The sequence below is a fragment of the Bacillus sp. JS genome (genome assembly GCF_000259365.1).
Classification (GTDB): domain Bacteria; phylum Bacillota; class Bacilli; order Bacillales; family Bacillaceae; genus Bacillus; species Bacillus stercoris.
Genome location: NC_017743.1, coordinates 3,273,187 through 3,388,529 on the forward strand (window position 1 = coordinate 3,273,187; position 115,343 = coordinate 3,388,529).

The 115,343-nt window shown below is 45.3% G+C and carries 108 protein-coding genes, 1 other RNA gene, 3 pseudogenes, 2 riboswitches and 1 other annotated feature (2 of these 115 only partly in view); of the genes and pseudogenes, 28 read left to right on the top strand and 84 right to left on the bottom strand.

Annotation, left to right across the window (positions count from 1 at the left end; translation table 11 throughout):
* The 10 genes from liaS to MY9_RS16715 form a co-directional block, all read right to left on the bottom strand.
* On the bottom strand, window positions 1-902 hold the 5' portion of the coding sequence (gene liaS / locus MY9_RS16670; RefSeq protein ID WP_014665338.1) for a two-component system sensor histidine kinase LiaS. It extends 181 nt beyond the left edge of the window; only the first 902 of its 1,083 coding nucleotides appear in the window; it begins with the start codon at window positions 900-902; the stop codon falls past the left edge of the window.
* The gene (gene liaF, locus MY9_RS16675; RefSeq protein WP_014665339.1) at window positions 899-1,624 is read right to left on the bottom strand and encodes a LiaRS two-component regulatory system accessory protein LiaF; all 726 of its coding nucleotides are present in this window, start codon (window positions 1,622-1,624) and stop codon (window positions 899-901) included. The genes liaS and liaF overlap by 4 nt, the downstream gene beginning before the upstream one ends.
* Before the next feature lie 33 nt (window positions 1,625-1,657).
* The gene (liaG, locus tag MY9_RS16680; protein ID WP_014665340.1) at window positions 1,658-2,530 is read right to left on the bottom strand and encodes a LiaG family protein; all 873 of its coding nucleotides are present in this window, start codon (window positions 2,528-2,530) and stop codon (window positions 1,658-1,660) included.
* Between the two features lie 100 nt (window positions 2,531-2,630).
* On the bottom strand, window positions 2,631-3,308 hold the full coding sequence (liaH, locus tag MY9_RS16685) for a stress responsive protein LiaH (protein ID WP_014665341.1): 678 nt from the start codon (window positions 3,306-3,308) through the stop codon (window positions 2,631-2,633).
* Window positions 3,309-3,334: 26 nt separating this feature from the next.
* Window positions 3,335-3,715, bottom strand: a complete 381-nt coding sequence (gene liaI, locus MY9_RS16690) for a cell envelope stress-induced membrane anchor protein LiaI (RefSeq protein ID WP_014665342.1) — start codon at window positions 3,713-3,715, stop codon at window positions 3,335-3,337.
* Between the two features lie 161 nt (window positions 3,716-3,876).
* On the bottom strand, window positions 3,877-5,145 hold the full coding sequence (locus MY9_RS16695) for an MFS transporter (protein ID WP_014665343.1): 1,269 nt from the start codon (window positions 5,143-5,145) through the stop codon (window positions 3,877-3,879).
* 168 nt (window positions 5,146-5,313) lie between these two features.
* A complete protein-coding gene (locus MY9_RS16700; protein ID WP_014665345.1) occupies window positions 5,314-5,901 on the bottom strand; it encodes a cob(I)yrinic acid a,c-diamide adenosyltransferase in 588 nt (195 codons plus the stop codon).
* 23 nt (window positions 5,902-5,924) lie between these two features.
* A complete protein-coding gene (locus tag MY9_RS16705; protein WP_081483686.1) occupies window positions 5,925-7,253 on the bottom strand; it encodes an ABC transporter ATP-binding protein in 1,329 nt (442 codons plus the stop codon).
* On the bottom strand, window positions 7,253-8,314 hold the full coding sequence (locus MY9_RS16710) for a FecCD family ABC transporter permease (RefSeq protein WP_014665347.1): 1,062 nt from the start codon (window positions 8,312-8,314) through the stop codon (window positions 7,253-7,255). The genes MY9_RS16705 and MY9_RS16710 overlap by 1 nt, the downstream gene beginning before the upstream one ends.
* The gene (locus MY9_RS16715) at window positions 8,277-9,221 is read right to left on the bottom strand and encodes an ABC transporter substrate-binding protein (protein WP_014665348.1); all 945 of its coding nucleotides are present in this window, start codon (window positions 9,219-9,221) and stop codon (window positions 8,277-8,279) included. The genes MY9_RS16710 and MY9_RS16715 overlap by 38 nt, the downstream gene beginning before the upstream one ends.
* 106 nt (window positions 9,222-9,327) lie before the next feature.
* A riboswitch (cobalamin riboswitch) is annotated at window positions 9,328-9,467 on the bottom strand.
* Between the two features lie 152 nt (window positions 9,468-9,619).
* Here MY9_RS16715 and MY9_RS16725 point away from each other — a divergent pair.
* Window positions 9,620-10,411, top strand: a complete 792-nt coding sequence (locus MY9_RS16725) for an SDR family NAD(P)-dependent oxidoreductase (RefSeq protein ID WP_014665350.1) — start codon at window positions 9,620-9,622, stop codon at window positions 10,409-10,411.
* 37 nt (window positions 10,412-10,448) lie between these two features.
* Here MY9_RS16725 and MY9_RS16730 read toward each other — a convergent pair whose 3' ends face one another.
* The 5 genes from MY9_RS16730 to sigO form a co-directional block, all read right to left on the bottom strand.
* A complete protein-coding gene (locus MY9_RS16730; protein ID WP_014665351.1) occupies window positions 10,449-11,327 on the bottom strand; it encodes an SMP-30/gluconolactonase/LRE family protein in 879 nt (292 codons plus the stop codon).
* Window positions 11,328-11,398: 71 nt separating this feature from the next.
* Window positions 11,399-13,141 (bottom strand): two-component system sensor histidine kinase YvrG, encoded by a 1,743-nt coding sequence (yvrG, locus tag MY9_RS16735; RefSeq protein ID WP_014665352.1) that lies wholly within the window; start codon window positions 13,139-13,141, stop codon window positions 11,399-11,401.
* Window positions 13,138-13,851, bottom strand: a complete 714-nt coding sequence (gene yvrH / locus MY9_RS16740) for a two-component system response regulator YvrH (protein ID WP_041521425.1) — start codon at window positions 13,849-13,851, stop codon at window positions 13,138-13,140. The genes yvrG and yvrH overlap by 4 nt, the downstream gene beginning before the upstream one ends.
* A 151-nt stretch (window positions 13,852-14,002) precedes the next feature.
* Window positions 14,003-14,242: a sigma-O factor regulator RsoA gene (rsoA, locus tag MY9_RS16745; protein ID WP_014665355.1), complete on the bottom strand. Its 240-nt coding sequence runs from the start codon at window positions 14,240-14,242 to the stop codon at window positions 14,003-14,005.
* 3 nt (window positions 14,243-14,245) lie between these two features.
* Window positions 14,246-14,776, bottom strand: a complete 531-nt coding sequence (sigO, locus tag MY9_RS16750) for an RNA polymerase sigma factor SigO (protein WP_003228469.1) — start codon at window positions 14,774-14,776, stop codon at window positions 14,246-14,248.
* Between the two features lie 201 nt (window positions 14,777-14,977).
* Between sigO and MY9_RS16755 the strand changes: the two genes are divergently transcribed.
* The 3 genes from MY9_RS16755 to MY9_RS16765 all read left to right on the top strand — a co-directional run bounded on the left by MY9_RS16755 (window position 14,978) and on the right by MY9_RS16765 (window position 16,879).
* On the top strand, window positions 14,978-15,130 hold the full coding sequence (locus MY9_RS16755; protein ID WP_003244090.1) for a YvrJ family protein: 153 nt from the start codon (window positions 14,978-14,980) through the stop codon (window positions 15,128-15,130).
* A gap of 120 nt (window positions 15,131-15,250) precedes the next feature.
* Window positions 15,251-16,408: an oxalate decarboxylase gene (gene oxdC, locus MY9_RS16760; RefSeq protein ID WP_014665357.1), complete on the top strand. Its 1,158-nt coding sequence runs from the start codon at window positions 15,251-15,253 to the stop codon at window positions 16,406-16,408.
* A 60-nt stretch (window positions 16,409-16,468) separates the two neighbouring features.
* Entirely contained in the window at window positions 16,469-16,879 is a 411-nt protein-coding gene (locus MY9_RS16765) for a regulatory YrvL family protein (protein WP_014665358.1), read from the top strand.
* Between the two features lie 33 nt (window positions 16,880-16,912).
* On the opposite strand, the gene MY9_RS16770 is transcribed toward MY9_RS16765, so the two are convergent.
* From MY9_RS16770 to MY9_RS16795, 6 genes are all read right to left on the bottom strand, one after another.
* On the bottom strand, window positions 16,913-18,139 hold the full coding sequence (locus MY9_RS16770) for an ABC transporter permease (protein WP_014665359.1): 1,227 nt from the start codon (window positions 18,137-18,139) through the stop codon (window positions 16,913-16,915).
* Entirely contained in the window at window positions 18,132-18,821 is a 690-nt protein-coding gene (locus MY9_RS16775; protein WP_014665360.1) for an ABC transporter ATP-binding protein, read from the bottom strand. Before MY9_RS16775 ends, MY9_RS16770 begins: the two co-directional genes overlap by 8 nt.
* The gene (locus tag MY9_RS16780) at window positions 18,805-19,998 is read right to left on the bottom strand and encodes an efflux RND transporter periplasmic adaptor subunit (protein WP_014665361.1); all 1,194 of its coding nucleotides are present in this window, start codon (window positions 19,996-19,998) and stop codon (window positions 18,805-18,807) included. Before MY9_RS16780 ends, MY9_RS16775 begins: the two co-directional genes overlap by 17 nt.
* A gap of 170 nt (window positions 19,999-20,168) precedes the next feature.
* Complete coding sequence (locus tag MY9_RS16785; RefSeq protein ID WP_014665362.1) at window positions 20,169-20,978, bottom strand: ABC transporter ATP-binding protein; 810 nt, start codon at window positions 20,976-20,978, stop codon at window positions 20,169-20,171.
* Between the two features lie 15 nt (window positions 20,979-20,993).
* Window positions 20,994-22,004: a FecCD family ABC transporter permease gene (locus MY9_RS16790; RefSeq protein WP_014665363.1), complete on the bottom strand. Its 1,011-nt coding sequence runs from the start codon at window positions 22,002-22,004 to the stop codon at window positions 20,994-20,996.
* Window positions 22,004-23,050, bottom strand: coding sequence for a FecCD family ABC transporter permease (locus MY9_RS16795; protein WP_041521533.1), 1,047 nt, complete (start codon window positions 23,048-23,050; stop codon window positions 22,004-22,006). Before MY9_RS16795 ends, MY9_RS16790 begins: the two co-directional genes overlap by 1 nt.
* 206 nt (window positions 23,051-23,256) lie before the next feature.
* On the opposite strand from MY9_RS16795, the gene MY9_RS16800 reads away from it, so the two are divergent.
* Together MY9_RS16800 and MY9_RS20965 are read left to right on the top strand one after the other, a co-directional pair.
* A complete protein-coding gene (locus MY9_RS16800) occupies window positions 23,257-24,204 on the top strand; it encodes an iron-hydroxamate ABC transporter substrate-binding protein (protein ID WP_014665365.1) in 948 nt (315 codons plus the stop codon).
* Window positions 24,205-24,256: 52 nt separating this feature from the next.
* Window positions 24,257-24,529, top strand: coding sequence for a hypothetical protein (locus tag MY9_RS20965; RefSeq protein WP_014665366.1), 273 nt, complete (start codon window positions 24,257-24,259; stop codon window positions 24,527-24,529).
* A 38-nt stretch (window positions 24,530-24,567) separates the two neighbouring features.
* Here the strand turns inward: MY9_RS20965 and MY9_RS16810 are convergent, their stop codons facing one another.
* Both MY9_RS16810 and sspJ read right to left on the bottom strand, forming a co-directional pair.
* Complete coding sequence (locus MY9_RS16810; RefSeq protein ID WP_014665367.1) at window positions 24,568-25,977, bottom strand: amino acid permease; 1,410 nt, start codon at window positions 25,975-25,977, stop codon at window positions 24,568-24,570.
* 103 nt (window positions 25,978-26,080) lie between these two features.
* A riboswitch (Lysine riboswitch) is annotated at window positions 26,081-26,260 on the bottom strand.
* A 116-nt stretch (window positions 26,261-26,376) separates the two neighbouring features.
* Entirely contained in the window at window positions 26,377-26,517 is a 141-nt protein-coding gene (sspJ, locus tag MY9_RS16815) for a small acid-soluble spore protein SspJ (RefSeq protein WP_014665368.1), read from the bottom strand.
* A 165-nt stretch (window positions 26,518-26,682) separates the two neighbouring features.
* On the opposite strand from sspJ, the gene MY9_RS16820 reads away from it, so the two are divergent.
* Together MY9_RS16820 and MY9_RS16825 are read left to right on the top strand one after the other, a co-directional pair.
* Entirely contained in the window at window positions 26,683-27,165 is a 483-nt protein-coding gene (locus tag MY9_RS16820; protein WP_014665369.1) for a metal-dependent hydrolase, read from the top strand.
* A 99-nt stretch (window positions 27,166-27,264) separates the two neighbouring features.
* Complete coding sequence (locus MY9_RS16825) at window positions 27,265-29,118, top strand: LTA synthase family protein (protein ID WP_014665370.1); 1,854 nt, start codon at window positions 27,265-27,267, stop codon at window positions 29,116-29,118.
* Window positions 29,119-29,147: 29 nt separating this feature from the next.
* On the opposite strand, the gene MY9_RS16830 is transcribed toward MY9_RS16825, so the two are convergent.
* The gene (locus tag MY9_RS16830) at window positions 29,148-30,074 is read right to left on the bottom strand and encodes a substrate-binding domain-containing protein (RefSeq protein ID WP_041521534.1); all 927 of its coding nucleotides are present in this window, start codon (window positions 30,072-30,074) and stop codon (window positions 29,148-29,150) included.
* A 110-nt stretch (window positions 30,075-30,184) separates the two neighbouring features.
* Between MY9_RS16830 and modA the strand changes: the two genes are divergently transcribed.
* Entirely contained in the window at window positions 30,185-30,967 is a 783-nt protein-coding gene (gene modA, locus MY9_RS16835) for a molybdate ABC transporter substrate-binding protein (protein WP_014665372.1), read from the top strand.
* Complete coding sequence (gene modB / locus MY9_RS16840) at window positions 30,939-31,631, top strand: molybdate ABC transporter permease subunit (RefSeq protein ID WP_148267357.1); 693 nt, start codon at window positions 30,939-30,941, stop codon at window positions 31,629-31,631. Before modA ends, modB begins: the two co-directional genes overlap by 29 nt.
* Window positions 31,632-31,660: 29 nt before the next feature.
* On the opposite strand, the gene pgoN is transcribed toward modB, so the two are convergent.
* On the bottom strand, window positions 31,661-32,491 hold the full coding sequence (gene pgoN / locus MY9_RS16845) for a glyoxal/methylglyoxal reductase (protein ID WP_040081825.1): 831 nt from the start codon (window positions 32,489-32,491) through the stop codon (window positions 31,661-31,663).
* Window positions 32,492-32,713: 222 nt separating this feature from the next.
* Between pgoN and yvgO the strand changes: the two genes are divergently transcribed.
* On the top strand, window positions 32,714-33,199 hold the full coding sequence (gene yvgO, locus MY9_RS16850; protein WP_014665375.1) for a stress response protein YvgO: 486 nt from the start codon (window positions 32,714-32,716) through the stop codon (window positions 33,197-33,199).
* Window positions 33,200-33,245: 46 nt separating this feature from the next.
* On the opposite strand, the gene MY9_RS16855 is transcribed toward yvgO, so the two are convergent.
* The 11 genes from MY9_RS16855 to csoR form a co-directional block, all read right to left on the bottom strand.
* Window positions 33,246-35,258 carry a Na+/H+ antiporter gene (locus tag MY9_RS16855; RefSeq protein WP_014665376.1) on the bottom strand — a complete coding sequence of 671 codons (2,013 nt, stop codon included), beginning with the start codon at window positions 35,256-35,258 and terminating at the stop codon, window positions 33,246-33,248.
* A 242-nt stretch (window positions 35,259-35,500) separates the two neighbouring features.
* Window positions 35,501-37,216, bottom strand: coding sequence for an assimilatory sulfite reductase (NADPH) hemoprotein subunit (gene cysI, locus MY9_RS16860; RefSeq protein ID WP_014665377.1), 1,716 nt, complete (start codon window positions 37,214-37,216; stop codon window positions 35,501-35,503).
* 25 nt (window positions 37,217-37,241) lie between these two features.
* Entirely contained in the window at window positions 37,242-39,059 is a 1,818-nt protein-coding gene (locus MY9_RS16865) for an assimilatory sulfite reductase (NADPH) flavoprotein subunit (protein ID WP_041521426.1), read from the bottom strand.
* Window positions 39,060-39,229: 170 nt separating this feature from the next.
* On the bottom strand, window positions 39,230-41,554 hold the full coding sequence (gene helD, locus MY9_RS16870) for a DNA helicase IV (RefSeq protein ID WP_014665379.1): 2,325 nt from the start codon (window positions 41,552-41,554) through the stop codon (window positions 39,230-39,232).
* A gap of 192 nt (window positions 41,555-41,746) precedes the next feature.
* The gene (locus MY9_RS16875) at window positions 41,747-42,355 is read right to left on the bottom strand and encodes a trimeric intracellular cation channel family protein (RefSeq protein WP_014665381.1); all 609 of its coding nucleotides are present in this window, start codon (window positions 42,353-42,355) and stop codon (window positions 41,747-41,749) included.
* A 184-nt stretch (window positions 42,356-42,539) separates the two neighbouring features.
* Window positions 42,540-42,956 (bottom strand): disulfide oxidoreductase, encoded by a 417-nt coding sequence (locus MY9_RS16880; protein WP_014665382.1) that lies wholly within the window; start codon window positions 42,954-42,956, stop codon window positions 42,540-42,542.
* A 4-nt stretch (window positions 42,957-42,960) separates the two neighbouring features.
* The gene (bdbD, locus tag MY9_RS16885; protein ID WP_014665383.1) at window positions 42,961-43,629 is read right to left on the bottom strand and encodes a disulfide bond formation protein BdbD; all 669 of its coding nucleotides are present in this window, start codon (window positions 43,627-43,629) and stop codon (window positions 42,961-42,963) included.
* 119 nt (window positions 43,630-43,748) lie between these two features.
* Window positions 43,749-45,857 carry a heavy metal translocating P-type ATPase gene (locus tag MY9_RS16890; protein ID WP_148267358.1) on the bottom strand — a complete coding sequence of 703 codons (2,109 nt, stop codon included), beginning with the start codon at window positions 45,855-45,857 and terminating at the stop codon, window positions 43,749-43,751.
* Between the two features lie 158 nt (window positions 45,858-46,015).
* Window positions 46,016-48,427 carry a copper-exporting P-type ATPase CopA gene (gene copA, locus MY9_RS16895; RefSeq protein ID WP_014665386.1) on the bottom strand — a complete coding sequence of 804 codons (2,412 nt, stop codon included), beginning with the start codon at window positions 48,425-48,427 and terminating at the stop codon, window positions 46,016-46,018.
* Window positions 48,428-48,510: 83 nt separating this feature from the next.
* Window positions 48,511-48,720 (bottom strand): copper chaperone CopZ, encoded by a 210-nt coding sequence (copZ, locus tag MY9_RS16900; RefSeq protein WP_014665387.1) that lies wholly within the window; start codon window positions 48,718-48,720, stop codon window positions 48,511-48,513.
* Between the two features lie 73 nt (window positions 48,721-48,793).
* Window positions 48,794-49,099, bottom strand: a complete 306-nt coding sequence (gene csoR / locus MY9_RS16905; RefSeq protein WP_003228404.1) for a copper-sensing transcriptional repressor CsoR — start codon at window positions 49,097-49,099, stop codon at window positions 48,794-48,796.
* A 127-nt stretch (window positions 49,100-49,226) separates the two neighbouring features.
* On the opposite strand from csoR, the pseudogene MY9_RS16910 reads away from it, so the two are divergent.
* Window positions 49,227-50,304: pseudogene (locus tag MY9_RS16910) on the top strand (oxidoreductase).
* Window positions 50,305-50,339: 35 nt separating this feature from the next.
* Here the strand turns inward: MY9_RS16910 and azoRB are convergent.
* The 11 genes and pseudogenes from azoRB to secG all read right to left on the bottom strand — a co-directional run bounded on the left by azoRB (window position 50,340) and on the right by secG (window position 60,216).
* On the bottom strand, window positions 50,340-50,975 hold the full coding sequence (gene azoRB, locus MY9_RS16915; protein ID WP_014665389.1) for an FMN-dependent NADH-azoreductase AzoRB: 636 nt from the start codon (window positions 50,973-50,975) through the stop codon (window positions 50,340-50,342).
* Between the two features lie 159 nt (window positions 50,976-51,134).
* Window positions 51,135-53,014: pseudogene (locus MY9_RS16920) on the bottom strand (FUSC family protein).
* Window positions 53,015-53,187: 173 nt separating this feature from the next.
* On the bottom strand, window positions 53,188-53,589 hold the full coding sequence (locus tag MY9_RS16925; RefSeq protein ID WP_014665390.1) for a YvaD family protein: 402 nt from the start codon (window positions 53,587-53,589) through the stop codon (window positions 53,188-53,190).
* Window positions 53,586-53,945, bottom strand: coding sequence for a DMT family transporter (locus MY9_RS16930; protein ID WP_014665391.1), 360 nt, complete (start codon window positions 53,943-53,945; stop codon window positions 53,586-53,588). Before MY9_RS16930 ends, MY9_RS16925 begins: the two co-directional genes overlap by 4 nt.
* Window positions 53,942-54,514: a TetR/AcrR family transcriptional regulator gene (locus MY9_RS16935; protein ID WP_014665392.1), complete on the bottom strand. Its 573-nt coding sequence runs from the start codon at window positions 54,512-54,514 to the stop codon at window positions 53,942-53,944. The genes MY9_RS16930 and MY9_RS16935 overlap by 4 nt, the downstream gene beginning before the upstream one ends.
* Before the next feature lie 110 nt (window positions 54,515-54,624).
* Complete coding sequence (locus MY9_RS16940; RefSeq protein WP_014665393.1) at window positions 54,625-55,419, bottom strand: SDR family NAD(P)-dependent oxidoreductase; 795 nt, start codon at window positions 55,417-55,419, stop codon at window positions 54,625-54,627.
* A 182-nt stretch (window positions 55,420-55,601) separates the two neighbouring features.
* Window positions 55,602-55,964: a transfer-messenger RNA gene (gene ssrA, locus MY9_RS21330) on the bottom strand.
* A 176-nt stretch (window positions 55,965-56,140) separates the two neighbouring features.
* Window positions 56,141-56,611, bottom strand: a complete 471-nt coding sequence (gene smpB / locus MY9_RS16945) for an SsrA-binding protein (protein WP_003220025.1) — start codon at window positions 56,609-56,611, stop codon at window positions 56,141-56,143.
* Window positions 56,612-56,755: 144 nt separating this feature from the next.
* Complete coding sequence (rnr, locus tag MY9_RS16950) at window positions 56,756-59,095, bottom strand: ribonuclease R (protein WP_014665394.1); 2,340 nt, start codon at window positions 59,093-59,095, stop codon at window positions 56,756-56,758.
* Window positions 59,096-59,113: 18 nt separating this feature from the next.
* A complete protein-coding gene (locus MY9_RS16955; RefSeq protein ID WP_003242610.1) occupies window positions 59,114-59,854 on the bottom strand; it encodes an alpha/beta hydrolase in 741 nt (246 codons plus the stop codon).
* Between the two features lie 131 nt (window positions 59,855-59,985).
* Entirely contained in the window at window positions 59,986-60,216 is a 231-nt protein-coding gene (secG, locus tag MY9_RS16960; protein WP_003220028.1) for a preprotein translocase subunit SecG, read from the bottom strand.
* A 148-nt stretch (window positions 60,217-60,364) separates the two neighbouring features.
* Here secG and MY9_RS16965 point away from each other — a divergent pair, with 148 nt between their 5' ends.
* Window positions 60,365-61,138: an alpha/beta fold hydrolase gene (locus MY9_RS16965; RefSeq protein ID WP_014665395.1), complete on the top strand. Its 774-nt coding sequence runs from the start codon at window positions 60,365-60,367 to the stop codon at window positions 61,136-61,138.
* Window positions 61,139-61,171: 33 nt separating this feature from the next.
* Here MY9_RS16965 and MY9_RS16970 read toward each other — a convergent pair whose 3' ends face one another.
* Window positions 61,172-61,405 (bottom strand): helix-turn-helix domain-containing protein, encoded by a 234-nt coding sequence (locus tag MY9_RS16970; protein WP_009968172.1) that lies wholly within the window; start codon window positions 61,403-61,405, stop codon window positions 61,172-61,174.
* Between the two features lie 152 nt (window positions 61,406-61,557).
* Between MY9_RS16970 and rghR the strand changes: the two genes are divergently transcribed.
* The 4 genes from rghR (at window position 61,558) to MY9_RS16990 (ending at window position 64,666) form a co-directional block, all read left to right on the top strand.
* Complete coding sequence (gene rghR / locus MY9_RS16975) at window positions 61,558-61,965, top strand: transcriptional repressor RghR (protein ID WP_014665397.1); 408 nt, start codon at window positions 61,558-61,560, stop codon at window positions 61,963-61,965.
* 29 nt (window positions 61,966-61,994) lie between these two features.
* Window positions 61,995-62,414: a helix-turn-helix domain-containing protein gene (locus tag MY9_RS16980; RefSeq protein WP_014665398.1), complete on the top strand. Its 420-nt coding sequence runs from the start codon at window positions 61,995-61,997 to the stop codon at window positions 62,412-62,414.
* A 91-nt stretch (window positions 62,415-62,505) separates the two neighbouring features.
* Complete coding sequence (gene catR, locus MY9_RS16985; RefSeq protein ID WP_003242888.1) at window positions 62,506-62,832, top strand: catDE operon transcriptional regulator CatR; 327 nt, start codon at window positions 62,506-62,508, stop codon at window positions 62,830-62,832.
* 133 nt (window positions 62,833-62,965) lie between these two features.
* The gene (locus tag MY9_RS16990; RefSeq protein ID WP_014665399.1) at window positions 62,966-64,666 is read left to right on the top strand and encodes a methyl-accepting chemotaxis protein; all 1,701 of its coding nucleotides are present in this window, start codon (window positions 62,966-62,968) and stop codon (window positions 64,664-64,666) included.
* Window positions 64,667-64,705: 39 nt separating this feature from the next.
* On the opposite strand, the gene opuBD is transcribed toward MY9_RS16990, so the two are convergent.
* Genes opuBD through opuBA form a run of 4 tightly spaced genes read right to left on the bottom strand, consistent with a single transcriptional unit; the run spans window position 64,706 to window position 68,148 of the window.
* Window positions 64,706-65,386 (bottom strand): choline ABC transporter permease OpuBD, encoded by a 681-nt coding sequence (opuBD, locus tag MY9_RS16995; protein ID WP_014665400.1) that lies wholly within the window; start codon window positions 65,384-65,386, stop codon window positions 64,706-64,708.
* A 16-nt stretch (window positions 65,387-65,402) separates the two neighbouring features.
* Entirely contained in the window at window positions 65,403-66,323 is a 921-nt protein-coding gene (gene opuBC / locus MY9_RS17000) for a choline ABC transporter substrate-binding lipoprotein OpuBC (protein ID WP_014665401.1), read from the bottom strand.
* Window positions 66,324-66,334: 11 nt separating this feature from the next.
* Complete coding sequence (gene opuBB / locus MY9_RS17005) at window positions 66,335-66,988, bottom strand: choline ABC transporter permease OpuBB (protein WP_014665402.1); 654 nt, start codon at window positions 66,986-66,988, stop codon at window positions 66,335-66,337.
* Between the two features lie 14 nt (window positions 66,989-67,002).
* Window positions 67,003-68,148: a choline ABC transporter ATP-binding protein OpuBA gene (opuBA, locus tag MY9_RS17010; RefSeq protein ID WP_014665403.1), complete on the bottom strand. Its 1,146-nt coding sequence runs from the start codon at window positions 68,146-68,148 to the stop codon at window positions 67,003-67,005.
* A 283-nt stretch (window positions 68,149-68,431) separates the two neighbouring features.
* On the opposite strand from opuBA, the gene MY9_RS17015 reads away from it, so the two are divergent.
* Complete coding sequence (locus MY9_RS17015; protein ID WP_014665404.1) at window positions 68,432-68,965, top strand: GbsR/MarR family transcriptional regulator; 534 nt, start codon at window positions 68,432-68,434, stop codon at window positions 68,963-68,965.
* A gap of 31 nt (window positions 68,966-68,996) precedes the next feature.
* Here the strand turns inward: MY9_RS17015 and opuCD are convergent, their stop codons facing one another.
* The 4 genes from opuCD to opuCA are packed head-to-tail and all read right to left on the bottom strand — an operon-like array spanning window position 68,997 to window position 72,437.
* The gene (gene opuCD / locus MY9_RS17020) at window positions 68,997-69,671 is read right to left on the bottom strand and encodes a glycine betaine/carnitine/choline/choline sulfate ABC transporter permease OpuCD (protein ID WP_014665405.1); all 675 of its coding nucleotides are present in this window, start codon (window positions 69,669-69,671) and stop codon (window positions 68,997-68,999) included.
* 17 nt (window positions 69,672-69,688) lie between these two features.
* The gene (gene opuCC, locus MY9_RS17025; protein WP_014665406.1) at window positions 69,689-70,606 is read right to left on the bottom strand and encodes an osmoprotectant ABC transporter substrate-binding lipoprotein OpuCC; all 918 of its coding nucleotides are present in this window, start codon (window positions 70,604-70,606) and stop codon (window positions 69,689-69,691) included.
* A gap of 13 nt (window positions 70,607-70,619) precedes the next feature.
* Window positions 70,620-71,273, bottom strand: coding sequence for a glycine betaine/carnitine/choline/choline sulfate ABC transporter permease OpuCB (gene opuCB / locus MY9_RS17030; protein WP_014665407.1), 654 nt, complete (start codon window positions 71,271-71,273; stop codon window positions 70,620-70,622).
* Window positions 71,274-71,294: 21 nt separating this feature from the next.
* On the bottom strand, window positions 71,295-72,437 hold the full coding sequence (opuCA, locus tag MY9_RS17035; RefSeq protein WP_003243370.1) for an osmoprotectant ABC transporter ATP-binding protein OpuCA: 1,143 nt from the start codon (window positions 72,435-72,437) through the stop codon (window positions 71,295-71,297).
* 263 nt (window positions 72,438-72,700) lie between these two features.
* Between opuCA and opcR the strand changes: the two genes are divergently transcribed.
* A complete protein-coding gene (opcR, locus tag MY9_RS17040; protein WP_014665408.1) occupies window positions 72,701-73,258 on the top strand; it encodes an opuC operon transcriptional regulator OpcR in 558 nt (185 codons plus the stop codon).
* 18 nt (window positions 73,259-73,276) lie between these two features.
* On the opposite strand, the gene MY9_RS17045 is transcribed toward opcR, so the two are convergent.
* Window positions 73,277-73,912: an NAAT family transporter gene (locus MY9_RS17045; protein ID WP_080478277.1), complete on the bottom strand. Its 636-nt coding sequence runs from the start codon at window positions 73,910-73,912 to the stop codon at window positions 73,277-73,279.
* A gap of 96 nt (window positions 73,913-74,008) precedes the next feature.
* Between MY9_RS17045 and MY9_RS17050 the strand changes: the two are divergent.
* A pseudogene (locus MY9_RS17050) lies at window positions 74,009-74,398 on the top strand (YvbH-like oligomerization domain-containing protein); the annotation flags it as partial.
* A 132-nt stretch (window positions 74,399-74,530) separates the two neighbouring features.
* The gene (locus tag MY9_RS17055) at window positions 74,531-75,229 is read left to right on the top strand and encodes a zinc ribbon domain-containing protein (protein WP_014665411.1); all 699 of its coding nucleotides are present in this window, start codon (window positions 74,531-74,533) and stop codon (window positions 75,227-75,229) included.
* A gap of 35 nt (window positions 75,230-75,264) precedes the next feature.
* Here the strand turns inward: MY9_RS17055 and MY9_RS17060 are convergent, their stop codons facing one another.
* Window positions 75,265-77,073 (bottom strand): zinc ribbon domain-containing protein, encoded by a 1,809-nt coding sequence (locus MY9_RS17060; protein ID WP_014665412.1) that lies wholly within the window; start codon window positions 77,071-77,073, stop codon window positions 75,265-75,267.
* 126 nt (window positions 77,074-77,199) lie between these two features.
* Here MY9_RS17060 and MY9_RS17065 point away from each other — a divergent pair, with 126 nt between their 5' ends.
* Window positions 77,200-77,664: a GNAT family N-acetyltransferase gene (locus MY9_RS17065; RefSeq protein ID WP_014665413.1), complete on the top strand. Its 465-nt coding sequence runs from the start codon at window positions 77,200-77,202 to the stop codon at window positions 77,662-77,664.
* Between the two features lie 327 nt (window positions 77,665-77,991).
* On the opposite strand, the gene eno is transcribed toward MY9_RS17065, so the two are convergent.
* The 7 genes from eno to araE all read right to left on the bottom strand — a co-directional run bounded on the left by eno (window position 77,992) and on the right by araE (window position 86,904).
* The gene (eno, locus tag MY9_RS17070) at window positions 77,992-79,284 is read right to left on the bottom strand and encodes a phosphopyruvate hydratase (protein ID WP_003151625.1); all 1,293 of its coding nucleotides are present in this window, start codon (window positions 79,282-79,284) and stop codon (window positions 77,992-77,994) included.
* A 29-nt stretch (window positions 79,285-79,313) separates the two neighbouring features.
* Window positions 79,314-80,849 (bottom strand): 2,3-bisphosphoglycerate-independent phosphoglycerate mutase, encoded by a 1,536-nt coding sequence (gpmI, locus tag MY9_RS17075; RefSeq protein WP_014665414.1) that lies wholly within the window; start codon window positions 80,847-80,849, stop codon window positions 79,314-79,316.
* Window positions 80,842-81,603: a triose-phosphate isomerase gene (gene tpiA, locus MY9_RS17080; protein WP_003243394.1), complete on the bottom strand. Its 762-nt coding sequence runs from the start codon at window positions 81,601-81,603 to the stop codon at window positions 80,842-80,844. Before tpiA ends, gpmI begins: the two co-directional genes overlap by 8 nt.
* A 30-nt stretch (window positions 81,604-81,633) precedes the next feature.
* On the bottom strand, window positions 81,634-82,818 hold the full coding sequence (locus MY9_RS17085) for a phosphoglycerate kinase (RefSeq protein WP_014665415.1): 1,185 nt from the start codon (window positions 82,816-82,818) through the stop codon (window positions 81,634-81,636).
* Between the two features lie 317 nt (window positions 82,819-83,135).
* Window positions 83,136-84,143: a type I glyceraldehyde-3-phosphate dehydrogenase gene (gene gap / locus MY9_RS17095; RefSeq protein WP_003219957.1), complete on the bottom strand. Its 1,008-nt coding sequence runs from the start codon at window positions 84,141-84,143 to the stop codon at window positions 83,136-83,138.
* A 46-nt stretch (window positions 84,144-84,189) separates the two neighbouring features.
* Window positions 84,190-85,212 (bottom strand): gapA transcriptional regulator CggR, encoded by a 1,023-nt coding sequence (gene cggR / locus MY9_RS17100; RefSeq protein WP_014665418.1) that lies wholly within the window; start codon window positions 85,210-85,212, stop codon window positions 84,190-84,192.
* Window positions 85,213-85,509: 297 nt separating this feature from the next.
* Window positions 85,510-86,904: an arabinose-proton symporter AraE gene (gene araE, locus MY9_RS17105; RefSeq protein ID WP_014665419.1), complete on the bottom strand. Its 1,395-nt coding sequence runs from the start codon at window positions 86,902-86,904 to the stop codon at window positions 85,510-85,512.
* A gap of 204 nt (window positions 86,905-87,108) precedes the next feature.
* Here araE and araR point away from each other — a divergent pair, with 204 nt between their 5' ends.
* Entirely contained in the window at window positions 87,109-88,197 is a 1,089-nt protein-coding gene (gene araR, locus MY9_RS17110; protein ID WP_040081787.1) for an arabinose utilization transcriptional regulator AraR, read from the top strand.
* 48 nt (window positions 88,198-88,245) lie between these two features.
* On the opposite strand, the gene MY9_RS17115 is transcribed toward araR, so the two are convergent.
* Entirely contained in the window at window positions 88,246-89,256 is a 1,011-nt protein-coding gene (locus MY9_RS17115; protein ID WP_014665421.1) for an LLM class flavin-dependent oxidoreductase, read from the bottom strand.
* A 156-nt stretch (window positions 89,257-89,412) separates the two neighbouring features.
* Window positions 89,413-90,291 carry a LysR family transcriptional regulator gene (locus MY9_RS17120; protein WP_014665422.1) on the bottom strand — a complete coding sequence of 293 codons (879 nt, stop codon included), beginning with the start codon at window positions 90,289-90,291 and terminating at the stop codon, window positions 89,413-89,415.
* Window positions 90,292-90,390: 99 nt separating this feature from the next.
* On the opposite strand from MY9_RS17120, the gene MY9_RS17125 reads away from it, so the two are divergent.
* On the top strand, window positions 90,391-91,308 hold the full coding sequence (locus tag MY9_RS17125) for a DMT family transporter (protein WP_014665423.1): 918 nt from the start codon (window positions 90,391-90,393) through the stop codon (window positions 91,306-91,308).
* A gap of 40 nt (window positions 91,309-91,348) precedes the next feature.
* Here MY9_RS17125 and MY9_RS17130 read toward each other — a convergent pair whose 3' ends face one another.
* From MY9_RS17130 to MY9_RS17170, 9 genes are all read right to left on the bottom strand, one after another.
* Window positions 91,349-92,692 carry an amino acid permease gene (locus MY9_RS17130; protein WP_014665424.1) on the bottom strand — a complete coding sequence of 448 codons (1,344 nt, stop codon included), beginning with the start codon at window positions 92,690-92,692 and terminating at the stop codon, window positions 91,349-91,351.
* 63 nt (window positions 92,693-92,755) lie between these two features.
* Window positions 92,756-92,991, bottom strand: a binding site (T-box leader).
* 97 nt (window positions 92,992-93,088) lie between these two features.
* Window positions 93,089-94,123 (bottom strand): glycosyl hydrolase family 18 protein, encoded by a 1,035-nt coding sequence (locus MY9_RS17135; protein WP_014665425.1) that lies wholly within the window; start codon window positions 94,121-94,123, stop codon window positions 93,089-93,091.
* Between the two features lie 108 nt (window positions 94,124-94,231).
* Window positions 94,232-94,954 (bottom strand): lactate utilization protein LutC, encoded by a 723-nt coding sequence (gene lutC / locus MY9_RS17140; RefSeq protein ID WP_014665426.1) that lies wholly within the window; start codon window positions 94,952-94,954, stop codon window positions 94,232-94,234.
* A complete protein-coding gene (gene lutB, locus MY9_RS17145) occupies window positions 94,954-96,393 on the bottom strand; it encodes a lactate utilization iron-sulfur protein LutB (RefSeq protein ID WP_014665427.1) in 1,440 nt (479 codons plus the stop codon). Before lutB ends, lutC begins: the two co-directional genes overlap by 1 nt.
* A 26-nt stretch (window positions 96,394-96,419) precedes the next feature.
* Window positions 96,420-97,136 (bottom strand): lactate utilization iron-sulfur protein LutA, encoded by a 717-nt coding sequence (gene lutA / locus MY9_RS17150; RefSeq protein ID WP_014665428.1) that lies wholly within the window; start codon window positions 97,134-97,136, stop codon window positions 96,420-96,422.
* A gap of 189 nt (window positions 97,137-97,325) precedes the next feature.
* Entirely contained in the window at window positions 97,326-97,928 is a 603-nt protein-coding gene (gene yvfU, locus MY9_RS17155; protein WP_014665429.1) for a two-component system response regulator YvfU, read from the bottom strand.
* A 16-nt stretch (window positions 97,929-97,944) separates the two neighbouring features.
* Window positions 97,945-99,060 carry a two-component system sensor histidine kinase YvfT gene (gene yvfT, locus MY9_RS17160; RefSeq protein WP_014665430.1) on the bottom strand — a complete coding sequence of 372 codons (1,116 nt, stop codon included), beginning with the start codon at window positions 99,058-99,060 and terminating at the stop codon, window positions 97,945-97,947.
* Window positions 99,061-99,063: 3 nt separating this feature from the next.
* On the bottom strand, window positions 99,064-99,801 hold the full coding sequence (locus MY9_RS17165) for an ABC transporter permease (RefSeq protein WP_014665431.1): 738 nt from the start codon (window positions 99,799-99,801) through the stop codon (window positions 99,064-99,066).
* Entirely contained in the window at window positions 99,802-100,707 is a 906-nt protein-coding gene (locus MY9_RS17170; protein WP_081483644.1) for an ABC transporter ATP-binding protein, read from the bottom strand. It abuts the gene before it with no gap.
* Window positions 100,708-100,989: 282 nt separating this feature from the next.
* Between MY9_RS17170 and rsbQ the strand changes: the two genes are divergently transcribed.
* Together rsbQ and rsbP are read left to right on the top strand one after the other, a co-directional pair.
* A complete protein-coding gene (rsbQ, locus tag MY9_RS17175; RefSeq protein WP_014665433.1) occupies window positions 100,990-101,799 on the top strand; it encodes a sigma factor SigB/phosphatase RsbP regulator RsbQ in 810 nt (269 codons plus the stop codon).
* A gap of 34 nt (window positions 101,800-101,833) precedes the next feature.
* A complete protein-coding gene (rsbP, locus tag MY9_RS17180; RefSeq protein WP_014665434.1) occupies window positions 101,834-103,045 on the top strand; it encodes a phosphoserine phosphatase RsbP in 1,212 nt (403 codons plus the stop codon).
* 53 nt (window positions 103,046-103,098) lie between these two features.
* On the opposite strand, the gene ganB is transcribed toward rsbP, so the two are convergent.
* The 7 genes from ganB to lutR all read right to left on the bottom strand — a co-directional run bounded on the left by ganB (window position 103,099) and on the right by lutR (window position 112,004).
* Window positions 103,099-104,388 (bottom strand): arabinogalactan endo-beta-1,4-galactanase, encoded by a 1,290-nt coding sequence (gene ganB, locus MY9_RS17185; protein ID WP_014665435.1) that lies wholly within the window; start codon window positions 104,386-104,388, stop codon window positions 103,099-103,101.
* A 79-nt stretch (window positions 104,389-104,467) separates the two neighbouring features.
* Window positions 104,468-106,531, bottom strand: coding sequence for a beta-galactosidase GanA (ganA, locus tag MY9_RS17190; RefSeq protein ID WP_081483645.1), 2,064 nt, complete (start codon window positions 106,529-106,531; stop codon window positions 104,468-104,470).
* 18 nt (window positions 106,532-106,549) lie between these two features.
* Window positions 106,550-107,401 (bottom strand): arabinogalactan oligomer ABC transporter permease GanQ, encoded by an 852-nt coding sequence (gene ganQ / locus MY9_RS17195; protein ID WP_014665437.1) that lies wholly within the window; start codon window positions 107,399-107,401, stop codon window positions 106,550-106,552.
* A gap of 3 nt (window positions 107,402-107,404) precedes the next feature.
* Complete coding sequence (ganP, locus tag MY9_RS17200; RefSeq protein ID WP_014665438.1) at window positions 107,405-108,661, bottom strand: arabinogalactan oligomer ABC transporter permease GanP; 1,257 nt, start codon at window positions 108,659-108,661, stop codon at window positions 107,405-107,407.
* A gap of 39 nt (window positions 108,662-108,700) precedes the next feature.
* The gene (gene ganS, locus MY9_RS17205; protein WP_014665439.1) at window positions 108,701-109,966 is read right to left on the bottom strand and encodes an arabinogalactan oligomer ABC transporter substrate-binding protein GanS; all 1,266 of its coding nucleotides are present in this window, start codon (window positions 109,964-109,966) and stop codon (window positions 108,701-108,703) included.
* 141 nt (window positions 109,967-110,107) lie between these two features.
* Window positions 110,108-111,100 (bottom strand): galactan degradation operon transcriptional regulator GanR, encoded by a 993-nt coding sequence (gene ganR, locus MY9_RS17210; RefSeq protein WP_041521535.1) that lies wholly within the window; start codon window positions 111,098-111,100, stop codon window positions 110,108-110,110.
* 181 nt (window positions 111,101-111,281) lie between these two features.
* Window positions 111,282-112,004, bottom strand: coding sequence for an L-lactate utilization/bacilysin biosynthesis transcriptional regulator LutR (gene lutR / locus MY9_RS17215; RefSeq protein ID WP_014665441.1), 723 nt, complete (start codon window positions 112,002-112,004; stop codon window positions 111,282-111,284).
* Between the two features lie 227 nt (window positions 112,005-112,231).
* Here lutR and lutP point away from each other — a divergent pair, with 227 nt between their 5' ends.
* Window positions 112,232-113,923: an L-lactate permease LutP gene (gene lutP, locus MY9_RS17220; RefSeq protein ID WP_014665442.1), complete on the top strand. Its 1,692-nt coding sequence runs from the start codon at window positions 112,232-112,234 to the stop codon at window positions 113,921-113,923.
* Window positions 113,924-113,948: 25 nt separating this feature from the next.
* Here lutP and rpoN read toward each other — a convergent pair whose 3' ends face one another.
* Complete coding sequence (rpoN, locus tag MY9_RS17225; protein ID WP_014665443.1) at window positions 113,949-115,259, bottom strand: RNA polymerase factor sigma-54; 1,311 nt, start codon at window positions 115,257-115,259, stop codon at window positions 113,949-113,951.
* A gap of 78 nt (window positions 115,260-115,337) precedes the next feature.
* Between rpoN and yvfG the strand changes: the two genes are divergently transcribed.
* A protein-coding gene (gene yvfG, locus MY9_RS17230) for a protein YvfG (RefSeq protein WP_003219905.1) crosses the window boundary here: on the top strand, window positions 115,338-115,343 show its start. Its footprint extends 213 nt past the window's final position; 6 of the gene's 219 nt are visible here — the first part of the coding sequence; it begins with the start codon at window positions 115,338-115,340; the stop codon falls past the right edge of the window.

Below are 115,343 nucleotides of genomic sequence, written 5' to 3' on the forward strand. Positions count from 1 at the left end.
TTAAAGCCTTTTCCATTATCAATCACCTTCAGACGGAGCTGACTGTTCTTTATGCCCAGAATCACGGTTACTTTAGACGCTTTTGAATGTCTAAATACGTTTGAAAGGGCCTCCTGCACGATTCTGAACAAGTGGTCTTCAACACCCTTGGATATCGCTGTGTCTTGTATATCCCACTCAATATCAAGCGGCTGCTTTTTTCGGAACTCGTCCAAAAGCTCCGTCAGGCCCTCCTTCAGCCCTTTTCCTTCAAGGGTGACAGGCCGTAAATGAAGCAGCAACGCCCTCATCTCATTTTGGGCTTCGCCTGCCATATGCTCGACCATCTTGATCCGCTTGACTGTTTTATCATCAGCATCCTTGACATGTTCCAGCACGGCTGATGTCATCATCGATATGGCAAAGAGCTGCTGGCTGACAGCATCATGTAGGTCTCTGGCCAATCGCTGGCGTTCTTCTGATATGACCGACTTCTTCATTTGCGCCTGCCATTCCGCACGTTCATTGGAAAGCTTCTGCAAGGATGCGACTTGAAGCTCCACGCGCTTCGCCATTTCGTTCAGCTGATCGGCGGCCAGGCCGATTTCATCATCTCCGAGCGGCGGTATCCGATAAGCGAAATTGCCGTTTTCAAAGGTTAAAATCGATTCAATTAATGTATCAACCCTTGTCTTCAATCGGTTGCCATACATATACCCTGAGGCGAAACCGACCGTCACGCTGATCAGCAGCAAAATTAGAATAAACGGTATTCCGAACCAGCTTGATGACAGCAAAACACGCGGATCGAGCCGGTAGTAAAACATCATAAAGGAAATCAAGCAGGCAAAAAGCAGGAGGCTGATTCCCGTTGTCATGCGGATGGCGCGCCATTGAAGACTGGCAAGCAGTTTTTTTCTCATACGTACTTCACATCCACATCACCGATAAATAGGGAAACGGACACTTTGACCCGGCGCTTTGACTCGCTGAAATCAGTTGACGCGGCATATACCTTCGTGCTTAATCCGCTTTTCTTCGAGCCGATCAGATTGATGTCACCTATGAAAACAGCCGAGCTGACAGCCACTTCAAGGTCCGATGGTACATAAATATCAACGTTTCCAATGACTCCGCTAATGACGATCGTGCTTTCTCCTTCGGGAATCATCGCTTTAGATAAATCGATTTTGATATCACCGATAAAACCAGAGACATTTAAATCATTCAGGTCAAACGGCTGCTTCATCATTTGCAGCTCTCCGATAAAAAAGCTGCGCATGTCAGGCTGTTTCACATCTTTCGGCGGCTCATGATGTTCTTTTTTATTGAGGTTGACCCGTTTCTCATTCGGTTCGAATATCGGCTTCCCTTTGACAAGCCTGTAGCCGGCGTAAATCAGAAATGCGGCAAACGCATAGCCGAATAAATTAAAGGTGATGCTGAAGAGGTTTCTCAAAAAAAGAAACGCGGCAAAGATATACATGACCGATCCAAGCCAATCACGGGAATATTTTTTAAGGAAATAGCCGGCAATCAGAAAAAAGAGCGGCCAAAACAGCAGATCGCCTATTCCGATAATTTGCAAAAACATACTGATGCCGAATAAAGCAATGATAAATCCAAGAAGCTGTTTTTTTGTCATTCCTGGTGTCCGCCTCCTTTCTTCTGCCTAGTGCTACCGAATCGTTACATCCCCGCTATCCGTTTTGATATCGATTGGATGCTGGCCGCTTCCTTGCGAGCCTGTGATGTGATGCTGTTCTTTATGTGCTGTATCAGCAAATGAATACGGCGAACTGACGTCACCGCTCGCTGATTTCGCTTTGACTGTAAAGCTGCCGTTTTTGGGAAGGCTTAGATTGGCATCACCGCTTGTCAGCTTGACAGCTAAGGGCCCGGTTACCTTTTTCAATACAGCATTAAAATCTCCCGAAGTCATTTTTACATCGAGAGAGCCTGATACATCAGCCAGATTTGCGTCTCCTGAAGCTAAGTCAATGCCGGCTGTTTTGTAATCGGTATTTGAAATGGTGACATCTCCGGATGACCCCTTTACTTTCAGTTCTTGAAGACGGACGTCTGTCACTCTCGCATTTCCGCTCGCAGATACTGCGTTCAGCCTGGAAAGCGCAAGATGGTCATTCCCGGCCACAGACACGTCCCCGCTTGAGGTTCGCACTGTCAGATCACCTTTGTAATCATACGGAAGCCGGACGATAAGAGTCGAACGGTTAAACCCATTCAAAAATTGAAATTCTTTTTCCTTTACGGTCAGCTCCAGTTTTCTTTTGTTTTCAGTAACAAATAACTTTCCCGAGTCTCCTTCAATGCCTGCTGATATGTCATTTCGTTCTTCCGCTATGACCCGCACATCCTTGCTATCGGACTCTATGACCATGCTGTCAATGTCCCGCGGCAACGCGCTGGCTGAATCGGCTTCTGTGCCATTTATGAAACCCAAGCCTGCGGCAAACACGTCTTTTACGACGACGGCGAAAAAGACAAGAATACCGGCAGTGATCAACAGTTTGCCAAGCATTTTTTTCATTCGGTTTCATCCTTCTCATTCATTCTATTATAAAGGAAAAGCTTGCGAATTGATACGTGCGGAAGGGAAGGACTTGACCGCAAATCCTTCCCCGTTCCGCTTATTCATTTGCCGCTTGTGTCTTGTCTAATTTTTGCAGTGAGAGCGCCCGCATTTTTTCAATCTCCGCTTCCACATCATCTGCGAATTCCTTGCGTGTTAGTTCTGTGCCGGCTTCCGCTGACTTTGAATAATCCGCGCGGATTTCCATTTCTTCAATACGATTTTCAATACGTAAAAATTCACGATACGCGCTTTCACTGTCAATTTTGTCAAATGTCGTATTCATATGCTCTTTAGCTTTCGCCGCATTTGCCCGCGCAATCAGCGCCTGTTTTTTATCCTTTACGTCTTGAAGCTTTGTTTCAAGAGCCGCCAGCTGTTCTTTCAGGTCAGCCAGCTGACTGTTAGCCTGTTCATAGGAAACTTTATGCTCTGCCGCCTTCCCTTCTAAATACTTCATTTCAGTCAGCGCTTTTTTCGCCAGTTCTTCTTCACCTGCGTCAAATGCGAGCTGTGCCTGTTTTTTCCGTTTGCCAGCCACTTCAGCGGCTTCTTCATATTTTTTCTTAAATTGATAGGCAATCGTGTGCTGTTTCACAATTGTTTGCTTTGCTTTTGCAATGTCACTTTCCATATCGCGTACATATTGATTCAGCATTACCTTTGGATTCTCCATTTTATCAAGTCCTTCATGAACTGACGCAACAAACATGTCTCTGATTCTTTTTAATACCATACCTAATTCCTCCTAATATATTGATATTATTTTTTCTTCAAAAATTCTTCCCATTCGTCATCAAAGTGAGATTGGTAGGCAGTTGAAGCCGGTTCAGGATCAAAAGATGATACACCGTTGTCAGCTGATCCGTTTTTCATCAGCTTCCAGCCGTAATACACCATAGCGGCTGCCAATGCGATTCCGACGACAAACGGAAGTGAGCAGATGAGCATAATGGCTCCGATACCGCCCACGATGATTCCCGTGATGGTTTTTCCTGCGGCAAACCTTTTGACTCCTGCGTATGTCATTAAGCTCCCGATGGCGAGCGGGATGATAAAGCCGAAGCTTCCTCCTCCAAAAAAGACGGAGATCCCAAATACAATTAATAAGAATCCGCCTACTGTTTTTTTGTTTATCTTCATGCAGATCCTCCTTTCGTTTTCCTTGTCTTCATCTTATACAAGTTGGCATTTATGCAAAACGAATCAGAGATTGATTTTTATATAAGACCCGAGTCGTATCTCGCACCGGACCCATCGGCACAAAAAAAAGCCATGCACGAGGCATGGCGTTTCAAAACCCTTTACAGATGAACACTTGCTTCCCTTTCTTTAATCAGGTCGGACCTTTCTGCTTTGGCCAGTTTTGTAAACAGCAAAATTCCGATACCCGCAATAATTTCGACAATCCCTCCGGCAGCGATCACTTTTCCTGAGCCGAAAGCATTTGCGGCATATCCGCAAATGACAGCTCCGGCAGGGATCGAAATATTTGAGATCATATGTATAACGGCGTAAACCTGCGGCTGATCCTCACTATCCACAGAGGTCTGGATTATCGTGTACTCAGGAACATTAACAGCACTGACTGCGGCGCCGAAGGTAAACGCGGCGAAAAACACGAGCGGCAAAAAGGTGTTCATCCCGGTAATAAAGAAAGCAAATCCTTCAATAATGCCGGCAGTGACGAAAAGCAGCCCGTACCTGTTTACTTTGACTTTCGCCAGCACAAATCCTAATAAAAATGCGCCTGCGGCGGTGGTGGCCTTTAAAAGCGAGTAAACGATCGGCTGGCCGTTTAAATCTTCCGCAACGTATACGGCTGAGAGCGCTTCCCAAGGGGCAGCCGCGAAATTCATAAAGATACAGTAAATAGCGAGCGGATATAAAATCTGATGCTTTCTGACGAGCCTAAAACCGCGTTTCAGTCTTCCGATATACGTGCCTCTCTGTGTCACAACAGCAGCCTCTGATTGAGACTCAACCGCAGTGTACTTAATAAAAAGGACGAGAAAACCTGACACCAAATAGAGCACAAGTGCGATAAGCATCGTATAAGAAGGGCTGATAAATGTAAGAAAAGCGCCGCATAATGTGACAGCCCCGAGCCGGACAATTTGAGCGGAGGATTGGAGCACAGCGTTTGCTTTTTGAATGCCCTGTTCATTTACGATTTGAGGAATCAAAGCGATTGAGGCGGGATTGTAGGCAGCTCCAGTAGCAGAATGCACAATCATAAGCGTCATGACAAACCACAGCGGAGAGAAGCCCGCAAAATGGCATAGAGGGATAATCAAAACAATTGCTGCCCTTGTCAGATCTGAAAAGTACATCCAAAATTTGAGCGTGCTCTGTTTCATAAATGGCCCTGTCACAGGCGCCAGCACGGCTTCCGGCAAAAAAGTGACAGCAATCAATAAAGCAGTGCCGATCGCACCTTTGCCATCATAAATTAAAAACCATAATATTGAATTAAATGCGAACATATCGCCGGATATCTTGACTATTCTTGAGAAAAACAGATAATTGAAATTTCTCTTCCAGATGCTATCACTTTCAATTAAATTCACCATCCATCAGAGCCCCCCACTGCCTATTTTTTACATCTATTTATTACAATATCTCATTTTTCCATTTTTCAGTCAATAATTCATAAGGTTCATTTTTTGTCGCAAAATGGGAAATTGACAGGGTGAAAAACAAAAAAGCCGGCATGTATATGAACACGCCGGCTCTCACTTTTACTTTTCCGATTCACTGCTGTTTCGGTCCCGAAACACAATAGCACTTCTTTCATATTCTACATCGCCAATACCGCTTCTTGCATTCACAACCCGTGCAGCGGCAAAGAAATAGTCGGACAGTCGATTGAGATAACGCAGCACTGTTTCATGAATCTCCTCCGATTTCATCAGTGTCACCACTCTTCGCTCTGCCCGCCTTGTAATGGTACGCGCCACATGGAGAAGCGAAGCACCCTTCGATCCGCCTGGAAGAATAAATTTCTTCAGTTCCGGCGCTTCTGCAGTGTAGGCATCAATGCGCGTTTCTAAAAAGGAAACAGATTCTTCCGTTAGTTTATAGTCTTTTCTTTCTGTAGCAATTGCCAGATCGCCTCCGCAGTCAAACAGCTCATGCTGGATGGTCAGCAGCTCTGCTGTCAGATCTTCAAAACCGGGCTGCCCGGAAAGCTCTGCCAAAGCAAGCCCGAGAAAGCTGTTAAGCTCGTCAATCGTGCCGTAGCTTTCGACGCGGGGACTGTCCTTGTCCGTTCTGCCCCCGATTAAGCCCGTTTGTCCCTTATCGCCTGTTTTTGTATATAGTTTCATACCTGAACCTCCTTTACTCAGACTTATTCAAACAGCTCAGCAGCCTCTTTTACACATTCAGCTGTTCCGTTCTTTATCAATTGATTCAGCCGCTGTTCTGTGTTTTCGGATTGCTGAGTTTGGGTCGCGGCGACGAGAATATCACCTGTATCTCGTCTGTCTCCCAGCACTTTCGTCCGTTCTGCTTCGGCAGCCATAAGAGCTTTGATGAAGAATTGATCTGACGCATAGCCATTAATCAAAATCCAAATGGAAAAGCCGGTCTGAACGCATATGAAAACAGATAACTCTTCATCCTCAAACGTTCGATAAACGAAACGGTCAAGCCTTTCTGAAGATGCGGTCGCACACGTTTCCTCCAGTTGAAAACCGTTCTCTGAAAGATAGGCTGCAAGTCCTTTTATCCGATCTGACTGATCTGGCAGCCGTTTATGGATCAGCGTTCTGCTCCACGAAAACCCTGCACCGATAGGCGTCGAGGACAATGTTCGAAGCGGGATTTCCGTTTGCAGAAGAATATCATCACGCCCCGCTTGGAGCAATGCTTCAAATGGGATAAACTGCCGCTTTACGCTGTCTTTTTCAGGCTGAATCACAATCATCGGTTTAGGTGAGCTTTGATGAACCAAGGCGGTGACATCTGTATCGTACACCGCCTTTATGCGATGTTCTGTGACAGCATATTCCGGTATTTGCTTAGGCCCTGGGGTGCCGTTTTTCATAAACATGAGCCCATCACAGTACAGGCTTGCGGTGTTCAAATCATGAAAAACGCTGACAGCTGCCAATCCGCTTTCACTCGTCAAGCGTTTGATCAGATCAAGCAGGTCTTTTTGATAAGCCAGATCGAGAAAATTGGTCGGCTCGTCCAAAAATAAAATACGCGGCTGCTGCGCCAAAGCTTGGGCCAAATACACCCGCTGCTGTTCCCCTCCGCTTAGTTCGCGGACCGGCTTTTGCGCAAAAGCGGCCACTCCTGTTTGCTCCATTGCTTTCTGTACAATGGCTTTATCCTTTTCAGTCTGCTGTCTGAACAGCCCCGTTTGGAACGGATATCTGCCAAAGGCCACAGTTTCTTCGACCGTAAAGGTGAAGGCTTGATCCGTTTTTTGCGGCAGGACAGCCATGATTTGCGCCAGTTCCTTCGGTTTATAGTCCGCCAGCGGTTTTCCGGCCAGATAAACGCTGCCTTCTTTGGCCGGCAGCGTGCCTGTCAGCAAGTGCAAAAGCGTGGTTTTCCCGCTTCCATTAGGGCCGAGAATTCCGAGGAATTCCCCCTTCTCCACTGTTAAGCTGACATTGTTGACCAGACAGCTGTCGCCGTATCCTCCCGACAATCCTTCTGCCTTCATCATAAGCTTTTCCTCCCGCGGTGCTGCCGAATTAAAATTAGAGCGAACACAGGCGCTCCAGCCAAGGACGTAATGATCCCGATCGGCAGTTCAATTGGCTCAATGATCGTTCTGGAAAGCAGATCGGCTAAAACGAGAAACCCTGCCCCGAGCAAGGCGGACAGCGGCAGTAAATGCCGATGGTCTGTTCCCCACAAAAGCCTTGTGATATGCGGAATGACAAGGCCGACAAAGCCGATCGTGCCCGACACTGCCACAGCGCTTCCGGTCAAAAGAGAGCCGGCTATTAAAATCATCATCTTCCTTTGCTGAACGCTGACTCCGAGAAGCTTTGCTTTGTCTTCTCCATATGTCATCACGTTCAGCTCCCTTCCGTTTATAATCAATAAAATGGTTCCCAAAAGAAAAAACGGAAGAAACAAAATAACATAACTCCAGCCTCTCATTGAAACGCTGCCAAGCAGCCAATGCACAATCGGAAGCAGGTTGTCTCCTGTCAAGGCGATGATAAGAGAAATAAATGCGCCCAAAAAAGAGTTGATGATAACACCAGTCAAAATGAGGGTGGAAACAGACATCGAAGTGTGAACGAGGCGACTGAAGGAAAGGACCGCCGCGATCGTGGCAAGCGCCGCGGCTACACTCATAACCGGGAGTGTAAACCCTCCGATGCCAGGAAGCTGCAGGCTAAAGAATAGGGTCACAACCGCGCCAACTGAAGCACCGGATGAAACACCGAGCGTATAGGGATCAGCAAGCGGATTTTTCAGCAGCCCCTGAAAAGCGGCCCCTGCGATAGAAAGAGCCGCCCCCACAAGGGCGGCCAGCACAACTCTCGGCAGTCTGATATTCATCATAATATTTGTGTACATCGGATCATCAGAGCCGATAGAGCCGCCGAAGCCTTGATGCCAAAAGACACGAAAGACTGCGGGAATAGGAATTTGCAGGCTGCCGCAAGAAATTCCTAAGATGATGCTCACGGCTAAAAATAAGAAACCGATGATATATGCGGCAAAACGATTATTTCTTAAACGTATCTGGGTAAATGCTTTCCGCAAGTTCTTCGACCCCTTCGATCAGACGGGGACCCGAACGTGTCACAAGATCAGGGTCCACATCATATACGCGATGATGTTTCACAGCATTGATTTCGCTCCAGCCATTGCGTTTTTCCACAGCTTTCGCTTTCACACCGTCCGTTGTAACAATTGCATCAGGATTGAGTTTTACGATCGCCTCGTCTGTCATTTGCACCCATCCAGTCTGATCCGCCGCTGCGTTTTTAGCATGGATGACATTCAGCATTTCATTCATAAACGTATCTTTTCCGGTTGTATAAATGTCCGGGTCAGGAGAAACCTCGATAAATACACTTTTCTCCTCGTCCTTTGAAATGGTTTTCGCTTTTTCTTTAATATCCTTTATATCTGATTTCATGCTTTTCACGAGCTGATCGGCTTGTTTCTCAGCCCCGGCAGCTTCTCCGATCATTTCGATTGATTTGTACACCTCGGAGAATGATTGTGCATCATTGACAGTCAGCACGGTAATGCCCGCATCCTTCAGCTGTTTGATGGCATCAGCTGATGCTGACATGGAAGACTCGTGAGCCAGAACGAGATCTGGCTTTAGAGAAATGACTTTTTCAACGTTTACATTCATATCTCCGACTTTTTCAACCTTTTTGACTTCCTTTGGATAGGTATCGTTTGTGGTGACACCGACCACTTTGTCACCGAGGCCGAGAGCATATGTAATTTCTGTGTTGCTCGGCATTAATGAAACAATCTTTTTCGGCTCTTTTTTGATGGTTACATCCTGGTTTGACGCATCATCAATGGTGACAGGAAACGCTTCTGTCTTTTGTTTTGCCTTGGAATCCTTCTGATCCGCAGAATTGCCGCAGCCTGCCAGCATAACAGCGGCCAGCAGGAGCGCAGTCCATATCCCGGCTCGTTTTTTCATACACTTTTCCTCCTAAACGAACTAAAAAAAGCATCTCTACGACGGTAAAGATGCTGTAAACAACACAAAAAAGCCTATTGTTTACACATCATCTGTCCTCGCAGAATTCGTGCTGATCAAACAGGCAGGTATCCTGGCTCTTGGCGCTTTGGCCAATTACAGTGGCGGGACCGCACCGGCTTTTACCGGTTTCCCTATTAAGCCGGCTGTTGTCCACGGACCGGCACCTATTTGACATTCGTATCCTTTTTTCGGAGTAATTATACTATATGACTGACAGGCTTGTATATGCGTCCTGAATGACTTTTCCCGTATTGTGTATGGGAGCAAAATCCTCGTAAACACTAAATTTGATCTTGTATACTTAATACCATCATCAATCAAAAGGAATGATTCTTATGAATTTACAGCTAAAAGACAAACTCGTCTTAATCACCGGCTCAACGTCCGGCATCGGGAAAGCCGCCGCAAAAAGCTTTCTGCAAGAGGGTGCGGCAGTCATTGTCAACGGACGCAAACAGGAGACTGTCGATCGTACCATTGAAGAGCTTTCTGGCTATGGAACAGTGCACGGTGTTGCTGCCGATTTGTCAAAAACAGATGAAGCAGCGGCTTTTATCGAAAAAGTAAATGAAATCGGTGATATCGATATCCTTGTCAACAACCTCGGTTTCTTCGAGGTAAAAGACTTTGCCGATGTGACAGATGAAGAGTGGAATCAATATTTCGAAGTGAACGTGATGAGCGCCGTTCGGACAAGCCGTCACTTCCTTCCAAAGATGCTTGCCAAAAACAGCGGCCGCATTTTAAATATTGCAAGTGAAGCAGGCATCAAACCGCTGCCAACGATGATTCCATACTCAATGACAAAAACGGCGCTGATCAGCCTGTCAAGAGGAATGGCTGAAATGACAAAAGGCACAAATGTGACGGTCAACTCAGTGCTTCCGGGGCCTACTTGGACAGAGGGCGTTGCATCCTATATGGAAGGCGCCGCACAAGCAGCCGGCCAGGATACAGATACATTTATCAAAGACTATTTCAAGGTCAATGAGCCGACTTCGCTTATTCAGCGATACGCGACAGCAGAAGAAGTCGCCAACACAATCGTATTCCTCGCGTCTGACGCCGCCTCCGCCATTAACGGCACGGCACAGCGTGTGGAAGGCGGCATTATCCGTTCTCTGTAACATGCAAAAACGCATCCGTCTATCGGATGCGTTTTTTTTATACGTCTCCAACAAATGGTACCGGCTGATATCCGCCTGTTTCCAGTTGTGCTGAAAACAACCCTCCAGCGTGAGGCTGCTCATATCTTTCTTTTTCTGTCATTTGTTCCGTTGCCGTTGTAATGTAAAGGGTTTTTAAGTCTCTGCCGCCAAACGCGCAGCACGTGACATACTTAGCCGGCACGCTGATTGAATTGATTTCTTTTTTCTCAAACGGGTCAATGTGAACAACGCGGCTGCCGCCAAACAGCGCCACCCACAGCATGCCATTTTGGTCGATTGTCATGCCGTCCGGCAATCCGTCTGATTGGTCAAAACGATAGACAGGTTCTGGATTTGAAACATCTCCGCTTTGAGGGTCATAGCTGTAGCGCACAATCTCCTGCGTCGGCGTGTCGATGTAATACATCAAATTCCGCTCGCGGTCCCAATCCAAACCGTTTGAGGTCGAGACTTGATCTTTGATTTTGACCAGACTGCCGTCTAGATTCAAACGGTACAGCGATGCCTGTTTTTGCTCGCCTTCCATGCTCGTCGTTCCCGCCCAAAGCCTTCCGTACGGGTCACATTTAGCATCATTAAATCTCAGGCTCTCATGCATGTCCTTCGGCTGTTTAATTTTCTCCAAGCTATCATCCCGAAGATGATACAGGTAAAACCCGTCCTTCATCGTCATAATCAGTTCATCCTTTGAATATTTCGCAAGCGCCGTCACAAAGGATTTGAATTTGATTGATCGGTTAATTTTTTCTTCAGGGTCAAAAATGTGGAGCTCGCTTCCCAGGATATCAACCCAATATAAGCGGCCGTTTTCTTCATCCCATAACGGGCCTTCTCCAATCACTGCCCTAGTGTCTGCTTCCAATACTGCATCCATGTGTTACACCTCTTTAGCTTCAGTCTATATATTGTTATTCCCGGCAAAGAGGTGTCCAAACCACTTGATGTTTATTGTTTTTTAAAAAGGATGGTAATGACCGTCCCAATGTCCATTCTGCTGTTCACATGGATCGTTCCGTTATGCAGATGGACAAGCTCCTTGGCAATCGCGAGCCCGAGACCCGTTCCGGCAGTTGAATCTTTTGTGTTCGTCCCTCTGTAGTAACGGTTAAACAAATGGGTAATCGTTTCTTCATCCATTCCTTTCCCATTGTCCTTCACCTTTAAAGAAATATGATTTTTTGTTTGTTCCAGAATGACTTGAATCTCTGTTCCTTTGCCGTTGTGCTTCACGGCATTCCCAAGGAGATTTTCTAATATGCGCCTGAACCACGCTTCATCAAGTGCAAATTCAATATGCTCTTCTTTGGATACAAACGAGATATCATACCCTTCAGAAAACGGATTTTTCTTAAAATCCTCAATGACATTTTTAAAAAACGGGATAAGGCTGGTAAGCCTTCTCTCAATAGGAAGAGCATCATTTTTCAGCCGATATGTTAAATTTAAATCTTCAATCAGCTTGGACATGTATTCAGATTTTTCTCTGACAACCTGCCCCATTTCTTTCACTTCTTCCGGCGACCAGTCATACTGCTTCGACTCGAGCATCATGCTGTAGCCGTAAATGCTGCTGAGCGGTGTTTTTAAGTCATGTGACAAACCGGCAATCCATTCTTCCCTTGTCGCCTGGATTTTTTCCCTGTTTCTTTTATCCCTTCTCAGCGTTTCAGTCAGCTGATCCATTGATTCAAATATCTCACCGAAGAAGCGGTACGGCTGTTTGATTTTCCCCTTTTTATTTTTGCTGACAGGATGGCCTTCCCGGTTTCTGGGTTCCTCAAGCTTCCCTTTTGACAGATTGACCAGCCATCGAATCGTGTGAAAAATCGGCAGCCCGAACCGGAACATATACCAAACGGTCATCCAAATGATATACATGAACAAAACGCCCATAACAAGAAACATCGCTTTTAATACAACCTTCAGGAATGATTTGTTAAACTCCTGATCGGTTACATAGACAGGGTTCGGCACCGTAGCGACCATCCATCTGTCTTTATTGAGAATCTTAACGGAAATTTCCCGCTTATAGTTCCAAGGTTTAGAGCTGTATTTCAGCAGCTCCAGCTGGTTCATCGTTTTTCTTTCGCTTTTTGTGCTGTTGATGCTGTCGAGAATGTTTCCATTGCTGTCTAACAGGTAAATAGCGCCTTTTTTCTGCTTAATATAGTCAATGGTGCCAGACTTATAGTGCGCTAGATCGTCTATCTTTTGTTCGCGTTTTTCTACGGAAGTCAGGAGCTGTTCACTCTTTGATTTCCAGCCGAACAATAGAAGATACGACTTATCTTCAATATTGATAGCCCAATAATTCAGTTTATAGTTATGAAGCTTTTTGATTTTATAAATAGACAATAGCTCTTTCTTGGTATAGGTGCCCGGCACGTCTTTTGGCACGCCGTAGGAATAATCAGTGTTTCCTTCCGAATCAATGATTTGCATCCAGCCGTGCTGTTTATCGACAGATTTCTTCAGGAAATTATCCACTTCCCATGTCCCGTCTTCGTTTACATCGAGATATGCTTCAAGTGTGTCGGTCGTCGCCTTCGTCAGTCCCGAATTAGATTCCGCATCGCTAAAACGAGCGTCTAAATAGAAAAACGACGCAACAAGCATCACCGTAAGCAGCAGGATCACAATCAGCATCTGCCCGAAAAAGTGAAACAAAAACTTCCATCTTAACCTCATGACCGCTTGCCTTCAGGATTTGGGATAAAACGATAGCCGAGACCTCGAACGGTTACAATATACTCCGGATTGCTCGGATCGCGCTCAATCTTCTCCCTAAGCTTGCGAATATGAACCATGACGGTGTTGTTGTCACCATAGGAAGGGTAGCCCCATACTTTTTCATATATTTGATCCTTGGAAAGCACCACGTTAGGGTGTTCACAAAAATACTGCAAAAGCTGCAGAAGCTGAGCTGAACAAGCAACGGCTTCCCCGCCTACGATCAGCTCGGCATTTTGCGGAGAAAAAGTAAAATAATCATATGTGTATGTTTGATTTGAACTCGTTTCTTTCGATTGATATGTACGCTTGAGATGCGCTCTGATCCGCGCCGCTAATTCCAGCGGATTAAATGGTTTTGTGATATAGTCATCAGCTCCAACCGCAAAGCCCGATAATTTGTCCGCGTCGGATGATCTTGCCGTCAGGAAAAAAATCGGAGCTTCTGAATACTCTCTGATCAGCGTGCAGGCTTCAAAACCGGACATTCCGCCCATCATGACATCCAGCACAATTAAGTCAACCTTATTGGCCTTCACAACAGGAATCGCTTCTTCTGCGCTTGCCGCATCCAGTATATTTCGATAACCTTCTTTTTCGAGAACGCGTTTGATCATGTCCACAATCGCTTTCTCATCGTCTACGATTAAAATTGACGCATTTTCCACTTTTATGTTCCTTTCTGTCACTGTTTTTTTCATCTTATCATTATATCGTTTATTTATGGTACATTTTTGAATACATTGGAGCTTGGCAAATCAAAACAGCAAAAAAGGAGCAAACAAGCGCTCCCTTTTGATGTTTTTTTATATGAAAATATTATGAGTTCTCATCTACCATGTACAAAATAAACTCCCAAAATCCCGGGACATCCTGACACAAAAGCATATCAGCCTTTTCAAACATTTTGATCTTCAGCTCTTGCTCTAAATCTTCTCTTTCTTGATAGGACGTATTGCTGAGTTTTTTTCTGATCATTGGTGAAAAGCATGCAATCAGGTGCTCAATGTCAAAAGTCTCGTCATTTTGTTTCTTTTTTTGTTCAAACTGGCCGTTCACAGCTTACTTTTCCCCCTTTTTTTGCGCCGCTAGCTGCTTTCTGATATTCTCCAGCCCCTTTTTATGAATGTTGGAAATGTTTTGCCGGGACTCCCCTAATGAATCTGCAATCTCCTGCATCGTGGCACCGTGAAGATACACTTTCGTCAGCACGCTTTTTTGTTTGTCAGTCAGATTCTGAATCGCTTGGTAGAGCTGATAATCCTGAACATGCTGACTCAAATCATCCTGCCGGTCTAAAAACTCTTCAAATGCATCGCTTCCTGTTTCGGAAGGAAGTCGATCTCCTGCCTCCGGATGATCAACCGTCAGCGGATACCGTTTTTGATTTTTGCGAACCCGCTTATCAAAATCAATAGAAAAGATGCGAATCATTGAATTCATATACTTGACGATGCGGATTTCTTTATAAAACTGCTTAAATAGCTCGTCCAATGATTTTGCATCTTTTTCGTTAGGGCTTTCCATTACGTTTTTGAACAAACGGTAATGCTGAGGATTGCTCAAAAAATGCTTCACGATGGGATGCTTCATTATCTCCTTACATTTTGACCGTAAAAGACTTTGATAGTCCATCAAACCGCCTCCCTACTAAATTAAATGAAGGAAAGCAAAAAAAAGTAAACTACTACTTTCCGACTAGTGTCTTCCAAAATACTTTGCAGCAGTTTACGTTTTATCGGATTTCCTTCACTTACATACATGACTGCAGAAAAAGAAGGGAGGTATTTTCCTATGGATCAGGTTTTTATAGAGGAAGTCGTAAAACAAATCGGCAATTTGGGGTTTCCCGCGCTGATTGCAATGTACCTGCTGACTCGATTCGAAAAGAAGTTTGATCAACTCATAGAACTAATGACAGAACTGAAAGATCATGCAAAAAAATAATTTTTCAATCAAAGTTGACTTTTCACTGATTTTTTTCACTTAACAAAACAGAAGGGAAAACGAAAGGCCTTTCACCTTCTCTTTCTGCTATCACAATTAAATCTAAGGAGGAAACATTTCATGAAAAAACAAAATGACATTCCGCAGCCAATTAGAGGAGACAAAGGAGCAACGGTAAAAATCCCACGCAATATTGAAAGAGACCGGCAAAACCCTGACATGCTTGTTCCGCCTGAAACCGATCATGGCACCGTCAGCAATATGAAGTTTTCGTTCTCTGACACTCATAACCGATTAGAAAAAGGCGGATATGCCCGTGAAGTGACAGTACGTGAACTGCCGATTTCAGAAAACCTTGCATCTGTAAATATGCGACTGAAGCCAGGCGCCATTCGCGAGCTGCACTGGCATAAAGAAGCAGAATGGGCTTATATGATTTACGGAAGCGCAAGAGTCACAATTGTTGATGAAAAAGGGCGCAGCTTTATTGATGATGTAAGTGAAGGTGACCTTTGGTACTTCCCGTCAGGCCTGCCGCACTCTATCCAAGCGCTGGATGAGGGGGCTGAATTCCTGCTTGTGTTTGACGATGGATCATTCTCAGAAAACAGCACGTTCCAGCTGACAGATTGGCTTGCCCACACTCCAAAAGAAGTGATTGCTGCGAACTTCGGCGTGACAAAAGAAGAGATTGCTAATTTGCCAGGCAAAGAAAAATATATATTTGAAAACCAACTCCCTGGCAGCTTAAAAGATGACATTGTGGAAGGGCCGAACGGCGAAGTGCCTTATCCATTTACTTACCGCCTTCTTGAACAAGAGCCGATTGAATCTGAGGGAGGGAAAGTATACATTGCAGATTCGACAAACTTCAAAGTGTCTAAAACCATCGCATCAGCGCTCGTAACAGTAGAACCCGGCGCCATGAGAGAGCTGCACTGGCATCCGAATACACACGAATGGCAATACTACATCTCCGGTAAAGCAAGAATGACCGTCTTTGCATCTGACGGCCATGCCAGAACGTTTAACTACCAAGCCGGTGATGTCGGATATGTACCATTTGCAATGGGTCATTACGTTGAAAACATTGGGGATGAACCGCTTGTCTTTTTAGAAATCTTCAAAGACGACCATTATGCCGATGTATCTTTAAACCAATGGCTTGCCATGCTTCCTGAAACATTTGTTCAAGCGCACCTTGACTTAGGCAAAGATTTTACTGATGCGCTTTCAAAAGAAAAGCACCCAGTTGTAAAAAAGAAATGCAGTAAATAATAGACTTGCAGCTTGCAGAGAGCACTCGTTCTCTGCAAGCCTTCATAAGGAGCTGAACCTGTGAAACATCAAACGTCTTCAAAACTTTTATTGCGGCTCTCCATCAAATACTTGCTGGCCGCAGCAGCAGTGGTGTTGACCTATTTTGCTGTCATCTATATATTATTTTCTTTAGCGGGAACGAGCTACCGCTCAGCAGCTCATGTCCTGCTTTTTGCTGTGTTATTTCTTATCCTTGGGCTATTCCTAGAACCATTTGAACGCCTGATGATACATAGTTTTACATTTTTCAAGACAGACAAACGCTTATTCATTCTCCTGGCAGGCATCGTCCAGCTTCTGTTTTTATGGATGACTGCTCATACAACAGACGAAATGATCAGCGACATCTGGCTGTCTACCACTGAAGAAATGATCATCGCAGCCGTATTTTTGATTTTAGACAAATGCAACTCAGCACTTCCCAGCTAAAAAAAGAACGCATTCCAATTGGATGCGTTCTTTTTATTCATAGCGCAGCGCGTCTACAGGCTGAAGCTTAGATGCCTTGATGGACGGAAGCAAGCCGAAGATAATGCCGACTGCCATTGAAAAGATGAGTGCTCCGACAACAGCTGGAACGGAGACGATAAAAGGCATCGGAAAAACAACCGTCAGCAGCTTAGCGATGCCGAAGCCCGCCAGCACACCGAGTATTCCGCCAATGCTTGTCAGCACGACAGCCTCGGTTAAAAATTGAAATAAAATCACACGCCGCTTAGCACCGAGCGCTTTCTTAATTCCGATTTCTCTCGTGCGCTCCGTTACGGAAACGAGCATAATGTTCATGACGCCGATACCGCCCACCAAAAGTGAAATACTGGCGATTCCGCCAAGCAGCAATGCAAATGACTGATTAAAGGACTCTACTTCCTGCGCGATCTCCTGAAGATCCATTACACTGTACTCTGCTTTCTCCAACTCAGCTTCTGACAGTCCCTGATTTAAAAGATCCGCAGCCATTACACCCGCTTCTTGGATATGCTCAGAAGAGTCAGCCTGCACGGCAATCTGGGTTGGCGCGTCAAATCCTTCAATAAGCGGCCACACTTTTTTCGGCACGTACAAAACCGGATTTGCATAGTCGCCTTCAAACATGCTTTCCTGCTGATTTTTTTCTTTAAAAACACCGACGACCTTAAACGGCACACCATTCATTTCAATGCTTTTATGCAGAGCGTCTCCTTCTGGAAACAGTTCATCTCTGACAGCTTCATTGATCATCACCACTTGGTGAGTGGTGTTTAATTCGTTTTCCGCCAGCTTTCTCCCTTCGGTTATTCGGATTGGGAACATATCGAAGTAATCATCGTCCACTCCGTACACTTGGGGATACGAAACGTTTGTTAAATGAAAAACGCTTGCGCCTTCTGACATGTAATATAAGGATAATCCTTTAACAATAGGATCAGATTTGATCTCCTTTACTGTATCTTCCGCTACAGGCGGCGCGGATGTATACGATACCTGAGGGCCGCCCTCCTCTTCACCGCCAGACGGCTGGTAGACAACGTTGATCGCGTTGTTTCCCATGCCGATCATACTTTGCTTTAATTGCTCACTTTGGCCCTTCAGCATTGAAACAATCGCGATGATTGCCGCTATGCCGATAATCACGCCGAGCATTGTCAGAATGGATCTTAATTTATGAGAGAAAATAGATTGAAAGGAGATTCGAATATGTTCAAGCATGGCTGATATCCCCTCTCTCATCTAATACCAGCTCTCCGTCTCTGATAAAAACAGTTCTATCAGCTTTTTTGGCGACGTCCGGGTCGTGGGTTATCATAATAATGGTCTTGCCTTCCCGATGCAGTTCAGAAAACAGTGACAAAATTTGTTCACTTGATTTGGTATCAAGCGCCCCGGTCGGTTCATCAGCTAAAATAAACCTCGGCTGATTGACAAGGGCTCTCGCTATCGCCACCCGCTGCTTTTGACCGCCTGACAGCTTAGGAGGTTTGTAGGAGACCCTGTCTTTTAATCCGACCTTTTCCAGCGCTTCATATGCCCGTTGCCTTCTCTCTTTTTTCTGCACTTTATTGTAAATCATCGGCAGCTCGACATTTTGCAGCGCGGTGAGACGCGGCAGCAAATGAAAAGTTTGAAACACAAACCCGATTGATTCGTTGCGAATTTCGGCTAAAGCTCCGTCTTTCCCTTTCAATATATCGATCTGATCAAGCGTATAGGTTCCCGAGGTTGGCCTGTCCAAACAGCCGATAATATTCATTAACGTTGACTTTCCAGAACCCGAAGGCCCCATAATAGCCAAAAACTCTCCTGCCTGGACGGTCAGATTGATATGTTTCAAGATTGGAACTTCTTCTTTTCCCAGCTTGTACGATTTCGAAATATTATTCAGTGTCAGCATTGACTGTAACCTGCTTTCCTTCCTTGACCGCGGGATCAGGGTAGATTACATAATCTTCCGGCGTCAGGCCGCTCTTAATTTCCACCATGTCATTTTCATCAGTCTCGCCGATTTCAACAGGCTGCTTAACCGCTTTCTGCTTCTCATCCGCTTTCCACACATACGGTTCGCCGTCATCCTGAATGACCATGTCGGACGGCAGCTTGATCGTATCCGCATCAGCATCATCACTCACCACTTCGATGTTGACATGATAGCCGACTTCAAGACCTTTATGGCTGTCTAATAAAATGGTAAAAGGATAGTTAGAGGACTGAGGATTCATTTCTTCATCAGAAAAGCTTTCTGATTCTTCACCCTCGCCTGCTCCCGCTGGAAGCTTGCCAATCGAGGTGACCTTTCCTTTCCACTCACCCTCACCGCCTGTTTTCAGTGTGACCTTGACTTTGCTGCCTTTTTTGATCGTGTCCATTAACAGCTCATTGATTTGGCTTTTGACTAGATATTTGCCTGTCGAAACAATCTGGATATACGGGCCTGTTGCCTGGTCGCCTGTTGCCCCGTCAGCGATATCCTGATTGACACTTTGGACGATTCCGTCATGCTTGCTTGTAATGACATTGGAACCTTTGTTTTTCGTTAGGCCAGCCAGTTCTTTTTGATGCTGTTTCAGTTCGAGCTGGCTTGTTTTCAAATCGAAATTGGCTTGGTCAATTTCATCTTGAAGCTGGGCTTTCTCTTCTTTCCCTGCCGCTTTCAGCTTCTTTTCCGTTTCTGTTATTGATTTTTGCAAACGGTTGATTTGCAAAGTTGTCATTTCGATTTGCAGATTGGCCTGCTCAATTTCATCAGAGTGTTCCTCACCCTCATACTCAAAAAGCTTATCTCCCTTTTTAACCTGATCGCCTTCTTTGACGTATGTTTTTTTAATACTGCCTTTTTCTGAATCTATGTATACTTTCTGCTGTTTTTCAGGTTCAACCTTTCCAGAAAACGTTTGGCCTGATTCTGAATCTCCTCCCATGTATACCGCTACCGATTCAGCATAGGGCTCCGATGATACGGCAATTTGGTTCATGTGAGTAAAAAAGTAAAAACCGCCGGCGCCGATCCCAGCCAGTACAAGCACACCAGCACAAATCGCACCGCCAATAAGCCATTTTTTCTTCTTGGACACAACGATCTCCTCTTTCTGTAAACATTGTAATATTTTCGAAACATTATAACCAATATTATCTATTAATTCAAAAAGACTTGCAATCTTTTTATTGAAATGACGGAATCAAATAGAAAAATTGTATTTTCGCGGCGAATAAAAAAAATCCCGGCTTCGAACCGGGATTTTTCTTACACAGAAACAAGCTCTTTTTCATTTTTAATCAGATCATAGGTCAAGCATACAGGTTTATTTGTACGGGGATCAGTCACGATTTCAGCATCAATCTGAAATACTTGCTGCAAAATATCCGGTGTCATGACCTCAAGTGCAGTACCTTCCTTGATGACCGTGCCTTTTTTGAGCGCGATCATATAATGGGAAAAACGAGCTGCGTGGTTAAGGTCATGAATGACCATTAAAATTGTCCGCCCCTGCTCTTTGTTGAGTCTGTCAAGCAGCTGCAGAATTTCGAGCTGGTGTGCAAGATCAAGATACGTCGTAGGTTCATCCAGCAGCAGCAGCTCCGTCCCTTGCGCAAGCGCCATGGCAATCCACACGCGTTGACGCTGTCCGCCTGACAATGCCTCAATCGGCCGTTCAGCAAATTCAGCCATGCCTGTTTCTTCAAGCGCCCATTTGATAATCCGGCGGTCTTCGTCATTTAATCTGCCGAATCCTGATTGATGCGGAAACCTGCCGTACGACACCAATTCGTGCACCGTTAGGCCGCTCGGCGCTTCAGGTGTCTGTGGCAGAATCGCCATATCTTTCGCAATGTCTTTTGTAGACATTTTATGAATCGCTTTGCCGTTTAAATAGACGGCCCCTGCATGCGAACGCATAATTCTGGACATTGTTTTTAAAATCGTTGATTTCCCGCAGCCGTTCGGGCCAATTAAGGTGGTAATTTTCCCTTTAGGAATCGATATATTTAAATCCTTTACAATCACCCTGTCGCCATAACCGATTCCAAGCTGTTCCGTTGATAATGAATTCATATTCGGCCCCCTCCTCTAATTCGCTTTCATCAATAAATAAATAAAGTAAGGCGCACCTAGCACGGAAATGACAAGTCCGACCGGAATTTCTGATGGTGCCAATACATTTCTCGCCATTGTATCAGCGAGCAAAAACAGGAATGCGCCGATGAGGGCGGAGACCGGTATCAGCGTCTGGTGACGCGGACCGGTCAGCCTTCTAGCCACATGAGGCGCGATCAATCCGAGAAACGCGATGCCTCCCGCAGCTGCCACACATGAAGCAGCAAGAGTGACGGCTGCCAGAAGAAGAATCCGTCTCTCCCTTTCAACAGGAGTGCCCAGTCCGGTCGCTAGTTGGTCTCCTAGCTGCAATATGTTCAAATAGCGTGCCTTATATAAAGTAAATGGTAGCAAGATCACAATCCAAGGAAGGATCGCCCAGATCATATTCCAGTTCGCCCCCCATATTGAGCCGGATATCCAAACCGCGGCTTGCATAAAATCATGAGGGTCCATCTTGAGCTGAAAAATCAGCAACAGGGCGTTGAATCCGGCATTTACCCCGATGCCGACTAAAATCAGCCGAATCGGTGTGACGCCCTTTTTCCATGCCAGAAGATAAATGAGAAATGCAGCGAGGATTGCTCCTGCCAAAGCACTGAACGGCAGCATAAATGTTCCGAAAAAGCTTAGATCTGAAGCTGATCCTTGAAAAAAGTATATAAAAAGCACAACGGCAAGTGAGCCGCCGGCGTTAATTCCGAGAATACCAGGCTCAGCAAGATCATTTTGAGACACGCTTTGCAAAATGGCGCCAGCAACGGCGATCCCTGCTCCAACAAGCAAAGAAAGGATGATCCGGGGCAGCCTGAACTCAAATAAGACAAGTTCATCACGCGCTGTCCCTTGGCCGAAAAAGACCTGAAGCGTTTTAAGCGGTGCAATTTTGATAACACCCAAATTGAGACTGATAAAAAAGACCAGCACGATAAGCATAAGAGTCACAGCCATTACGGCGAGCGGTTTTCTTGTTGTTGTTTTCATTACAGCCCTCTCCTTTCACGACGTGCCAAATAAAAGAAAAAGGGAACGCCGATAAGAGAAGTCAGTGCGCCGACAGGCGTTTCAAAGGGCGCATTTACGAGTCTGGCCGCTATGTCAGCAAAAACAAGCAAAACAGCACCGAGCACCGCCGAGCAGGGAATGATCCACCGATAATCCACACCGACCAAAAACCGGGTAATATGCGGAATGATCAGCCCGATAAATGCGATGGTGCCGGCTATGGAAACCGCAGCTCCGGTCAAAATCACTACGATAAGCATGCCAACCAGTTTCACCGCTGATGTATATTGTCCTAGCCCTTTTGCCAGATCGTCACCGAGACTTAACACTGTCACAGACCGGGCGATGAAAAACGCCAGCGTTAAACCGACAGCCCCTGCAATAAGCAAAAGCTGGACCCCTGACCATTTCACACCCGCTACCCCGCCTGCGTACCAAAAGCTGATATCCTGAGCCACATCAAATCGGATCGCAATGGCGGTTGAAATTCCGGTAAAGAAATAAGTAACTGCCGTACCCGCCAGAGCAAGCTTTACAGGCGTAAGCCCGCCCCTTGAAAACATGCCGATGCCCATTACCGTCGATGCCCCCAGTCCCGCTCCCGCAAAGGACCATAGCACAAGCCCCATTGCAGAAAGTCCGGGAAAAAAGGCAAACGCAATCGAAACCGCAAACGCAGAGCCTGATGTCACACCCATAATCGAAGGCTCTGCCAAAGGGTTTCTCGTCATCCCCTGCATGATCGCTCCCGACACTGCCAACAATGCGCCTACAAGTGCGGCAGCAGCCGTTCTCGGCAGCCGAAGATCATGTATAATTTGGTGAGATGTCTTTGTCGGCTGATAATGAAAAATGGCGTTCCATACAGTGTGCAAATGAATATCCGCTGCACCGAGGGATATGGATAAAAGTGCGCCAAGGCAAAGCAGGCATAGACCTGCAATAAGGACGATAACCGCGCCATATGTCCTTGACGTCCATTGGATTTCTTCTGATGCAGTCTGTATATTTTTATGTTGACTCAACTGCCGTACTTCCTTTCCGATACTGATAATGATTATCAATTGCTGTTTCAGTATATCACTTTTTTCAACAGATTTAATAGCGTGTTTTGAACAAAAATGAAAATGCATTTGCAAAAATATCGTGTCAACCGGCACTTGCAGTGGTATAATCACAGTTGATAATGATTCTCTTTTTCATCTATTTTTTTAGAAAGAAGGTATGAGATATGTCCCATATATACAAGAAACTCGGAGCCGCGTTTTTTGCCCTGTTATTGATTGCAGCGCTGGCAGCCTGCGGAAATAACTCAGAAAGCAAAGGCTCTGCCTCTGATTCAAAAGACGCAGAAACCTTTACATACAAGGCTGAAAACGGGAATGTAAAAATCCCCAAGCATCCTAAACGGGTGGTTGTCATGGCTGACGGCTACTACGGCTACTTCAAAACACTTGGCATCAACGTTGTCGGTGCACCTGAGAACGTATTTAAAAACCCTTACTACAAAGGAAAAACAGCCGGCGTCGAAAACATCGGAGACGGCACTTCGGTTGAAAAGGTCATTGATTTAAACCCCGACCTGATTATCGTCTGGACAACACAGGGTGCTGATATTAAAAAGCTTGAAAAAATCGCGCCGACTGTCGCAGTAAAATACGATAAGCTCGACAACATCGAACAGCTGAAAGAATTTGCAAAAATGACAGGAACTGAAGATAAAGCTGAAAAATGGCTGTCCGAGTGGGATAAAAAAGTTGCGGCAGCTAAAACAAAAATCAAAAAAGCGGTCGGTGACAAAACCATTTCCATTATGCAAACGAACGGAAAAGACATTTACGTATTCGGTAAAGACTTTGGAAGAGGCGGAAGCATTATTTACAAAGACCTCGGCCTGAAGGCGACAAAGCTGACAAAAGAAAAAGCCATTGACCAGGGACCTGGTTATACAAGTATTTCATTAGAAAAGCTCCCTGACTTCGCCGGAGATTATATTTTCGCGGGCCCATGGCAATCAGGCGGTGATGATGGCGGCGTATTTGACAGCTCCATTTGGAAGAACCTGAACGCCGTTAAAAATGGCCATGTCTATAAGATTGATCCGATTGGCTTCTATTTCACCGATCCGATTTCATTAGAAGGCCAACTGAAGTTTATTACGGAAAGCTTGACTAAATAAACGAAAGAGCCGGACAGGCGGCTCTTTTTTCATGCAATAAAGGGAGCGGCTCATGTTGAAACACATCGGATATTTTTTTACTCAATTCATATTAAGCTGTATCATCATCGCGATCAGTTTTTTTAACGGGCTTTATATCGGAAAACCTTTTTCAGATGTGTTTTTTGTTTTTATCTTAGTCCTTATTCTGTTTGGTTTGCTGGAGAGGCTGAAAAACCGTTTTTTGCAAATACGATTATCCGTAAAGGTTTTTCTTTCTATTTCAGCTTTCCTGTCAGCTGTTTTAACAATCGGATTGCTAACAGGAGAAATTGTATTTCAATAAAAAAAGACACCTGACAAAACAAATCAGGTGTCTTTTCATTATGCTTGTTTTTCTTTTTGAAACTTTTTATTCACAAATGGATAAACAATCAAGCCGACAAAGAATAAACCGATTCCGAGAATAAATGTCGTTAAATCTGCTGTGCCTGTTACAATAACAAACACGGAATATGCACACGCCAGTATCGCGATCAATCCGTCTCTTACACGGGAGCCTTTCAGCTGATCATACGTTTCACCTTTGATGACTAGCTTCAAGCTGTAAATTGCAGATACCAGATACGGTATTAAATATGCGAGTGTCGCCGCTGTCGTTAAAAATGTAAATGCGTCACTTATTGTCCGAGAAATAACGGAGAAAATGAAGACCTGTGACATGACGTTTGTAATAATGAGTGCAATGACCGGACTTCCCTTTTTATTCGTTTTTGCAAAAACTGCCGGGAAATCTCCTGCTTTAGCGGCTTGGTATGGCACCTCAGAGCCAAGCAAAATCCAGCCGAGCATCGTTCCGAATAAACAAAGGATAGCCAAAAGCGCCATAATCACGCTCCCCGCGTTTCCAACAATCGCATAGAGTACATCAACAAATGGTTTTTCAGAGCCGACAAGCTTATCATGCGGCAGAACACCCATCGTAATTAAAGTCACTATAATATAAATGCTCAAAGCAATCAGCAAGCCGGTAATCGTCGCACGTTTCACATCACGCTGAGAACGCGCACGACCGGACAGGATCACCGCGGATTCAATTCCGACAAACGCCCACAGTGTAGAAATCGCGGCGTTATGAACCTGGCCTCCAATTCCAATGCTTGTGCCGTTTTCTCCTTGAACCGGGAAATAAAAATGACCGAATAATGTCGTTTGAAACACAAATAAACCGGCAACGATAAAGAAGACAAAACCTAATACTTTAGAAAGCGTTGTGACAAAGTTCAATTTACTTGCACCGTTAATGCTGGCAACAAGAATCGTGTGCGTTCCCCATAACAAGATCGTACATACGGCAAACGTCAGCAATTGGCCGAGCGTCACCTCTTGCCCGCCGATCGAAAACATCTCACGTTTGTCAACCAAGATCGGGAAGAATGAAGTCAAGTAACCGGCGAGACTTGTGATGATCGCCACGTTGCTGATCCAGCTCGCCACCCAGTAGCCCCACACCATTGTGAAACCGGCAGCGTTGCCTTTCTTCGGATCGGAAAACAGTGCTCTGGCATAACTTTGCGGACCCGCTGTCAGTTCAGGCTTGCGAATGGACAAGTGCCCGAACACAAGCGCAATCATCAACACGCCGGCACCTGTCAAAAGCCAGGCGGACGTAGCGCCAAACGGACTTGCGATTGAAGCAAGCGAGCTCGGCAAGGAGAAAATTCCTGATCCAACCATATTTCCAACGACAAACGCCGTTAATAACCAAAAACCCCATTTTTTTGTCTGTTCCATTCCAGTACCTCCATGATTCTTTGTACGGACCAGACCCCGAGATCATATAAACGCAAAAAAAGCCTGAACAAAAGTCCATGCTTAAAGAAACACACACCCTTGATCTCCGGATAGCCCTCCGCGAAAAAGCACGCGGCAGTCCTGCACTTATTCAGATACAGTCCCAGCATAGAGAAGGATCGGCTTTCTCCACACTTCGGCGCTGATGCCTTTTACACATGTTTAACAGCTCCTGTCAGCCTGGCATGTGTGACTCATCATCCGCGCAACCTCTACCTCACTGAGAAAGAGTGAGGATTTAATTATTCAGTTACTCCCAGAAGGTTATCAAAGAAAGGATGATCTGTCAAAGGGAACAGATGGAAAATACGGATAGAGCCAAGCCCTATCCGCATGTGATTATCGATTATTTTTCTTTTTTTGCACAGCTTCTTGAAGCGGATCATCTTTTAGAGCTGAACCTGCATCTTCAAGAGCTCCTTGGATTACGCTTTTTTCTTTTTCGGAACGTTTTCCTTTATCTTTATTAAAGAAACCCATTCGTATCACCTCTTTTTAAAAATAGGTACATGTTTAAGATGCCTTTTTCCTGAAAAATTATGCGGGAAATTTTTTATCGTCCAAAGTCCTGTTGATCAAACATACATTCTCTTGATATATTTGTAATTCAGAGATTTTTTGCAAAAGATAAAGGAGAAGCGGCAAATGACAGGAAAAACACACATCATGGGAGGCATCGCTTCTTGTACGGCAGCAGCTTATTATTATGGATTTGATCCAGTGCTTATGGCTGCGTCAGGCGCGGTTGGGGCATTGATTCCCGATATCTGCCACACGCAAAGCAAAATCGGGAGAAAATTTCCTATTTTATCGAAAGTGGTCAGCTCCGTTTTTGGCCACCGTACCTTTACACACAGCCTGCTGTTTATGCTCATCATGTTTTTTATCACTTCTACATATATTCCAGATAAAAACATCTCAGCCGGCTTAATGATCGGAATGGCGAGCCACTTGATTCTTGACGCTTGGACAGTGAACGGAATCAAATTACTATTCCCTTCAACGATCCGCGTGCGGCTTCCATTATATATGAAGACAGGCAGTTTTTCTGAGCAGCTCGTGCTAGCCGGCCTGACCCTTGCTTCATGTTACTACTTTTATATGCTGTTTCATGGACGCATGTTGTAAATGCGAGTGCTGAAACTTGTCTGAACCGGCGGTTTTTAGTAGGTTTTACTTAAGAAGCATTTCATGCAGATGATCAAGAAAACGTGAGGAGTCATATTGATGAAAGGAACCTTTTTTCACAATCAGCGGTTTTTATGTTTTTCGATCTTGTTTATGTGGATCAAAACGTATGTGATATATAAACTCGGCTTTGATTTGCAGATCGACACTCTGTTGGAAGAGCTGATTTTGCTGATCAATCCGCTCAGCTTTATCCTTCCTTTATTCGGGATCGGCCTGCTTCTGAAAGGAAACAAGCAGCGGGTCTTTTTGCTGATTGCCAATCTGGTTCTGACTGTCATCTTGATCTCCAATACGATTTTTTACGGATTTTATATCGATTTTATTACCATTCCGGTTTTATTTCAGGCCAGCAACATGAGCGATATGGGCAGCAGTGTAAAAGAACTGTTCCATCCTCTGTTTATTGCCCTGTTTGCGGATTTGGTTTGTCTGCTGCTGCTCGCCAGAAAAACGAAACAGCCGCAGACAAAAGCCGCTCCCCGCACGATCAAACGGTACTATGCAGCTTCCTGCGGCATGATTTTATGCACGCTGGCACTTGCAGAAGTACAGCAGCCGAAGCTTTTGGCACATTCCTTTGACCGGGAAATGCTCGTCAAAAGCATCGGTCTGTTTCAGTTCCATATATACGATACGATTTCTCAGACTGTTAATATAAGCGCGAAGGCATTTGCCGATGAAGACAGCATATCTGCCATTAAAAATTACACAGAGGCTGATTATAGCAAGCCTGATCAAAGCAAATTCGGACTGGCAAAGGGACGCAATGTCATCTTTGTAACACTTGAGTCGACCCAAAGCTTTGTGCTGAATGAAAAAGTCAATGGAAAAGAAATTACCCCTTTTATGAATGATCTCGTTAAAAAAAGCTATTCCTTTGATCATTTCTATCAGCAAACAGAACAAGGGAAAACATCTGATTCAGAATTCATCGTTGCTAACTCAATGTATCCTTCCCTTAGCGGCGCCGTCTTTTTCACGAAAAGCGACCATCAATTTCATACGATGTACAAATCGCTGAAACAGCATGATTATTATTCAGCCGCCTTTCATGCCAACCATAAAACATTTTGGAACAGAGATGTCATGTACGATACATTTGGGATTGACCGCTTTTTTGATGTTGATGACTTTCATGTCACTCCCGGAACATCGACAAGCTGGGGCTTAAAGGATAAGGAATTTTTAGAGCAGTCCGCCGAAAAGCTGAAAAGTCTGCCGCAGCCATTCTTCAGCAGTTTCATCACGTTAACGAATCATTTTCCGTTTGAGATTGATAAAAAAGATCAGCTGATTGATGAATACGATTCGAGCAGCGCCCTGCTAAACCGTTATGTGACAACGGTGCGCTATGAGGATGAGGCATTAAAGCATTTTATCAAAAAGCTGAAGGACGAAGGCTTATACGAAAATTCGATGATTGTATTTATGGGGGATCATTACGGCATTTCAGAAGCCCATAACGAAGCGTTGGCAGAGTTTTTAGGAAAAGACGAAATCACTCCGTATGACAATGTTCAGCTCCAGCGGGTGCCGTTTATCATACATATCCCGGGAATCACCGATCAACAGCCGGAAACCATCTCTGATGTTGGCGGACAAGTCGACGTCAGACCGACACTGATGCATTTACTCGGCGTTGACACAAAAGGCGATATTCAATTCGGCAATGATTTGCTGTCGGGCGATCGCACACCATTCGCCGTGCTGCGAAACGGCAGCTTTATTACGAACGATTTTATATACACGAAAAACACATGCTACAGCCAAAAAACAGGTGAAATACTGGAAGATCAGGATGCGTGCCTCCCTTATAAGGAGAAAGCAAACGAAGAGCTGTCTCTCTCTGATAAAATTTTAAATGGTGACCTGCTCAGGTTTTCCGAATGAAAAAAATCCCTCTATATAAAGAGGGATTTTTACGTTTCCAACATCACCTTGCCAGTCAGCTTTGTTTCATAGCCATTTAAATGAGACAAGTTCGCCTTGTAGTCCTCAGAATTCAAAATCTCCTTCACGGCTTTGAGCAGCTGCTCATTTTTTTTCAAAACGACGATATCATATTGTTCGTCGATGAGCGGGATAAAATCAACACGTCCCATATGTGCCGCGTGCTGCGCCCCGATTCCCGCGTCAGCCTGTCCGCTTGAAACTTGTGAAGCGGCAGCGTAATGATCGGTCACGATATCGCCGTATCCCTTTACATCAGCCGGCTTCACACCAAGCAAGCCAAGCTGTTCATCAAGGAGCACCCTTGCGCCAGAACCCTTTTCCCTGTTGATGATCCGGATATCAGCTCTTTTCAAGTCTTTCCAGCCTTGAATGTTTTTCGGATTCCCTTTTTGCACATACAGACCTGCTTTGCGGAGAACGACATTGATGAGACAAAACGGTTCACCTGACAAAATCCGTTTTACATAAGGCGCGTTATACTGGCCCGTTTCTGCATCGTACAAATGAAGGCTGACAATGTCACACTTGCCTTGATACATATCAATCAGGCTGTTTAAGCTTCCTTTGTATTTACGGAGCGGCGTCTCCTGAATGGCATTCTCCAAATGCTTGCTGAGAAGATCCATCGAAATGTCCTGTCCGCTGATCATGACATTCGGTCTGCCGTCCGGTTCAGCCTCCTGCATCTGTTTCTGCGCTTCTGTTGCAGCGATGGGCTGAGACATTCTCATATTCGTCTTATATTGCTTTAAATCTTCTTCATCCACACGCATCTGCCTTCCAACACGGTAAGCAGGCAGCACGCCTTTTTTAATCAAATCATAAACGGTCAGCTTTGATACCTTTAGCAGACCTGCAACTTCTTCTATCGTATAGGAAGAGGTTTCATTCATCATCATCACTCTCCTATTTTATTATACCTTTTCGCCGAATGTAAAAAAACCCACATAAACCAAACATAATCAGTTATAATTAGATATAACTAATCATAAGGGGTGCAATCATGTTTAAGAAGTATTCTATTTTAATCGCAGCCTTAACCGCTTTTCTGCTTGCAGCAGGCTGTTCTTTAAACCAGTCTTCAACAGACAGCGGGAAAAAAGTAACATTAACGATCTCAGCTGCCGCAAGCGCGCAGGATGCACTTGAGGAAATCCAAAAAAATTATGAAAAAGAGCATCAAAATATTACCATCCAAGATAACTATGGCTCATCCGGCGCCTTGCAAAAACAGATTTCTCAAGGAGCAGGAGCAGATCTGTTCTTCTCAGCTGCTGAGGATAAATTTAAAAAGCTGGTGGATGATGGGGATATCGCAAAAAAAGACAGCACTGATTTAGTCGGCAATGAAATTGTGCTGGTCGTACCGAAAAACGGAGATTCACCTGTGACAAGCTTCAGCAATCTGGCTGAATCAGAAAAAATCGCACTCGGCACTCCGGAATCCGTACCGGCAGGAGCTTATGGGAAAGAATCACTGACAAAACTGTCTTTATGGGACAACGTGAAGGATAAAATTGTGTACGGAAAAGACGTTCGCCAAGTTCTTTCTTATGTGGAAACCGGCAATGTAGACGCAGGTATTGTTTATAAAACAGATGCCCTGGTCTCGAAAAAGGTCACCATTATTGACGAGGCAAAAGCAGATACACACAGCCCGATTGTCTATCCGTTAGGAATCGTAAAAGATACAAAACACCGTAAGGAAGCGAAGGAATTTTACGAATACCTGCAATCTGATGAAGCAATGAAAGTATTTGAGAAATATGGTTTTACTGCTGAGTAACATAAACGCTTCAGAATTCTTAACACCTGTTATGCTTTCCTTTCAGGTGGCGGCAGTTGCCGGAATTGTTGTCATTATTCTCGGAACACTTGCTGGGGCTTGGATGTCACGGGCATCATTTTTCGGAAAAACTGCGCTCGAAACATGTTTTATGCTTCCGCTCGTTCTTCCGCCTACTGTTGTCGGTTTTATTTTGATCGTCATTTTCGGAAAGCATAGCTTCATCGGACAAGCCATCGAGTGGATCTTCCGGCAGCCTGTCATTTTCACCTGGTGGGCCGCTGTGATCGCCTCGGCTGTTGTAGCCTTTCCGCTCATGTATCAATCAGCCAAAACCGGATTTGCTGATATTGACCCCGATATACAGGGTGCGGCAATGGTAGACGGCGCAAGCAGATGGAAGGTCTTTATCCATATCTCCGTCCCGCTTGCCTATCCTTCATTGCTAACCGGGAGCATCCTCAGCCTAGCGCGGGCGCTCGGAGAATTTGGCGCAACACTCATGTTTGCCGGGAACATCCCCGGTGTTACACAAACACTGCCGACGGCCATATATGTTGCATTGGATTCCGGAAACAATACCCTTGCCTGGGCGTGGGTCGTCTGTATTGTTGTCATTTCCTTTTTGATGCTGTTTTTCATTCAACAGAAAAAAATGCACTAAAAAACTCCCCGTAAAGGGGAGTTTTTTGATTAAAACAGAAGCTCATCAGGATTTGGGCCGACACGCTCATCTTTGTTTAATGCGTCAATTTTATCCATGTCTTCTTGAGACAATTCGAAATCAAAAATATCAGCGTTTTCGATGATACGGTGTTCTTTAATGGATTTTGGAATGGTTACAACTTCATGCTGCAGATCCCAGCGCAAAATCACTTGAGCTACAGATTTATTATGCTTTTCTGCAATCTGTGTCAGTACTTCGTTATCCAAAAGCTGCCCCTGCATGAGCGGAGACCATGCTTCCAGCTGAATGCCGTGTTTTTTACAATAGTCTCTTAATTCTTTTTGCGTCAAACGAGGGTGAAATTCAACTTGGTTCACCATCGGTTTGATTTCAGCATCTTTTAACAGCTCTTCTAAATGATGAACTTGGAAGTTGCTGACGCCGATCGCGCGGATTTTGCCGTCTTTGTACAGCTTTTCAAGCGCGCGCCATGTATCTTTAAATTTATCTTTTCCAGGCCAATGGATCAAATATAAATCTAAGTAATCAAGCTGCAGTCTTTCCAGGCTTTTTTCAAAGGCAGCAAGCGTTGTTTCATAGCCTTGATCTTCATTCCACACTTTTGATGTGATGAAGAGCTCTTCTCTTGCCACACCGGATTCTTTAATCCCGATGCCAACACCTTCTTCATTTTTGTAGATCGCTGCTGTATCAATGCTGCGGTAGCCGTTTTTAATTGCCGCTTTCACTGATTCAGTCGCTTCACTGCCATTTTCCACTTTAAAAACACCCAGACCGAACCAAGGCATTTCAACTCCGTTATGTAACTTTACCGTATCTTTTAAACTTGTTGGCACTTGAACATCCATCCTTTCACTGAAATGTAAGCGTCTATATTATCTCACATTCCTCTCAGCCGATACCAATAATACGCTTAAGGCCCTGTTTTTGCTTCTTTTTTCACAGCCAAGGTAAAACAGGGTACTATTTTTTTCCTATTTTAACAATATTGAGATTACAAATACATGGAGCCGGGTATGCGTTTAGTGTAACCAAATGAAAACAAAGGAGGAAACAACTTGAAACGTATTCGTATCCCAATGACACTTGCTCTTGGTGCCGCTTTGACAATTGCCCCTTTGTCCTTTGCTTCCGCTGAAGAAAATCCTGCTCCGAAGATCTCGCAGACAACAACCGCCGGAACAACTGCCGCTGATGTAGGTTTAAACGTCAACCTGGATGTACTTGGAATTGCCAACCAGATCGCTGATGCCATCAAATCCGCACAGAATCGGGATGGATTTGTGAAGAATCTCATGGAGTCTTCCTTCTACGCGTCCGGCCAAAAATATAACGTCATGGTATTTAACTTAAGCCAGGAATATGAAGATCATTTGAACGGTGTGCAATTTTATGGCTCAGCCGTTTATGACGGCATTACGTATGGCATTTGGGTATTTGAAGACGGAACGTTTACAAACAAAGGGGATGGCGGCTGGATTAACTGGGCCTTCAGAGGCTGGTTCGACCGGGATGGCAGCACTGTCGAATTTCATCGCCCTTAATATAGAAAAAAGCTGGCGCTCTCACGCACCAGCTTTTTTGCTGCATTTATTCGCCGCCTTCAAGCATGGCGGCTTCGACATCATTAATGTATTGGCGAAGCTCATGGGAGATGTCCCGGGAAATTTCTCTTTCCTCGAACAGCGTTTGAATTTCATTTCTGATCGCCTGCACAGCCTTCAGCTTCACTTCCAGTTTTTGATTTTCAAAATGTGCGCTTGATTTTAACTCATGATGGCTGTTCTCCAGCCTGAAAATTAACTGTTTATAGAATGTAATGACAGATAAAAACACTTCCTTATGTTCTTCCGTCTTATGTTTTTCCAAATATTCTATTGCTGCTTTTGCCGTTTTTACTCTTGTTGCCCGTATCAATCCCGCTTCATTTAATATCGACATCTCCGGCTTTTTATGTTCACCGAAGAAAATCCAATACATCAGCCTCTTGAGCCTTGTTTTTGATAAGCCGACCTTAAACGGGTTGGCATACAAAATTTCCAACTCGTTAAATCGTTCTTGCAGCACATTTGCTGTTTCTTCCGGGATGTCTCCCCGCTCCAGCATTTTCATCAGTGCCTCTTGCTCAGCTTTAACCCCCTGCGCACGGACCTTTCGCTCATGCTTTTTGATACGATTAGATGACGTATACTGCTGAAAACGAAGGTTTTTCATTTTCTCATTGTACTCAGCTATCACCGCAAGAGAGGCCGTTTTGTTTGTATCGTTCATGTCCTCTTTTATCGTTTGAAGAGCTGTTTTGATCAATTTGCGTCTCGCTGTCAGCAGCTTCTTATTTCGTTCCTCGTCCTCTTCTTCTTTTTCAGTCAGAACCGGCAGCACTACGGTGGCAATGACAAGCGTGCATAAAATGACGCCGGCTGCTAAAAAGAGAATCAGATTTCTTTCCGGAAACGGCGTACCGTCCTCCAGAAAATACGGAATGGAGAAAGAACCCGCAAGCGTTACTGCTCCGCGCACACCGGAAATCGAAATTAACAGTGTCGAACGAAGACCCGGTTTATAGATGTTTTGATCTTTATTAAAGAACCATTTGCCGTTCCAAAAGAACAGCACCCACAGAAATCTGAGGAGCATTAACGTAAATGTGATGACTAGGATATAGCCAATCACCTTCATGTTGCTGATGGCGGTATCGTTAAAGATAACAGAAATCACATCAGGGATTTGCGTGCCGAGAATAACAAAGACCAGGCCGTTCAAAATAAATAAAATAATGTTCCACGTACTTGAGGAGACGATTTGCAGCTTGATCATCGTTGATTCCAGACGATCCTGTTCAACCGCATGAGTGATCCCTCCCGCCACAACAGCTAAAATGCCGGAAACGCCGATTTCTTCAGCGGCCAAATAAATCACAAACGGTGTCAAAATTTGAATCAGCATATGCATCGTGACATCCTGCATGCCAAGGCGGCGGAGAAATAGGCGAAAACGAATAATCAAAAATGAAATGACTACCCCGCACAGCAAGCCCCCAAGAGAAATGAAGACAAAGCTGACAGCCGCTTGCGCTAGTGAAAACGCACCCGTCACTGCCGCTGCAATCGCAAACTTAAAGGCTACAAGACCTGATGCATCATTCATCAGCCCCTCACCTTCAAGCAGGCGAAGAATCCCTTTTGGCATTTTCACTCTTCCTGATAATGCGCTGACAGCGACGACATCAGTCGGTGAAAGAATGGCCGCAAGTCCAAAGGCCGCTGCCAGCGGAATATCAGGAATCATCCAGTGAATCGTATAGCCGCCTACAATCACAGTCGCAAACACAAGGCCGAGGGCAAGCAATAAAATCGGAGCTCTTAAATTCCAAAGCTCCGCCCGCGGCGTCCTCTTTCCATCATTAAATAGCAGAGGCGCGATAAACAGAACAAAAAACAATTCGGTGTTTAATTCAAAATGAAGTCCCTGTGGAAATGAGGCGGCAAGAATCCCAAGGGCCACTTGAATCAGCGGCACCGGAATAAACGGAATAAATCGGTTCACGATATTAGAAATCGCAATAATCGTTAATAAAACAAGCACAACTAAAAATATGTCCAAATGCATGACCTCCTTCGTCTGTTGTCTTTCGTGCATGGTGAGTCTTGTCTAAAAATCGCTGAGCCAGGCTGGCCTTGCATCCGATATGTGGTTTCGCAGGAGTTTCCTCCACACTTGTCTTCTTTTATAGTACCCTTTTTAGGGTAATTTTTCTCATGATATGCTCACAGTGAACTTTTTTGCATAAGAGCAAATTATAAAAAAAGAGACAGGAAGCTATTCCCGTCTCTCGTCTTTCAATCTCAATCATGAAAATTCGTACCGTCAGTTGTTGCTTTAATAATGCCGGCGCGGATAACAAAGTCACCGAAATGCTCGCCTTCCTCACGCTCTTTCGCATAGCGGGAAAGAAGGACGCGAAGCTCGCTTAAAATGTCTGCTTCACCGATGTTTTCACGGTACATTTTGCTTAAACGGCTTCCGTCAAAGGCAGCGCCAAGATACATATTATATTTGCCCGGCGCCTTTCCGATAAATCCAATCTCACCGAGTGCGTGGCGTGCACAGCCGTTCGGGCATCCTGTCATGCGAATGGTGATTTCCTGATCACGAAGGCCGTTTTCGTCAATAATCTCTTCAACCTTATCTAAGAGGGTTGGCAAATAACGTTCTGCTTCCGCCATTGCCAATCCGCAGGTTGGAAGAGCGACGCAAGCCATCGAGCTGCGACGAAGTGCTGAATGATGCTTGCCGTCAGTTAGTCCGTATTGCTCGATTAACGCACTGATTTCATCTTTTTTCTCGCTTGAAACGTTTGCGATAATCAGGTTTTGATTGGCTGTCAGACGGAACTCGCCTGTATGAACTTTGGCGATTTCCCGTAAGCCTGTCATCAGCTTATAATCATCGTAATCCGTTATACGGCCACCTTCGACAAACAGCGTGAAATGCCATTTATCCTCGATGCCTTCCACCCAGCCGTAGCGGTCGCCGTTATGATCGAAATGATATGGCTTCGCTGCTTCCAGGCTCCAGCCGAGACGGTTTTCCAATTCTTCTTTTACGGTATCTAAACCGAGGCGGTCAACCGTGTATTTGAACCGCGCATTTTTGCGGACAGAACGGTTTCCGTAATCGCGCTGAATCGTAATCGTTTTTTCAGCAACGTCATACATTTGATCGGGCCGGCAGAATCCGATGACCTTGGCTAATTGCGGATATGTGGCTGTGTCGCCATGCGTCATTCCCATACCGCCGCCAATCGCCACGTTAAAACCGATCAGCTTGCCATCTTCGACAATCGCAATGAATCCAAGATCTTGTGAAAAGACGTCAATATCATTAGACGGCGGAACGGCAATACCGATTTTAAACTTCCGCGGCAGATAGAGCGGTCCGTACATTGGCTCGACTTCTTCCTCCGGCGTGCCGGCCACTCTTTCCTCATCAAGCCAAATTTCATGATAGGCTCTCGTCCGCGGCAGCAGATCATCACTTAATTTCTTAGACCACTCGTATACCTCTGAATGGATTTCAGACTGATAAGGGTTTGATGCGCACATGACGTTACGGTTTACGTCTCCACAGGCTGCGATCGTATCCAAAAGCGCTGAGTGGATCGTCTGGATGGTTTTCTTCATGTTCCATTTCAAAATCCCGTGCATTTGGAACGTTTCACGTGTCGTCAGTTTTAATGTGCCGTTCCCGTATTTCTGAGAAAGGTCATCCATGACAAGCCATTGCTCAGGCGTTGAAACGCCCCCTGGCATACGCACGCGCAGCATGAACTGATAGGCCGGTTCAAGCTTTTGCTTTTGGCGTTCATTGCGGAGATCGCGGTCATCCTGCAAATAACTGCCGTGGTGCTTCATCAGGCGGTTGTCATCATCAGGAATTCCTGCACTGATCCGATCGAGCATCACTTCTTTCAGTGTGCCGCGCAAATAGTCGCTTTCTCTTTTAATGCGTTCAACATCACTTGGAGAGCCGTCCGGTGCTTTTAAGATTTTGGTCACCATGTTGAAAAACTCCTTTCAAGTCAAATCAGTATACATCACGCTGATAGCGTTTTTGCTGCTGCATATCGGCAAGATAAGCTTCCGCTTCTTCGCGGCTCATATTGCCTTCTTTTTCGATAATTTCAAGTAATGTGTTATGGACGTCATGCGCCATATGCTTTTCATCTCCGCAAATGTAAACAGCCGCTCCTTCTTGAAGCCATTCGAACAACTCTGCGCTCTGTTCAAGCATGCGGTGCTGCACATATACTTTTTCTTCCATATCACGTGAGAACGCCACATCCATTTTTGTCAGCACACCGTCTTTGAGCCAATTCTGCCACTCTGTCTGGTAAAGGAAATCCGTGACAAAGTGCTGATCGCCAAAGAACATCCATGCTTTTCCTTCCGCTCCCGTCTCCTCACGCTCCTGCATAAAGGAACGGAAAGGTGCGACGCCTGTCCCGGGACCGACCATGATAATTGGTGTTTCAGGATCTTTCGGAAGCTTAAAGTTTTGGTTGTGCTGTACATAAACAGGCAGTGTGTCCCCCGGCTGCAGACGTTCCGCACATAAAATTGAACAGACGCCTTTTCGTTCACGGCCGTGCGCATCGTAGCGGACTGCGCCGATTGTTAAATGCACTTCATCCGGATTTGCGGATAAACTGCTTGCAATCGAATAAAGGCGGGCAGGCATTTTTCTCAAAATTGAGACAAACTGCTGCGCAGATACACTGAATGGGCCATAATCACGGACGAGATCAAGCAAATCGCGTCCTTCAATATAAGCTTTTACATTCTCCCCATTTCCCGCGGCTAAAAGCTCTCTAAGCTCCTCACTTCCCGTCAGCTGGGCTGCTTGTTCAAGAAGCGGTTTTGTGAGAACGGTAATCTCATAGTGAGAAATCAGCGCTTCTTTCAGCGGACGGACATCACCTTGCCTATTAAGCGTCACAATTTCTTCCGGGTCCCAATTCATTTCCTTAAGGAGCAGCTCGACAAGCTCTGGATCGTTTTCCGGATAGACGCCGAGGCTGTCACCAGGCTCGTAAGTCAGGCCAGATCCCTCAAGAGACAGCTCCACATGACGTGTTTCTTTATTTGATCCTCTGCCGTTTAAATTCAAATTTTCTAACACTTCAGCCCGAAACGGGTTTGTTCTGGAATACGAAGACTCACCGGTTTGAGCCGCAGCCGCCGGCGCAGGTGCGGCGCTTCCGCCCCCAGCTTCATTTAATCCCTTCAATACACCCTCAAGCCATTCGGCTGCCGGTTCATCATAGTCAAGATCGCAATCAACGCGCGGAGAAATCCGTTCTCCTCCGAGTTCTTCTAAGCGCTGATCAAATTCTTTCCCTGTCTGGCAGAAAAATTCGTACGAACTATCACCAAGCGCCAAAACGGAAAAACGCAGATTTTCAAGCTTAGGCGCCCGTCTTCCGTGCAGAAATTCGTGAAACGACAGCGCGTTATCAGGCGGATCGCCTTCACCGTGCGTACTAACCACGATTAAAAGATTGGTTACCTTCTTCAGCTGATTCGGCTTAAAATCGCTCATGGATGAGACGGTCACTTGAAAACCGCTCTGTTCAAGCTGCTTGCCGGCATTTTCTGCAAGCCCCTGTGCGTTTCCTGTTTGTGAACCATAAAGAACGGTCACTTCTTTTGAAACGGCCGGTGCTGGTGCCTCCACAGACACAGCTGCCGCCGGCGCACCCGCAGTTTCTTGGGCGGAAACAGATTGCGCGGATAAATATCCGCTCAGCCAGATTTTCTGGGATTCGGTCAAGGTCGGCAGAAGGCGGTTAAGGAGCTCTGCCTGCTCCTGATTAAACGGACTGTTCATTACCTGAAGTTGCAACGTATCCACCTCACAAAGTTATAAACTGATCGAAAATTGCATCTAATTGAACTTTACCGGAATACTAGGCTTAAGTAAAATATATTTACATGATGATAACTATTAAGAATCCTAATGATAAAACGGCTATGCTTCATGTAAATAGAAAAAAGAGAAGGACTCCCTTCTCTTCATTCAGCATTCTGATATAAGTGAGGCGGCACAGCGGTTACAAACGGACTGGCTTCACCTGTATAAAATACCGTCAGCATGTGCATTGCACGGGTGCACGCAGTATATAATAACCTGCGGTCGTGCTCTGTATGATAGTGTTCTTCAGATGCATCATAGACAAGTACTGCGTCAAATTCAATTCCCTTCGCTAAATACACGGGAATCACGCAAACACCCTTTTGGAATGGTTGATTTTCTTTATGAATCAGGCGAACATCTGCATATTCACTCATGTGGGCGTGCGCCTGTATGCATTGCTGCGCAGTCTTGCAAATGACGGCTATTGTTTCGTGCCCTTTTTTCTTGTGCAGTCCAATTTCTTGCGCGAGCTTTTGGCAAAGGCTCTCATGCCCTTCAGTTTTGGCCACGATCGGCATTTCCCCGTTTCTGTTAAACGGCTCAATATCCGCCCCATCTTGAAGCATCGCTTTTGTAAACTCGACAATCTGCCTTGTCGATCTGTACGTTCTCTTTAAACGAACATACTCAGCAGGCTCATCTTCAAAGCACGCATCCATACGCTGATCCCCGTGTATGGCATGAGCGTAGATAGACTGATTGATATCACCAAGCACTGTCATGCTGGCAGCCGGAAAAATGCTTCTCATGTAAGCCATCTGCAGCGGTGAATAGTCCTGGGCTTCGTCAATAAATAGGTGTTTGATCTTCGTATTTTTCTTTCTGCCCTCAATCAGATCCTGCATATAAAGAAACGGTGCCGCGTCCTCATAGAGCAATTTATTTTCCGTAAATGCCGAACGGGTCAGCTCTCCTATCGCTGCCGTCTTCTCATGCTGGGATTCCCCTCCCCATCCGGAAAACAATTGCAGATACAGCTGGTTCACATCAAGAAATGCCAGGAGTCTGACCGCTTGTTTGAGCGGTTTGAAAGCTTTTTTCACAATGATAGCGGCAAGCAGCTGCTGCTCTCTTTGATAATCGTTAAACGTACTCTCGCTGAACCGTTTCCTTTCCTGCAGTTTCTTGTACACGTCCAAGTAGTCCTCTTTGTCGAGCAGCTCAGCTTCATGAACGACCCAATCCTTTCGCCGCTCCTTTTTCTCAAGCTTGTTAAGCTCACTCAGCAGCCACTTCGCGGTTTGTTCCATCCGGTTCGGGATCGAGTGATTTTGATCCAATGAGTAAAAATAGGATTGAATCTGTTCCTTTGTAATCAGCTTTTGGCCGCGGAAAACAATATTTTTAAAAATCATCCCTTCAGAGGACAGCCTTGTGACGTATTCATCAATGAATTGCTGAAAAGATAAACCCGCCTTCCATGTGATACCCGCAAGCCTTGTTGGAAAATCGCCTTCCTTTGTTTCAGTCAGGCAATATTCAAGCTGGTCAAAGGGGCTTTCACATTGAAACCTGCGGCCAAGCCGATGCTCGATATATTCCTGAAACGTCGCCTGCTCCATATTCTCTTCTCCTAACTCAGGCAAAACAGAGGAGACATAGCTGTTAAATAAGAAGTTAGGAGAAAATAAAACGATTTGTCCGGCATCAATGACGCCGCGGTGCCTGTATAACAAATAAGCGACACGCTGAAGCGCTGCCGAGGTTTTTCCGCTCCCAGCCGCTCCCTGCACGATCAGGAATTTGCTTTTTTCATTACGGATAATCTGATTTTGTTCTTTCTGAATCGTAGACACGATGTTTTTCATTTGGGTATCGGAATGATGGCTTAATACCTCTTGCAGCATTTCATCGCCAATCGTCATATCGGTATTAAACATCGCCTTGAGATCGCCGTTTTTGATCATAAACTGTCGTTTCAGCACCATTTCCCCTTCTATCGTTTCACCGGACACCTCGTACTCCGCTTTTCCTGGGGAATAATTGTAGTACATACTTGATATCGGCGCCCTCCAGTCATAAATCAGAAAGTGTTCCTCCTTCTCATCCAAACAGGAAGCTAAACCGATATAAATTCGCTCTGCCTGCTCCTCGCCGTTTTCAATAAAATCAATCCGTCCGAAATAAGGCGATTTTTTTAATTGTTGAATTCGTTTGAGCTGCTGAGCCATGCGCCGATGATTCCGTTCCCGATCAGACAGCAGCTCTGCCTGCTGCTTAATGCTTGCCATCGTTTCAACCGCTTCATGGGCATCATCAAAATTAACCTTCACATCCTCCCAAAAGCTTTTTCTTAATCCGATGATATCATGCTTCAACCCGCCCGCAGACGTTTCCAGAAACCGCTCTTTTTTTCCGAGTTCCTGCAGCACCTCATCTATTCTTGACTGCTCTTCCTTCCATTCCTTATCCTTCTGATTCATGAACGGCACCTCCAGAAAATAGTTGACAAACATAGATGAAATACTGTAAAATATAATTGGATACATATATCAAATATATGATGAAAACTGGCAAATACAATTTATCTTATCACATTTACCCAAAATCAATCAAGGTTTGGGTTATTTATATGCAAAAAAACCGACTTCACATCGAAATCGGTTTTTTTGCTATTAATTATCTAAGCGAAAAGAACGGTTTGGCAGCTTCCAATTAAACATATAGGAACAAACCCGGCAGACAACGAGCACAAAAAACAGAACGTATAAGCCTACCGAGTTCCCCAGCCAGCCCAATCCGACGATTAATCCGCCGAGAGCCGCCCAGACCGCGTAAATTTCCGCCTTCAGCACAAGCGGTTTGCGCCCGGCAAGAAGGTCGCGGATGATTCCGCCCCCGCTTCCCGTCAGCACCGCAGCCACAATCACGGCACTAAGCGGATGGCCCATTTTGACGGCATACAGTGCGCCTTGGATAGCAAAGGCTGCGAGGCCGATCGCATCTGACAAATTGCCCCACTTATTCCAATGCTTCAGCAGCAGCTTCGGAAACAGAAACACAATTGTAATAGATAAAAGCGCGATTTGAAAGTACGCTCCCTGCTCCCATAGCGCTGACACCGGAACACCAATCAGCAAATTGCGGATCGCTCCTCCTCCAAAAGCTGTAACGATCCCTAATATATAAACTCCTAAAATATCGTATTCCTCTTCCATCGCAACAATTGCGCCGCTGACTGCAAACGCAATGATGCCAATCACACTGAGCAGCTCCCAAGCCATTCTGATGACTCCCTTTATGTTTGTTAAATTTTCTGACGACCTCTAGATTTTATAATCGCTCAAGCGTAAAAGCAATAACATTTTTATGAGAAAAAAAGATAAATTTAGAGGGAATACGGCTATTGCTAATGGACATGAGTTTTGCGAAATTAAAAAGCGCCCCGGCATACGAGGCGCTTTTGGGTTATTCAGATTTTTCGCCCTTCAGCAGGCACATAAAAACGATAATCAGGATAAAAGCAATCAAGGCCAGGAATGGAATTGTAATAAAACCAAACCAGTTAATATATTGGCCCGAGCACGGCACGCCGCTTACACACGGCTTAATGCCGCTAAAGCCGGGCACTTTTTGCTCTAAGTAATGCATGATCGAAATAAATGCCCCGATCATCGCCATCGGAAGCACATATTTTTTCACGCGTGTGTCCCCTTGAAAGGTGGCAATGCCTAAAATCAGGACGAGCGGATACATGAGGATACGCTGGTACCAGCACAGTTCACATGGAATGAACTTTCTGATTTCACTAAAATACAGGCTGCCCAGCATAGCGACAAGAGCCACAACCCAGGAAGCATATAAAAATACGATTCTATTTTTCATATCGTTACTTCCCTTTCAGCTCTTTTTCTATCGTTTCTTTGATTTCATCATAATTCGCAAAATTTTTGATCACTTTATCATTGACGTAAATCGTCGGTGTTGCATTTATGTTCATTTTTTGATTAAGGTCAGAATCCTTTTCCACTTGAGAAGCGAATGTTTCCTTATCAAGATTTTTCTTGAGCGTCTCAGGTTTTATCTTTGTGGTGCTTTTTGCAAGATCACCGAGAACGCCTGGGGTTACCCATTCCTGTTCTGTATCCGGCTGTTTTTCGAACAGCTTTTCATGGAAATCCCAGAAAGAGTCAGGGTCTTCCTTCCATACTTCTTCTGATGCAAGAGCCGCTAATCTTGAACCTTTTCCATGGAACATGACGTTCACGAAAGAAAATTTCACATCGCCCTTATCAATAAAGTCTTTTTGTATTTTTGGAAAGATGTCACTGTTAAACACCTTGCAAGACGGACATTTGTAATCTCCGAATTCTACTACAGTTACCGGTGCATCGTCCTTACCAAGCACAGGCTGGCCTTTAATAGACGGCTGTCCGGAAACCGCTTCATCGCCTTGTTCCGTTTTGTTATTAATGATGACAATGGCTGCTAGCAATACAACGACCACAACCGTAAGGATGACCGCGAATTTCGCAGAAGACTGCTGTTTCTTTTTCACTCCGACACCTCATCGTTTTAAAATTAAAAAAGAAGCGGATCGCAATTGACCCACTTCTTTATTTTAACAAGACAAGCACAGATAAGAAAACCCCGAAAAAATGAATTCTCTCCGACAATTTATTTGTTTTTAAGACGCATGACACGCATGGCGTTTGCAACAGCCAGCAGCGTAACGCCGACATCAGAGAAAACCGCTTCCCACATAGTCGCAATTCCAAATGCACCAAGAATGAGGAAGATCGCTTTTACGCCTAAAGCAAAGCCGATGTTTTGCCACACGATACGCCGTGTCCGTTTCGCAATCCGAATCGCTTCCGCAATTTTTGACGGCTGATCTGTCATCAGCACGATGTCTGCGGCTTCTACCGCGGCGTCTGAGCCAAGGCCTCCCATCGCGGCCCCTATATCTGCGCGGGCAAGCACTGGTGTATCATTGATGCCGTCACCGACAAAAATGAGTTTTTCATTAGGCAAAAGCTTGGCTTCCAATGCTTCGACCTGCGCGACTTTATCCTGCGGGAGCAGCTCTGCATATACCTCATCGATGCCAAGCTGTTTTCCGACCGCTTCCCCCGTTTGTTTCGAATCACCCGTCAGCATAGCTGTCTGTTTGATCCCAAGCGACTTCAGATCAGCAACTGCTTGTGCTGCGTCTTCCTTTACTTCATCCGCTATGATGATTGCTCCGGCATATCGTTGACCAACGGCAACGTGTACGATTGTTCCGGCTTTTTCATCCGGGACATCCTCAATTTGTTCTCTTTCCATGAGCTTTTTATTCCCGGCAAGGATCTCAGTTCCATTTACCTTTGCAAAAATGCCGTGGCCGGATATTTCCTCATATGATTCTATGGCGTCAGGGGAAAGCATTTTTCCATAAGCTTTACGCACTGATTCGGCAATCGGATGCTGTGAATGAAGCTCAGCGTATGCCGCAGCTTCAAGTAAGCTGTCCTTTGTAAATCCTTCCGAAGGCTTGATTTCTGTCACTTCAAAGCTGCCTTTTGTTAATGTTCCCGTTTTATCAAACACCGCGTATTTGACTTGATTCAAGGCTTCTAAATAATTGCTTCCCTTTATAAGCACTCCAGCCTTCGAGGCCGCTCCGATTCCTCCGAAGAAACCGAGCGGAATAGAGACAACTAGCGCACAAGGACAAGAAATCACTAAAAAGATAAGCGCGCGGTACACCCAATCGGAAAGAGCGGCGCCAGAAACAACAAGCGGCGGAACAAAAGCCAGCAATACCGCGATAATGACAACAGCAGGTGTATAATACTTAGCAAACTTCGTGATAAAGTTTTCTGTCCGGGCCTTGCGGCTGCTCGCATTCTGAACCAGGTCTAATATTTTTGATACTGCTGAGTCCTGATAGCCCTTTGTGACTTCAATATGCAGAACGCCGTTTTGATTGATAAAGCCTGACATGACCTCTTGTCCTTCCGCAGCTTTTCTCGGAACGGACTCACCTGTCAACGCAGATGTATCAACCATCGCTGACCCTTGCACGACCTTACCGTCCAGGGGTATGCTTTCTCCCGGATTAACCACAATGATATCTCCTGTCTGAACATCCTCCGGAGAAACCTGTTCGATGCCGTTCTTTGTTTTCACATTGGCGTAATCAGGCCGTATATCCATTAAGGCACTAATTGATTTTCTGGACCGGCTGACTGCGGCTCCTTGAAAAAGCTCACCGATTTGATAAAACAGCATAACGGCGACTCCCTCAGGATATTGCTGAATCAGAAAAGCACCAATTGTGGCAAGGGCCATCAAGAAATGTTCGTCAAACACTTGGCCGCGGATGATGTTTTTGACTGCGCGGATGACAATGTCACCGCCAATGATCAAATAAGCAGCGAGAAATAGGCAAAATTCAATGGTGCCTGAATGAACCAAATATGCCGCTGCGCCGAGAATGGCAGCCGCCGCCATTCTGATCAGCATATTGACCATTCGATTACGATAGCCGTCATCCGCTGATTTCTTTTTATGCTTTTGGCGAACCGTTACATGCGGATCGATTGATTTCACTTTTTTCTCTATTTTATTTGTGACCCATTGCTCTTCTTTCCCATCGGCCGAGACAGTTAAGGTGTTTGCCGCAAAATTTACCGCGCATCCGTCAATTCCTTTTATGCCTTTGACTCCATTTTCGATTTTTTGGGCACAATTGCTGCAATCCAAACCGTCCAGAACGTATTCCTGTTTCACTAGTCTCACCTTACCTTCCGATTTAGGGTTCCCTCTTCAAAGCGTATCAATGAGCATTGATTTGTTATACATATATGAGCATATACTCATATAATAGTTACACCTATTATATGTTGTTTTCCAAGAAAGTGTCAATGAAAAACAAAAACCGGCATATCGCCGGTTTTTCATTTTACTTTCTGCAGACGAAGAGCGTTCAGAACTACGGAAACGGAGCTGAATGCCATTGCTGCTCCCGCTATCCATGGTGCTAAAAATCCTAGCGCTGCGATTGGGATGCCGAGGCTGTTATAGCCGAGCGCCCAGAATAAGTTTTGTTTAATGTTTTTCATTGTCAATCTGCTCATGCGAATGGCGTCGGCAATGCTGTTTAGATCGCCGCGAATCAGCGTAATGTCAGCTGTTTCCATGGCAATATCCGTGCCTGTTCCAATCGCCATGCCGATATCGGCTGTGGCAAGCGCCGGCGCATCGTTAATTCCGTCGCCTACCATGGCTGTTTGGCGGCCTTCTTTTTGCAGGCGGGCAATTTCTGCCGCCTTTTGTTCAGGAAGGACTTCCGCAATGACACTCGTAATTCCCGCTTCCTTCGCGATGGCTTCTGCGGTTCTGCGATTGTCTCCTGTCATCATGATGACATCAAGCCCCAACTCTTTCAGACGGGCAACAGCCTTCTGCGACGTGTCTTTTATCGTATCTGCAACCGCTACTAGCCCCGCTGCCTCCCCATCAATGGATACAAGCATAGCTGTTTTCCCTTCGGCTTCAAGCTCTTCCATTTGGGCGAGAAGAGCCCCATGCTCAACCTGTTCGCTCTCCATTAGCTTTCTTGTGCCGACGAGAATGCTTTTTCCTCCGGCTTCAGCCAAAATGCCTGCGCCGACTTTCGCTTCAAAACGGGTTAGCTTCGGTATCTCTAGCCCTTTTTCTTTCACGCCAGCCACAATTGCTTCGCCGAGCGGATGCTCCGATCCCGTTTCTGCTGCCGCTGCAAATTGAAGCAAATCTGTTTCTTCAAAACGTCCGAATGGAATGGCATCCGTCAGACGCGGCTTCCCGTTTGTCACGGTTCCGGTTTTATCAAGAACAATGGTATCGAGACGATGTGTTTTTTCTAAATGCTCGCCGCCTTTAAATAAAATGCCGAATTCAGCAGCGCGTCCAGATCCAGCCATTATGCTCGTCGGAGTGGCAAGACCGAGGGCGCAAGGACAAGCAATGACAAGAACCGCAATGAACTTGCTGATCGCTTCAGCAAAATCGCCAGGAGCCGCCCAAAGATACCAAATGAGAAAAGTGAGAACGGCAATCCCCAATACAATCGGCACAAAAATGCCTGAAATCTGGTCAGCGAGACGCTGGATCGGCGCTTTTGACCCTTGTGCTTCCTCAACAATTTTGATGATATGAGAAAGGGCAGTGTCCTTACCGACGTTGACAGCTTTAATTTTCAGGAAGCCGTTTGCGTTAACGGTTGAACCTGTCACACTGTCGCCAGGATTTTTATCAACAGGAAGACTTTCTCCTGTAATCATCGATTCGTCAACCGCCGAGCGGCCTTCAATCACTTCTCCGTCGACAGGAATTCGTTCACCAGGTTTGACGTAAACAATGTCATTAACAAGCACTTCGTCGATCGGGACGATTTGCTCCTTTCCGTCTCTTACGACAGTCGCTGTTTTCGCTTGAAGCTTCATCAGCTTTTTAATCGCATCCGAGGAACGTCCCTTTGCTTTTGTTTCAAACAACTTTCCTAATAAAATCAGCGTCAGCAAAATCGCGCTTGTTTCATAGTAAAGGCCGTCTGTATGTCCGTGGGAACCAAGGCTTTGAAAAGTAAGATATAGACTATAGGCGTAAGCAGCAGTCGTTCCGAGCGCGACCAATACATCCATATTGGCGCTTTTATTTCTGAGTGCCTTATATGCACCCGCATAAAACGGCCAGCCGATCAGAAACTGGACTGGTGTCGCCAGCGCAAACTGCATCCACGGATTGAGGAATATGTCTGGCACCCAAATGAATGATGTAAATGTAAAATGGCTCACCATCGCCCAAAGCAACGGGAACGACAGAACCGCTGAAAAGATCAGTCTCGCCGTTTGCTTCCGTTCTTCTTTCTTTTTAGCAGCTGCTGCTTCATCGTCCTGATCATCCTTCAGCTTTAGCTTATATCCAAGCTTATCTACCACTGCTTTCAGATCGCTGACAGACGCTTCTTTTGGATTGTATTCGACTGTAACTGTTTCTAAAGCGAAGTTTACAGGGGCGTTTGCGACGCCTTCTATTTTGTTAAGCCGCTTTTCAATCCGATTGGCGCAGGCCGCACAGGTCATGCCTTCAATATCGAATTCAGCTTTTTCTGTAACGACATGATAGCCCAGCTTCTCTATTTTTTCCTGAATTGCTGCAGCCCCTGTTTCAGCAGGATCGTAGATTACATTTGAAGTTTCCGTTGCCAGATTGACATTGGCATCTGCGACACCGGGCATCCGCTTCAGGCCTTTTTCAATTCTGGAAGCACATGCCGCACAAGTCATACCAGAGACCTGCATTGCGACTTCCTTTTGTTCACTCAATATACTCACTCCTTTATATACACCCGGGGGGTATATAAAAATGAAAGAAATATCGCACCTCCATAAAGGTGCGATATCTTGAATCAATCGGCTACATCATAGCCCTGATCTTCTATCGCATCCGCAATGTCTGTGACGGATACTTTGTCAGCATCAAACGAAACATCGACTTTACCCGCTTCCAGATTGACATGAACAGCACTGACGCCGTCCAGTTCTCCTACGCTCGTTTCTACTGCTTTGACACAGTGCTGACAAGACATTCCTTCGACTTGCAATGTTTTTTGTTCCATATGAATTCCTCCTGTTTATTCTTTCTGTTTTCATCCTACCATACCCCCGTAGGGTATTACAATAAAAAACGCTTTATGATTTTGTGAACTTTTTAAATACATCCAACAGCTCAGAAATGGCTTGTTCCCCGTCTCCGCTTTTGATGGCATCCGCTACACAATGATGGGCATGATCCTCAAGCAAATGAAGCGCCACATTTTTCATTGCCGCTTGAACAGCTGAAATCTGCACAAGAATATCCACACAATATCTATCGTTTTCCACCATGTTTTGAATGCCTCTGACTTGACCCTCAATCCGCTTAAGCCGGTTTGTAATCTGATCTTTTTCTTTCGAGCTTTTATGGTTTAATGTTTTATGTTCGTTATGCTTTTCCATGCGTACACCTCTGTTTAATGATATTAATTCCCATTATACTGATTGTCCAAACGGTTGTCTAAGCATGCCGACGCAAAAATTGAATCAGTTAGGTTTTACCATTTCATCAGGAGGGTATATACTTCTGTTGATAACGCTTTTAAAGGGGAGAAAAAAAAGTGGATACGATCAAGGTTGGAATATTAGGATACGGATTGTCCGGTTCTGTTTTTCACGGGCCGCTGCTGGCTGTTCTGGATGAGTATCACATCAGCAAAATCATGACATCACGGACGGAAGAAGTGAAACGGGATTTTCCTGATGCTGAAGTTGTGCATGAGCTTGAGGAAATCACAAATGACCCCTCCATTGAGCTCGTCATTGTCACCACACCGAGCGGCGTTCATTACGAGCATGCTATGGCGTGCATACAAGCGGGAAAACACGTCGTGTTGGAAAAACCGATGACAGCGACGGCCGCAGAAGGGGAGAAATTAAAGAAAGCTGCTGATGAAAAAGGCGTATTGTTAAGCGTATATCATAATCGGCGCTGGGATAACGACTTTTTAACGATTAAAAAGCTGATCTCTGAGGGATCTCTTGAAGATATCAATACATATCAAGTCTCCTATGACCGGTACAGACCTGAAGTTCAAGCGCGGTGGCGGGAAAAAGAAGGCGTTGCCACTGGCACGCTGTATGATCTCGGCTCCCACATTATAGACCAAACCCTGCATTTGTTTGGGATGCCTAAAGCCGTGACTGCAAACGTAATGGCTCAGCGGGAAAATGCCGAAACGGTTGACTATTTTCATTTAATCCTGGATTACGGCAAGCTTCAAGCCATTCTATACGGAGGATCAATTGTTCCGGCAAACGGTCCCCGTTATCAAATCCATGGAAAAAGTTCCAGCTTTATCAAATACGGAATCGACGGGCAGGAAGACGCACTCAGAGCGGGAAGAAAACCAGAGGGTGACAGCTGGGGCGCGGATGATTCGGAGTTTTACGGACAGCTTACAACCGTTCATGGCTCCGATAAAAAAACAGAAACCGTTCCATCAGTAAATGGCTCCTATCTCACTTATTACCGAAAAATAGCGGAAAGCATACGAGAAGGTGCTGCGCTCCCAGTCACCGCTGAGGAAGGTATTGATGTCATCCGCATCATTGAAGCCGCGATGAAAAGCAGTAAAGAGAAACGCACCATTATGCTGGAGCAATAAACAAAAGCCTCCCCAAATAAGGGGAGGCTTTTTCATTAGAATGTTATTCCTGCTTCTTTCGCACGCTTAATCGCGTCTTCTTTGATTTGCTGTGCTTTATCTGGCTCCGCATTATGTCCCTCTACGAAAATGCCATCGAATGATGGTACGCCGAAGAAGTTCATCATGATGCCGATGTAGCGGTGTCCCATTTCCATCTCAGCCGCGGGACCTTCTGAATAATAGCCGCCGCGCGCTTGGATATGGATTGCTTTTTTATCAGTCAACAAGCCGACAGGACCTTGTTCTGTGTATTTGAATGACTTTCCTGCAACGGCAACAGAATCAAGATACGCTTTCATCACTGGCGGGAATGAGAAGTTCCATAAAGGAGTCACAAATACGTACTTATCAGCTGATGCAAATTGATCGCTAAGCTCTCCCAAACGGCCTACTTTCGCTTTTTCGTTTTCAGAAAGCTCTTCAAAGCCTGTACCTGACTGAAGCTTTCCCCATCCGCTGAATACATCTGCGTCAATGTGCGGGATGTTTTCTTTGTACAAATCGATATGTACAACTTCATCATTTGGATTCGCTTCTTTGTAAGATTCGATAAATGCTTTACCTGTTGCCATACTGTACGAAGTTGCTTCGTCATGCGGATGAGCAGTGATATATAATACTTTTGCCATTTTTACCAGTCCTTTCGTTTTTAAAAATCACACATCAATTATTATCATACAGATGCATAATGATTATTCTGTCTCTCTTAGACTTTATTATAGAGACAAAGAAATTTACTTTCAAGTAAAATATCTTGAATTAAAGATTATTTTTCTTTCCCAAACAGCTTACTTTTCAAAAGCTGTTCTCAAGCCGGAATACAGCGCGGATAATTCTTTACTGATCCGAGGATAATGAGCGACATGCGGCACTTGAATATCCGCCGGCATTCTTTTCACGTTAAAGGATTGCTCAGCCTGTTCAAAAAACGTCCGCAGCTGGTTGATCTCTTCATCAGAAAACGGAGAAGGCGGACGGCGGTGAGCTTGGGCTGAGAGCAAATAATACCCTAAGTGCTGAGTGCCGGAAATAGCAGGCCAGAGTGCATCCGCATTCGCATGAGGAAACTCCCCAAGCGCCTTGTCATACGCATCCCGAAGCCTGACGAGGCTCACCCTTAATTTATGTTCGTCAGCTTTCTGCCCGGTTAACAGTTTCTCCATAAACTGCCCTTCCAGCCGGATGACGTTCCTCATCAGTTCCGGCAGCCGCTTCGTTGAAAACCGCCGCCACAAAAGCATTGTTCCCAATAGCCCGATCACGCTGCCGACAGCTACGTCCGTCAGCCTCGCATCATAAAATAACCGGTGTCCGCGCCGCCATGCATACTTTCTGTGATAACAAGCGCATTTGCGGTTAAAAAGGGAACAGCCAGCGCATAATTGCGGACAATCAGCATCTCAAGAAGACATTGCAGCGCTGCAATACAAAACGCAATATAAACACCGCCCGGCTTAAAAAACAAGATTGCGCCTGCCAGCATAACACCGATCACCGTTCCGGCCGAACGCTGAATAGCCCTGTGAAGCGTAAAAACAACAGTAGTGCCAAGCATGACCGCTGCTGCCGAAAGCGGAATCCAATAGGAGCGTGCAAAGCCGAATAAGAGGGCAAACATATCGGCGGCAAACAGAACAATTCCGTACTTTAACGCTCTAATCAAAACCGGAGACTTCCAGTCAAAGGCATTTCTCAAAAAGTAAAAAGAGGATGGCAGGCGGCTCGGTTCCCCATCAAGCTGCTTTTCCAAACGTCCTGAAGCGATATGCAAAACCTCGTTGATTTCTTCAAACAGCTTTCGCCTTGGCTCAGATTCATTTTCATTAATCTGAAACGTATTGAAAACCCGTGCATGTGCAAGCATATCTCCGGTTTGACGAAGTGCCTTTTCAATCTGCGCGGTCTCTCCATCCGGCGATTCAGCTGAAAAATGAATAATAGCAAGGAATATGTCGTCAGCTTTTTCAAGCAGGCGGAAAAACCGTTCATCATGCCGCGATTTTTTCCGTCCGTTCCCTTTACCCAGAACGGTTTGGCGGGCTGTTCTGAGCATGAGCACCGTCTGATGCTGCGCATGATGAAAACCTGGCGTTCCGACGGCTGAAAGACATGCAGCCAGCTGATCATATGTTTTTTGCAGCACCGCTCCCTCCGGTCCATGCTTGTTCCATAACCAGCCAATTAGCGCGATGCCCATGGCGAAAATGCCGCCGAGAAACGTCAGTCCCGCTCTGAACAACGCTTGTGAAGGATCGGCCGGCAGCCCGGAACTGACTAAAAAGGCTAGGACAAAAAACATCGGCGCAGGGCCTTGAATGCCGAGCGCGCTAAAAATAAACATCGCCGCTGCACCGACCAGCCCCAAAACAGCCGCCATCATCCAAAGCGTCCCTAAACAAAATGAGAGGGCGATCCCAATAGAAACCAAGAACAGCTTCAAGGCGCGCTTTTTGTACGATTCACCGCCAGCATATAAATAAACAAAGCCTCCGATACTTGCAGTTAGTCCGTAATCCGTGTGACCCGCTAATGCGCCGACCAGCACAGGAAACCCTGAAGCGAAACCTGATCCGATAGCCTTTTTCCAAGGAAATGGATTCGCATGAATGCGAAAGGCATCCTTCATGATAGGCATGATTCTTTGATTGTTCTCACCAGTTTTGTTCATTTGACAAAATCCTTTTCAATGAATATATAGAGCTCTTCCCATTTCTTCGCTTTAGTATGCCCAAAAACGTGGTTAGCTCCTCAATTGGTGTGCCCGATAAAAAAAACAGAGACTTAAACCGTCTCTGCTTGCATGACATCAGTTTATTCGCAATATCATAAAAGCGGCACCTGTCAGGACTGCTTCGTCCTTCTGCTTTCCTTTAAGAGCAGGTCGATAAAAAATAAAGGGTAAATCAATAGATACCCATTAAACAGCCACCACACAAGATCAAAGTCCCTGCTGAATGTCCAGAATGATATCGCCTGCAGACCTGAACAACAGGTCAGCACAAGAGAAATCAGCGCCATCAGCTTCCACTCAGCACGATTCACCCGCTGTAAGTACAAGCTGTACAACCCTGTCACAGAGATCAGGATATCCAGAGGAAAAAAAGACCAGTTCCAGGCGATCATAAACGGATGGTCATGATGTTTAAAGGCCCAGTTTTCCGGTATGAGCGAAAACCCGGCTGACAGCCAGTACAAGATAAAGCCAATATCAGTCACGAGAAAAAAGAGCTTCATATATCTCATTTGTACTGCCCGCTTTTATGTACCGGCTCAGACACCCCAGCCTGCTCGATCAGGTTTAAAGACACAACACCGGCAATAATCAATCCAATTGAAATAACTTTCATGACACTAACATGTTCTTGAAAAAACAAAAAACCAACCACTGTAATCAGGACGATTCCCATCCCTGACCATACAGCATATGCAACAGATACGTCTATTGATTTTAGCGTAAGCGTCAGAAAGAAAAGACTCCCTCCATAAAAGAAAATCAACAGCACACTGGGAATAAGTTTTGTAAAACCGGACGATAGCTTCATGCTGACCGTTCCCGCAACCTCAAACAAAATCGCCAAGCATAGAAACACCCAATTCACGTTGCATCAGCCTCCTCATCAGCTGTTATACCGTTAAACAAAACATCTACAATTGATTCAAGAACCTCTCCTGTCGTGAACTGATGTTTCAGCGGATATTCAGGGGCATACACTTGGTTTATGCTCCCTATATACATGTGAACAAACAGGTCCGGATTGATGTTTCTGATTCTCTTTTGCTGTTTGCACTCGTTTAATAATTCTAGGACAATTGCCCATTCTTCCTTAATAAAGGTATCTAATGTAAGCCACGCATCGTAATGGTATTTCTTGAGTTCATTTAATAATCCCATGTTCAGCAGTTCCATCCCCTGCGGAAGGCTGATCAGCATTTTTTTCACCTTTTCAAGCACATTTAAACGTTCATTTTCATAGATGTCTCTTTCCATTTGCTTCATTTCAACTATAAATTGTTCGACAACCGCCTCAACAAGCTGATCTTTAGATGAATAATATGCATAGAGCGTCCGCTTGCTTGTTCCCAGCGCTGCCGCCAAATCATTCATCGTAAATGAAAATCCTTTCTGTTTAATTAGCCGGATGGTTTCCGCCAGAATTCTTTTATCCATATCAATCCCCCGCTTTCGGTACTACAAAAACTGTTTCAGTACCAAAATTATACGACAGCAATTTATGGAAATCAACAATATATAAAAAAACCTCTCCAATTGGGAGAGGTTTAAAAGACACTGCGGACCAAACCGCCGTCCGCCCGAAGCGCTGCACCATTGATCGCAGAGGAAAGCGGGCTGCTTAAAAATGTAACGAAGTGGGCGATTTCTTCCGGACGGATCAGTCTTTGAATGATAGATGTCGGCCGGTTTTCTTTCATAAAACGTGCCTCAGCTTCTTGAACAGTCAGGTTTTCATCAGGATACAGCGAGTTCAGCATGGTTTCCACACCCTCTGTTAAGGTAGAACCCGGCATGACGGTGTTGACTGTGACATTCGTGCCGGTTGCCAGCTCCGCCAAACTGCGGGAAATGGACAGCTGCATTGTTTTCGTCGCACTGTAATGGGCCATCTCCTGTGACGGCATAATCGCCGCTTCACTGGCAATGAAAATCACACGTCCTTCTTTTTTCTCGATCATGTTATGCAAATACTTGCGTGTCAGCCTTACACCGCTCATAATATTCACTTCAAAAAAACGAAACCATTCATCATCCGGAATATCAAAATACTCCGCCGGTTCGAAAATCCCTAAATTGTTGATCAAAATATCAACGTGCGGATATGCCTGAAACAGCTCATTGCAGCCTTCTTCTGTTCCCAAATCAAATGCAGCCGGATAAAGGACCGCTTCAGCATGTTGTGTTTTCAATTCATCTATCGTCTGATTCACTTTCTCTTCCCGGCGTCCGTTAATAATCACTGCCGCCCCTTCTTCAGCTAATGAAGAGGCAATAGCTTTTCCGATCCCCGATGTCGAGCCGGTAACCAGTGCGGTTTTTCCTTGTAAATTCAGCTTCATTCTTCATCCCTCCGTTTTTGATTCCTCTTATTTATTGACAGAAATCTGCTTGGTGAAACATCTGCTCTGCAACCAGTATGAAACAGCTGGGATTGAAATGGAAGTACGCACTTTTTGGTGCCTGTGATTTGGAGAAAAAATAAAGCAGAACCTCTTGAGAGGTTCTGCTTTATTGTCAGTATGTATGGAGACGGTGGGAGTCGAACCCACGTCCAGAAACATCGATTACTTAAGCGTCTACGAGCGTAGCCTGCATATTTATGGTTTCACTCATCTTCTTGCCTGCGGGCGGGCCTTCCGAGAGCTAGTCTGTTCATCTCTTCTTACGTTCTCAGACGGGAACGCAAGCGTAGCCTACTTGGATGTGCTCTTCACAGACACATAGGCAATGTCAGGAAGAGCTCGCTGCGCTTATTAGGCAGCTAATGCTACGTTTTGGTTAAAACTGTTAGTTTTGCCAGTTATATTTAAGTGCGTGTTTACGAGATCGCCTCTCGGCTCGCAGCTCAAGCTCGATCCATCCCTGTCGAATCCGTAACGTCCCCTTGGTATAAGGGAAATACGGGAGAAAATATCAAGCTCTCACTCAAACTGGCTATAGTCTTATTATAACATGATCACGGCTCTTTTCAATTGTCAAATCCTTCAAATGAATAGCGTTGTGATCTGATCGTGAACACAGTATAGCACAGGCCTAATTTTCGAATCAAGCACTATGCCTTTAGAAGCCTTTTTGACTGTCTCTGAATGCTCTTTCGATTTCCCGCTTCGCGTCCTTGCGCTTCAGGTCTTCCCGTTTGTCATAGTTCTTCTTCCCTTTTCCAAGGCCGAGAAGCACTTTGGCAAAGCCATTTTTCAAATATAGCTTCAGCGGAACGAGAGAATAGCCTTTTTCCTTTGTTAACCCGATCAGCTTGTTAATCTCCTTACGGTGCATTAACAGCTTTCTCGTACGGAGCGGATCGTGGTTATAGCGGTTTCCCTGCTCATATGGGCTGACGTGCATATTGTGGAGAAACACTTCTCCCCGTTCGATTTTGGCGAAGGAATCCTTAAGGTTTACGCGGCCGGCGCGAATCGATTTGATTTCGGTTCCTTGCAGAACGATGCCTGTTTCATAGGTTTCTTCTATAAAATAATCATGGTTGGCTTTCTTATTTTGAGATAATACTTTTCCTGACCCTTTTGGCATGCCAGAACCTCCTCTCTCTAAGGAAAAACTGTCCACCTTTTGCGATACGCTCTATTTTACCAAATGTCACGTACCGCTACAATGAAAAGCTGTTTCCGAAAGAAAGCAAATAGAGCGCTGCGGCCCTATTTGCTGGTTGAGCTGTTATTTCTTCTTTTTCCGTTTCTGTTTCGGCGCATTTTGGAAGCCGCGTTTTTTCTTTTTCTTCTTCGGCTTAGTAAACCATTCTCCTTTTTCCTCAGACGGCGCTGGAGAAACAGGTGTATTGGTGCTTTGAACGCGTTTTCTGGCAGGCTTTCCGCGTTTTCTGCTCCGGCTGCTGTCCAATTCTCTCGGACGGCGTGGAGAGCCCTTCATGCCGACGATTTCAAAGTCGATATTGCGCTCATCCTTATTGACATCGACAACCTTGACTGTGATTTCATCCCCGATGCGGAAGACGTTTCCTGTCCGCTCGCCGATCATTGCGAAATGCTGTTCGTCAAAACGGTAGTAGTCATCTGTCATAAAGCTGACGTGTACGAGTCCTTCGATTGTATTCGGCAGCTCGACGAACATTCCGAAGTTTGTCACAGAGCTGATCATGCCGTCAAACTCTTCACCGATTTTATCAAGCATGTATTCCGCTTTTTTCAGATCATCCGTCTCACGCTCGGCGTCAACTGCACGGCGCTCCATAGATGATGTATGTTCAGCGATATCCGGCAGGCGTTCAGCCCACTTTTCCTGTGTCGCTTCATCGACTTTGCCGTTGATCAAATACGTACGGATTAGACGGTGAACGATTAAGTCCGGGTAACGGCGGATCGGCGATGTGAAATGCGTATAGAATTCCGTTGACAGACCGAAGTGCCCCAAGCTTTGCGGGTCGTATTTCGCCTGTTTCATCGAACGGAGCATAACAGTAGATATCACCGTTTCCTCAGGTCTGTCACGCACAGCGTCCAGAATGCTTTGCAGGGCGCGCGGGTGAATATTTCCCGCCGTTCCTTTCACCACATAGCCAAATGTCGTCACAAACTCTAAAAACTTTTGCAGCTTTTCAGCATTCGGCTCTTCGTGAATCCGGTATATAAACGGGACGTTCATCCAATGGAAATGCTCCGCTACTGTTTCATTTGCCACAAGCATAAATTCTTCAATGAGCTTCTCGGCGACAGAGCGTTCTCTGATCACAACGTCTTTAACCGCTCCTTCGTCATCGACAAGCACCTTTGCTTCTTTGAAATCAAAGTCAACGGCGCCGCGGTCCATCCGCTTATCGCGAAGAATTTGAGCCAGGCGCTCCATATCTTTGAACATCGGAACAAGAGGCTCGTATTTTTGTTTCAGCTCTTCATCATCGTCAACAAGAATTTTATTCACATCTGAATATGTCATTCTTTCCGTTGTTTTGATGACACTTTGGAAGATCTCGTGCTCTGTCACCTGTCCCTGACTGTTAATGGTCATTTCACAAGAAAGCGTCAGGCGGTCAACCTTTGGATTTAAGGAGCAGATGCCGTTTGACAATCTGTGCGGAATCATCGGGATGACACGGTCAACCAAATACACACTCGTCCCTCTTTCAAGCGCTTCTTTGTCAATCGGTGAGTTTTCGGTTACGTAATGGCTGACATCAGCAATATGAACGCCAAGCTTGTAGCTTCCATCGTCCAGCTTCGTCACGGTAACTGCATCATCCAAATCCTTCGCGTCCGCCCCATCAATGGTGACAATCACCTGGTCACGGAGATCACGGCGGTCTTTCAGATCTTTTTCATCAATTGTGTCAGGCGTACTTGATGCCTGCTCCATCGCGTCGGCTGGAAATTCTCCCGGCAGGCCGTGCTTATGAATGACCGATAAAATATCAATGCCCGGATCATTTTTGTGGCCGAGAATGGTTTCAATCTCGCCCTCAGCGTTCATGCGGCCTTCAGGATAGCTCGTCAGCTTGACAACAACCTTATGCCCTTCCGCAGCTCCATTTTTCCCGTTTTTCGGAATGAAGATGTCACTCGTGATTTTTTTGTCGTCCGGAATGACAAAGCCGAAGTTTCTCGTTTCTGTATACGTGCCGACAACCCGCTGAATCGCTCTTTCTAAAATCCGTATAACGGTTCCTTCCTGCCTGGAGCCGCTTGACTGTGAATTCAGGCGAACCATGACGATATCGCCGTTCATTGCCGTATTCAGCTCATTAGGCGGAATAAACACATCGCTTAACGACGTATCCTCAGGCAGCAAAAAGGCGAATCCTTTCGCATGCGCTGAAATCTTTCCTTTTATTAAATTCATCTTCTCCGGAATGCCGTAGCGGTCGCTTCTCGTCCGTACGATAAGCCCTTTTTCTTCCAAGGCGACTAACGCTTTGACGAGCTCTTTAAACTCCTCGGCTTCCGTAATTTTTAACATCTCCTCTAGTTCCTGAACAGTCAAAGGCTTGTATGCCTCTTCCTTCATAAACGAGAGAAGCTTTTCCATAAATGCTTCTTTTTCCATTATCCGACCTCCTGTTGATTACCAATCGAGCTTCTCTAAAAATTCATACACATCCTGATGGACGAGGTCACGTTCTTTGTCGAGTGTAATGACATGGCCTGATTCCTCGTACCATTTCAGCTGTTTATCATCAGTTTCCACTTCGTTGTAAATAATATTGGCGCTTTCGGTATTAATCATGTGATCATGACGAGCCTGCACCACAAATGTCGGTGAATAAATCATATCGACATTGTTCCGCACATCAGCAATTAAGTCTTGCAGCGCCTTGAGGGTATTCATCGGCGTTTTTTCAAATTCTTTCATTTCCTCTTCAATTTGCTCAGGGCTTTTCCCCTCAAACTTTTTGTAATTGCGAGCGTATGAAAGAACACCCTGATACATGACCTCTTCACTCTTAATATGCATCGGTGCGCACATTGGGACAATTCCCTTTATGGGTACAGTGTAACCCAATTTCAGCGAAAAAACCCCGCCAAGCGACAGTCCGCAGGCAGCAATGCTCTCATAGCCTTCAGATTTTAAGTATTCATAGCCATCCATTACGTTTTTCCACCAGTCTTCAGGCCCCGTATGTACAAGTTCTTCAGGCGGGACGCCATGTCCTTCATATTGAGGCGCGTGGCACGTATAACCCCGTTCATTCAAATATCTTCCCAGCATCCTTACATCCGCTGTATTTCCTGTAAAGCCATGCAGCAAAAGCACCGCTTTGTCTCCGCCTTTAAATGTAAATGGTTTTGGTGTCACAACTTTCATGCTCATGTCTCCCTTTCTATCTGCACGATCATTATAGTTTTCCACAGTTTAATCAGAAAAAAACGTTATGAATATCAGCCAGAAACGTGAAAAAGGCCTGACTTCACATCAGACCTTATACAAACATTGCCCTATAGGATATAAGCAAGCGCAATCGTTAACACGAAAAACAAGACTGCCAGCACTACCGTAATGCGGTGCAAAATTAAATCAAGACCTCTTGCTTTTTGTTTCCCGAAGAGCTGCTCCGCTCCGCCTGAAATCGCACCAGATAATCCGGCGCTTTTACTGGATTGAAGCAAAACGACAATAATAAGTGCAATGCTGACGATAACCAATAAGGTAATCAAAACTGCGTGCATCCCTTACACCTCCAGACTCACTGGCTACATTACTTCTATTTTACATGAAAAGGGTTGGCATGTCACGCTGTATCAGACGCCAAAAGGCCGGATAAGACGTTTTGTCTTGGTTATCCTATTCATATGAAAAGGTCAAAGGAGAAAAGCGATGCCGCTTATCAGCATAGCCAGCAGGAAACATCTTTTTTATGAAGAATATGGACAGGGAATCCCTATCATTTTTATCCACCCGCCGGGCATGGGACGCAAGGTTTTTTATTATCAACGCCTTCTTTCAGAGCATTTCAGGGTGATTTTTCCTGATTTAAGCGGGCACGGTGACAGTGAACACACGGGTGACACCGCTTCTATTTCCTATTATGCGAACGAAATCATACAATTCATGGACGCTTTGTACATTGATAAAGCTGTGTTTTTCGGGTATTCCGCCGGGGGCTTAATCGCGCAGCACATCGGCTTCATCCACCCGGACAAAGTGTCACACCTGATTCTGTCCGGCGCCTACCCCGCTGTTCATAATGTAATTGGCCAGAAGCTGCACAAACTGGGAATGTATCTGCTTGAAAAAAACCCCGGTTTGCTCATGAGAATCCTCGCTGGGAGCCACACAAAAGACAGACAGCTTCGCAGCATATTAACAGGCCATATGAAAAAAGCAGACCAGGATCAGTGGCATCAGTATTATCTGGATTCGCTAGCCTACAACTGCATTGAACAGCTGCCCCGGCTAAACATGCCAATGCTTTTTATGTATGGCGGCCTGCGGGACTGGACCTTTATAAACGCAGGCTATTACCGAAGGGCTTGCAGCCATGCCGAATTTTTCAGATTGGAATATCAGGGACATCAGTTGCCGACAAAACAATGGAAAACATGCAATGAACTGGTGACAGGGTTTGTGCTGACACATCATTCAAGATAGAAAACGCTTGGATCTTCTTGCGTTTTTTCTCTTTTATTGACTTTTGTCAACAAAATCATAGTAAAAAAGATCCTCAAATTTCAAATTAAAGTAGTGAAGCATTTTACCGATCACAAGCTGCCCCGGCCTCCTTTCACCATTCAGCACACGGCTCAGTGTGGCGGGTGAGACTCCGATTTCCAGCGCAAGCTGATTAAGGGAATAATCGTTATTAACCATATACTGCAAGACATAATCACGTCTAATCTGTATCTTTTCTACTGGCACTTTCCTCACCTTCCATTCCTGAAAAAACTTTTTTCTATAGTTTTACATTACGGCTTATGTTAACTTTTGTCAATACATTTCCAGTCTACCTATTCCCTTTAGTCAATAAACATACTAAAATATGAGTAACAGTGAGGGACGGGGTGAGACATATGGAAAGCTTTGGCGAACAATTGCGGGCATTGCGCGAGGAGAGAAAGTTAACGGTCAACCAGCTGGCGACTTATTCAGGCGTAAGCGCGGCCGGCATCTCCAGAATCGAAAACGGAAAACGGGGCGTTCCCAAACCCGCCACCATTAAAAAACTGGCGGAGGCCTTAAAAATTCCTTATGAGGGGCTTATGTACAAGGCTGGTTACATCGAAGAAGTTCATGAAGCCAAGGCTCCTTATGAAACGAAGTGCAAGCTGCTCGAAAAAGCGGAGGCCTATGACCTGAAAAACCTTGCGCTTCTTGAGAACGAAAAATGGCAATATCTCAATAAAGAAGATTTGCTCATGCTCGATCATTATTTTTCGTTTATTTCAGACGAAGCCAAAAAACGGTCTGCTGATGACTGACTATTGATAGAAATGAGAGGCGATAGACCATGTCACCGTTCGGACAGCAATTACGGGAGCTGCGCCGCGCCCGCAAACTGACAGTGAATCAGCTTGCGGTGTACTCAGGCATCAGCTCGGCCACCATTTCAAAAATTGAAAACGGCAAACGCGGGACGCCAAAACCCGCCACGATCAAAAAACTGGCGTCCGTCCTGAAGGTGCCGTACGAAGACCTAATGGCCGCCGCAGGCCATATTCAGGCCTTTCCTAAAGAAATCCGCGAAGCATCTGAAAGCTATCAGTCCGTTTATGACATTTATCAGACGGCTGTCACGCGCGGAGCGGAGCACCTCCCGATTTTCAATAGCCGAAAATGGGAACATCTTTCAAAGCAGGATATTGAAAATCTCAGCAAATACTTCGATTTTTTATCTTCGGAAGCAAAAAAACGCGCTTCTTCCTCATAATCCCTTGTTCCTCTTTCTGCATTTCATCAATCACGCTTGCATACCTTCCCTCGTTATTTGCGTTATAATAGTGACAGACGAGGTGAAAAGTATGAACCAATCAGAAATGTGTCCTAGATTTGAAAAAGCAGTCGACATCTTAAGTAAACGCTGGGTCGCTTTAATCGTATTTCAGCTCTTAAACGGGTCGCAGCGATTTAGCGAAATTGAAGCAGCACTTCCAAATCTAAGCGGCAGAGTTCTGTCAGAACGGCTGAAAGAACTTGAGCTTGAAGGAGTAGTAAAGCGGGATGTCATCCCTGAAACTCCGGTTCGCATCGAATATTCATTGACCGATAAAGGAAAGGCGCTTGCCCCCATTTTAGGTGAGATTTCTAAATGGGCGACTGAATGGATTGACCCTTCCTTTCTTGACTAATTGCTAAAACGGTTCTGATCTCAAAGACGAGAAAAAGAACCGTTTTTTATTTTTTTATTTTCCAGGTGAAAAAAAGATATCTCAGCCGATATATAGTACATCCACACATTACGTTTTTAAAGGAGACCACTATATGCGACTGACGATTTCCCGCAAATTCAGCCTGGTATTTTTGACACTGATCCTGATCAATTTACTTGTAGGCGGAATAGGCGTTCTTAATATGCAGCATATCATTCAAAAAACAGATGAAATCAACACGAAATGGATTGACGGCATCAAAGACATTACCTCGATTAATTATGTAACCGAGCACCTGTCTTCTAAAGAAAAGGACTTTCTGATTTATACAGACAAAAGTAAAATGGATACACTTGATCAAGAAATGAATCAAATCATGGAAGACATTAACCAAAAGCTTGATAGCTATAAAAAAACGATCTCCACTGATAAAGAGCAGAAACTGTTCGAGCAGCTTCAAACTGAAGTGAACACCTATATCGATATTCATGCGCAAATAATCGAGAGCGGCCGCACAAATGACATGGACAAAGCAAGAGGTTTATTGGTTCAAACTGAGGCCAGCTTTGAGGATATGAAAAAAACAATCACTCAGCTTGTTGACTACAATAAAGAAGGCAGCAACACAGCAGTAAAAGAAACGAAGGCCGTCTATCAAAAAGGGCTCATTTATACTGCTCTGCTTGTGGCAGCTTCGATCATCGTCAGCATTTTCATCTGGCTTTATATCGCGCGAAACATTGTAAAGCCTATCATTCGCATGAAGGAGTCTGCCAATCATATTGCCGAGGGAGATTTGTCGAAAGACATGGAGGCGCTGAACTCAAAAGACGAGCTGGGCGACCTGAATGAAGCGCTGCAAAAAATGGTAGGGAATCTGAGAGATATTGTCGGATATTCTAAAGACATATCAAGCCGGGTTCTTTCTTCTTCACAGGTGCTTGCTACCGCAACGAATGAAACAAGATCCGGCAGCAAACATATTACTGAAACGATGAACGAAATGGCTGAGGGCTCTGAACAGCAGGCCCAAGACGCTGTAACGATTGCCGAATCGATGAATGAGTTTACCGAAAGCATTGATAAAGCCTATAATCACGGAATTACAATCAGCGATACGTCTCAAAACGTTCTCGAACTCGCGGTAAGCGGAAACGAAAATATGGATACGTCATTACAGCAAATGAAAACCATCCACCATATCGTTCAAGAAGCCGTGCATAAAGTGAGATCACTTGAACAGCATTCTCAGGATATCAACAAGCTCGTTCAGGTCATCAACGGGATTGCCGAGCAAACGAATTTGCTGTCCCTTAACGCCGCGATTGAAGCTGCCCGCGCAGGAGAAAGCGGCAAAGGCTTCGCCGTTGTGGCTGATGAAGTCAGAAAGCTGGCTGACGGCGTTTCTGATTCCGTGCAGGACATTACCCGGATTGTAAATGGGACACAGCAGGAAATCCACTCCGTTATTAAGTACTTGGAAAGCAGCTTTACAGAAGTCGAAAAAGGAACGGAAAACCTGACAGACACCGGACAGGCTATGCAGCATATCAAACAATCTGTCACTCATGTTGCAGACAGCATTAAGGAAGTTACGGATGGCCTGAAGCAGTTAACAAACCAATCGATTACCATCAATCAATCGATTGAAAATATCGCTTCTGTATCCGAAGAGTCGGCCGCCGGCATTGAAGAAACATTTTCAATTACCGAGCAATCCGCCCATTCGATGGATCAAGTGCTTCAAAATGCTGAGGAGTTGGAGCGGCTGGCGAAGGAGCTTAATGCAAAGATGGATCAGTTTACAATTTAAATAGAAAAAAGAGGCTGGACTCCAGCCTCTTTTTTTATTCTATGCAGCTGATTGAACATGATTGGCTCTTGTTCTTTTTTTCTTCACCGGACTTAATGCCCGCTCCAGCCAGGCCATGAGCAAATCGGCTGCCACCGCCATCACCGCAGTCGGTATCGCCCCGGCTAGAATAATCGCAGTTCCGTTTGTCGCGTTTGATCCGCGGACGATCATGTCCCCAAGGCCTCCGGCGCCGACAAATGTGCCGATTGCTGTAATCCCAATGGCAATGACGAGAGCCGTGCGAAGACCCGCCATGATGACAGAAAGTGCGAGCGGGAGCTCAACCATTCTGAGCACTTGGAATTTCGTCATGCCCATTGCTTTTCCCGATTCTAGGTAGGCATGCTCAATGCTGACAATCCCTGTGTACGTGTTTCGGATAATCGGGAGCAGGGAATACAGAAATAATGATACAATTACGGTATTTGCGCCGAGCCCCATAACAAGCATCAAGACGGCCAGCATAGCGAGCGCGGGGATTGTTTGAATAACGTTTGTTACGGCGAACACCCAGGCTGACAAACGGCGAAAATGCGCGATGAGGATTCCCGCCGGAACCCCGACGACAGCGGCAAACAAAACACCGTAAGCCGACATAAGAAAGTGGCGGCCGAATTCATCCATGACATAACTGCCATTCTGCGCGTAATACGTCATTAACTGTTCAAGCACGTTCATTGACCCCTTCCCCCTTTCACGATTCGAAGTAGTGATGTTTTTCTAAATATTCCTTGGCAACGACAGACGGTTCCTTTAGATTGCCGTCGACTTCATAGTTAAGCGCCTGCATCGTGGCTGTGTCGATTTTTCCAATCATTTTCTTGATGATGCCCTCAAGCTCAGGATGTTCTTTGAGCACCTTTTCCGGAATAACCGGAGAGCAATCGTACGGCGGGAAAAATTGTTTATCGTCCTTCAGCATTTTGAGACCATAGGACTTGATTCTTCCATCGGTTGAATACGCAAGCACAATGTCCATTTTTCTGCTTTTCACCGCATCGTACACAAGGCCGATCTGCATTGGATACGTGCCGCCGAATGTCATGCCGTAGGTTTTCGTAAAATCCTGATAGCCGTTTCCTTTGAGCTTCATCCAATAGTTATCGACGCCAAGCTTTAATTGCGGCGCCTGTTTTTTTACGTCTGATACGGTTTCTAAATGATATTGATCTGCCAGCTTTTTGCTGACCGTAAAGACGTACGTATTATCAAACCCGTAGGAGTCATACCATTTTAAATCGTATCTTTTTTTAAACTCCCGCTGAGTAAGCGCCAGCGCTTTGTCCGGGTCTTTTTCCGGTTGCATTCTCAACGTTCCTGTCAGCGCGTCTCCCGTATATCTTGTGGCTGCAATGTCGATTTCCCCGTTCATTAAAGCCTGCTGCTGCACCGCGTTGGAGCCAAGATTTTTAATTGTTGTTGTTTTGAGATCAGTATGGTGTTCGATCAACTGGCCAAGCATGCTGGCGATGATTTCTGATTCGCTCATGCTTTGCGCGCCGATTTTAATAGTCTGGTCTGGAGCGGCGCTGAGACCAGGAAGCGAACAGCCGCTCAACGTCAATGTTGCCGCAAGTGCTAAACCGATCATTAATGTAAGATATTTTCTTTTCATAAGCCGCCTCCTTATGACACTTCCTTCAACCTCTGCATGCCGGCAGGTGTCAGTTTTCGTTCAGACACTGCCAGCACATAATCAATCACAATCGCCAATATTGTGACGGGAACCGCGCCCCCGATGATATATTCCGGCTGATATAAATTTAGTCCGATAAAAATGTAATCACCCAATCCGCCGCCTCCGATAAAAGATGCAAGCGTGGCCCAGCCGATTAAGTAAATCGTCGATGTTCTAATTCCCGCCATGATCACTGGCGCGGCAAGCGGCAGCTCCACCAAGCGGACTTGTTCAGCCGGTGTCATTCCGATGCCTTTGCCAGACTCGAGCAAATTTTTGTTGACGCCGCGAATGCCGGTATACGTGTTGCGAAGTATCGGCAATACGGAATAGAAAAACAAAGCCACAATGGCTGGAACCTTCCCTACACCAAGGAGCGGGATAAAAAAGGCAAGGATAGCCAGACTCGGCAGCGTCTGAATGATATTCACAATGCCGATAATGATGCCGGCTCCTTTTTTCATTCTGGTCAGCACAATGCCGAGGGGGACGGCAACCAGCACGCCTAAGATAACAGCAATGAGCGATATCGTAACATGCTCGTATGTTTTATAAAGAAGCTCGCCCCCGTTGGTTTGCAAAAAATGAACAATATGATGCATGACTTATCCCCTCCCTATGACAATACCGCGAGCTGCTTTTCTTCTCCCCAGAGGGAGTCATACACGATATCGACCAGACTTGCTCTCGTCACTATTCCGATTAAACGTCGGTTTTCATCCACAACAGGGACATATTTGACACCCCGTTTTAAAATTTTGCGGACCGTGTCGCGCAGCAATGTGCCTCCCAATACTGTGTATAGATCTTCATGTAAAACCTCTCCTACGAGATTGGCCTTTTTCCGGCATTGATCAATGATTTCAACATCGACATAACCTTGCAGAACGTGGTCGTCATCGACGACAAGCAATGAATCTACCCGTTCCTGCCTCATCAGCTGAATGGCCTCAGAAAGCGTTTTATCCGCGGTGATCATTACAGGCTGAGTATTCATAATCTGGTCAACCCGTTCAACATCCGGGCTGGATGACTGAATCAGCCGCTCCTTGCCGATAAATTCCTCAACAAATTCGTCTGCCGGATTTCTCAAAATGTCATCGGGCGTTCCAATTTGAACGATTTCTCCCGCTTTTAAAATCACAATCCGGTCTGCCAGCTTAATCGCTTCATCCATATCGTGGGTAACAAATACGATGGTTTTATGTAAGGTTTTTTGCAGTTTTTTAAATTCTTCCTGAAGGGAATCCCTCGTAATCGGGTCGAGTGCCCCGAACGGTTCATCCATTAAGATAAGCGGCGGCTCCGCGGCAAGTGCCCGTAATACACCAATTCGCTGCTGCTGCCCCCCGCTTAATTCATGAGGGTAACGGTCTAAATATTCTGGCCCCATATCGACCAATTTTAAAAGCTCACGCGCCCGCTCTTTCCGTTGCTGTTCCGGCCATTTCAGCAGTTTTGGGACGAGTGAGATATTCTGCTGAATGGTCATATGGGGAAACAGGCCGATTTGCTGAATCACATAGCCAATTTTGCGTCTGAGCTCTACAGGATCCTGTTCCATAATGTTTTCGCCGTCAATGAAAATCTTCCCGGCGGAAGGCTCAATTAATCGGTTAATCATTTTCATCGTTGTCGTTTTTCCGCAGCCGCTCGGCCCGATAAAACAGATAAATTCGCCTTTTGCAATCTTAAGATTCACGTTGTTCACGGCTTTTTTGCCGCCCTTATATGTTTTCGAGACATTTTCTAATGTCAGCAAACATCGCACCTCCAAAATTAAATTTATTCAATTTGTTCAGTTTAAATTTAATTTTTCAGACAATTGAATGCTTCCCATTATAGATTAAAGTTTATAAAATAAAAAGTTTACAATTTGTTCATATTATTTATAAAGTATGTGTAAACGCTGATTTACCCGCATTGACGTGTGTTGATCTCCTTATTGCTCCAATTTCCTGCCAAATTCTCTTTTGACAGCATTTTCGCCGTATCAAAAATGTGGTATATTGACATCGGAATTGTTAGCTGAAAGGATGAAACCGTTGGAGAAAGATCCGTTAACGATCATTGAACAAGCCGAGGACCATTTTATAGAAAGAATTGCGGAAAACATGCATGCATTTGGAATGCCCTCTACCGTCGGACGTGTGCTGGGCATTATTTATATGAATCGAAAACCGATGACGCTTATGGAATTATCTGAGGCCACCGGCATGAGCAAAACACGCATGAGCCAGGTAGTGCGGGAAATGCTTGATGCCAATATCGCCGAGAAGGTGTTCGAAAAGGGCGTCCGAAAAGATTTATATGAGGTTGAACAGGATTACTATCAAACGTTTATCACGCTGTTTTCAGCCACTTGGAGCAAAGTCGTCAGCAAAAACAAAATGATGCATAAAAAACTCAATCGGGAGCTGCTTAGCGTGTTGGATGAAGAGCTTACTCCTGAAGCGGAAGAAAAAGTGAATGAACTGCTGAAGGAATTAAAGGAATGGCTCGATTATTATAATTGGCTCAGCCGTTTGATTGAGTTTTTTGAGAGCGAAGACATTTTTAAATATGTGCCGAAGCCGTAAAAAACGCCCTGTTATTACAAGGCGTTTTTTCTTATGCAGCACTGGCCAGGTTTTTCTTCTTTTTCTTTTTAATCGGGCTTAACGCTCGTTCAAGCCAGCCCATGACCAAATCGGCAATCACCGCCATCAAAGCTGTGGGGATTGCGCCCGCTAATATAATCGCGGTTCCGTTTGTGGCGTTTGATCCCCTGACGATGATGTCCCCGAGACCGCCTGCACCGACAAATGTCCCGATGGCCGTAATGCCGATGGCAATGACAAGCGCAGTGCGCAGGCCGGCCATTATGACCGAAAGCGCAAGCGGAAGCTCGACCATCCGCAGCACTTGAAATTTTGTCATCCCCATTGCTTTTCCGGATTCAAGATAAGCATGTTCAATGCTGATAATCCCTGTATACGTATTTCTGATAATCGGCAGAAGAGAATACAGAAATAATGACAATATCACCGTATTAGCGCCCAGCCCCATGACAAGCATCAGCACGGCGAGCATGGCGAGAGCCGGGATCGTCTGAATGACGTTCGTGACCGCAAAAACCCATCCGCTTAATTTTCTGTATCTGGCTACCAGGATGCCGAGCGGAATTCCAACAATGGCAGCAAATAAAACGCCGTACACCGACATCAGAAAATGGCGGTAAAACTCCTGCAGCACGTAACCGCCGTTTTGCGAATAGTAAGTGCCAAGCTGCTGTAGTACTTCCATATGATCCGCCTCTTTCCTTAGTCAAAATAATGATGTTTCTCTAAAAATTCCTTTGCTACGACAGACGGCTCCTTCAGCTTGCCATCCACCTCATAGTTCAGCTCCTGCATCGTTTCCGTATCGATTTGCCCAATCAGCTTATTGATCACACCCTCAAGCTCGGGATGCGCCTTAAGCACCTTTTCCGGAATCACTGGTGAACAGTCATACGGCGGGAAGAAACGCTTATCATCTTTTAAGATTTTCAAGTGATAGGCTTTAATCCGTCCATCCGTTGAATAAGCCAGAACGGCGTCCATTTTCCCGTTTTTGACTGCGTCATAGACTAGCCCGATCTGCATTGGATACGTTGTGCCGAACTCAAAGCCATATGTGCTGACAAAGCCTTTATACCCATCGCCTTTTCGTTTCAGCCAAGCATTGTCGACGCCTAATTTATATTGGGAGGCATTTTTCTTCAGGTCAGACACGGTGTTAATATGCTCCTTCTCCGCAAACTTTTTTGTTACGGTGAAGGCATATGTGTTATCAAAGCCGTAGGAATCAAACCATTTATAAGAAAAGCGCTTTTGAAACTCGTTCTGCACAATGTTCAGGGCTTTTTTCGGATCTTTCTCCGCTTCCTTGCCGAGGGTGCTTGTTAAATCAGTTCCGGAATAGCGCGTGGCAGAAATATCAATGTCACCGCCCAGCATCGCTTGGTGCTGCACATAGTTTGACCCGAGGTTTTTCACTAAAGCGGTATTCAAATCTGTATCATGTTCAATAAGCTGCGCGATCATATTCGCTACAATTTCTGATTCAGTCATGCTTTGCGCCCCGATTTTGATCGTGTCGTCTGAAGCGCCGCCGAGTCCCGGCAGAGAACAGCCGCTTAGCAGTATGACCAAACCTAGAGCGCACGCGCCAAGCCATTTGATTTTTTTCGTTTTCAACAGTGCCAACTCCTTACGAAACTTCCTTCATCCCTTGCAAGCCTTTCGGCGTCACCTTTCGTTCTGTCACAGCCAGCACATAATCAATGATAATGGCCAGAATTGTGACAGGCACGGCACCGCCAATGATATATTCAGGCTGATACAGGTTCAGGCCGATAAAAATATAGTCCCCGAGGCCGCCTCCCCCGATAAACGACGCAAGTGTCGCCCAGCCGATTAGGTAGATCGTTGATGTGCGGATACCCGCCATGATGATGGGAATCGCCAGCGGGATTTCGACGAGCCGAATCTGCTCCCAGCCGGTCATGCCAATCCCTTTTCCCGATTCCAGCAGGTTTTTATTTACACCTTTAATGCCGGTATACGTATTGCGCAGGATCGGCAGCACCGAATAGAAAAATAAAGCGACAATCGCTGGCACCTTTCCTACGCCGAGAAGCGGAATAAAAAAGGCTAAAATCGCAAGACTCGGCAGGGTTTGCACAATGTTTACGAAACCGATAACCACACCTGCGCCTTTTTTCATTCTGGTAAGAGCAACACCGAGCGGCACTGCAACGATGATGCCCAATACAACGGCTATGAGTGAAATATATAAATGCTCTCCTGTTTTATACAGCAGCTCTCCGCCGTTCGTTTGCAAAAAAGTCATCATTTGATTCATCTTTAAAGAGCTCCTCCCTGGTCAGATCGTCATGAGCTGGTTTTCCTCGTCGCCCCATATGGAATCGTATACGATATCAACGAGGCTCGCTCTTGTCACAATCCCTGCTAAATGGTTTTGTTCATCGACGACCGGAACATACTTGATTCCCTGCTTCAAAATTTTTCGGACTGTATCGCGAAGTAGCGCCCCTTTTTGAACGGTATATATATCTGAGCGGTATACATCGCCAACGATGCTCGCTTTTTTGCGGTTTTGATCAATCATTTCCACATCAACATAGCCCTTCAGCACGTTTTGCCGGTCTACAACTAGCAGCGAGTCAACACGTTTTTCTCTCATCAGCTGAATCGCCTGAGAAAGCGTTTTGTCCGCAGATACCGTCACCGGCGTTCTGTTCATCATTTGCTCTACCCGCTCGATATCCGGTCTTGACTGAATCAGGCGTTCTTTCCCAATAAATTCTTCAACAAATTCATTTGCCGGGTTCCGGAGAATCTCATCTGGTGTGCCGACTTGAACGATTTCTCCCGCTTTTAAAATCACAATCCTGTCAGCAAGCTTAATCGCTTCGTCCATATCGTGGGTGACAAACACAATCGTTTTGTTTAGTGTTCTCTGCAGTTTTTTGAACTCTTCCTGAAGGGAATCACGCGTAATCGGATCAAGCGCTCCGAACGGTTCATCCATTAAAATGAGAGGGGGTTCCGCGGCAAGCGCGCGCAGCACGCCGATTCTTTGCTGCTGTCCGCCGCTGAGCTCATGGGGATAACGGTCTAAATACTCCGGACCCATATCCACAAGCTTTAACAGCTCTCGCGCCCGTTCTTTCCGTTTTTCCTCAGGCCATTTCAGCAGCTTTGGTACGAGTGAGATGTTCTGCTGGATGGTCATATGGGGGAACAAACCAATCTGCTGAATCACATAGCCGATTTTTCTCCTCAGCTCAACAGGATCCTGTTCCATAATATTTTCTCCGTCGATAAAGATCCTTCCAGACGATGGTTCTATCAGCCTGTTGATCATCTTCATCGTTGTCGTTTTTCCGCAGCCGCTCGGGCCGATAAAACAGATAAACTCACCTTTGGCAATATCTAAATCAATGCTGTTCACAGCTTTTTTGCCGCCTTTATATACTTTTGACACTTGTTCCAATTTCAGCAATCCGTGCACCTCCGCAGGTTTCCATTAAATTTTCTGAAAAGTATAATCCTTATTATAATTTGAACTTTGTAAAATAAAAAGTTTACAATGTGTTGAAATTATATGTTATTTATAGATTATTTATTGTTATGACCGAGACGGAAAGGGTGTTCTTACATTTACGCCGGATACCTCCCACTTCCTCTGCATTCAGCTATTTTCAACATCAGGAAGAAATATGATATATTGACACCATCAATTGCCATTTGAAGGGATGATCAGCTGTGAAAAAAACCGCTCTCGACATCATTGAACATGCTGAAGAGCATCTCATTGAGAAGATTGCCGAAAATATGCATACGTTTGGAATGCCTTCAACTGTCGGACGTGTGCTCGGAATTATTTATATGAATCGAAAACCGATGACCTTAAGCGAGCTCTCTGAGGCTACGGGCATGAGCAAAACACGGATGAGCCAGGTTGTCCGTGAAATGATCGATGCCAATATCGCCGAAAAGGTGTTTGAAAAAGGCGTACGAAAAGACCTTTATGACGTCGAGCAGGATTATTATCAAACCTTCATTTCTTTATTCGCGGCCAATTGGACAAAGGTCGTGAGCAAAAACAAAGTGCTTTATAAAAAATTAAACCGGGAGCTGACTGATCTTTTACAAAGGGACGGGCTCACCCCGGAAGCGGAAGAGAAGGTTAATCAGCTGCTGAATGAATTAAAAGAATGGCTTCATTACTATGACTGGCTGAGCAGGTTGATTGAATTTTTTGAGAGTGAGGAAATCTTTCAATATGTGCCGAAAACAAAAGAAAGCAGCTCTCTAAAATAAGGGAGCTGCTTTTTTGCATCATGAGGTTAAGACCGGAAACATGCCTTTCAGCCCGGCACCAATCATCCCGACCGCGACCACGGCTAAGATTAATCCCATCAGTCTGGTAATCACATTCATCTCGGTTTTTCCGAGTTTGCTGCTAATGAAAGCAGAATAGTGGAAAAAGAGAAAGGTCAGGGCAATCACTGCAGCTATGCCAATCATGACAGCGACATAATGACCGATGCCGCTATGACCGGCGGAAAGGCTCATCACTGTTGCAATCGTTCCGGGCCCAGCAATAATCGGAATGGATAAAGGCGTGACGGATATATCGGCTTTTTCCTTGCTTTCCTTATGTTCATCATGATGAAGAGATTGCACGTGTGATTCTTTCGCATTCAATAGATTATAGGCAATGCCGAAAATGAATATGCCGCCCGCCACTCGGAGCGCATGAATGTTGATATCAAACAGTTTAAAGATAAGATGGCCGAAAACCAAAAAAGCCGCCAAAATAAAAAAGGATAAAATAGCTGCCTTCCGGGCAATCGCTTTTCTTTCCGCTGATGTATAGCCTTCTGTCAGCGTCAGAAATATCGGTACGTTTCCGATCGGATTTGATACTGCGAATAAAGAAATGAAGACGTGAACGATGAATGAGAACATCATATACCTCCTTGTTGGTATTGTCTGCACAGAAAATAGAATTATTCTTCCCCCTTTTACCCGGAGGTGATTTCCCGGTAAACCTTTATAGCCTGTCAGAAACGCTACCCTTATTCGCAATATAAAATCTCTGACGTTTTTCTTGAAACTGCTGAAAAGTCGATTTGGATGTTGAAATTAAGTTTAAGCTGGGCGGTGAACAATTCGACATTGATGTCCACAAAGACCAGATTAAAAATGAAAAGACCTTTATAAAGCTCTTCTCCGCATCGCTGAAACAACCTATGAAAATGACATTTTAATCAATCAAGTGGAGCAAAGCTTAGATAAAGCAGTGACGATATTCTTCACCATACCCGCCCTGAGCACGTCAATTGAAACGCAATATAAAGACTGACCGAATTCGGATTCACTTGGCTGACATCCGTTCGCTCGCAGTATCATATCAAGGATTTTGGAGATGTATTTGAGAAATATATGAATAACTAGCATAAAAAAAGACACAGCTGCTATAAGGCTCGTGTCTTTTTTTGTATGAATATTGATTACTTTACAACTTTTTTCTTTTATAATAAAACTATTAGTCTATTTTCCCTATATTACAGGTAAAGGAGTTATTTTATGTATTGTCCTCAATGCGGCCATCAAACTGATGGCGGAAAGTTTTGTGAGAAATGCGGTTCGCCGCTCCCTGGTCAACCAGGCCAACAGCAGACATCTCAGACTGGAGCCGCTGCAAAACAAGCAGCAAAACAGTTCGGTTCATTTGTCCTGGCCGTCCTGAAACGCCCTTATCAGGAATGTAAAGCAACAGGCGGAGAGCAGTTGATCAGCGCGGTGATTACGCTGGTTCTTTTCAGTTTGCTGACCCCTTTGATGTTTTATATTCTTTTTTCAGACGGTCCCGGAAGCGTAAGCTTTACAGCAATCTTCTTAGAGCCAACCATTTATTTTATTTTATTTCTATTTGGCCTGCATGCATGCATTTTTTTCGCCCTGAAAATCGCGGGGAACCAAGTGTCTTTTAAAGATTCATTCTCAAGATTCGGAGCGTTTCTCATTCCGTTTACGGCTATTTTGATTCTTGCCCTTTTCTTCTTTTTATTACATACAGACATTTGCTTTACTATATTAGCCGTTGGTTTAATCGGTGCATTCTTCGCCATTCCTCCTGCGATGCTGAGCAGTTACCAGCATTCGTATAAAGGGAAGGTTGATGTCATTTACTCAACGATTGTGATTTATCTGATCATCTGCGTCACATTTCAGCTTATTATCGAACACTATGTCAAAGAGATTTTCCGTTATATGCTCTTTTAAAAAGAACCCCATCACCTGCTGGCGATGGGGTTCTTTTATTGAATAGACGTTAAGTATATTCTTCCGTTCTTCACTACACCGGTATAGGTCCAATTATATGTTCTGAGCTTTGGACTGCCGCCTGATTTTGTGATTTCGAATTCTTCGTATGTTTTAATTGTGATATTCGAGCCGCTTTGACTAAAGCTTTTGACCTCTACATCAATAAATACTTCAGTCGTCCCCTCGCTATACAATTTCTTAACTAGTTTCTGCTGATCAGCATATAATGTGCTTCCTTTTTCCAAATTACCTTCCATCACTGCAAATTCATTTAAACTCACAGCACTTGATTGATTTGTCAGATAATCAACCATAAATGATGTCACTTGCTCTTTTGTAAGTGTGTCGGAATTAACTTTGGACTCATTTGATGACGCCCAAGCGGAGGTGTATATTTTAGGATTTTCATTTTTAAGAGTTTTTATATGGTCTCCTATGGAATCAGAAGTGGTCTCCGCACTCTCAAGCTTCCATTCTTGTTGTTTTTTATCATAAGACAAATAATAACGATAAGCTGTATGTTCTTGTTTCATCTCAGGTTCTGTATAATCATCAAAATAAGCTGATTCGTGAAGTTCATTTCCGTTCACTGAAACAATCCATTGTCCCTTGTCACTTTGTGAAATAGCAAATGAATCAAGATCGTAATCTGTTTCTATATATTTATCCTTATAATACATATGATTGCTCTTCATCTCTGAAATTTGTTTTTTCGTTTGAGCTTTAACATCGGATACAGCTTTTGTCATCTGTTCGGTTTTCCCATTGGAAAAGGCAGCCGTGTATTGCTCAGTCGCCTTATTAATGGTTTCTATGATGTTTTCTTTTGTTTCTTTATCGGGAACTAATCTCATCTTCATGTCGCTACCTGTAATTGGCATTGCATCAGTCATTTGCTTTCCCCATGGAAAGTCAGTTTTCACAGTCGCCGACATACTGCCATCAGTCAAAAGAGGGCCATATGTAAAAGTTTTGAATGGATCTTTATGAATCGACTTGCCGTTAATCAGCAAATCTCCCTTCCCGCTCTTAATGTCATCCGCTAAGCTGAATGTCACATCGTCTGCTTCCAATGAGAGATCTACACGAAAGCTGTTATCGCCAACCGCCTGAATGTCTTCTTTTTTCACAAGATCGACGACATCGTTTTTCAGTTTGGCTGAGACTGTATATTCACCGGGAATGTACGGACCAAGGGTTTGTGCTTGATCGGCTTTCTTTACAGATCCGGCTTCCTCTTTATTGACATATAAATCGGTATTTTTATAATTGCTAGTTACTTCAAAATAAACAGGTGCTATCATTAAGTCGTAATGATCGAATACCAGCAGGCTTTTCCCGTCTTTTTCCGCATATACGATGTCCTTCTGGGCTGCTTCATCACGCAGCGATGCAAAAAGTTCATCCTTTTTGTCTGGATGGTCCTTCAAATATGTAAGAAACGGTTTTACATTGTTTTTAGTGAGCTTCAGCTTGTCATTTACCGGTGTGAGAAGAGACGCGATTTGGTCCTTGTCCTCATCATTTACGGCCTGCTCAAACTTGTCAATTAACCTATCCTTTGAAGTAAAGTACGCTCCGGTTTTATATGCGGCAAATAATATAACGCACGCTGCGGCAATGCTGCTCCATAAAATGATGGTTTTCTTAGGAATCGGTTTTCGCGGAGCCTGCCTCGTTTCGGCAGTGCTTGCTGTTTCTGGATCGGCCTGTTTACTGCTCCCTCCGATCGGGATGCCGCATTCTTTACAAAACTTGGCCCCTTCATTATTCTTGGTACCGCAATTCTTGCAAAAAAACATGACTTTCCTCCTATTCTACTGAATTGATAACATTTACTACTTTTCATATTTTATAATAAAACAGAATGAAATTGGGAACGAATGAAAAAATTAAATGTCTATCAGACTAAAAAAGGTGGTAAGAATATGCAAAAGCTCAGGATCGAATTAAGAGAAGATACAAATGACGAATTATATGATCTATTGCTGCTCGCCGATCCGTCCAAAGACATTGTAGATGAATACCTTGAGAGGGGAGAATGTTACACGGCTTGGGCCGATGATGAGCTTGCAGGTGTTTATGTGTTGCTAAAAACAAGGCCGCAAACGGTTGAAATTGTAAATATTGCCGTAAAAGAATCTCTTCAGAAGAAGGGCTTTGGCAAACAGCTTGTACTTGACGCCATCGAAAAGGCGAAGGATCTGGGGGCGGACACAATTGAAATCGGCACGGGGAATTCAAGCATTCATCAGCTTTCTCTCTATCAAAAATGCGGATTCCGCCTTCAGGCAATCGACCATGATTTCTTTATCAGACACTATGATGAAGAGATTTTTGAAAACGGGATTCAATGCCGCGATATGGTGAGGCTTTATTTGGATCTTTTATAAAAGAGCTGATGGCTTTTTTCTCGGTATCCCGCTGCATTCCATGTCTCACTGATATGATAAAAAAAAGCCAGCATGAGAGTCAGACCGACAGACAGATATAATCAGCATCCATAAAAACTAGAAGGCCTGTGTAAACAGCTGCTGAAAGAGGTTCTACAATCAGAAAAAGTGAGGAAATTCTTCCGAAGTATTCAAGTCGGGACAGTCTTTAAAAAATACATATCTGTTTGTACATCAATATAGGAAATAGACAGGAGGAGAATAAAAGCTGGAGCTAGGAAAGTTTGCATAAAAAAACCGCCGAGACTTAACTCGGCGGTCTTTTTATTACTTGTTTAAGTTGTAGAAAGAGTTGATACCGTGGTATTGAGCAGTTTCAGCCAACTGATCTTCGATGCGAAGAAGCTGGTTGTATTTCGCAACACGGTCCGTACGAGACGGAGCACCTGTTTTGATTTGTCCTGCGTTTGTTGCCACAGCGATGTCAGCGATTGTGCTGTCTTCAGTTTCACCAGAACGGTGAGAGATAACAGCTGTGTAGCCTGCGCGTTTCGCCATTTCGATTGCATCGAATGTTTCAGTCAATGTACCGATTTGGTTTACTTTGATCAGGATAGAGTTGCCTACGCCGTTTTTAATACCTTCAGCAAGTTTTTTCGTGTTTGTAACGAAGAGGTCATCACCGACAAGCTGAACTTTTTTGCCAAGACGCTCAGTAAGAAGCTTGTGGCCTTCCCAGTCGTTTTCGTCAAGTCCGTCTTCGATAGAGATGATTGGGTATTTAGAAACCATTTCTTCGTACCAGTCAACCATTTCAGCAGATGTTTTCACAACGCCTTCGCCAGACAGATGGTATTTGCCGTCTTCTTTGTTGTAGAACTCAGAAGATGCAGCATCCATTGCAAGTTTCACTTCTTCGCCAGGTTTGAAGCCGGCTTTTTCGATTGCTTCAACGATTGTTTGAAGCGCTTCTTCGTTAGAACCAAGGTTTGGAGCGAATCCGCCTTCATCACCTACAGCTGTGTTCATTCCTTTAGCAGAAAGAACTGATTTCAGGCTGTGGAAGATTTGAGCGCCCATGCGAAGTGCTTCACGGAAGTTAGGAGCACCTACAGGCATGATCATGAATTCTTGAATATCCACGTTGTTATCAGCATGCTCTCCGCCGTTTACGATGTTCATCATCGGTACAGGAAGAGTTTTTGAGTTGAATCCTCCAAGGTATTGGTAAAGAGGAATCTGTAAGAAATCAGCAGCAGCACGCGCACAAGCCATAGATACGCCAAGGATTGCGTTCGCACCAAGTTTGCCTTTGTTTTCAGTGCCGTCAAGCTCGATTAAAAGCTGATCGATTGCGTTTTGTTCAGTTACATCAAAGCCAAGAAGCTCTGGAGCAATGATTTCGTTTACGTTGTTAACAGCTGTTAACACGCCTTTTCCAAGGTAACGGTCTTTGTCGCCGTCACGAAGCTCAACCGCTTCGTATTCACCTGTAGAAGCTCCGCTTGGCACTAATGCGCGGCCGAAAGCTCCTGTTTCTGTATATACTTCAACTTCAACTGTTGGGTTGCCGCGGGAGTCTAATACTTCGCGTGCATAAACATCAACAATGTATGGCATGAGTTTTGTCTCTCCTTTTGATTTTCAAATTATTTTTGAATTAAAGATGTTCCTGTCATTTCTTTCGGTTTTTCAACACCGAGAAGGTCTAATAACGTTGGTGCAAGGTCTCCTAGGATTCCGCCTTCACGCAGCGTAACGCCTTCTTTCGTTACAATCACAGGGACTGGGTTTGTTGTATGCGCAGTGTGCGGTTCGCCTGATTCTGTAATCAGAATGTCAGCATTACCGTGATCAGCGGTAATGATAGCGTGTCCACCTTTAGCGAGAATCGCGTCAACGACTTCGCCTAAGCATTCGTCCACTGCTTCAATTGCTTTAATTGTTGGTTCAACCATTCCGGAGTGGCCGACCATATCAGGGTTTGCGAAGTTCAGAATGATCGCGTCATGCTTGTCAGCTTCAATTTCTTTGACAAGCGCGTCTTTCACTTCATACGCACTCATTTCAGGCTTCAAGTCATACGTTGCAACTTTAGGCGAGTTGATGAGAATACGCTCTTCACCCGGGAATTCAGCTTCACGGCCGCCGCTCATAAAGAACGTGACGTGCGGATACTTTTCAGTCTCTGCAATTCGAAGCTGTTTTAATCCGTGCTGAGATAATACTTCTCCGACTGTGTTATCAAGATTTATCGGTTTAAACGCTACATAGCCGTCAACTGTTTCACTGAAGTGAGTCAGGCAGACGAAATACAGGTTCTTTGGATAATTCTCGCCGCGGTCGAATTCACGGAAGTCTTTGTTTGTGAACGTGTTGGAAATCTGGATGGCGCGGTCCGGTCTGAAATTATAGAAAATCACAGAATCGCCGTCTTCGATTTTCGCAACAGGCTCACCATTTTCTTTTGTGATGACAGATGGAATAACGAATTCATCGTGGATTCCATTCGCATATGAATCATCAACAACATCCAGTGCGCTGCGGTATGTCGGGCCTTCGCCGTATGCCATTGCACGATACGCTTTTTCTACACGGTCCCAGCGTTTGTCGCGGTCCATTGAGTAGTAGCGTCCGGAAATGCTGGCGATTTCTCCGACACCGATTTCCTCGATTTGTTCGTTCAGCTGGTTGATGTACGTTTTCGCTGTCTGCGGACCTACATCACGGCCGTCAAGGAAGCCATGGATATAAACCTTTGTCAGCCCTTCTTTTTTCGCAAGCTTTAACAGTGCGAATAAATGGTTGATATGGCTGTGCACGCCTCCGTCAGATAAAAGACCGAACAGGTGCAGGGCTTTGTTGTTTTCTTTCGCGTTGCTGATCGCGTCAAGGAATGTTTGATTGCGTTCGAACTCTCCTTCACGAATGGCAACATTTACGCGTGTTAAGCTTTGGTACACAATACGTCCCGCACCGATATTTAAGTGACCTACTTCGGAGTTCCCCATTTGCCCTTCAGGAAGACCTACAGCCTCGCCTGAAGCAGTCAATGTTTGATGAGGATACTGGTTCCAATAGCGGTCAAAATTCGGTTTTTTCGCTAAAGCGACAGCGTTCCCTACTGTTTCGTTACGTAATCCGAACCCATCAAGAATGATGAGTGCAGCTGGTTTTTTACTCATATTGACCTTCCTCCAATAATTGAACGAATGACTGTGGCTCAAGGCTCGCGCCGCCGACCAAAGCACCGTCAATATCGGACTCTGCCATATATTCTTTAATGTTTGCAGGCTTTACGCTTCCGCCATATTGGATGCGAAGCTTGTCTGCAGCTTCTTGGCTGAAGCTTTCAGCGACGGTTTTACGGATATGCGCACACACGTCATTCGCATCTTTCGCTGTAGAAGATTTGCCTGTTCCGATTGCCCAGATTGGCTCATACGCAATAACAGAAGCAGCAACTTGTTCTTCAGAAAGACCAGCAAGGCCTTTTTTCACTTGGTCAGCAACAAGATCATTTGTTTTGCCGGCTTCACGCTCTTCAAGCGTTTCACCTACACAGATGATCGGCACAATGCCGTGTTTGAAAGCTGCGTGTGCTTTTTTGTTAACTGTTTCATCAGTTTCAGCGAACATTTCACGGCGCTCAGAGTGGCCGATGACGCAGTAGTCAACGCCAAGGTCTTTCAGAGCAACCGGGCTGATTTCGCCTGTGAACGCGCCGCTTTCTTCGAAGTGCATGTTTTGAGCGCCGACTTTTAGGTCAGTGCCTTTAACAGCAGAAGCAAGCTTTTCTAAGAAAAGTGCTGGCGCGCAAACAACAGCTTCAGCTTTGTCTGCTGCTGGAATGGAAGATTTCACTTCTTCAACGAAGCTGACAGCTTCGCCGAGTGTTTTGTTCATTTTCCAGTTACCGGCGATAATTGGTTTTCTCATCTGTTCCACTTCCTTATAGCAGTTTTGAGATTATTTATCGTTCAGTGCAGCTACCCCTGGAAGCTCTTTGCCTTCCATAAACTCAAGGGATGCGCCGCCGCCTGTTGAGATGTGGCTCATTTTGTCAGCAAGGCCGAATTTTTCAACCGCTGCCGCAGAGTCTCCTCCGCCGATGACAGAGTATGTATCTTTCGCCTCTGCCAATGCTTCCGCAACCGCTTTTGTTCCTTGAGCGAACAAGTCGATTTCGAATACGCCCATCGGTCCGTTCCACACGACAAGTTTGCTGTTTTTGATGACGTCAGCATACGTTTCGCGTGTTTTCGTACCAATGTCGATTGCTTCTAAATCACTAGGGATTTCAGAGATCGGCACAATTTTCACGTTTGCATCGTTAGAGAAATCATCTGCAACGAGTACATCTTCAGGCATGTAGAAGTTAACGCCTTTTTCTTTAGCGCGGTCCATAAATGATTTCGCAAGCTCGATTTTATCTTCTTCAAGAAGAGATTTACCGACTTCATAGCCAAGCGCTTTTACGAAAGTATAAGCAAGACCTCCGCCGATGATCAGGTTGTCTACTTTATCAAGAAGACTTTCGATAACACCGATTTTGTCTTTTACTTTCGCTCCGCCGATGATCGCCGTGAACGGGCGGTCAGGGTTAGAAACCGCTTTTCCGAGTACATCAAGCTCTTTTTCCATTAAGAAACCTGCAACTGCTGGCAGATGCTCGGCAATTCCAGCTGTAGATGCGTGAGCACGGTGGGCAGCACCGAATGCGTCATTTACATATACATCTGCAAGCTCAGCAAATGCTTTTGCAAGCTCAGGATCATTTTTCTCTTCACCAGGATAGAAACGTACGTTTTCCAATACAAGAACGTCTCCGTCCTTCATCTCGGAAATTTGTGCTTTTACAGTATCGCCGTAAGCTTCATCCGCTTTTTTCACTTCTTTGCCAAGCAGTTCGCCGAGACGTGCAGCGACAGGAGTTAAACGAAGCTCCTCAACCACTTCGCCTTTCGGGCGGCCTAAGTGGCTCGCAAGAAGGACTTTTGCGCCTTGTTCTGCAAGGTGTTTGATTGTTGGAAGCGCAGCACGGATACGTGTATCGTCTGTTACTTCCCCGTCTTTCATTGGAACGTTAAAGTCGACGCGGCAGAATACAACTTTGCCTTTTACGTCGATGTCTTTGAGAGTTTTCTTATTCATGCCTAGGAGATCCTCCTTCAAAATGGTTTGCATACAGCACGAAAAACGTGAAACCGTCTGGTCAAGCGATAACGCCGCTAGGGCAGATCGCAGTCTTTTTTCGGCACAGGGCAGTTCTTCTAAAAGCCAGGGCAGCGGCCTTAGGCGAAAGCGCCGGCAAAGCTGCTAAAAACGCGGTCGTTTCTCTTTCACAGAGCGTTTTCTGAAAGCCGGTCTTCATGGAAAAAGGGAAAGGGAGTCCGTCCCCTTCCCTTGTCCGCTTTCATTATAGCGCTTCTATTCAAAAGAACCAAGTCAGGTCCTTTTTCAGCTATAAATTAAAGACCTTTTTTTGCGATGTAAGCTGCAAGGTCAACAACGCGGTTAGAGTAGCCGCTTTCGTTATCGTACCAAGAGATTACTTTTACCATGCTGCCTTCCATAACCATTGTAGAAAGAGCATCAATTGTAGAAGAGTTTTTGTTTCCGTTGTAGTCGCCAGAAACTAATGGCTCTTCGCTGTAGCCAAGGATTCCTTTAAGGTCGCCTTCAGCTGCTTCTTTAAGAGCTGCATTTACTTCTTCAGCTGTTACTTCTTGGTTCAGTTCAGCAACCAAGTCAACTAGAGAAACGTTTGGAGTTGGAACACGCATTGCTCCACCGTTCAGTTTGCCTTTTAGTTCAGGAAGAACTAGAGAAACTGCTTTAGCAGCACCAGTTGATGTTGGGATGATGTTTTCAGCTGCTGCACGCGCACGACGGTAGTCTTTATGCGGAAGATCAAGGATTTGCTGATCGTTTGTGTAAGAGTGAACAGTTGTCATCATACCGCGTTTGATGCCGAATTTATCGTTAAGTACTTTTGCAAACGGCGCAAGGCAGTTTGTTGTGCAAGATGCGTTAGAGATAACATCGTGGTTAGCCGCATCGTATTTATCTTCGTTAACACCCATAACGATTGTGATATCTTCTTCGTTAGCAGGAGCAGAGATGATTACTTTTTTCGCGCCAGCTTCTAAGTGTTTCGCAGCGTCTGCGCGTTTTGTGAAGAAACCAGTAGATTCAACTACGATTTCAACGCCTTGTTTGCCCCAGCTAAGTTTAGCAGGATCGCGTTCTGCAGAAACTTCAATTGTTTTGCCGTTAACAACAAGGTTGTTACCGTCAACTGAAACTTCAGCGTCTAATTTTCCGTGTACAGAATCATATTGTAAAAGGTGAGCCAGCATGTTAGCATCTGTTAAATCGTTAACCGCTACTACCTCAACTTCAGGATTGTTTAATGCTGCGCGGAATACGTTACGTCCAATACGACCAAAACCGTTAATACCGACTTTTACTGCCATGATTGTTTCCTCCTTTAAATAAGTGAGAGATATTTATATTGAGGGATTATTCATCCCTTAATAACTTCTTTGCGGCTCCTTCGTCTGTGACGAGAACCGTGTTGCGCGGCTTTTTAAAGTAAGCCTCGATCGCCTCGGCTTTTGATGATCCGCCCGCTACCGCAATAATATCGGGAATGGCGTCTATGTCATCCAGCTGCATTCCGACAGAATGCACTTTGTGGACCACTTCGCCGTCCGCATTAAAATAGTAGCCAAACGCTTCTGTCACCGCGTCGTTATCATCTATTTTCTTTAAGTCTTCTAAAGGTGTGTTTCTGCGCTGAGCCATAGTTTTAGCTTCGCCGATTCCGTGAACCAGCATACTCGCTGATTTAATGGTGTTCAGCACCTCTTTGACAGAAGGCTCTTCAATAATAGATGAATAGGCGCCTTGTGACAGCTGTCCCGGAACAAACAAAAGCCGGTAAGTGCCTGAAGCCTTCTCCGCCATATGCGCGCATATGGTGTTCGCCTGGTTTTTCACGTCTTCGCCTAAACCGCCTCTTGCAGGCACAAACAAAAGCTCGCGGTTTTTAGAATCCGGCGTCATCATTTCGGCGACAGCTTCAATTGTCGTACCGCCAGTTACAGCGACGATATTTTTGCCTGAAAATCTTTTTTTCATACATGCGACAGCCGCTCTACCCATTTCTTTTTTGACCCATGGAGAGTGATCGCTGTCTCCGGATACGATAATGACATCCTTTAGATTTAAACGTTCTTTTAATGTCTTTTCCAAAAGCGTCAAACCTAAAACATCTTTCATTGTATCTTCCAGAACAGAAAGCAGTTCATAGCCCTCTTCTGTCAATGTCATGCCGTTTGTCTTAATATCGACCAGGTTCTGTTCCTTTAAAAACTGAACCTCGCCCCTCAGCACACGCTCGCTGATTTCGAGACTGGCAGACAGGCTTCTTCGCCCGATGGGTTCTGTCAGCCTGATATACTGCAAGATTTCAAACCTCTTTTGCATAACGAGCAGAAGATCAGGCAATAATTTTTTTTGAGCTTGTATTAACTGGTTCATGACTCAAACGTTCCTTCCTTTTTTGCTGGACATTATATGTCCCGCTATGACAAAAAACGTCCCATCATAGCCAAAAAAAATCATTTCTGCTTTCTTTAATTATTTTAACAGGGTAGAATTGTTTATTCAACTGTTAAGAGCCAATTCATCGACAATATTCGCAGAGTTTTCATGCCGCGGCGTTTTAACTAGCACTATTTTTTCCTATATATCTTTATCTTATACAGAAATCGCCAAATGGTGCATCCCAATATAAACAGCCCTTCCCAGAGAAAGGGCTGTTCTTTTAAAGCGTTTTCATTTTATCCAGAGCTTTTCAATTTCTTCAAGCGATTTGTTCTTCGTTTCCGGGCAGATTGTTACGACAAACAGGAAGCAAAGGATGTTAATCACCGCGAAGATCCAGAATGTATAGGCGAGCCCGAACGAATCAATCATCATTGGCACAAACTGTCCGATCGCCCAGTTTGCTCCCCATAAAAAGATGGTCGCAATGCCCGCAGCCCGCGCACGCAGATGGTTCGGGAAGATTTCAGAAATCATAATCCATGTGATCGGTCCAACCGAGACACAGAAAGCAGCGACAAAACCTAATATAAGGATGATCATCATGATCCCGCTTGTTAACTCAAAATAAAACGACGTCCCGATTAAAATCATAAAAATAGCCATAAAAGCAGAACCGATGGACATCAGTTTTTTCCGTCCGACTTTATCAATCAGCAACACCGCAATAACGGTAAAGATGACTTCTACAACTCCAACGATACAAGTCGTCACGAATCCGGCGTTTTGCCCGAATCCCATCATTTTAAAGATTTCCGGCCCGTAGTAAGTAATGGCGTTCATGCCGATGACTTGGTTAAACAGCGCCAGCAGGATTCCAATGACAAGCGCCTTTCTGAGGCCCGGCTTAAACAGCTGGGAGAGCGACCCCATTTGTTCTATTTTTAAAGAGTTCTCAATGTTCTTTAATTCTTCTTTTGCAACAGTTTCTCCATTAATACGTGTCAGAATCTTTAAAGCTTCGTTTGTTTTGCCCGCTTTCGCCAGCCATCTCGGACTTTCCGGGACGACGAGCAGGACAAGGAAAAAGATGACGGACGGCACCATTCCATAAGCAAGCATCCATCTCCAGCCGGTGTGCACGCCCCATTCGTATGTTCCGGACCGCTGCACAGCCAGATTAATAAAGTATGTTGCGGAAATACCCAGGATCGTAAAGAGCTGATATAAGGATGATAAACTTCCGCGTATGGCGGGCGGCGCCGCTTCTGTAATGTACGTAACAGAAAGCGATGAGCCCATCCCGATTCCCAGGCCCCCGATAATCCTTGCAATGATCAAAGTGGACACATCTTGAGAAAGCGCTGAAACGATTGCTGATATCGCAAATAACAAAGCGGCTGTCATTAAAATTTTTCTCCGGCCGAATCTGTCACTTAAAAATCCGGATATCCCGACGCCCACAACTCCTCCAATCATAATGCTTGAAATGACAAGTCCCTCCATAAACGGACTCAGGCTGTATAAATCTTTCAGAAAACCGATGGCGCCAGAAATCACTGCCGTGTCATAGCCATACAATAAGCCGCCAAGCCCCGCCGCGCATGAGATCAAAATGACAAATCCCATTGAATGGCTTCTTGTTACAGGAACATTTGGTTCTAATTGAGTTGGAGTATTCTTCATTTCCCTGCCCTCCCGAAATGTTGAGTAAAGCGTTTTCATTTCAACCTGTAATTGTACGTACTTATATTAAAATTTAACGAAAATTACATTTAATTAGTACGTACAAATATAGAATAATCTTGTTTGCATTTTCTGTCAATGTTTTCTTCCAAAGAACGCTATGATATACTGAAATTTGTCCGTATACATTTTGGAGGAATGGATATGTTACCAAAATACGCGCAAGTAAAAGAAGAAATTAGTTCATGGATTAATCAAGGCAAAATACTGCCCGATCAAAAAATCCCTACCGAAAACGAATTAATGCAGCAATTCGGCGTCAGCCGGCATACCATTCGCAAAGCGATCGGAGACCTCGTATCACAAGGTCTGCTGTACAGCGTGCAAGGCGGAGGCACCTTTGTCGCTTCACGCTCTGCGAAGTCAGCGCTGCATTCCAATAAAACGATCGGTGTTTTGACAACCTACATATCAGACTATATTTTCCCGAGCATTATTAGAGGAATCGAGTCCTATTTAAGCGAGCAGGGATATTCTATGCTTTTGACAAGCACAAACAACAACCCGGACAATGAAAGAAGAGGCTTGGAAAACCTGCTGTCCCAGCATATTGACGGACTCATCGTAGAACCGACAAAAAGCGCCCTGCAAACCCCAAACATCGGCTACTATCTGAACTTGGAGAAAAACGGCATTCCCTTTGCGATGATTAACGCGTCATATGCCGAGCTTGCCGCACCGAGTTTTACCTTGGATGATGTGAAAGGCGGCATGATGGCGGCTGAGCATTTGCTTTCTCTCGGCCACACGCACATGATGGGTATTTTTAAAGCTGATGACACACAAGGCGTGAAACGGATGAACGGATTTATACAGGCGCACCGGGAGCGTGATTTGTTCCCCTCTCCAGATATGATTGTGACATTTACAACGGAAGAAAAAGAATCAAAACTTCTGGAGAAAGTAAGGGCCACACTGGAGAAAAACAGCAAGCATATGCCGACAGCCATTCTTTGTTATAACGATGAAATTGCGCTGAAGGTGATCGATATGCTGCGGGAGATGGATCTAAAAGTGCCGGAGGATATGTCTATCGTCGGGTATGATGATTCACATTTCGCCCAAATCTCCGAAGTGAAACTAACCTCTGTCAAGCACCCGAAATCCGTGCTCGGTAAAGCGGCGGCGAAATATGTGATTGACTCCCTTGAGCATAAAAAGCCAAAGCAAGAGGATGTTATATTTGAGCCTGAGCTGATCATTCGCCAGTCCGCACGAAAACTGAATGAATAAAAAAAGCAATGTATGGGTCTCCCCGCTACATTGCTTTTTTTATAGCTGTTATCTGTTTTCCCAAACATCAGCGATGATTTCAAACGAACGCATTCTGTCTGCGTGTTCATAGGTTTCTGAGTTAACCATAATTTCGTCAGCCTGTGTCGTTTTGACGAAGTCTTCAAGCTTCGCCTTCACTTCTTCCGGCCCTCCGACAATCGTGGAGCTTAACTGCTCATTGACCATCGCTTTTTCATACGGGCTCCAGATTTGGTCCATATCCTCAACAGGCGGCTTCAGCTGGTTCGGCGTACCGCGGACAAGATCAAGAAATCTTTGATAATGTGAAGTCGCAAGGTGCTGCGCTTTCTCGTTTGTATCTGCCGCGATAATGGTGACACCGACCATTGCATACGGTTCGTCGAGCACTTCAGACGGCGTGAAGGAATTGCGGTACAGCTCTAAGGCAGGAACCGTATTCGCCGGCGAGAAATGAGCGGCGAAGGCAAACGGAAGACCTAGTTCACCTGCAAGGCGGGCGCTGAAGCCGCTTGAGCCCAGCAGCCAAATCGGCACATCTATGCCCTCTCCGGGAATAGCGCGGACTTGATTGCGCACATTTCCCTTCAGTTTAAAGTAATTGCGCAGTTCCTCTAATTGTTCAGGAAAATCCTCTCCGCTGTTGATGTTTCTGCGGAGCGCTCTTGCTGTCAATTGGTCCGTTCCCGGCGCACGTCCGAGCCCCAGGTCAATCCGCCCGGGATACAATGTTTCGAGTGTGCCGAATTGTTCAGCAATGATTAATGAAGAGTGATTCGGGAGCATAATGCCGCCGGAACCGACGCGGATTTTCTTAGTGCCTCCGGCAATATGGCCAATCAAAACTGCGGTGGCAGAGCTTGCCACACCTTCTATATTATGATGCTCAGCAAGCCAGTAACGGTGATAGCCCCATTCCTCCGCACGGCGCGCCAAGTCCATGCTGTTTCGGAATGATTCCGCGATCGTTCCTCCCTGAACAACCGGAGATAAATTCAAGACAGAAAGCAAGGTATCTTTGCGTTGGTTGTTAGACATATTGTTCTCCTTTGCAAATGTGTTATCAGGAAACAGCCCAAAGCTGTCAGGTCATGATCGAATGTACTTCTATCACACCATAACACAACTGCATTCAGGAATAAAAGAATTTGATTCGATGAAATTCGAACAATATAAAACGAACGGTTTGGGACGTTATTCTGCTCTAAACAGCTCCTTAGCCATCTCAATAAAGAGCTTAGCCGCCAGAGAAGCCTCCTTCAGCGACGGAACAGCTAGCTGCACATCACGGTATACCTGCGGGTCCAACTCTCTGGTCACCACATGCTCCGGCAGCGGCATGTGCGACATGGACATTTCTGATAAAATCGCGAGACCCAGTCCTTCTTTGACCATACTGATCGAGGTGTTCATGTTATAGACTGTGAAAGCGGCGTTCAGCGTAGCGCCCGCTTGCCTGAACATATCGTGAAAAGGTGATTCATAGCCGCCGTCGCAGACGATCATCGGTTCATGATCGAGGTCTTTCAGCGTAATGGCTGAACGGCTGCAAAGCGGGTGATCATCCCTGAGCACGACAGCCATTTTGTCTTTTTTCAAATGAATATACTCCATCTCCTCTGTTGGATACAGAAGAATGCCGACATCTATCATCCGCGTGTGAAGCCACTCCTTGACTTCATTTACAGTTCCCTCGTGCAGCACAAGCTCCAGTTTCGGATATTTTTGTTTAAATTCACTAATCAGCTTTGGCATAAAATAAGCTGAGGCAGTTGAGAATGTGCCAATATGGATTGTACCCAGTTCAAGCCCTTTTTCCGCGGCTGCGACCTGCTCAACTTTTTCAATGCCTTTTAAGACTTCCCTGATGTGTACTAAGATCTGTTTTCCCGTATCAGTCAGCATCAGGCCATTGCGGCGGTCACGAATAATCAGCTTTACATCAAGCTCAGCTTCGATTGCAGAAATCGCATGGCTGACAGCCGGCTGTGTCATGTTCAGCGCCTGACCCGCTTTTGTAAAGCTTCCCGTTTCAGCTATTTTGACGAAAACCTTTAATTGTGTAATAGTCATAACAATTTACTTATGCTCCTCATAAAAAAGATTCATTTTATTTATCTTATGTTCTACCGTATCATATGATGGAAAAGTTCTACAAGGAGTGAATGAACAATGAAGCAGCTCTCAAAAACGCGGACAGCTCTCCTGCTCGCATTTCTCGTCATCATGTGGGGCGTCAATTGGCCGCTGTCCAAAGCCGCGCTCGCCTATTCGCCGCCCTTATTATTCGCGGGCATCCGAACGCTGATCGGCGGGCTTTTATTAGTCATTGTCGCACTGCCGCGTTTTCATAAATTACGTTTAAAAGAAACGTGGCCGATTTATCTTGTTTCTGCACTTTTAAATATTACGTTATTCTACGGCCTGCAAACGATCGGGCTGAATTATCTTCCGGCCGGCCTGTTTTCTGCAATCGTCTTCTTTCAGCCTGTTCTGATGGGCGTATTTTCTTGGCTGTGGCTCGGCGAATCCATGTTTGTATTGAAAGTGATCGGGCTCATCCTCGGTTTTGCGGGAGTAGCCGTCATTAGTGCCGCGGGCTTTGGCGGGCATATTTCTGTCATTGGGGTTCTGCTGGCGCTTGGCTCCGCAATCAGCTGGGCGCTCGGAACAGTATATATGAAAAAAACAGGCAGCCGCGTCGATTCCATCTGGATGGTCGCCTTGCAGCTGACGATCGGCAGCGTGTTTCTGCTTATATCCGGCCTTTGGACAGAAAGCTTTTCCGCGATCCAATGGACAGCTCCGTTTATCACGAGCCTGCTGTTCATCTCTGTATTCGTTATCGCACTCGGTTGGCTTATCTTTTTTACACTTGTCGGTTCAGGAGAAGCAAGCAAGGTCGCATCTTATACGTTTTTGATTCCGCTCATATCGATCGTGGCCAGCTCCATTTTCCTGCATGAACCGCTCACCCTTAGCCTCTTGGCAGGGCTGCTGCTGATTGTCACAAGCATCTGTCTCGTGAATACAAAATCAAAAGCGCAGAAAGCAGCGGCGATTGGCATAAATGAGAAAGCTGCACAATAATAAAAACCCTCTTGCCGAATGCGGCGAGAGGGTTTCTTATTTACTGATGCTTGCGTCCTTTGACCAAATATGCAACGGTAATCAAAAGGTAGATCGCCGCAGTAATGCCGGTAATGACAATTGACGTTGTCATGACGACCCCGATCAGAATGGCGAGTAATGCCACAATCGCAAACCATGTCGTGTACGGGAACCATTTTACATAATAAGCCGGTTTTTCCGTTTGCTGTTTTCTCGATTTCAAATGAGCGAATCCGATGATCAGCCAAATGAATAAAACGGTATATCCCAATGATCCCATTAAATAATTAAATGTTTGGCTTCCTGCGAACAGAGAAATCAACACGCCAATATAGAGAGAAGAAGTGCACATCAGAATTGCAAACATCGGTACGTTTTTTGATGAAAGCTTCGAGAAGACCTTCGGAAGCCTTCCGTCACTTGCCTGTGTATACAAAATGCGTGATGATCCGTATAAACCTGAATTCATAGAAGAAATGATTGCCAGCAGGATAACTGCGTTCATGATATGATCAGCGCCCGGAATGCCTACCATTTTAAAGACCATCACGAAAGGACTTTCCGGAACGGAATTGACTTGGTTCCACGGAATCAGGCTGACGATGATGAAAAACGGCAGCAGGTAAAACGCGACAATCCGTGTCAGTGTGCTGCGGACAGCTTTCGGGACAACCTTTTCTGGATTTTTTGTTTCAGCAAGTGTCACTCCGATAATTTCTGTACCGCCGTAAGAGTAGATGACGACAAGCATCGCCGTAATCAGCCCTGTGCCGCCGTGCGGGAAAAACCCGCCGTGCTCTGTCAGGTTTGAAAATCCGGCAGCTGTATGATCACCGAATGATACGAATAAAAGCAATAACCCTAAAATAATAAAGACAATAATAACGGTAATCTTGATCATGGCCAGCCAATATTCAGTTTCGGCGAAGATTTTAACAGAAAGCAAGTTTACGATCGTGACGATAAGAGAAATCCCCAATGCCAGCACCCAGATCGGGCAGCCCGGGAGCCAGTATTGAATGAATATCGCAGCTACAACAGCTTCAGCCGCAATATTGAGCACCCACATTTTCCAGTATATCCAGTCCAAGAAATAAGCGGCGTAATTCCCCAATACCTGCTGGACAAGATCTCGGAAGGTTCTGGCGTTGCGGTTTCGAACAGCCATTTCCGCGAGCCCCTGCATAATAAACAGCAAAATAATTCCGCCGAGCAGGTAAGCGATAATGACAGATGGCCCTGCCACATCGATCGCTGAGCTGCTCCCCTTAAATAAACCTGCGCCGATTGCTCCGCCCAGCGCCATCATCATAATATGGCGGGACGTCATCGTGCGTTTTAACGTTTGATTGTCGTTTTTCATCCTCTTCTACCTCTCCTTCTCGTTTTCAAAAACAAAAAAGCCCGCCGCCCCTTATCTAATCGATAAAGAGACGACGAGCCTTCGGCTGACCGCGGTACCACTCTTGTTGATTCTTCATGAAGAATCCTGCTTTTGACCTGTAACGAAGGTTAGCCGTTAAAACATAGGGAATATTCAATCTATTCCGTTCCGTCTTACCACTCCCGGGCGAGTTCAAAGAAGAATCAGGCTGCGTCGCACCACCCCGCAGCTCTCTGTTCTGATTACTTTCTTTTACTGCTCCCAATCTATGCGTTTTAGTTTTCTGAAAAACTCAAATTTTATGATCTGAATATATTAACATAATATACGTGCTTCTCTTTTCCCTGTCAATAACTTCAGAGAAAAAAGAAACTGTTATTTTGTCCCTTTTTGAATGGCTTTCCAAAAGGATTCTGACTCGTTTCCTAATGCGTAGACTGAAACACCTGCTATTTTATATTGCTTTGCCAAATGGCTTTTCGTTTGAACGGTTTTTTCGTTTTCATACCACACGACATGTTTATGCTTCTTTTTGTCAACATAAGAAAACGTCATCGAACCTGCTTTTTTGTTGAATGCCGGCTTTGCTTTTTGCTTTTGGATGAGGGATTTGAGTTCATTCCATTCCCTCACAGAGCTTCCGCTTCCGTCTTTTACATCCCAGTCATAGCCGTATGCAGGGATGCCCATGATGACTTTATTGGCTTTGATCTTTTTGACTGAAAACTGCAGAGAGCTTTTGATCCAGTTTGTGCTTGCCACTGATCCTGGCTCACCCCAAATGCCGTGTTCGTCGTAGGTCATGACTTGTACGAAGTTGGCATATTTGCCGATTTTCGCATAATCATACGGCCAGCTCCAGTCATCATTTTTATCATCAGCGCTTTTGGCCGGAACGGATACCATTGTTTGAATATGTTTCTTTTTCAAAGCCTGTGAGACATCTTGAATAAAACGTGAGTATTTAGATCGGTCTTCTGGATTCACTGCTTCAAAATCGATATTGATACCGTAGTATGAGTGCTTTTTCGCCAAAGATATGAGCTGATCAGTGAATCGTTTTTTCGCTGTTTTATTACTCATGACCCGACTTGCCAAATCTCCATCAAAGTCATAAATGGCATCATTATAGTTTGAAATGACAGCCCATGTCTTGATTTTTTTCTTATTCGCATATGTCAGCTGCTTGCTCGGGGCATCGCCAATGATTTGTCCGTTTTTTTCAAACGCAAATGTATCGGTTGCGATGGCATTCATGTATGTATGATATTTCGTAAGAGAATTGTATGAAGCCGTATCCCCAGTCGTGTAGCCTAATGTCATACCGGCTGCCTTCGCTTCTCCTTTTGTATACATAAACAGAACAATCGCAATCGCCAGTGAAACCGCTATGATCAGCCATTTTTTCATCACATTTCCTCCTGTATCAAGTCATACTCTTCTCATCGGCCAAAAAATTGGAAGTTGAAGTTTTTTTCAAGCAAAAAGCCCGGCATATGCCTGCCGGGCTTTCTGAGTTTAGCGGTCAGAGACGAGAATATAGGCTGCCTTTACTGGCCCGTGCACTCCTACAACTAAATCCATTTCAATGTCGGCTGAGTTGCTCGGTCCGGTAATGTAGTTGATACATGAAGGAACAGTGACACCGTCCTCAATGTTTCGGCGGATAATATCACTAGCTTGTGTCATTCTTGGCACAATGCTTGATTTCGGCACGATCGCAATATAAGTCGTCGGCAGAAGGCTGACAGATCGGCCGATGTCTTTTGAGGAGAAGAGGACAACCGTCCCCGACTCAGCCAATGTAATTTCGCTGAATGTAATCCCTACATTGGCTTGCTCCGCTTTTTTGATATTTTCCTCGCCTTTGTCAGCATCCCACTCCCAGACTGGCGTTCCCTCGCTCGGCCAATCCCTGGTGAGCAGACTTTTCAGTCCGTATGCTTCAAAGCGGGTGTCCTTCGGAATGATGACAGGGCCTCCGGAGAAGCGGCTGACTTGCTCGCGCAGGGCATCGTAAAGGCCGGTTGAATCCGTTTCAATCAGCTCTGTATGGATTTTGACACAATGGTTTTTGAGCACTGTGACTAAGTCATCCGCTGAATATCCCTCAAGTGTTTTATATTGCGGCTGATGCGCCCACTCAGGAACTGCCACGCCTCCTGTTCTTCTTTCACGGCCAAGGCTAGATGCGATTCGGTTTAAAAAGCTCTCTTGATTCTGAATGGTTCCCTTCGTCATCACTGCTCCTCCTTCGTGCGTTCACTTGTTTCTCTGTCTGCAAACCAGTCTCTGAATCTCGATTTATGCGGTGCCGGGAAGTCGCGGATCTGTGTCCAGCTTTTGAGCGGGCCGGGACCCTTCGAAATTTTTTCGTCCTCTGTAAAAGGTGTCATGGCGGCCGGCGCCCATTTTGAGCCCATTTTGTATAGTGACAAGGAGGATGCGCCAAGTCCGAATGCTTTCATCGCAAGCTTTTCACTGATCGGCGCTCTGCCTTCTTTTTCGACGATGTTTTGGCGATGCTTGAGAAGGAGCTCGTGCAGCGGAATTTTGACCGGGCAGGCTTCTGTACAAGCAGCGCACAGTGAAGAAGCGTACGGCAGCTCCTTATAATCGTCATAACCGCCGAGCAATGGCGATAAAACCGCTCCGATCGGCCCCGAGTAGATTGAGCCGTATGAGTGTCCGCCGACATGGCGGTACACAGGGCAGACATTGATACAGGCGGCACAGCGGATACATTGCAGCACAGACTGGAATTCTGTTCCTAGGATGTTGGATCGTCCATTGTCAACGATGACAAGATGGAATTCTTCCGGACCATCCACTTCACCTTCCAGCTTCGGACCCGTTAATGCTGTAATATAACTTGTCAGCCGCTGTCCGACAGCACTTCTTGTCAGCATGCTGACAAGCACTTCAAATTCAGAAAATGACGGGACAATCCGTTCCATTCCCATGACGGTAATTTGTGTTTTCGGCAAGGTGCTCACAAGCCGTCCATTTCCTTCATTGGTCACAAGGCTGACAGAACCCGTGTCCGCAATGGCGAAGTTACAGCCGGTAATGCCGATATCCGCTTCCAGAAACTTTTTCCGGAGAATGGCACGCGCATGCATGACAAGCTCTTCCGGTTTTTCTGTATGTTGATAGTCCAGCCTTTCTTTAAACACATCGCGTATCTGCTCTTTATTTTTATGAAGGGCGGGCGCGACGATATGTGACGGCGGATCGTGATCATCAATCTGCAAAATATACTCGCCGAGGTCGGTTTCGACGACTTCACAGCCTTCCTTCTCCAGCACCTCATTCAGATTGATTTCCTCTGTAACCATTGATTTTGATTTTACGATTTTCTTCCCGTTCTTCTTTTGAATGACGTCGCGAATATAAGAAGACGCCTCTTCCGCTGTTTCCGCGAAATAGACATGTCCGCCTCTTTTCGCCACATTTTCGGCAAGCTGTCCGAGATAGAAATCAAGGTTTTCAAGGACATGCTGCCTGATTTCCTCTGATAAAGAGCGCCATTCCTCCCAGTTTCCCAGTTCTTCTGCCGCCTCTAGGCGCCGCGTCCGCAGACGCTCCTGTGCACCTGAAACAGCGCCTCTCATAAATTCATTATCAATCCCCTGTGATACCCGCTCTTTAAAAGCGTCAGTACCGATTTTCATCGCCATGATCCTTTCCCCCTCTGAATCCAGTTTTATCTGCTGTTGAGCACTTCGGCGATGTGCATCACTTTGACATTCTTATCTTTTCGGTCAAGCCGTCCCCCGATATTCATCAAACAGCCGCAGTCAGCACCGATCAGCACCTCTGCTCCCGTTTCCTCCACACATTCGACTTTTTCATCGACCATCTGCTCTGAAATCTGCGCCATTTTGACGGAGAACGTTCCTCCGAATCCGCAGCAGTTATGTTTGCCCGGAAGCTCTGTAAACTGCAGTCCCTTTACATGGCTCAACAGCTTCATCGGCTCCTCCCGAACCCCGAGCAGCCTTGTCATATGGCACGACGTATGTAAGGTCGCTTTTGTATGAAGGGTCGCGCCGACATCCTCTACCCCAAGGACGTTCACGATAAAATCTGTCAGTTCATACGTTTTATCCGCCAGCTTTTGCGCTTTATCGGCCCATTTCGGATCATCCGCAAACAAGTGCGGGTATTCCCGGAACATCGTTGTGCAGGAACCGGAAGGACTGACAACATATTCGGAATCCTGAAACGTTTCGATCATCCGTTTCATTGCTTTTTTGGCGTCATGTACATAGCCGCTGTTGTAAGCCGGCTGCCCGCAGCAAATCTGCCCCTCCGGAAAATCAACCTCGCACCCAAGCCGCTCCAGCAGCTCAACCGTTGCTTTTCCGACATTTGTTTGAAACATATCAACAAGACAAGTGACAAAAAGTGAGACTTTCATGATGAACCCCTCTCTCATCCCCAATATATGATCAGGTCATCTGATGACCTGAGTTAAAATAACTATATGAATATCGTACACTATTCTGATAATAGAAGGGAAGGGTTTTCTCGGGATATTTTCATTAGCGGGCATATCAAAAACACTCCTGATCTCCCAGGAGTGCAGTAAATGGTGAAAAGTATACGGTTAAATCCATCCCTTTTCCTCAGCAATGCTGGCGGCTTCTGTCCGATTTTTCGCATGAAGCTTTTGGATGATTTCTGAGATATAGTTTCGGACTGTGCCTTGAGATAAATAGAGCTCCAGCGTAATGTCTTTTGTTGTCTTGCCTAAAGCCGCAAGCCTCAGAATTTCTTGTTCTCTAACGGTTAGCGGATTTTCGTCTCGCATCATATTAAACGTCAGCTCGGGGCTGAAGACACGTTTTCCCTCTACACATTTTCGAATGGCATCGGCCAGATCGTCAATTTCTCCGTCTTTCAGCAGATAGCCATGTGCACCGGCTTTTACCGCACGTTCAAAATATCCGGGGCGGGCAAAAGTAGTTAAAATTATGAACTTGCTGACGCAGCCTTTTTTCATTAATTCCTCTGCCACATCCAGTCCGCTTCGAACCGGCATTTCAATGTCCATGATGCATACATCCGGCTCCAGCTTCAAAATAGCATGTAGCGCCTCTTCCCCGTTTAATGCTTGTCCGATGACTGTCATATCCTCTTCTAAATCAAGCAAAGATCCCAAAGCGCCTAAAAGCATTCGCTGGTCCTCAGCAATAAACAGACGAATCATTCTTTTCGTCCTCCAATCATTCTGCTTTTTTAATCAGCGGAATCGTCAGAGTCACAACCGTTCCGTTATGATCTGAAACTGTTAATCCCCCTTCAATGAGCATGAGCCGTTCTTCCATTCCCCGCAGGCCATTCCCAAAGGTTTTCTCCTTCGCTGCTCCCTTTCCGTCATCCCGTATCACGATCCTCATTTTGCCAGCAAACTGAGAAATGGTGATGGCGCAGTGAGTTGCTTTGCTGTGCTTGATGATGTTAGTCACGGCTTCCCGCATACACATACTGATAATATTTTGAGTGACGGGAGATATCGCTGAAAAGTCGTCGGCTCCTACGTATTGAAAGGTAATGTTCCCCGCCCTTAAAATGTGCTGAATGTTTACGAGCTCCTCTGTTATCGTGACCGTCCTCATATCAGAAACCAGCTCTCGGACTTGCTTGAGTGCGGCTCGCGAGCTGGTTTCCATTTCTTTTGCCTCATGCTTGGTCCGTTCTGGATCAGATGCAGCCAGCCGCTGAATGAGCTGGCTTTTTAATGTAAGCAGCGACAAGGTATGGCCAAGAGTATCGTGAAGATCACGGGCGATTCGAACACGCTCCTCTCTTTTAGAGAGTTCTTTTATCTGTTCGTTGGCTTGTGCCAGCTTAGCTTCAAGCTCAATTCTCCGAAACATAGAACGAATGCCGAATGGAGAAATGAGCATGATGACGAGAAACGGGAGAACAGAAAAAAGCTCCCGAAGCGTGACTGAATTCACGATAAATTGGTATAGGCATGGAAAAAGCAGGATAAAGATTAAAGCGCAGAACGCACGGTTAAAATTCGTTTTCTCTTTGTAATAACCAACAAAGTTTGCCGGGAAAAAACCTAAGTATATATAGGTGATATTGTAAAACACACTATATATCAAAATAACCGCCATTTGAACGATAAGCCAATATGTAAACGAAGCTCTGCCCACGCAGCAGAATAACTGGCGATATGCCGCGATAAATAGAAGCAGGATGCCATATCCAATGACCTGTTTGATGCCTGATTCTTTCAATAAAGAGAGGAACGGCATAATGGTGTACACCAGAAAGATATAAGGGAAAAACCCGAATTGCTTCGGGAAAATTGATATTGCCTTTTTCATGTATTACACCGCTTCTTGTTTTCTTCTAATATATTTAGATAGTAGCATGAAGAACATCATATAAGCGATTAATATCAGGATATTTTTCCAATCCGGACTCCCGCCCCGCACTAGTTCCCACGCGCCGCTCCCGAAATGATAAGACGGAAGCCACTGGCCAATGTTCTGCATCATGTCAGGCATGACCTCAAACGGCATCCACATCCCCCCGCCTAAAGCCAGCAGCATATAAAGCACATTACTGATTCCGGCCGCTGTTTCTACTTTTCTCATGAGGCCGATTAGTGTGCCTAATGCTAAAAAAGGCAATGCGCCAAACAAAATCCACAGTCCGCTCATCATCCATTCAAACGGTGACAAGGCAATGTCATTGATCATTGCGCCGAACAGAAAAATGACGGTAATCGATAAAACGTGAATGACACTTTGTCCGATCATCTGAGCTAATAAATAGATATGATCTGGAAGAGGCGTAAGGCGGATAAAGGCAGTCCAGCCTTGTGACCGTTCTTGAACCATACGGATGCCCAGTGTCATGATAGAGGAACCCATCACGCTGAAGACTGTCATTGACATTAAGTAATGGGCGTCCCATGCACGTTGGTCGGGAACGTTGGTATTCACTACATTGGTAAAGAGATAATAAAAGACTATTGGCATGATCAGCGACCAAAGCACAAAATACTTGTTCCTAAGCACCCTTTTCATTTCAGCTATGCTTTGCTTCTGCAGCATGTTCACTCACATCGCCTCCCTGTTTCCGTCAGCCAGCCGGCGAAATGCCTCATCGAGCGTCCCGTGTTCAATTCGAATATCCCGTGCTGGGATGTTTTCTTGAAAGATCAACGCCAACACTTTGTCTGTATTTGATGTTTGGATGATGATTCTTTGATGCCTGCGGAACACCCGCTCTACCTCCGGGTGCCGAGACAGCTTTTCCAACGATTCATCTGAATGGAGCGCAAAGGAAACAGACTGTTTTTGAATTCTTGAGCGGATTTGCATCGGCGAGTCATCAGCCACAAGCCGTCCATCAGCAAAAAATAAGATTCGCTGTGCGGCATCGTCTGCTTCCTGTAAATAATGCGTTGAAAAAATAATCGTTTTTCCTTGGTCCGACAGTCCGTGAATGGTCTGCCAGAATCGATGTCTTGATGAAGTGTCCATGCCGACTGTCGGTTCATCGAATATAAGCAGCTCAGGGTTCCCGGCAAGAGCCAAAGCAAAGCTTAAACGGCGTTTTTGTCCGTCGGATAATTTTTCTGCTTTTGTTTTCAAATCTTCTTTTGTGAGTGCTGTTAACGAAACGAGTTCGTTCAAGGACAATGGATTCGGATAATAGCTTCGAAAGAGTTCGAGAATTTCATTCACCTTGAGGCCCGGCATGACACTTACTTCCTGAAGCATCACGCCTATTTGTTCGCGAACCTGTTGATCATCGGGAACCCGGTTAAATAGTTTGATTTCTCCCTTAGTCGGTTTCAGCAATCCTAATATCATAGAGATGACAGTCGTCTTCCCTGCTCCATTCGGTCCGAGAATGGCTGCGATTTCTCCTTTTTTCATGCTGAAGCTGATGTTGTTTACAGCTGTTTTTTGCTGGAACTGTTTTGTCACGTTGCTTACTGATACTGCCTCATTCATCACATGAGCACCTCCTGATGGCTTACATTGATTGTAAAATGCCGGAGCAGCTGTTGTTAGTATGGGGTGTCATGATGATGGAGTGACAAATGTCATTTTCTTTCTCACCGTTAGTATCTAGGCAATCCTCCTGCATCTTCCAATTCATCCACCTTTTCTATCACCCATGTCCTCTTTCTTTTAAACTGCTATGACTTTCATAGAAAGATACACTTTTCAAAGCATGCGAGTGTTATGATAGACACATTGAACTTTATATTACTTTCCGGCTGAAAGGAGCCAATCATGAACGAAGCGATTTTGTCTAGAAATCATGTGAAGGTGAAAGGCAGCGGCAAAGCATCTATCATGTTCGCACCCGGTTTTGGATGCGATCAAAGCGTGTGGAATGCCGTAGCACCGGCCTTTGAAGAAGAGCACCGGGTCATTTTATTTGATTACGTCGGTTCGGGACATTCAGATTTGCGCGCATATGACCTGAATCGCTACCAGACACTTGACGGCTATGCCCAAGATGTCCTTGATGTTTGTGACGCTTTAGATCTGGAGGAAACCGTGTTTGTGGGGCACTCCGTCGGAGCCGTGATAGGGATGCTTGCATCCATCCGCCGCCCGGAGCTTTTTTCCCAACTGGTGATGGTAGGGCCTTCTCCTTGCTATTTGAATGATCCGCCTGAGTATTATGGAGGATTTGAAGAGGAGCAGCTCCTTGGTTTGCTGGAGATGATGGAGAAAAACTATATCGGTTGGGCAACTGTATTTGCGGCAACCGTTCTGAATCAGCCAGATCGGCCTGAAATTAAAGAAGAGCTGGAAAGCCGTTTTTGTTCTACTGACCCTGTCATTGCCCGCCAATTCGCAAAAGCGGCGTTTTTTTCTGATCACCGGGAAGATCTTTCGAAGGTAACGGTTCCATCTCTTATTCTCCAATGTGCAGATGATATCATCGCACCTGCAACAGTAGGTGATTATATGCATAAGCATCTGCCTTATAGCAGTCTGAAACAAATGGTGGCCCGCGGACATTGCCCTCATATGAGCCATCCAGATGAGACGATACAGCTGATCGGTGATTATTTAAAAGCTCACGTGTGATAGCGGAACAAAAAGGATAGAGGTGACCCTCTTAATGGACAAACAATTGAATGATGCACCATGCGGTTTCCTCACTTTGTCAGAAGAGGGGTCGATCATAGCTGCCAACCGTACCCTTATCAATATTCTGGATTATGAACCGGAGCAGGTTATCGGCCAGCATATGAATACGATGTTGACCATTCCCGCACAGCTTTTCTGCCAGCTTTATTTTTTTCCGCTTTTGAAATTGGAGCATCACATCGAAGAATTATACATTTCCCTGAAAGCAAGAGATGGAGAAGAAGTCCCCGTCCTTATCAATGCTATTGCGAGACACAGTAGCGGGGCCTCTGTCTTTGATTGTGTTCTTATTCCAATGCGAAAGCGAAATGAATATGAAAATGAGCTGCTGATAGCCAGAAATGAAGCTCAAGAAGCGTTGCTTGCCAAACAGAAAGCCAATGCGGAGTTAGAGATTGCCTTGGAAACGCTGAAAGCAAAACAAGAAGAACTTCTTGAGATCAATAAACAAAATCAACAATTTAAATTAAACACCAAAAGAGAGCTTGAACTCGCCAGAAAGATCCAGAAAAACTCGTTGACTGAACCGATTGTAAACGATCAGGTGCAGATTGACTCTTATTACAATGCATCGAGTGATTTGTCAGGGGATCTTTACGGATTCTATCAAATCGATGAACACCGTTACGGCATTATTATCCTTGATGTGATGGGGCACGGGATTTCATCGGCATTGATTACGATGTCACTTCATCCTTTGTTTCAGCGCCAGATCACGCAAGGTCTCAGTCCCGTTAATGTCATGAAAGAATTAGACCGGCACCTTCACAGCTTGTTTCAAAATGATGAGGAAGCAAGACATTATTGCACTGCTATTTATCTTGAGATTGATATAGCAAGGCAAAGCATTGATTATGTCAACGCAGGGCATCCGCCGGCACTATGGCAGGACGATAGCGGAACTCAACATCTGCTTCACGCGACCTCGCCTCCGATCGGGATGTTTGAAGACTTAGTGTTTCAGTCAAGCAGCCTTTCATATACGGATGGCGGGAGACTGCTTCTATATACGGATGGCGTGATGGATCCTACGGCTTCATGCTATTTATTTGATTTACTAAAAGAGCATCCTGATTCGCCGATCACTGACCTGAAGGAGAAAATCCTTACATCGCTCCAGCATCAAAAGGAAGCTCATCATAAGAGTGATGATGAATGTTTTATATTAGTGGATGTAAAATAAAATGATCCATGAGACATAACAATGATTTGTTACATCTCATGGATTTTTTTGTTTCAGCGTTTCTTTGGAATATGGCCTGATTCCGCATATTGAAACACTTGCAAGGAAGGCAGCGGATGACCATTAAAATCAAACAAAGCTTGATTATCTACAGCACTTCCCCCATACCACTTCCCGGCGTCCTCAGGATCGTATTCTGCGGCATAGCTTGAGGCCCACCCTGACCCGTATGTTTCCCATAACACTTTGTTTTTCTCTATCTGCGTCTTCGGCCCGACTGGAATCCACGCCGGCTCCCAATAGAAAACGCCAAGTCCTGCTTTGCCCGTATTCGCCACTGCCGCCATTACATCTCTTACTGCAGTTGCCTGGCCTTGAACAGAAATGGGATATGGCAGCGTCTGCCCGCTTTTTGGCGCTGTATTTCCATGCCCATCGCCATCCTCAGCGGTATAGGTGTACGACGTCTCCGCCACCATGACTTTTTTGCCGTACGTATCGGCAACAGCCTTCAGCACGGAGGTCAAATTTTGTAATGTGCCATGCCAGAAAGGATAATAGGAGCTCGCGAACACATCATAATCTACTTTGTTTTTGCTGAGTGTTTCTGCAATAAATGAATACCTTCCAGCCGTTTCAGGATTGGTAAAATGCAGGGCGACCAAAATGCCTGGATTTGTCTCCCTGACCGCTCGGCTTCCTTCATGAAATAATTGGCACATCTTCGTCCAATCGGTTTCGCCGGCAAATCCTCCTGTTGTTTCATTTCCGACCTGAACCATGCCGATGTCAACGCCTTCCTTGGTCATCTTTTGCAGACTTTGTTTCGTATACTCATAGAGCTTGGCTTTTTTTGCTTCAAAGCTGAGATTCGCCCAAGCTTTGGGCACCTTTTGTTTCGCGGGATCTGCCCAAAAATCAGAATAATGAAAGTCGGCAAGCACCTTCATTCCGTTCGCTGTCGCTCTTTTTCCGATTTCGATGGCTTTTTGAATATCATTGTTTCCCCCGCCATACCCATTGCCATTTGAATCATACGGGTTATTCCAGATGCGGACGCGAACATAGTTGACCCCAGCCTGTTTTAAAGTTGTAAAGATGTCCTGGCGTTTTCCGCTTGTATTGTAAAAGGTGACACCGCTGTTTTCCAAAGCAATAACGCTGGACACATCTGCCCCTTTAATAAAGTCTTTGTTCATTCCCTCTACTTTTTTAACAAAAAGATCCTCTGCCCGAAGCTCTGGCATATGCTTCTCCTTCTCAACGGCAGCGGCAGATCCCGGTGAACTGAATGCACTCCACACGATGGCAGCCGCTAAGCACATTTTCACTCCATTCCTCATGATTCCACCCCTCACGATTTAGTAAGCGTTTTCTAAAATGCAGAAAAAAGAATCCGCCCATATCGAGCGGAGCATCAGCCTAATGTGTGTTTACGACGATTCTTACTTCATACTTTTCCATCGTCAGGTCGCCTGACAATATGTCTCCTGTCATCATGTCCTTCACACTCTGCTCAAACGTGATCAGCTGTTTTTCTTCCGTAAAATTCATGACAAAAATATAATCATTGTCCTGATCCTGCCTCGCTTGTACGGAGACGCCTTTTCCGTGCCGAACCGGAAAAACAGGTGAAAGAGACAGGTCTGTGATCAGACCCTCATAGAAATCACGGTGAAATTGATCCTCCAAACGCGCGCCGATAAAATACGCCTTGCCCTGCTGATATTGATGGCTTGTGACAGCTGGCGTACGGGCGTAAAAATCCTCTTGATACACCGCTTCTGTTGAAGCAGTCTTTACATCAATCACGGTTGCATAATCCTTCATTTCGTATGTTTTGCCGCGGTAGCTGACAGCATTTCGATCCTTCGGATACAGCGTGTCAGTTTCAAGAGGCTCAATTCCGAAAATTGCTTGAAGATCCGGATGCCATCCGCCTGTGTATGTTAAGTCATGCTCATTCACAATTCCGCTGATATACGTCATGACTAAAGTGCCGCCATCAGCTGTAAACGCTTTTAAACGGGAAATGGTGTCCTCGCTGATTAAATAAAGCATCGGGACGATGAGCAGTTTATATGGTGAAAAGTCTTGTTCTTTCGTGATGACATCGACAGGGATATCGTGTTCCCAGAATGTGCGGTAATGCTGCTGAAGCGTTTGCGGATAACGTTTTGTCGCCTTCGCAAACCCCTGAGCATCCTCGAGCGCCCAATGATTTTCCCAGTCATATAAAATAGCGGTTTGTGCCGGCCTCTTCGTTCCGACAACCTCGGACAGCCGTTCCAATGTCTCGCCGACCTTGGCCACTTCTTGAAAGACGCGGTTCTTCGGGCTGTTGTCATGATCCACAACCGCCCCATGCAATTTTTCTGATGACCCGCGTGATTTGCGGTATTGGAAGTAGAGAACGCTGTCCGAGCCGTGGGCTATCATTTGCATAGATGACAGCAGATTCATGCCCGGGCGCTTCGCCTTATTGACGTTATGCCAATTGACCGCGCTTGGCGTACACTCCATTAATAAGAAAGGCTGCTGCTTCAAGCTTCGGTACAGGTCATTGATAAAGCCGACCTTCATCGCCAAATCAGCTGTGCTTTCCCAGTCATTGTGCCAGACAGGATAAGCGTCCCAGCTGATGGCATCGACATGTTTCGCAAATTTGCTGTAGTCGAGACCCTGATACGGAATTAAATCCGGTGTGTCAGCCATAAAGTTCGTTGTGATAGGGACATCAGGCGTCAGTTCTTTCAGCGGAACGATTTCATTTTCATAAAACGAAATCGTTTGATCGGTGACGAACCGGCGCCAGTCTAAGTTCAAGCCGTGCAAGCCGTTTTCACCGATCGGCGAAGGGCTTTCAATTTGTGACCAGTCATTGAATGTATGGCTCCAAAAAGGAGTCCACCACGCACGGTTCAATGTTTTGAGGCTGTTGTCGTATTTCGATTTCAGCCACTCCCTGAAAGCATGCTGGCATAGATCACAGTGGCAATCTCCCCCGTATTCGTTTGAAATGTGCCACATTAACAGCGCCGGGTGATTGCCGTATCGTTCTGCTAATAAGCGGTTGATGTGCCGAGTTTTTTCTCGATAGACTTTAGATGTGAGACAGTGATTGTGCCTTCCGCCGTGCAGCTGTTTGACGCGGGAGGCATTGACGCGCAAAACTTCCGGATAGGCTTGTGACAGCCAGGCCGGACGGGCTCCGCTCGGCGTTGCTAATATGACCCGGCCGCCTATACTGTGAATCCGCTCAAAAATATCATCCAGCCAGTCAAATTGATATACGCCCTCCTCCGGCTCAAGTGCGCTCCATGCAAAAATGCCGACAGAAAACGTATTCGTATGAGAAAGCTTCATCAGTTTGATATCGTCAGCTAAAATATCGGGCCGATCCAGCCACTGATCGGGGTTGTAGTCTCCCCCATGAAGCATAAAATTCGCTTCGGTTACGTGCGTTTTTTCAAGCTTTGACATCACATTCTCCTCCTTATTCTCTTAGCCCTTCGTTCCGCCTGCGGTTAATCCGGACACAAAATTCTTTTGCAGTATGATAAAGATGACGGCAACCGGAATGCTGATAAGCAAGGCTCCGGCCGCAAATGTCGTATAGCTGGCCCCCATAACATCATTCACTAAATTGAATAGGCCGACGGGCAATGTATATGATTCAGGCGTTCTCAATATCGTTGATGACAGCACAAAATCTCCGAGCGGTCCTGTAAAGCTGTTCATGGCCACCACTGCCGCCATCGGTTTTGATAATGGCAGAATGATTTGGAAGAAGATTCGGGTGCTGCTGGCCCCGTCAATCTTGGCGCTTTCGTCTAAATCCATCGGAATCGAATCCATGTACCCTTTCATCAAATACGTATTCATCGGGATCAGGCCGCCGATATAAAGCAAGATTAACAGCCAGTGGCTATTGATCATGCCCAAGATTTGCGCCAATACAAACAAAGCGATTAAAGCCGAAAACTGAGGAATCATTTGCAGCAATAAAAAGAGGGTTAAAGCGTATTTCCTCCCTTTGAACCGAAAGCGCGAAAACGCATAGGCCGTAAACGTCACACAGAGCAAAGACCCTGCCATTGTAAACAGGCTGATCTTCATTGAGTTGACATACCACTGCACATATTGAAGGCTTTCCTTGCCCGCAAATAATTCCTTGTAATGATCGAATGTCGGATGCTTCGGAATGATGGATGTACTGATTAAGCTGTTGCCGGGGTTAAAGCTTGCGCCTGCCGTCCAAAGGAGAGGATAAACAATGATGACCGCCATAAAGGCTAACAACAAGTAAGAGAAAAGGAGACGGAAATATTTTCTGACCTTCATATCTGCCAGCATGACTCATGCCTCCTCTTTAAAAGACTTTGTCTGTCTGAACTGCCATAATGCGATGGAGATGACAAACACAGATAATAAAATCGTTAAAGCCGCAGCAAGTGAATATTGACTGGACTGCATTGTCAACTTATAAATCCATGAAACTAGGATGTCTGTCCCGCCGGCTGTCGATCCGGTTACAGCCGGACCTCCGCCATTAAATAGATAGATAATATTAAAGTTATTAAAATTAAACGTAAACTGAGTAATGATAATCGGAGCCATGGCGATGAACACCATTGGAAGCGTAATGTATCTCAGCTTTGAAAAGACAGAAGCGCCATCAATCGTAGCTGCTTCATACAGATCGTCCGGGATGGATTGCAATACGCCTGTTGAGACGAGAAAGATGTACGGAAATCCGAGCCAGCCCTGCATGAGAATCAACGCAAGCCTCGACCAATTGGCATCTGTCATCCACGGAAGCGGATCTATCCCGAAGAAAGCCAAGATGTCGTGATTCATCGCACCAAAGCTATCATTAAACAGCCCCGCAAAAATTAAAATCGTCACAAAACCGGGAACGGCCCATGGCAAAATCAGTATCGTCCGGAAAAAGCGTTTAAACCGAAGGTCTTTCTGGTTGACAATGATCGCGAGAAAAATCCCCAAGCTGACTTGCAGTGTGGATGCAGCGAGTGTCCAAACCACCGTCCAAGCCAATACATCAAAAAAGGTCGACCTCCAAATATCAACTGTGAATATATTTGCGAACGTTTGAAAACCGACCCAATCAATTAATTTTGCAGGAGGAGAATGATACAAATCATAGTTTGTGAACGCTAATGCAAAGCTGAATAAAATGGGGAAGATCACGGCGAAAATTAAAATAAACAAAGATGGGCCGCTGACGACATAAGGATAGCCCTCAGAAATGATATGCCGGTATTGTTCTTTTAAGGAACTTAATGGCTTGTTTTCATCACGCTGCTTTCCGCTTTGAAACGCATCGCGAAGATTCACATAATACACCGCAAGGCCAAAGCAGGTCACGATGACAGCGATAATTCCTTCCGCCAGCAAGAAAACGGAATTATCCCGCGGCACTTCTGTTCCCAGTGTAAAGATTCCCCAAAACCCCATATTGAGCAGATCTCCAAAGACCACAAAAAACGATGCGCCTAAGAAAAGAAAGACAAAGCCTTTTATCCATTGCTTGTTATAAAATTGCCCGAGCCCCGGGATGATAGACAGCAACAAAGCGATTTGACGATGCTGCACCGTTTTCACCTCTCTTACAATACAAATCTAGCTTTCTCTTTATTTTCCGCTGTGCTTTGCCTTAATTTGTCCTTTGGCCGTTTCAGCTGCTTGATCCAATGCTTGTTTCGGATCCGCCTTCCCTGTTGCAACTGTCTGTAATGCTGAATCAGCCGGCGTCCATATTTCATTCATTTCCGGAATATTTGGTGTTGGCTCTGAGAAACGGGATTGTTCAGTAACAGCCCGTGCCGCCTCACTTTTCATAATAGCCGGGTCATTGGCTAGGGATTTCACAGCAGGAACTTCTTTCGTCTCTTCATATCGTGTTTTAGAATTTTTTTCATTTGCCAGGAATACGGCTAATTCTTGCGCCAGCTCCGCATTCTTTGAAAATGCGCTGACGTTGTAGCTTTTAACGCCGATAAAGGAACTCATGTTTTTCCCATTTTCCAGCTTCGGCAGTTTCGTAATGCCATAATTGATTCCTGCTTTCGAAAAGGCTTCTACATTCCATGGACCAGAAATGATCGCGGCGGCTTTTCCTTCTGTGAACAGTGATTCCAACACGTTAATCCCTTGTTCTCCAATAATGCCTGCCGGGAATAAGCCCTCTTTGTAAAACTTCTGCATCAGCGCCGCACCTTTGACAGCGCCTTCATTATTGATTCCAATGTCTGATGGGTTATAGCTGCCGTCTTTGTCCTTTCCAAAAATGTATCCGCCGTATCCGCTCATTACACTTTCCGCATAATAAATTTGATCGAATAAGGCTAAAAAGCCAAATTTGCTGCCATCAGCAGTCTTTTTGGAATAGTCGTACCACTCTTCCAGCGTTTTGGGCAATTCCTTTTCTGAGATGAGAGCTTTGTTGTAAAACAGCACAGTCGTTTCAACTGCTTTTGGCAGTCCATAAAGCTTTTGATCGACCATTTGAGACTGAATGGAAGCGTCAGTATAAAGTGATTGAACGTCTTTTTTGACATGTAATTCCTTGAGTAATCCTTCCGTGACAGCCGTTCCGATTTGGTCACCTGGCATTGTTAACACGTCAGGGCCTGTGCCGGCCGGTCCGTCCATTCGCAAATCTTCAATCTGCTTGGCATACGGTTTTTCAACGACTTTGACCTTCACATCGTGCTCTTTTTCAAACGCAGCCACGGCGTCTTTAATGCCGATGCTTTTTTCCTTATCCTCCCACACGACAAGCTCCGACCCTTTTGAACTCGATTTGGCGTTGCTGCTTTCCTTTGGGCCGCAAGCCGCCAAGGATAAACTGACAGCTGCGCAGAGCATGAGTACGGAACACCTTTTTGCCTTTTTCATTGATTGTCACCCTTTCGGTAGAAATGAAAGCGCTTTTAAAATAATATAGCACGCTTGAGAAAATGTGTAAACAAACTATTTACTACTTTAGGTAAATTATTTTACCTAATTAAAAAAACGGCTTAGTGTCCTAAGCCGTTTTTAATTCATACTCTTTCTGACGATTAATTCCGCGCCCACATATAAAGTTTTTACCGTCTTTCTCTTGTCCTGCACTTGTTCAAGCAGCAATTGAACAGCGTTTTTACATAATTCATGTATATCAATATGAAACGTCGTCAGAGGAGGTGAGACATACTTCGCGAAGCTGATGTTGTTGATACTCACAACACTTACCCTGTTCGGTATGGCAATTCCTTTTTCGTTCAGGGCTTGCAGACAGCCCACTGCAATCGGGTCCGCTGCGATCATAAAAGCAGTCGGAAGCTGGTCGCCTAATGTCTCGATCGCCGCTGACATCAGGCGGTAGCCGTTTTCTACAGAGAATCCGCGATGACAGAAAATATACCGCTCGTCCAGCATGCCTTTTTCCCTCATATAGGATCTGAAGGTTTCTTCACGGATGTCCATTTCATCCTGGTTGGTGTTCGGATTTTTGTATGTGCCGCCGATAAAGCCGATGCTTTTATGTCCCTTCTCAGCCAGGATGTTTACCGTCTTCCTTGTCATTTGTGCTAAGTCAGGCCTTACCGAGTCAAAATAATCGGGATCAGGAGTTGAATCGATAAAGACGCCGTTTTCAGTGAGATTTCTAAGGAAAGCCAGCTCTTCATCTGAAAATGTGCCGACGGCAATAAATCCTTCCGTATGTTCAGGAATGCACTCAATTCCATCTGATATTTTATAAGTGGTCATATCGATATTGAATGCTTTCGCCAGTTTCTCTATTTCCAATCTCATCGTTTTAAAATAGACATCTTCCAATTCTTCTTTATCTGTCAGCCAATATAAAAACGCAATATGTTTCACCAGTGGCCTTACTGTTTTTTTGCGGTAATTGAGTTTCTCCGCCGCTTCATAGATTTTCTCCCGTGTCTCATCAGGAACAGAAAGGCTTTCATCGTTATTTAAAACGCGGGAAACGGTTGAGATTGAAAATCCCGCTTCCTGCGCAATATCTTTAATTGTCGCCATTGCATCTGCCTCCATTATGCAGCTCGCATTCATTTTAGTAAAATATTTTACTTTCTTTTTCAAAAATGTCAAGCGTACAAAGCCCCTGGCTGCCTCATGTAAAAAGACTGAACCATTTGCGGCTCAGTCTCAGTTGTTCGTATCATCCGGAACCGGCAGAATTGCCCGGGAAATGAGTTGGTTATTGCACATTTTCCTCGAAATATCCCGAAAGCACATCTTCCACATTCGTCAAGTGCGCCAGCATGGCGGCTTCCGCCTGTGCACCGTTCCCGGCAGCCACGGCATTGTAAATCCGTTCGTGCTCCTCATACAGCCGCTGAACTGAGGTCTTCTTGGAAAACAGCCAGATTTTCCGCGTTTCTCTCATTGTTTCCAGCAGCAATGATGATACGTGATTCATCAAGTGTTTAAGAAGTTCATTTTGAGAAGCGTCCGCAAGCGCCAGATGAAATGCAAAATCTGCTTTCTCTCCCAACTCCCCGTCTGCTTCAATGCTCCCCATTTCCTTTAGTGCATCATGAATTCTTTCGAGATCTGCTTCTGTCCTTTTTTCAGCAGCTAATGACGCCACGCCGAGTTCAAGCAGTTTTCTGACCTCGAGCAGCTGCTTGACGTCCTCTTTTTTCATAAGAAGGGCGGCTGAGAGCGGCTGAGAAATTTGATTGAGCTCAAATTCCTTCAGGTACGTGCCTTCCCCCTGTTTCATTTCGACAAGCCCCATCGCTTTTAGCGCAGAAAGTGCTTCTCGAACCGCTGAACGGCTGACTTGAAAGCTCTCAGCAAGCGCCTGAACAGAGTCCAGTTTATCTCCAGGCTTCAATTCGCCGTTTTTGATCATATCTAATAGTGCATCCGCTACTTCTTCATATATTTTTTTTGTTTTAATCTGTTTGTATTTCAATGCAATTCACCCCGTAACTTGTAGGTCTGGCTGTTTACGATCTATTATACTCTGTTTTATGGGCAGCCAAAAGATTTTGACTATTTTGTCAAAAAGTCTTGTACTTTGATTTTTTTCAAAATATAATGCTAGGTAACTGGTCTTATTACCCAGTCATCAGATGATCATATCATCTATAGAAACCGCTTACACACAACGCCAGTTTATGTTTCAAGGAGGGGTTTGGGATGCAATGGACACAGGCATATACGCCTATAGGGGGAAATTTGCTTTTATCAGCGCTTGCCGCACTTGTACCGATTATTTTCTTTTTTTGGGCACTCGCGATTAAACGGATGAAGGGGTATACAGCGGGCTTGGCCACATTGGGGATCGCCCTTGTCATTGCTGTATTGGTTTATCGGATGCCTGCGGAAAAAGCGCTGATGTCGGCGACACAAGGAGCCGTATACGGCATATTGCCGATTGGCTGGATCATTGTGACGTCTGTTTTTTTGTATAAAATCACTGTGAAAACGGGGCAGTTTGATATCATTCGCAGTTCGGTTCTCTCGATTACTGATGACCGACGGCTTCAAGCCCTCTTGATCGCTTTTTCATTCGGGGCTTTTTTAGAAGGGGCAGCAGGCTTCGGAGCGCCTGTCGCCATTTCTGCCGCGCTTTTGGTCGGTCTCGGCTTTAATCCTCTTTATGCGGCGGGGATCTGTTTGATCGCCAATACGGCGCCTGTCGCCTTTGGCGCAATTGGGATTCCAATTACAGCCGTAGAAGGGCCGACAGGGATTCCGGCGATGGAGATTTCGCAAATGGTCGGGCGGCAGCTGCCGTTTTTATCCGTATTTATTCCTCTTTATTTAATCATCATTATGAGCGGGTTCAGGAAAGCCTTGGAGGTCTGGCCGGCGATTCTCGTATCCGGTGTTTCCTTTGCTGTTGTTCAATATCTCAGTTCCAATTTTTTAGGGCCTGAGCTGCCTGATGTTTTGTCAGCGCTTGTTTCAATGGCTGCGCTTGCTGTGTTTTTGAAATGGTGGAAGCCGAAAACAACATTCCGGTTTGCCGGTGAACAGGAATCGGCCGCCGCGATTGAAACGGCGCGAACGAATCCGACAGCGCCTGCGTACAGCGGCGGACAGATTTTCAAGGCTTGGTCGCCATTTCTGCTGCTGACGGTGATGATTTCCGTATGGGGCATTCCATCTGTCAAATCCGCGCTGACCGGGCATTATGAAGGCTCTGCTGTGTTCTTGACATGGCTGAATGCTGTTGGGGAAAAACTGACTTTTGCCCCTGGTGTGCCTTTTTTGAACAATCAGATTGCCAATGCTGACGGTACGCCGATTGAAGCGGTTTACAAGCTTGACGTGCTCGGTTCAGCCGGCACCGCCATCTTGATTGCCGCTGTGCTGTCAAAATTCATCACGGCAATTTCGTGGAAAGACTGGGGAGCCGTTTTTAAAGAAACAATCCAAGAGTTGAAGCTTCCGATTTTGACCATCGCATCTGTGGTTGGTTTTGCCTATGTCACAAACTCCTCAGGAATGAGCACGACACTCGGGATGACACTCGCGCTGACGGGTTCGATGTTTACCTTCTTTTCGCCTGTTCTCGGCTGGCTCGGCGTCTTCATTACCGGCTCGGATACTTCTGCCAACCTGCTGTTCGGCAACCTGCAGAAAGTCACCGCGTTATCGGTCGGCATGGACCCTGTTCTGTCTGTCGCCGCCAACTCTTCAGGCGGTGTCACAGGAAAAATGATTTCGCCGCAGTCGATTGCGGTGGCATGCGCGGCGGTAGGACTCGCCGGAAAGGAGTCAGATCTTTTCCGCTTTACCATTAAACACAGTCTGTTTTTGCTGCTGCTCGTTTGTATCATCACCTTTTTGCAGCATCATGTGTTCAGCTGGATGATTCCTTAAAAAAACCTCCCAACACGGGAGGTTTTTATTTATACCGTTTTCTCGCTGCCGAAGACGGAATGTTCATTTGATCGCGGTATTTAGCCACGGTGCGTCTCGAGATTTGGATGCCGTGCTGTTCATATAGCAATTCGGCAAGCTTTTGATCTGAGAGCGGTTTTGTTTTGTCCTCTTGATTGATCAGGTCTTCAAGATGCATTTTGACTGCATAATTCGACGCATCTCCATCTCCTGAAGCCTCGGCTTTTGCTGAGAAAAAGAGTTTCATCTCAAACAGCCCGTAAGGCGTTTGGATCGTTTTCCCTTTAATGGCCCGGCTCACAGTTGATTCATGAAGGCTTAAGCAGTCTGCTATCTCCCTGAGAGTCAGCGGTTTCATTGCGCTTCGCCCTTTCAGAAAGAAATCCTTTTGGCGTGTGATCAGCTCATTGATTATCCTCGTGATGGTCTGTTTTCGCTGTCGTAGCGCGCGGCTCAGCCAGCGCCATTCCTGATATTTCGCGGATAAATAAGAGACAGTATCCTGACAGGAGCCGGATGATAAAAGCGTACTGTACTGCGGATGCAGATCGATTTCGGGAAACGAGCGGGTATTCAGCTCCGCTGCAATGTGCCCGTTTTTTACGGTGATAAAAATGTCAGGCTCGATATACACATCTTGCTCTGGCCGGGCAAACAGAAGACCCGGTCTTGGATGAAGAGCCGCTATATCATCTGAGATATCCTGAATGGTATCAAGCGGAATTCCAGTCTCCACTGAAAGCGCTTTCCACTTTTTTTGCGCAAAAGCATCAAAATGAGCAGAAACAAGCATTTCCGCGTGTTCATTTCTGTTCGGCAGCCGCTGTAATTGAAGAAGGATGCATTCCTGCAAAGATCTCGCGCCGATTCCAGCCGGCTCTAGTGACTGGAGTTTTGCCAAAACAGCCTCTGTTTCGTTGGCCGATACAGATAAGCGCTGTGCCGCCTCCTCCACATCTTCTTCCAAGTATCCGTTTGAATCAAGCGAATAAATCAGATAATTAAAAATCTTTTTTTCAGTGTTTGACAGATTCATATCGAGTGACTGCTGTTTTAACGCATCCTGCAATGTTTTTTGCGGATCACTTAATTGAAGGCCCGCTTCCTGTGCATTCATCCTGTTTTTATTTGTTTTATGGTAAGATAGTGGCGGTGTGTCTGTTTCCTTTCGTTCAATAAGAGGGTTTTCCAGTGAGAGCTCATCAATGTACTCGGCAAGCTCTGCCGAATGATAGCCAAGCAGCGTGATGGCCTGCCTGAGCTCCTGTGTCAGTTGAGGCTTTAATACTTGTACTTGCTGAAGTTTCATATCCATCTTGCTCACTCCCCTTTCTTCATTGTACATGATTGAGATCACACCGTATACATTTATGAAAAAGGAGCTGCCAAAGAAATGTCT

Bases quoted from the DNA above. Each gene is read 5' to 3' on its own strand.
- liaF (WP_014665339.1), bottom strand. From the start codon at position 1,624: ATGACAAAAAAACAGCTTCTTGGATTTATCATTGCTTTATTCGGCATC.
- liaG (WP_014665340.1), bottom strand. From the start codon at position 2,530: ATGAAAAAAATGCTTGGCAAACTGTTGATCACTGCCGGTATTCTTGTC.
- liaH (WP_014665341.1), bottom strand. From the start codon at position 3,308: ATGGTATTAAAAAGAATCAGAGACATGTTTGTTGCGTCAGTTCATGAA.
- liaI (WP_014665342.1), bottom strand. From the start codon at position 3,715: ATGAAGATAAACAAAAAAACAGTAGGCGGATTCTTATTAATTGTATTT.
- MY9_RS16695 (WP_014665343.1), bottom strand. From the start codon at position 5,145: ATGGTGAATTTAATTGAAAGTGATAGCATCTGGAAGAGAAATTTCAAT.
- MY9_RS16700 (WP_014665345.1), bottom strand. From the start codon at position 5,901: ATGAAACTATATACAAAAACAGGCGATAAGGGACAAACGGGCTTAATC.
- MY9_RS16705 (WP_081483686.1), bottom strand. From the start codon at position 7,253: ATGAAGGCAGAAGGATTGTCGGGAGGATACGGCGACAGCTGTCTGGTC.
- MY9_RS16715 (WP_014665348.1), bottom strand. From the start codon at position 9,221: ATGAAAAAACGAGCCGGGATATGGACTGCGCTCCTGCTGGCCGCTGTT.
- MY9_RS16725 (WP_014665350.1), top strand. From the start codon at position 9,620: ATGAATTTACAGCTAAAAGACAAACTCGTCTTAATCACCGGCTCAACG.
- MY9_RS16730 (WP_014665351.1), bottom strand. From the start codon at position 11,327: ATGGATGCAGTATTGGAAGCAGACACTAGGGCAGTGATTGGAGAAGGC.
- yvrG (WP_014665352.1), bottom strand. From the start codon at position 13,141: ATGAGGTTAAGATGGAAGTTTTTGTTTCACTTTTTCGGGCAGATGCTG.
- sigO (WP_003228469.1), bottom strand. From the start codon at position 14,776: ATGAAGCATCCCATCGTGAAGCATTTTTTGAGCAATCCTCAGCATTAC.
- MY9_RS16755 (WP_003244090.1), top strand. From the start codon at position 14,978: ATGGATCAGGTTTTTATAGAGGAAGTCGTAAAACAAATCGGCAATTTG.
- oxdC (WP_014665357.1), top strand. From the start codon at position 15,251: ATGAAAAAACAAAATGACATTCCGCAGCCAATTAGAGGAGACAAAGGA.
- MY9_RS16770 (WP_014665359.1), bottom strand. From the start codon at position 18,139: ATGCTTGAACATATTCGAATCTCCTTTCAATCTATTTTCTCTCATAAA.
- MY9_RS16775 (WP_014665360.1), bottom strand. From the start codon at position 18,821: ATGCTGACACTGAATAATATTTCGAAATCGTACAAGCTGGGAAAAGAA.
- MY9_RS16785 (WP_014665362.1), bottom strand. From the start codon at position 20,978: ATGAATTCATTATCAACGGAACAGCTTGGAATCGGTTATGGCGACAGG.
- MY9_RS16790 (WP_014665363.1), bottom strand. From the start codon at position 22,004: ATGAAAACAACAACAAGAAAACCGCTCGCCGTAATGGCTGTGACTCTT.
- MY9_RS16800 (WP_014665365.1), top strand. From the start codon at position 23,257: ATGTCCCATATATACAAGAAACTCGGAGCCGCGTTTTTTGCCCTGTTA.
- MY9_RS20965 (WP_014665366.1), top strand. From the start codon at position 24,257: ATGTTGAAACACATCGGATATTTTTTTACTCAATTCATATTAAGCTGT.
- MY9_RS16810 (WP_014665367.1), bottom strand. From the start codon at position 25,977: ATGGAACAGACAAAAAAATGGGGTTTTTGGTTATTAACGGCGTTTGTC.
- sspJ (WP_014665368.1), bottom strand. From the start codon at position 26,517: ATGGGTTTCTTTAATAAAGATAAAGGAAAACGTTCCGAAAAAGAAAAA.
- MY9_RS16820 (WP_014665369.1), top strand. From the start codon at position 26,683: ATGACAGGAAAAACACACATCATGGGAGGCATCGCTTCTTGTACGGCA.
- MY9_RS16825 (WP_014665370.1), top strand. From the start codon at position 27,265: ATGAAAGGAACCTTTTTTCACAATCAGCGGTTTTTATGTTTTTCGATC.
- MY9_RS16830 (WP_041521534.1), bottom strand. From the start codon at position 30,074: ATGAATGAAACCTCTTCCTATACGATAGAAGAAGTTGCAGGTCTGCTA.
- modA (WP_014665372.1), top strand. From the start codon at position 30,185: ATGTTTAAGAAGTATTCTATTTTAATCGCAGCCTTAACCGCTTTTCTG.
- cysI (WP_014665377.1), bottom strand. From the start codon at position 37,216: ATGGTGACCAAAATCTTAAAAGCACCGGACGGCTCTCCAAGTGATGTT.
- helD (WP_014665379.1), bottom strand. From the start codon at position 41,554: ATGAATCAGAAGGATAAGGAATGGAAGGAAGAGCAGTCAAGAATAGAT.
- MY9_RS16875 (WP_014665381.1), bottom strand. From the start codon at position 42,355: ATGGCTTGGGAGCTGCTCAGTGTGATTGGCATCATTGCGTTTGCAGTC.
- MY9_RS16880 (WP_014665382.1), bottom strand. From the start codon at position 42,956: ATGAAAAATAGAATCGTATTTTTATATGCTTCCTGGGTTGTGGCTCTT.
- copZ (WP_014665387.1), bottom strand. From the start codon at position 48,720: ATGGAACAAAAAACATTGCAAGTCGAAGGAATGTCTTGTCAGCACTGT.
- csoR (WP_003228404.1), bottom strand. From the start codon at position 49,099: ATGGAAAAGCATAACGAACATAAAACATTAAACCATAAAAGCTCGAAA.
- azoRB (WP_014665389.1), bottom strand. From the start codon at position 50,975: ATGGCAAAAGTATTATATATCACTGCTCATCCGCATGACGAAGCAACT.
- MY9_RS16925 (WP_014665390.1), bottom strand. From the start codon at position 53,589: ATGAGATATATGAAGCTCTTTTTTCTCGTGACTGATATTGGCTTTATC.
- MY9_RS16935 (WP_014665392.1), bottom strand. From the start codon at position 54,514: ATGGATAAAAGAATTCTGGCGGAAACCATCCGGCTAATTAAACAGAAA.
- MY9_RS16940 (WP_014665393.1), bottom strand. From the start codon at position 55,419: ATGAAGCTGAATTTACAAGGAAAAACCGCACTGGTTACCGGCTCGACA.
- smpB (WP_003220025.1), bottom strand. From the start codon at position 56,611: ATGCCAAAAGGGTCAGGAAAAGTATTATCTCAAAATAAGAAAGCCAAC.
- rnr (WP_014665394.1), bottom strand. From the start codon at position 59,095: ATGGAAAAAGAAGCATTTATGGAAAAGCTTCTCTCGTTTATGAAGGAA.
- MY9_RS16955 (WP_003242610.1), bottom strand. From the start codon at position 59,854: ATGAAAGTTGTGACACCAAAACCATTTACATTTAAAGGCGGAGACAAA.
- secG (WP_003220028.1), bottom strand. From the start codon at position 60,216: ATGCACGCAGTTTTGATTACCTTATTGGTTATCGTCAGCATTGCACTT.
- MY9_RS16965 (WP_014665395.1), top strand. From the start codon at position 60,365: ATGCCGCTTATCAGCATAGCCAGCAGGAAACATCTTTTTTATGAAGAA.
- rghR (WP_014665397.1), top strand. From the start codon at position 61,558: ATGGAAAGCTTTGGCGAACAATTGCGGGCATTGCGCGAGGAGAGAAAG.
- MY9_RS16980 (WP_014665398.1), top strand. From the start codon at position 61,995: ATGTCACCGTTCGGACAGCAATTACGGGAGCTGCGCCGCGCCCGCAAA.
- catR (WP_003242888.1), top strand. From the start codon at position 62,506: ATGAACCAATCAGAAATGTGTCCTAGATTTGAAAAAGCAGTCGACATC.
- MY9_RS16990 (WP_014665399.1), top strand. From the start codon at position 62,966: ATGCGACTGACGATTTCCCGCAAATTCAGCCTGGTATTTTTGACACTG.
- opuBD (WP_014665400.1), bottom strand. From the start codon at position 65,386: ATGAACGTGCTTGAACAGTTAATGACGTATTACGCGCAGAATGGCAGT.
- opuBC (WP_014665401.1), bottom strand. From the start codon at position 66,323: ATGAAAAGAAAATATCTTACATTAATGATCGGTTTAGCACTTGCGGCA.
- opuBB (WP_014665402.1), bottom strand. From the start codon at position 66,988: ATGCATCATATTGTTCATTTTTTGCAAACCAACGGGGGCGAGCTTCTT.
- opuCD (WP_014665405.1), bottom strand. From the start codon at position 69,671: ATGGAAGTACTACAGCAGCTTGGCACTTACTATTCGCAAAACGGCGGT.
- opuCB (WP_014665407.1), bottom strand. From the start codon at position 71,273: ATGAATCAAATGATGACTTTTTTGCAAACGAACGGCGGAGAGCTGCTG.
- MY9_RS17045 (WP_080478277.1), bottom strand. From the start codon at position 73,912: ATGATGTTCTCATTCATCGTTCACGTCTTCATTTCTTTATTCGCAGTA.
- MY9_RS17055 (WP_014665411.1), top strand. From the start codon at position 74,531: ATGTATTGTCCTCAATGCGGCCATCAAACTGATGGCGGAAAGTTTTGT.
- MY9_RS17060 (WP_014665412.1), bottom strand. From the start codon at position 77,073: ATGTTTTTTTGCAAGAATTGCGGTACCAAGAATAATGAAGGGGCCAAG.
- MY9_RS17065 (WP_014665413.1), top strand. From the start codon at position 77,200: ATGCAAAAGCTCAGGATCGAATTAAGAGAAGATACAAATGACGAATTA.
- eno (WP_003151625.1), bottom strand. From the start codon at position 79,284: ATGCCATACATTGTTGATGTTTATGCACGCGAAGTATTAGACTCCCGC.
- gpmI (WP_014665414.1), bottom strand. From the start codon at position 80,849: ATGAGTAAAAAACCAGCTGCACTCATCATTCTTGATGGGTTCGGATTA.
- tpiA (WP_003243394.1), bottom strand. From the start codon at position 81,603: ATGAGAAAACCAATTATCGCCGGTAACTGGAAAATGAACAAAACACTC.
- MY9_RS17085 (WP_014665415.1), bottom strand. From the start codon at position 82,818: ATGAATAAGAAAACTCTCAAAGACATCGACGTAAAAGGCAAAGTTGTA.
- gap (WP_003219957.1), bottom strand. From the start codon at position 84,143: ATGGCAGTAAAAGTCGGTATTAACGGTTTTGGTCGTATTGGACGTAAC.
- cggR (WP_014665418.1), bottom strand. From the start codon at position 85,212: ATGAACCAGTTAATACAAGCTCAAAAAAAATTATTGCCTGATCTTCTG.
- araE (WP_014665419.1), bottom strand. From the start codon at position 86,904: ATGAAGAATACTCCAACTCAATTAGAACCAAATGTTCCTGTAACAAGA.
- araR (WP_040081787.1), top strand. From the start codon at position 87,109: ATGTTACCAAAATACGCGCAAGTAAAAGAAGAAATTAGTTCATGGATT.
- MY9_RS17115 (WP_014665421.1), bottom strand. From the start codon at position 89,256: ATGTCTAACAACCAACGCAAAGATACCTTGCTTTCTGTCTTGAATTTA.
- MY9_RS17120 (WP_014665422.1), bottom strand. From the start codon at position 90,291: ATGACTATTACACAATTAAAGGTTTTCGTCAAAATAGCTGAAACGGGA.
- MY9_RS17125 (WP_014665423.1), top strand. From the start codon at position 90,391: ATGAAGCAGCTCTCAAAAACGCGGACAGCTCTCCTGCTCGCATTTCTC.
- MY9_RS17130 (WP_014665424.1), bottom strand. From the start codon at position 92,692: ATGAAAAACGACAATCAAACGTTAAAACGCACGATGACGTCCCGCCAT.
- MY9_RS17135 (WP_014665425.1), bottom strand. From the start codon at position 94,123: ATGAAAAAATGGCTGATCATAGCGGTTTCACTGGCGATTGCGATTGTT.
- lutC (WP_014665426.1), bottom strand. From the start codon at position 94,954: ATGACGAAGGGAACCATTCAGAATCAAGAGAGCTTTTTAAACCGAATC.
- lutB (WP_014665427.1), bottom strand. From the start codon at position 96,393: ATGGCGATGAAAATCGGTACTGACGCTTTTAAAGAGCGGGTATCACAG.
- lutA (WP_014665428.1), bottom strand. From the start codon at position 97,136: ATGAAAGTCTCACTTTTTGTCACTTGTCTTGTTGATATGTTTCAAACA.
- yvfU (WP_014665429.1), bottom strand. From the start codon at position 97,928: ATGATTCGTCTGTTTATTGCTGAGGACCAGCGAATGCTTTTAGGCGCT.
- yvfT (WP_014665430.1), bottom strand. From the start codon at position 99,060: ATGAAAAAGGCAATATCAATTTTCCCGAAGCAATTCGGGTTTTTCCCT.
- rsbQ (WP_014665433.1), top strand. From the start codon at position 100,990: ATGAACGAAGCGATTTTGTCTAGAAATCATGTGAAGGTGAAAGGCAGC.
- rsbP (WP_014665434.1), top strand. From the start codon at position 101,834: ATGGACAAACAATTGAATGATGCACCATGCGGTTTCCTCACTTTGTCA.
- ganB (WP_014665435.1), bottom strand. From the start codon at position 104,388: ATGAGGAATGGAGTGAAAATGTGCTTAGCGGCTGCCATCGTGTGGAGT.
- ganQ (WP_014665437.1), bottom strand. From the start codon at position 107,401: ATGCTGGCAGATATGAAGGTCAGAAAATATTTCCGTCTCCTTTTCTCT.
- ganS (WP_014665439.1), bottom strand. From the start codon at position 109,966: ATGAAAAAGGCAAAAAGGTGTTCCGTACTCATGCTCTGCGCAGCTGTC.
- ganR (WP_041521535.1), bottom strand. From the start codon at position 111,100: ATGGCGACAATTAAAGATATTGCGCAGGAAGCGGGATTTTCAATCTCA.
- lutP (WP_014665442.1), top strand. From the start codon at position 112,232: ATGCAATGGACACAGGCATATACGCCTATAGGGGGAAATTTGCTTTTA.
- rpoN (WP_014665443.1), bottom strand. From the start codon at position 115,259: ATGGATATGAAACTTCAGCAAGTACAAGTATTAAAGCCTCAACTGACA.